Origin of the sequence: Amycolatopsis sp. NPDC101161 (assembly GCF_044768185.1) — a bacterium.
Lineage (GTDB): Bacteria > Actinomycetota > Actinomycetes > Mycobacteriales > Pseudonocardiaceae > Amycolatopsis.
This window is the reverse complement of record NZ_JBIWPI010000002.1, coordinates 1498115-1611264: the sequence shown is the minus strand read 5'-3', so window position 1 is coordinate 1611264 and position 113150 is coordinate 1498115. Positions and strand designations below refer to the sequence as shown.

The 113150-nt window shown below is 71.3% G+C and carries 110 protein-coding genes and 2 tRNA genes (2 of these 112 running past the window's edge); 74 read left to right on the top strand and 38 right to left on the bottom strand.

What is annotated here, in order from left to right; all coding sequences use genetic code 11:
• Window positions 1-105, top strand: the 3' portion of a protein-coding gene (locus ACIRSS_RS18940; RefSeq protein ID WP_400896424.1) for a class I SAM-dependent methyltransferase. The gene continues 660 nt to the left of window position 1, outside the view; 105 of the gene's 765 nt are visible here — the last part of the coding sequence; its start codon lies beyond the left edge, outside the window; the stop codon is at window positions 103-105.
• A 41-nt stretch (window positions 106-146) separates the two neighbouring features.
• On the opposite strand, the gene ACIRSS_RS18935 is transcribed toward ACIRSS_RS18940, so the two are convergent.
• Window positions 147-220 (bottom strand) — tRNA-Pro (locus ACIRSS_RS18935).
• Window positions 221-249: 29 nt separating this feature from the next.
• Window positions 250-1191 carry a metallophosphoesterase gene (locus ACIRSS_RS18930; protein ID WP_400897554.1) on the bottom strand — a complete coding sequence of 314 codons (942 nt, stop codon included), beginning with the start codon at window positions 1189-1191 and terminating at the stop codon, window positions 250-252.
• Between the two features lie 159 nt (window positions 1192-1350).
• Between ACIRSS_RS18930 and ACIRSS_RS18925 the strand changes: the two genes are divergently transcribed.
• Window positions 1351-3123 (top strand): serine/threonine-protein kinase, encoded by a 1773-nt coding sequence (locus tag ACIRSS_RS18925; RefSeq protein ID WP_400896423.1) that lies wholly within the window; start codon window positions 1351-1353, stop codon window positions 3121-3123.
• 38 nt (window positions 3124-3161) lie between these two features.
• Here the strand turns inward: ACIRSS_RS18925 and ACIRSS_RS18920 are convergent, their stop codons facing one another.
• The gene (locus tag ACIRSS_RS18920) at window positions 3162-5336 is read right to left on the bottom strand and encodes a transglycosylase domain-containing protein (protein WP_400896422.1); all 2175 of its coding nucleotides are present in this window, start codon (window positions 5334-5336) and stop codon (window positions 3162-3164) included.
• Between the two features lie 342 nt (window positions 5337-5678).
• On the opposite strand from ACIRSS_RS18920, the gene ACIRSS_RS18915 reads away from it, so the two are divergent.
• A complete protein-coding gene (locus ACIRSS_RS18915; RefSeq protein ID WP_329054225.1) occupies window positions 5679-5975 on the top strand; it encodes a WhiB family transcriptional regulator in 297 nt (98 codons plus the stop codon).
• A 47-nt stretch (window positions 5976-6022) separates the two neighbouring features.
• Here ACIRSS_RS18915 and ACIRSS_RS18910 read toward each other — a convergent pair whose 3' ends face one another.
• The 3 genes from ACIRSS_RS18910 to ACIRSS_RS18900 are packed head-to-tail and all read right to left on the bottom strand — an operon-like array spanning window position 6023 to window position 8418.
• Entirely contained in the window at window positions 6023-7144 is a 1122-nt protein-coding gene (locus ACIRSS_RS18910; RefSeq protein WP_400896421.1) for an ArsA family ATPase, read from the bottom strand.
• Window positions 7141-8148, bottom strand: coding sequence for an ArsA-related P-loop ATPase (locus ACIRSS_RS18905; protein WP_400896420.1), 1008 nt, complete (start codon window positions 8146-8148; stop codon window positions 7141-7143). Before ACIRSS_RS18905 ends, ACIRSS_RS18910 begins: the two co-directional genes overlap by 4 nt.
• A gap of 21 nt (window positions 8149-8169) precedes the next feature.
• On the bottom strand, window positions 8170-8418 hold the full coding sequence (locus ACIRSS_RS18900; RefSeq protein WP_400896418.1) for a hypothetical protein: 249 nt from the start codon (window positions 8416-8418) through the stop codon (window positions 8170-8172).
• Between the two features lie 105 nt (window positions 8419-8523).
• On the opposite strand from ACIRSS_RS18900, the gene ACIRSS_RS18895 reads away from it, so the two are divergent.
• From ACIRSS_RS18895 to ACIRSS_RS18865, 7 genes are all read left to right on the top strand, one after another.
• Window positions 8524-8685 carry a hypothetical protein gene (locus tag ACIRSS_RS18895; RefSeq protein WP_400896416.1) on the top strand — a complete coding sequence of 54 codons (162 nt, stop codon included), beginning with the start codon at window positions 8524-8526 and terminating at the stop codon, window positions 8683-8685.
• Window positions 8686-8690: 5 nt separating this feature from the next.
• On the top strand, window positions 8691-9146 hold the full coding sequence (locus ACIRSS_RS18890) for a RidA family protein (RefSeq protein WP_364465571.1): 456 nt from the start codon (window positions 8691-8693) through the stop codon (window positions 9144-9146).
• The gene (locus ACIRSS_RS18885) at window positions 9146-9772 is read left to right on the top strand and encodes a hypothetical protein (RefSeq protein ID WP_400896414.1); all 627 of its coding nucleotides are present in this window, start codon (window positions 9146-9148) and stop codon (window positions 9770-9772) included. Before ACIRSS_RS18890 ends, ACIRSS_RS18885 begins: the two co-directional genes overlap by 1 nt.
• Window positions 9773-9808: 36 nt before the next feature.
• Window positions 9809-10963: a hypothetical protein gene (locus ACIRSS_RS18880; RefSeq protein ID WP_400896412.1), complete on the top strand. Its 1155-nt coding sequence runs from the start codon at window positions 9809-9811 to the stop codon at window positions 10961-10963.
• Between the two features lie 109 nt (window positions 10964-11072).
• Window positions 11073-11891, top strand: a complete 819-nt coding sequence (locus ACIRSS_RS18875) for an NUDIX hydrolase (RefSeq protein WP_400896410.1) — start codon at window positions 11073-11075, stop codon at window positions 11889-11891.
• Window positions 11888-12658, top strand: coding sequence for an MBL fold metallo-hydrolase (locus ACIRSS_RS18870; RefSeq protein ID WP_400896408.1), 771 nt, complete (start codon window positions 11888-11890; stop codon window positions 12656-12658). Before ACIRSS_RS18875 ends, ACIRSS_RS18870 begins: the two co-directional genes overlap by 4 nt.
• Window positions 12655-12909 carry a glutaredoxin domain-containing protein gene (locus ACIRSS_RS18865; RefSeq protein ID WP_400896406.1) on the top strand — a complete coding sequence of 85 codons (255 nt, stop codon included), beginning with the start codon at window positions 12655-12657 and terminating at the stop codon, window positions 12907-12909. The genes ACIRSS_RS18870 and ACIRSS_RS18865 overlap by 4 nt, the downstream gene beginning before the upstream one ends.
• A gap of 25 nt (window positions 12910-12934) precedes the next feature.
• On the opposite strand, the gene ACIRSS_RS18860 is transcribed toward ACIRSS_RS18865, so the two are convergent.
• The 4 genes from ACIRSS_RS18860 to ACIRSS_RS18845 all read right to left on the bottom strand — a co-directional run bounded on the left by ACIRSS_RS18860 (window position 12935) and on the right by ACIRSS_RS18845 (window position 16772).
• Window positions 12935-13996: a DNA polymerase III subunit beta gene (locus ACIRSS_RS18860; protein WP_400896404.1), complete on the bottom strand. Its 1062-nt coding sequence runs from the start codon at window positions 13994-13996 to the stop codon at window positions 12935-12937.
• A gap of 64 nt (window positions 13997-14060) precedes the next feature.
• Complete coding sequence (locus tag ACIRSS_RS18855) at window positions 14061-15308, bottom strand: MFS transporter (RefSeq protein WP_400896402.1); 1248 nt, start codon at window positions 15306-15308, stop codon at window positions 14061-14063.
• Window positions 15309-15696: 388 nt separating this feature from the next.
• Window positions 15697-16371, bottom strand: a complete 675-nt coding sequence (locus tag ACIRSS_RS18850) for a Crp/Fnr family transcriptional regulator (RefSeq protein ID WP_003081747.1) — start codon at window positions 16369-16371, stop codon at window positions 15697-15699.
• 149 nt (window positions 16372-16520) lie between these two features.
• The gene (locus ACIRSS_RS18845) at window positions 16521-16772 is read right to left on the bottom strand and encodes a hypothetical protein (protein WP_013230551.1); all 252 of its coding nucleotides are present in this window, start codon (window positions 16770-16772) and stop codon (window positions 16521-16523) included.
• Between the two features lie 227 nt (window positions 16773-16999).
• Here ACIRSS_RS18845 and nth point away from each other — a divergent pair, with 227 nt between their 5' ends.
• Genes nth through ACIRSS_RS18825 form a run of 4 tightly spaced genes read left to right on the top strand, consistent with a single transcriptional unit; the run spans window position 17000 to window position 20160 of the window.
• Window positions 17000-17683 (top strand): endonuclease III, encoded by a 684-nt coding sequence (gene nth / locus ACIRSS_RS18840; RefSeq protein ID WP_400897552.1) that lies wholly within the window; start codon window positions 17000-17002, stop codon window positions 17681-17683.
• Window positions 17680-18279, top strand: coding sequence for a TlpA family protein disulfide reductase (locus ACIRSS_RS18835; RefSeq protein WP_400896400.1), 600 nt, complete (start codon window positions 17680-17682; stop codon window positions 18277-18279). The genes nth and ACIRSS_RS18835 overlap by 4 nt, the downstream gene beginning before the upstream one ends.
• Window positions 18276-18971, top strand: a complete 696-nt coding sequence (locus tag ACIRSS_RS18830) for an NUDIX hydrolase (RefSeq protein ID WP_400896398.1) — start codon at window positions 18276-18278, stop codon at window positions 18969-18971. Before ACIRSS_RS18835 ends, ACIRSS_RS18830 begins: the two co-directional genes overlap by 4 nt.
• Before the next feature lie 4 nt (window positions 18972-18975).
• Window positions 18976-20160, top strand: a complete 1185-nt coding sequence (locus tag ACIRSS_RS18825) for a MarP family serine protease (protein WP_400896396.1) — start codon at window positions 18976-18978, stop codon at window positions 20158-20160.
• Here the strand turns inward: ACIRSS_RS18825 and ACIRSS_RS18820 are convergent.
• From ACIRSS_RS18820 to nhaA, 4 genes are read right to left on the bottom strand one after another with little or no spacing between them, the layout of a single operon-like run.
• Window positions 20157-20282 carry a hypothetical protein gene (locus tag ACIRSS_RS18820; RefSeq protein ID WP_400896394.1) on the bottom strand — a complete coding sequence of 42 codons (126 nt, stop codon included), beginning with the start codon at window positions 20280-20282 and terminating at the stop codon, window positions 20157-20159. The two genes, ACIRSS_RS18825 and ACIRSS_RS18820, sit on opposite strands and share 4 nt — an antisense overlap.
• Before the next feature lies 1 nt (window position 20283).
• The gene (locus ACIRSS_RS18815; protein ID WP_400896392.1) at window positions 20284-21201 is read right to left on the bottom strand and encodes an alpha/beta fold hydrolase; all 918 of its coding nucleotides are present in this window, start codon (window positions 21199-21201) and stop codon (window positions 20284-20286) included.
• A 4-nt stretch (window positions 21202-21205) separates the two neighbouring features.
• A complete protein-coding gene (locus tag ACIRSS_RS18810) occupies window positions 21206-21706 on the bottom strand; it encodes a phage holin family protein (protein ID WP_400896390.1) in 501 nt (166 codons plus the stop codon).
• A 42-nt stretch (window positions 21707-21748) separates the two neighbouring features.
• Window positions 21749-22936, bottom strand: a complete 1188-nt coding sequence (gene nhaA / locus ACIRSS_RS18805) for a Na+/H+ antiporter NhaA (RefSeq protein WP_400896388.1) — start codon at window positions 22934-22936, stop codon at window positions 21749-21751.
• Between the two features lie 186 nt (window positions 22937-23122).
• Here nhaA and ACIRSS_RS18800 point away from each other — a divergent pair, with 186 nt between their 5' ends.
• Window positions 23123-24580 carry a peptide MFS transporter gene (locus ACIRSS_RS18800; protein WP_400896386.1) on the top strand — a complete coding sequence of 486 codons (1458 nt, stop codon included), beginning with the start codon at window positions 23123-23125 and terminating at the stop codon, window positions 24578-24580.
• Here the strand turns inward: ACIRSS_RS18800 and ACIRSS_RS18795 are convergent.
• Entirely contained in the window at window positions 24577-25305 is a 729-nt protein-coding gene (locus tag ACIRSS_RS18795) for a VIT family protein (protein WP_400896384.1), read from the bottom strand. The two genes, ACIRSS_RS18800 and ACIRSS_RS18795, sit on opposite strands and share 4 nt — an antisense overlap.
• A gap of 118 nt (window positions 25306-25423) precedes the next feature.
• Here ACIRSS_RS18795 and ACIRSS_RS18790 point away from each other — a divergent pair, with 118 nt between their 5' ends.
• Window positions 25424-25777: a cupin domain-containing protein gene (locus ACIRSS_RS18790; RefSeq protein WP_400897550.1), complete on the top strand. Its 354-nt coding sequence runs from the start codon at window positions 25424-25426 to the stop codon at window positions 25775-25777.
• A 57-nt stretch (window positions 25778-25834) separates the two neighbouring features.
• Here the strand turns inward: ACIRSS_RS18790 and ACIRSS_RS18785 are convergent, their stop codons facing one another.
• The 3 genes from ACIRSS_RS18785 to ACIRSS_RS18775 all read right to left on the bottom strand — a co-directional run bounded on the left by ACIRSS_RS18785 (window position 25835) and on the right by ACIRSS_RS18775 (window position 29143).
• Window positions 25835-26314, bottom strand: coding sequence for a DUF6319 family protein (locus ACIRSS_RS18785; RefSeq protein WP_400896382.1), 480 nt, complete (start codon window positions 26312-26314; stop codon window positions 25835-25837).
• A gap of 143 nt (window positions 26315-26457) precedes the next feature.
• On the bottom strand, window positions 26458-28440 hold the full coding sequence (gene acs / locus ACIRSS_RS18780; RefSeq protein ID WP_400896380.1) for an acetate--CoA ligase: 1983 nt from the start codon (window positions 28438-28440) through the stop codon (window positions 26458-26460).
• Between the two features lie 100 nt (window positions 28441-28540).
• A complete protein-coding gene (locus tag ACIRSS_RS18775; RefSeq protein WP_400896378.1) occupies window positions 28541-29143 on the bottom strand; it encodes a GNAT family N-acetyltransferase in 603 nt (200 codons plus the stop codon).
• Window positions 29144-29255: 112 nt separating this feature from the next.
• On the opposite strand from ACIRSS_RS18775, the gene ACIRSS_RS18770 reads away from it, so the two are divergent.
• Both ACIRSS_RS18770 and ACIRSS_RS18765 read left to right on the top strand, forming a co-directional pair.
• Complete coding sequence (locus ACIRSS_RS18770) at window positions 29256-29753, top strand: phosphoribosyltransferase (protein WP_400896376.1); 498 nt, start codon at window positions 29256-29258, stop codon at window positions 29751-29753.
• Window positions 29750-30472, top strand: coding sequence for an oxidoreductase (locus tag ACIRSS_RS18765; protein ID WP_400896374.1), 723 nt, complete (start codon window positions 29750-29752; stop codon window positions 30470-30472). The genes ACIRSS_RS18770 and ACIRSS_RS18765 overlap by 4 nt, the downstream gene beginning before the upstream one ends.
• On the opposite strand, the gene ACIRSS_RS18760 is transcribed toward ACIRSS_RS18765, so the two are convergent.
• The 7 genes from ACIRSS_RS18760 to ACIRSS_RS18730 form a co-directional block, all read right to left on the bottom strand.
• Window positions 30469-31566, bottom strand: a complete 1098-nt coding sequence (locus ACIRSS_RS18760) for a HoxN/HupN/NixA family nickel/cobalt transporter (protein ID WP_400896372.1) — start codon at window positions 31564-31566, stop codon at window positions 30469-30471. The two genes, ACIRSS_RS18765 and ACIRSS_RS18760, sit on opposite strands and share 4 nt — an antisense overlap.
• A gap of 62 nt (window positions 31567-31628) precedes the next feature.
• Entirely contained in the window at window positions 31629-32558 is a 930-nt protein-coding gene (locus tag ACIRSS_RS18755; RefSeq protein ID WP_400896370.1) for an N-acetylmuramic acid 6-phosphate etherase, read from the bottom strand.
• A 23-nt stretch (window positions 32559-32581) separates the two neighbouring features.
• Window positions 32582-33583, bottom strand: coding sequence for a MurR/RpiR family transcriptional regulator (locus ACIRSS_RS18750; protein WP_400896368.1), 1002 nt, complete (start codon window positions 33581-33583; stop codon window positions 32582-32584).
• 211 nt (window positions 33584-33794) lie between these two features.
• A complete protein-coding gene (locus tag ACIRSS_RS18745; RefSeq protein ID WP_400897548.1) occupies window positions 33795-35513 on the bottom strand; it encodes a serine hydrolase in 1719 nt (572 codons plus the stop codon).
• 46 nt (window positions 35514-35559) lie between these two features.
• Window positions 35560-36825 carry an exo-beta-N-acetylmuramidase NamZ domain-containing protein gene (locus ACIRSS_RS18740; protein WP_400896366.1) on the bottom strand — a complete coding sequence of 422 codons (1266 nt, stop codon included), beginning with the start codon at window positions 36823-36825 and terminating at the stop codon, window positions 35560-35562.
• The gene (locus ACIRSS_RS18735; RefSeq protein ID WP_400897546.1) at window positions 36822-38561 is read right to left on the bottom strand and encodes a glycoside hydrolase family 3 protein; all 1740 of its coding nucleotides are present in this window, start codon (window positions 38559-38561) and stop codon (window positions 36822-36824) included. The genes ACIRSS_RS18740 and ACIRSS_RS18735 overlap by 4 nt, the downstream gene beginning before the upstream one ends.
• Window positions 38562-39264: 703 nt before the next feature.
• The gene (locus tag ACIRSS_RS18730; RefSeq protein WP_400896364.1) at window positions 39265-40095 is read right to left on the bottom strand and encodes an HAD family hydrolase; all 831 of its coding nucleotides are present in this window, start codon (window positions 40093-40095) and stop codon (window positions 39265-39267) included.
• Between the two features lie 611 nt (window positions 40096-40706).
• Here ACIRSS_RS18730 and ssd point away from each other — a divergent pair.
• From ssd to ACIRSS_RS18690, 8 genes are all read left to right on the top strand, one after another.
• On the top strand, window positions 40707-41780 hold the full coding sequence (gene ssd / locus ACIRSS_RS18725; RefSeq protein WP_400896362.1) for a septum site-determining protein Ssd: 1074 nt from the start codon (window positions 40707-40709) through the stop codon (window positions 41778-41780).
• 172 nt (window positions 41781-41952) lie between these two features.
• Window positions 41953-43104 carry a TadA family conjugal transfer-associated ATPase gene (locus ACIRSS_RS18720; RefSeq protein ID WP_400896360.1) on the top strand — a complete coding sequence of 384 codons (1152 nt, stop codon included), beginning with the start codon at window positions 41953-41955 and terminating at the stop codon, window positions 43102-43104.
• A complete protein-coding gene (locus ACIRSS_RS18715; RefSeq protein WP_400896357.1) occupies window positions 43098-43868 on the top strand; it encodes a type II secretion system F family protein in 771 nt (256 codons plus the stop codon). Before ACIRSS_RS18720 ends, ACIRSS_RS18715 begins: the two co-directional genes overlap by 7 nt.
• Window positions 43869-44492: 624 nt before the next feature.
• The gene (locus ACIRSS_RS18710; protein ID WP_400896355.1) at window positions 44493-45200 is read left to right on the top strand and encodes a type II secretion system F family protein; all 708 of its coding nucleotides are present in this window, start codon (window positions 44493-44495) and stop codon (window positions 45198-45200) included.
• 39 nt (window positions 45201-45239) lie between these two features.
• The gene (locus tag ACIRSS_RS18705) at window positions 45240-45404 is read left to right on the top strand and encodes a DUF4244 domain-containing protein (protein WP_091389387.1); all 165 of its coding nucleotides are present in this window, start codon (window positions 45240-45242) and stop codon (window positions 45402-45404) included.
• A gap of 20 nt (window positions 45405-45424) precedes the next feature.
• The gene (locus ACIRSS_RS18700; protein ID WP_400897544.1) at window positions 45425-45760 is read left to right on the top strand and encodes a TadE family type IV pilus minor pilin; all 336 of its coding nucleotides are present in this window, start codon (window positions 45425-45427) and stop codon (window positions 45758-45760) included.
• Entirely contained in the window at window positions 45747-46112 is a 366-nt protein-coding gene (locus tag ACIRSS_RS18695) for an Rv3654c family TadE-like protein (protein WP_400896353.1), read from the top strand. Before ACIRSS_RS18700 ends, ACIRSS_RS18695 begins: the two co-directional genes overlap by 14 nt.
• A gap of 442 nt (window positions 46113-46554) precedes the next feature.
• Window positions 46555-47172, top strand: coding sequence for a bifunctional DNA primase/polymerase (locus ACIRSS_RS18690; protein ID WP_400896351.1), 618 nt, complete (start codon window positions 46555-46557; stop codon window positions 47170-47172).
• A gap of 85 nt (window positions 47173-47257) precedes the next feature.
• Here ACIRSS_RS18690 and ACIRSS_RS18685 read toward each other — a convergent pair whose 3' ends face one another.
• Window positions 47258-49723 (bottom strand): DEAD/DEAH box helicase, encoded by a 2466-nt coding sequence (locus ACIRSS_RS18685; protein ID WP_400897542.1) that lies wholly within the window; start codon window positions 49721-49723, stop codon window positions 47258-47260.
• Between the two features lie 349 nt (window positions 49724-50072).
• On the opposite strand from ACIRSS_RS18685, the gene ACIRSS_RS18680 reads away from it, so the two are divergent.
• From ACIRSS_RS18680 to ACIRSS_RS18670, 3 genes are all read left to right on the top strand, one after another.
• Window positions 50073-52367 carry a sodium-translocating pyrophosphatase gene (locus ACIRSS_RS18680; protein WP_400896349.1) on the top strand — a complete coding sequence of 765 codons (2295 nt, stop codon included), beginning with the start codon at window positions 50073-50075 and terminating at the stop codon, window positions 52365-52367.
• 149 nt (window positions 52368-52516) lie between these two features.
• On the top strand, window positions 52517-53107 hold the full coding sequence (locus ACIRSS_RS18675; RefSeq protein ID WP_400896347.1) for a hypothetical protein: 591 nt from the start codon (window positions 52517-52519) through the stop codon (window positions 53105-53107).
• A 51-nt stretch (window positions 53108-53158) separates the two neighbouring features.
• A complete protein-coding gene (locus ACIRSS_RS18670) occupies window positions 53159-53809 on the top strand; it encodes a hypothetical protein (RefSeq protein WP_400896345.1) in 651 nt (216 codons plus the stop codon).
• 18 nt (window positions 53810-53827) lie between these two features.
• On the opposite strand, the gene ACIRSS_RS18665 is transcribed toward ACIRSS_RS18670, so the two are convergent.
• A complete protein-coding gene (locus tag ACIRSS_RS18665; RefSeq protein ID WP_400896343.1) occupies window positions 53828-54634 on the bottom strand; it encodes a serine protease in 807 nt (268 codons plus the stop codon).
• Window positions 54635-54930: 296 nt separating this feature from the next.
• Between ACIRSS_RS18665 and topA the strand changes: the two genes are divergently transcribed.
• From topA to ACIRSS_RS18615, 10 genes are all read left to right on the top strand, one after another.
• A complete protein-coding gene (gene topA / locus ACIRSS_RS18660; RefSeq protein ID WP_400896341.1) occupies window positions 54931-57810 on the top strand; it encodes a type I DNA topoisomerase in 2880 nt (959 codons plus the stop codon).
• A 118-nt stretch (window positions 57811-57928) separates the two neighbouring features.
• Window positions 57929-58522: a hypothetical protein gene (locus ACIRSS_RS18655; RefSeq protein WP_400896339.1), complete on the top strand. Its 594-nt coding sequence runs from the start codon at window positions 57929-57931 to the stop codon at window positions 58520-58522.
• A gap of 86 nt (window positions 58523-58608) precedes the next feature.
• Window positions 58609-59400, top strand: coding sequence for an ESX secretion-associated protein EspG (locus ACIRSS_RS18650; protein ID WP_400896337.1), 792 nt, complete (start codon window positions 58609-58611; stop codon window positions 59398-59400).
• Window positions 59393-59587, top strand: coding sequence for a hypothetical protein (locus ACIRSS_RS18645; RefSeq protein WP_400896335.1), 195 nt, complete (start codon window positions 59393-59395; stop codon window positions 59585-59587). Before ACIRSS_RS18650 ends, ACIRSS_RS18645 begins: the two co-directional genes overlap by 8 nt.
• Window positions 59580-60371, top strand: a complete 792-nt coding sequence (locus ACIRSS_RS18640; RefSeq protein WP_400896334.1) for a hypothetical protein — start codon at window positions 59580-59582, stop codon at window positions 60369-60371. Before ACIRSS_RS18645 ends, ACIRSS_RS18640 begins: the two co-directional genes overlap by 8 nt.
• Window positions 60372-61174: 803 nt before the next feature.
• On the top strand, window positions 61175-61780 hold the full coding sequence (locus ACIRSS_RS18635; protein ID WP_400896332.1) for a hypothetical protein: 606 nt from the start codon (window positions 61175-61177) through the stop codon (window positions 61778-61780).
• Window positions 61781-61928: 148 nt separating this feature from the next.
• On the top strand, window positions 61929-64088 hold the full coding sequence (locus tag ACIRSS_RS18630) for a bifunctional MFS transporter/dTMP kinase (RefSeq protein ID WP_400896330.1): 2160 nt from the start codon (window positions 61929-61931) through the stop codon (window positions 64086-64088).
• Entirely contained in the window at window positions 64085-65290 is a 1206-nt protein-coding gene (locus ACIRSS_RS18625) for a DNA polymerase III subunit delta' (RefSeq protein ID WP_400896328.1), read from the top strand. Before ACIRSS_RS18630 ends, ACIRSS_RS18625 begins: the two co-directional genes overlap by 4 nt.
• A gap of 85 nt (window positions 65291-65375) precedes the next feature.
• Complete coding sequence (locus tag ACIRSS_RS18620; protein ID WP_400896326.1) at window positions 65376-65915, top strand: DUF6232 family protein; 540 nt, start codon at window positions 65376-65378, stop codon at window positions 65913-65915.
• Between the two features lie 17 nt (window positions 65916-65932).
• Window positions 65933-66268, top strand: a complete 336-nt coding sequence (locus ACIRSS_RS18615) for a hypothetical protein (protein WP_400896324.1) — start codon at window positions 65933-65935, stop codon at window positions 66266-66268.
• A gap of 52 nt (window positions 66269-66320) precedes the next feature.
• Here ACIRSS_RS18615 and ACIRSS_RS18610 read toward each other — a convergent pair whose 3' ends face one another.
• Window positions 66321-67985 (bottom strand): hypothetical protein, encoded by a 1665-nt coding sequence (locus tag ACIRSS_RS18610; RefSeq protein ID WP_400896322.1) that lies wholly within the window; start codon window positions 67983-67985, stop codon window positions 66321-66323.
• A gap of 133 nt (window positions 67986-68118) precedes the next feature.
• On the opposite strand from ACIRSS_RS18610, the gene ACIRSS_RS18605 reads away from it, so the two are divergent.
• Window positions 68119-68192: transfer RNA gene (locus ACIRSS_RS18605), tRNA-Thr, on the top strand.
• A gap of 229 nt (window positions 68193-68421) precedes the next feature.
• Here the strand turns inward: ACIRSS_RS18605 and ACIRSS_RS18600 are convergent.
• Window positions 68422-68877, bottom strand: coding sequence for a GreA/GreB family elongation factor (locus tag ACIRSS_RS18600; protein ID WP_400896318.1), 456 nt, complete (start codon window positions 68875-68877; stop codon window positions 68422-68424).
• Between the two features lie 123 nt (window positions 68878-69000).
• Between ACIRSS_RS18600 and ACIRSS_RS18595 the strand changes: the two genes are divergently transcribed.
• The 7 genes from ACIRSS_RS18595 (at window position 69001) to ACIRSS_RS18565 (ending at window position 75536) form a co-directional block, all read left to right on the top strand.
• Complete coding sequence (locus ACIRSS_RS18595) at window positions 69001-69588, top strand: TetR/AcrR family transcriptional regulator (protein WP_400896316.1); 588 nt, start codon at window positions 69001-69003, stop codon at window positions 69586-69588.
• 106 nt (window positions 69589-69694) lie between these two features.
• A complete protein-coding gene (locus ACIRSS_RS18590; protein ID WP_400897540.1) occupies window positions 69695-70900 on the top strand; it encodes a M14 family metallopeptidase in 1206 nt (401 codons plus the stop codon).
• A gap of 28 nt (window positions 70901-70928) precedes the next feature.
• Window positions 70929-71453: a gamma carbonic anhydrase family protein gene (locus tag ACIRSS_RS18585; RefSeq protein WP_400896314.1), complete on the top strand. Its 525-nt coding sequence runs from the start codon at window positions 70929-70931 to the stop codon at window positions 71451-71453.
• Between the two features lie 39 nt (window positions 71454-71492).
• Window positions 71493-71915, top strand: a complete 423-nt coding sequence (rplK, locus tag ACIRSS_RS18580; protein ID WP_400896312.1) for a 50S ribosomal protein L11 — start codon at window positions 71493-71495, stop codon at window positions 71913-71915.
• A 1-nt stretch (window position 71916) separates the two neighbouring features.
• Window positions 71917-72321 carry a hypothetical protein gene (locus tag ACIRSS_RS18575; protein WP_400896310.1) on the top strand — a complete coding sequence of 135 codons (405 nt, stop codon included), beginning with the start codon at window positions 71917-71919 and terminating at the stop codon, window positions 72319-72321.
• Between the two features lie 113 nt (window positions 72322-72434).
• Window positions 72435-73703 (top strand): serine hydroxymethyltransferase, encoded by a 1269-nt coding sequence (gene glyA / locus ACIRSS_RS18570; RefSeq protein ID WP_400896308.1) that lies wholly within the window; start codon window positions 72435-72437, stop codon window positions 73701-73703.
• A gap of 177 nt (window positions 73704-73880) precedes the next feature.
• A complete protein-coding gene (locus tag ACIRSS_RS18565; RefSeq protein ID WP_400896306.1) occupies window positions 73881-75536 on the top strand; it encodes an MDR family MFS transporter in 1656 nt (551 codons plus the stop codon).
• Window positions 75537-75587: 51 nt separating this feature from the next.
• Here ACIRSS_RS18565 and ACIRSS_RS18560 read toward each other — a convergent pair whose 3' ends face one another.
• Window positions 75588-76100, bottom strand: coding sequence for an inorganic diphosphatase (locus tag ACIRSS_RS18560; RefSeq protein ID WP_400897538.1), 513 nt, complete (start codon window positions 76098-76100; stop codon window positions 75588-75590).
• A gap of 176 nt (window positions 76101-76276) precedes the next feature.
• On the opposite strand from ACIRSS_RS18560, the gene dacB reads away from it, so the two are divergent.
• From dacB to folK, 13 genes are all read left to right on the top strand, one after another.
• Complete coding sequence (gene dacB / locus ACIRSS_RS18555; protein WP_400896304.1) at window positions 76277-78685, top strand: D-alanyl-D-alanine carboxypeptidase/D-alanyl-D-alanine-endopeptidase; 2409 nt, start codon at window positions 76277-76279, stop codon at window positions 78683-78685.
• Window positions 78686-79018: 333 nt separating this feature from the next.
• The gene (locus ACIRSS_RS18550; RefSeq protein WP_400897536.1) at window positions 79019-80029 is read left to right on the top strand and encodes a zinc-dependent metalloprotease; all 1011 of its coding nucleotides are present in this window, start codon (window positions 79019-79021) and stop codon (window positions 80027-80029) included.
• Entirely contained in the window at window positions 80026-80985 is a 960-nt protein-coding gene (tilS, locus tag ACIRSS_RS18545; protein ID WP_400896302.1) for a tRNA lysidine(34) synthetase TilS, read from the top strand. Before ACIRSS_RS18550 ends, tilS begins: the two co-directional genes overlap by 4 nt.
• Before the next feature lie 3 nt (window positions 80986-80988).
• Complete coding sequence (gene hpt / locus ACIRSS_RS18540; protein WP_400896300.1) at window positions 80989-81540, top strand: hypoxanthine phosphoribosyltransferase; 552 nt, start codon at window positions 80989-80991, stop codon at window positions 81538-81540.
• 157 nt (window positions 81541-81697) lie between these two features.
• A complete protein-coding gene (locus ACIRSS_RS18535; protein ID WP_086671412.1) occupies window positions 81698-82063 on the top strand; it encodes a hypothetical protein in 366 nt (121 codons plus the stop codon).
• Window positions 82064-82086: 23 nt separating this feature from the next.
• The gene (locus ACIRSS_RS18530) at window positions 82087-83490 is read left to right on the top strand and encodes a hypothetical protein (RefSeq protein WP_400896298.1); all 1404 of its coding nucleotides are present in this window, start codon (window positions 82087-82089) and stop codon (window positions 83488-83490) included.
• 60 nt (window positions 83491-83550) lie between these two features.
• Window positions 83551-84336: an ESX secretion-associated protein EspG gene (locus ACIRSS_RS18525; protein WP_400896296.1), complete on the top strand. Its 786-nt coding sequence runs from the start codon at window positions 83551-83553 to the stop codon at window positions 84334-84336.
• 120 nt (window positions 84337-84456) lie between these two features.
• Complete coding sequence (locus ACIRSS_RS18520) at window positions 84457-85272, top strand: ESX secretion-associated protein EspG (RefSeq protein WP_400896294.1); 816 nt, start codon at window positions 84457-84459, stop codon at window positions 85270-85272.
• Window positions 85273-85474: 202 nt separating this feature from the next.
• Window positions 85475-87877 (top strand): ATP-dependent zinc metalloprotease FtsH, encoded by a 2403-nt coding sequence (gene ftsH, locus ACIRSS_RS18515; protein ID WP_400896292.1) that lies wholly within the window; start codon window positions 85475-85477, stop codon window positions 87875-87877.
• Entirely contained in the window at window positions 87855-88460 is a 606-nt protein-coding gene (gene folE / locus ACIRSS_RS18510) for a GTP cyclohydrolase I FolE (RefSeq protein ID WP_400896290.1), read from the top strand. The genes ftsH and folE overlap by 23 nt, the downstream gene beginning before the upstream one ends.
• A 35-nt stretch (window positions 88461-88495) precedes the next feature.
• The gene (folP, locus tag ACIRSS_RS18505; protein ID WP_400897534.1) at window positions 88496-89302 is read left to right on the top strand and encodes a dihydropteroate synthase; all 807 of its coding nucleotides are present in this window, start codon (window positions 88496-88498) and stop codon (window positions 89300-89302) included.
• A complete protein-coding gene (gene folB, locus ACIRSS_RS18500) occupies window positions 89295-89654 on the top strand; it encodes a dihydroneopterin aldolase (RefSeq protein WP_086684890.1) in 360 nt (119 codons plus the stop codon). Before folP ends, folB begins: the two co-directional genes overlap by 8 nt.
• Window positions 89651-90142 (top strand): 2-amino-4-hydroxy-6-hydroxymethyldihydropteridine diphosphokinase, encoded by a 492-nt coding sequence (folK, locus tag ACIRSS_RS18495; protein ID WP_400896288.1) that lies wholly within the window; start codon window positions 89651-89653, stop codon window positions 90140-90142. The genes folB and folK overlap by 4 nt, the downstream gene beginning before the upstream one ends.
• A gap of 78 nt (window positions 90143-90220) precedes the next feature.
• On the opposite strand, the gene ACIRSS_RS18490 is transcribed toward folK, so the two are convergent.
• Window positions 90221-91156 (bottom strand): MerR family transcriptional regulator, encoded by a 936-nt coding sequence (locus tag ACIRSS_RS18490; protein WP_400896286.1) that lies wholly within the window; start codon window positions 91154-91156, stop codon window positions 90221-90223.
• 119 nt (window positions 91157-91275) lie between these two features.
• Here ACIRSS_RS18490 and ACIRSS_RS18485 point away from each other — a divergent pair, with 119 nt between their 5' ends.
• The 7 genes from ACIRSS_RS18485 to ACIRSS_RS18455 all read left to right on the top strand — a co-directional run bounded on the left by ACIRSS_RS18485 (window position 91276) and on the right by ACIRSS_RS18455 (window position 98605).
• Window positions 91276-91737, top strand: coding sequence for a DUF3180 domain-containing protein (locus ACIRSS_RS18485; protein WP_400896284.1), 462 nt, complete (start codon window positions 91276-91278; stop codon window positions 91735-91737).
• 69 nt (window positions 91738-91806) lie between these two features.
• Entirely contained in the window at window positions 91807-94029 is a 2223-nt protein-coding gene (locus ACIRSS_RS18480; RefSeq protein ID WP_400896282.1) for a DUF6779 domain-containing protein, read from the top strand.
• A 228-nt stretch (window positions 94030-94257) separates the two neighbouring features.
• On the top strand, window positions 94258-95361 hold the full coding sequence (locus ACIRSS_RS18475; protein ID WP_400897532.1) for a PrsW family intramembrane metalloprotease: 1104 nt from the start codon (window positions 94258-94260) through the stop codon (window positions 95359-95361).
• Between the two features lie 90 nt (window positions 95362-95451).
• Window positions 95452-96411, top strand: coding sequence for a Rossmann-like and DUF2520 domain-containing protein (locus ACIRSS_RS18470; RefSeq protein WP_400897530.1), 960 nt, complete (start codon window positions 95452-95454; stop codon window positions 96409-96411).
• Window positions 96408-97313 (top strand): pantoate--beta-alanine ligase, encoded by a 906-nt coding sequence (panC, locus tag ACIRSS_RS18465; protein WP_400896280.1) that lies wholly within the window; start codon window positions 96408-96410, stop codon window positions 97311-97313. Before ACIRSS_RS18470 ends, panC begins: the two co-directional genes overlap by 4 nt.
• A 9-nt stretch (window positions 97314-97322) precedes the next feature.
• Complete coding sequence (gene panD / locus ACIRSS_RS18460) at window positions 97323-97820, top strand: aspartate 1-decarboxylase (RefSeq protein WP_086674446.1); 498 nt, start codon at window positions 97323-97325, stop codon at window positions 97818-97820.
• A gap of 5 nt (window positions 97821-97825) precedes the next feature.
• Window positions 97826-98605, top strand: coding sequence for a type III pantothenate kinase (locus tag ACIRSS_RS18455; RefSeq protein WP_400896278.1), 780 nt, complete (start codon window positions 97826-97828; stop codon window positions 98603-98605).
• On the opposite strand, the gene ACIRSS_RS18450 is transcribed toward ACIRSS_RS18455, so the two are convergent.
• Window positions 98602-99168, bottom strand: coding sequence for a TetR/AcrR family transcriptional regulator (locus tag ACIRSS_RS18450; protein ID WP_400896276.1), 567 nt, complete (start codon window positions 99166-99168; stop codon window positions 98602-98604). The genes ACIRSS_RS18455 and ACIRSS_RS18450 overlap by 4 nt on opposite strands.
• Before the next feature lie 38 nt (window positions 99169-99206).
• Here ACIRSS_RS18450 and ACIRSS_RS18445 point away from each other — a divergent pair, with 38 nt between their 5' ends.
• Window positions 99207-100058: an SDR family NAD(P)-dependent oxidoreductase gene (locus ACIRSS_RS18445; protein WP_400896274.1), complete on the top strand. Its 852-nt coding sequence runs from the start codon at window positions 99207-99209 to the stop codon at window positions 100056-100058.
• On the opposite strand, the gene ACIRSS_RS18440 is transcribed toward ACIRSS_RS18445, so the two are convergent.
• Together ACIRSS_RS18440 and ACIRSS_RS18435 are read right to left on the bottom strand one after the other, a co-directional pair.
• Window positions 100021-100455: a DUF6640 family protein gene (locus ACIRSS_RS18440; protein WP_400896272.1), complete on the bottom strand. Its 435-nt coding sequence runs from the start codon at window positions 100453-100455 to the stop codon at window positions 100021-100023. The genes ACIRSS_RS18445 and ACIRSS_RS18440 overlap by 38 nt on opposite strands.
• Before the next feature lie 33 nt (window positions 100456-100488).
• Window positions 100489-101241, bottom strand: a complete 753-nt coding sequence (locus ACIRSS_RS18435; protein WP_400896270.1) for a methyltransferase domain-containing protein — start codon at window positions 101239-101241, stop codon at window positions 100489-100491.
• Window positions 101242-101317: 76 nt separating this feature from the next.
• Here ACIRSS_RS18435 and lysS point away from each other — a divergent pair, with 76 nt between their 5' ends.
• Together lysS and ACIRSS_RS18425 are read left to right on the top strand one after the other, a co-directional pair.
• Window positions 101318-102829, top strand: a complete 1512-nt coding sequence (gene lysS / locus ACIRSS_RS18430; protein ID WP_400896268.1) for a lysine--tRNA ligase — start codon at window positions 101318-101320, stop codon at window positions 102827-102829.
• Between the two features lie 134 nt (window positions 102830-102963).
• Complete coding sequence (locus ACIRSS_RS18425) at window positions 102964-103314, top strand: Lsr2 family protein (protein ID WP_086674451.1); 351 nt, start codon at window positions 102964-102966, stop codon at window positions 103312-103314.
• Between the two features lie 106 nt (window positions 103315-103420).
• Here the strand turns inward: ACIRSS_RS18425 and ACIRSS_RS18420 are convergent, their stop codons facing one another.
• Window positions 103421-104254, bottom strand: a complete 834-nt coding sequence (locus tag ACIRSS_RS18420) for a DUF6597 domain-containing transcriptional factor (RefSeq protein ID WP_400896266.1) — start codon at window positions 104252-104254, stop codon at window positions 103421-103423.
• Between the two features lie 63 nt (window positions 104255-104317).
• On the opposite strand from ACIRSS_RS18420, the gene ACIRSS_RS18415 reads away from it, so the two are divergent.
• Window positions 104318-104887, top strand: coding sequence for a TIGR03086 family metal-binding protein (locus ACIRSS_RS18415; protein WP_400896264.1), 570 nt, complete (start codon window positions 104318-104320; stop codon window positions 104885-104887).
• A 1-nt stretch (window position 104888) separates the two neighbouring features.
• Here the strand turns inward: ACIRSS_RS18415 and ACIRSS_RS18410 are convergent, their stop codons facing one another.
• Entirely contained in the window at window positions 104889-105713 is an 825-nt protein-coding gene (locus ACIRSS_RS18410; protein ID WP_400896262.1) for a (2Fe-2S)-binding protein, read from the bottom strand.
• A gap of 369 nt (window positions 105714-106082) precedes the next feature.
• On the opposite strand from ACIRSS_RS18410, the gene ACIRSS_RS18405 reads away from it, so the two are divergent.
• The gene (locus ACIRSS_RS18405; protein WP_400896260.1) at window positions 106083-108641 is read left to right on the top strand and encodes an ATP-dependent Clp protease ATP-binding subunit; all 2559 of its coding nucleotides are present in this window, start codon (window positions 106083-106085) and stop codon (window positions 108639-108641) included.
• A 111-nt stretch (window positions 108642-108752) separates the two neighbouring features.
• Entirely contained in the window at window positions 108753-110462 is a 1710-nt protein-coding gene (locus ACIRSS_RS18400; protein WP_400896258.1) for an Hsp70 family protein, read from the top strand.
• 6 nt (window positions 110463-110468) lie between these two features.
• Here ACIRSS_RS18400 and pcp read toward each other — a convergent pair whose 3' ends face one another.
• The gene (gene pcp, locus ACIRSS_RS18395; RefSeq protein ID WP_400896256.1) at window positions 110469-111107 is read right to left on the bottom strand and encodes a pyroglutamyl-peptidase I; all 639 of its coding nucleotides are present in this window, start codon (window positions 111105-111107) and stop codon (window positions 110469-110471) included.
• Between the two features lie 64 nt (window positions 111108-111171).
• A complete protein-coding gene (locus tag ACIRSS_RS18390) occupies window positions 111172-112605 on the bottom strand; it encodes a M1 family metallopeptidase (RefSeq protein WP_400896254.1) in 1434 nt (477 codons plus the stop codon).
• A 147-nt stretch (window positions 112606-112752) separates the two neighbouring features.
• On the opposite strand from ACIRSS_RS18390, the gene ACIRSS_RS18385 reads away from it, so the two are divergent.
• Window positions 112753-113150, top strand: the 5' end (the start) of a protein-coding gene (locus ACIRSS_RS18385; protein ID WP_400896252.1) for a BTAD domain-containing putative transcriptional regulator. The gene runs 2767 nt beyond the window's last position; only the first 398 of its 3165 coding nucleotides appear in the window; its start codon is at window positions 112753-112755; the stop codon falls past the right edge of the window.

Here is a 113150-nt window from a genome sequence, read left to right as displayed (position 1 = left end):
GACCGCGACCAGCTGGCGAGCGCGGCGCGGTCGGCCTGGGTGTGGACCCGCGGCGGCGACGGTGATTTCAGCCAGTGCTGGGTCGAGGTGACGGCGACCCGCTGAAACCAGAAGAGCCGGTGTCCGAAGACACCGGCTCTTACTCGTCGGGGTGGCGGGATTCGAACCCACGACCTCCTCGACCCGAACGAGGCACGCTACCAAGCTGCGCCACACCCCGAGGTACTGCTTAACGGGTCGTGGAGAAGTCTAGCGGACGGTGTCGCGGGCTTTTCGGGGGGCCGTCTTTCGCGACTTCGGCGACCCCGACCCGCGCGGGACCAGGGTCAACAAGCTGGCCTCGGGCGGGCACGCGAACCTGGCCGGCGCCCACGGCGACGTCCCCAAGCCGGCCGAAACGTGCAGCCACATGTGCGCTCCCCAGCGCGAGGCGCCGCGGGCCCGGGTGCGATCCAGCTCACAGTTCGTGACCAAAGCGCCGTAACCCGGGAGCCGGAGCTGGCCGCCGTGGGTGTGGCCCGCGAGGACCAGGTCGTAACCGTCCGTGGCGAACGTGTCGAGGACCCGCGGCTCCGGCGAGTGCGTCACGCCGATGCGGACCGCCGCGCCGCTGTCGGCCGGGCCCGCGATGTCGGTGTAGCGGTCGCGGCGCAGGTGGGGGTCGTCGACGCCGGCCGCGAACACCGCCTGGCCGCCGACGTCGATCGTGCGGCGGACGTGCGTCAGGTCCGTCCAGCCGTGCTCGACGAACGCCGCGCGCAGGTCGCGCCACGGCAGCTGGACGCCGTGGATGCGCTTCTTCTTGCCCTTCGGCATCAGGTACCGGGCCGGGTTCTTGGGCTTGGGCGCGTAGTAGTCGTTGCTGCCGAAGACGAACAGGCCGGGCCGGTCGAGCAGCGGGCCCAGCGCGCGCAGCACGGACGGGACCGCCGTCCGGTGCGAGAGGTTGTCGCCGGTGTTGACGACGAGGTCCGGGTTCAGCTCGTCCAGCGCGGCGACCCAGCGCTGCTTGCTGCGGTGGCCGGGCAGCATGTGCAGGTCGGAGACGTGCAGGATCGTGAAGGGCCGGGACCCGGGCGCCAGCACCGGCAGCTCGGCGGTGCGCAGGGTCCAGTGGCGCCGTTCGATGCCGACGGCGTAACCGAGGGTCGCGACGCCGAGCGCCACCGTCCCCGCGGCGAGGCGCTTCACGGTCGCCCCCGACGTGCTTGTGTTACTGAGCGTGCTCACGAAGTCCAGGATACGTGCTCAACAGTTGGATGACTTCGCCGCCGTTCCGGGGAACCTGACGCTTAGCATTTGCGTCGGCCCGAACAAGGGACGGAAGAGCCGGGGGGCTTGGGGAGAACGATGGAGCAGTTCGGGCCGTACCGGATCGAAGGCCTGCTCGGCCGCGGCGGCATGGGCGAGGTCCACCGCGCCTACGACACCGCGCACGACCGCGTCGTCGCTCTGAAGCTGCTGTCCGGGCCGAACGCGGACGACGAGGCCTTCCGCGCGCGGTTCCGCCGCGAGTCGCAGATCGTCGCGCGGCTGCGGGAACCGCACGTGATCCCGATCCACGCCTACGGCGAGATCGACGGCCGCCTGTACCTCGACATGCGGCTCGTCGAAGGCAAGGACCTGAAGGAACTGCTGGAAGACGGCCCGCTCGAGCCCGCGCGGGCCGCCGGGATCGTCGAGCAGGTCGCGGGCGCGCTCGACGCCGCCCACGAGGACGGGCTGGTGCACCGGGACGTCAAGCCGTCCAACGTGCTGGTGACGAGCGCGGACTTCGTGTACCTAGTGGACTTCGGCATCGCGCGGTCGATGACCGCCGAGGGGACGTCGATCACCGGCACCGGCAACGTGATCGGCACGCTCGACTACATGGCGCCCGAACGCTTCGGCGACGCGCCGATCACCGGGCTCGTCGACGTCTACGCGCTCGCGTGCGTGTTCTTCGAGTGCCTCACCGGGCGGCGCCCGTTCCCGGCGGAGGGCGCGGCCGCGCAGATGGGCGCGCACCTGAACGCGCCGCCGCCGGTGCTGTCGCAGGAGCGCCCCGGGCTGCCGCCGGCGCTGGACGCGGTGGTGGCGCGCGGGATGGCGAAGAACCCCGCCGACCGCTACCCGACGGCGCGGGCGTTCGCCGACGCCGCGCGCGCGGCGGTGACCGCGCCGGCCGCCCCGCTGCCGACGTGGCAGAAAACCTTGCCGGGCCCGGTGACCCCGCCGCCGACCCTGGCCGCGCCGCCGCCCACCTTCTCCGGGCCGATCCCGCAGCAGCACGCGGTGCCCGCCCCGATGACCCCGCCGCGCCCGATGCCGGCCACGCCCTACGCGGGCCCGCCGACCGGTTCGTACCCCGGTCCGCGGCCGTTCACCGGACCGTCGGGCAAGCTCGCGCCGGCCGCGGGCGGGCCGGCGAAGTCCCAGCGGAGCCGGTGGATCGCGTTGTGCGCCGCGCTGGCGGGCGTCGTCGTGGTCGCGCTGCTGATCACGTACCTGGTGACCAAGGACCAGACGACGCAGACGGGCGGCCCGCGGACGCCGGTGACGGTCGAACCCCCGACGTCGTCGACGCCGGCGCCCGAAAGCTCGACGGGGAAGTCGAGCCCGCCACCGTCCACTTCGGACTCGAAACCGGCACCCGACGGCAAGCTGTTCGACGCGCTTCCCGCGGTCTACAAGCAGTACACGTGCGTGCCGGCGGCGGCACCGCCCGGCGCGGCCGCGGCGGCCGAGTGCACGGACTCGAACGTGGGCGACGTCAAGATCGGCAACGTGGTCTTCCGGCAGCCGACCGGAGCGAGGTTCCTGCGCTTCGCGGACGCGGCGGCGATGGACGCGTTCTTCCAGGACATCGTGAAGACCCAGGGCTTGACCCGCAACGACGCCCAGGGCGCGTGCCGGCCGGACAAGTACCCGAAGATCTGGGGGACGTACTACCGCGCGGCGAACCCGATCCCGGGCGAGTACCTGACGTGCTTCCTCGGCGACCCGGCCCAGCTGGTGTGGACGGAGAAGAAGAACCTGGTGGCGGGGATCCTCCTGTCCACCAAGGTGACGGACAACGACCAGCTGGACCAGCTCTACCAGTGGTGGAACACCGAGATCCTGTCGGACATGCCGCAGAACTGAAGGAGGGCCCGCGGTTCCCCGCGGGCCCTCCGACCGAGCTACCGGGCGCCGCCGCCCATGTACCGCGGGTCAGGTTGTGGCAAGTCCACCACCGGCTGGCCCTCCATGATGTTCTTCATCGCGCCGAACCACGTGCGGGCCGGTGCCTTGCCGCCGAAGATGTTGCCCCCGCCGCCGCAGACGCGGACGTTGCCCGGGCCGGCGTCGCAGATACCGCCCTGGCCGCCGCCGAACTTGAACGTCATCGCCGCGCCCGCGAGCTGCGGCGTGCCGCCGACGAACGCCGCCGAGACGTTGCCCTGCGTCGTGCCCGTCTTGCCGATGGTCGGGCGGTTCCAGCCGACGTCCGCGGCGGCCTTGGCCGACGTGCCGCCCGGCTGGTCGTCCTTGCTCATGCCGACGGCGAGGGTGTTCGCCAAGCCCTCGGGCACGGCCTGCTCGCACGGCGCTTCCTTGATCGGCACCGGCTGGCCGTTGCGGTCGGTCACCCCGGCGATCGGGGTCGGCGGGCACCAGACCCCGCCGGACAGGAGCGTCGCGGCGACGTTGCCCATCTCCAGGCCGCTAACCGGGCTGAACCCGAGCGTGAACGCGCCGAGGCCCGGGCCGTTCGCGGTGGGGCCGTACGCCTCCGCCTGGCTCTGGTTCTTGCCCTTGACGTTCGGGTCGACGGGGCCACCGCCGGTGTTGCTCGCCATCGTCTCGCGCAGGCCGAGCCGCTTGGCCATGTCGATGGCCGGTCCGGTGCTGCCGAGCTTGTCCTCCAACGCCACGAACGTGGTGTTCGGGGACGTCGCCAACGCCGTCTGGAGCGTCGCGTTCGCGCCGACGCGGCTGTAGTCACCCGCGTTGCCGACGCAGTACCAGTACGTGGCGGGTTTCCCGGTCGGCGTGGTGCTGCACCCGCCCTTGCCGGTCGAGAAGATGTGCGACGTGTAGGAGTCCGGCATGTCGACGGGCGAGTAGATCCCCGCGATGCCCTTGTCGAGGACCGCGGCCGACGTGAAGATCTTGAACGTCGACCCCGCACCGCCGGTGTTGTAGACGCCCGCGGGTAGCGCGTACGTCGTCTGCCCGGCGTCCTGGTCCTGGCCGTAGTCCCGGTTCGCGGCCAGCGCGACCACCTCGTGCCGGTCCTTGCCCGGTCTGATCAAGGACAACGTGTTCGCCACGTACTTCTGGGTCTTGTCGACCTGCGCCTCCGCCGAGACCTTCGCCTCGTGGTTGGCCCGCTCGTCCAGCGTGCTCTTGATCGTGTAGCCGCCGGTGTAGAGCTGGTCCTTGGTCATCCCGCCGGCCTTGAGCAGGTAGTCCTCGACGTACTGGCAGAAGAACCCGGACTCCGGGCCCGCGCCGATGCAGTTGGCCGCCGGCTTCTTCGGGCTGTCCGGGACGACGCCGAGCGGCTCGCCCTTGAAGCGGTCGGCGTCGGCCTTGGCCAGCTTCTTGTTCTCCACCATCCGGTCGAGCACCAGGTTGCGGCGCGCGGTCGCCTTGTCCGGGTGCTTCCACGGGTCGTTGTTGATCGGGTTGTTCACCAGCCCGGCCAGCAACGCGGCCTGCGGCACGGTCAGCTTCTCCGGGGTGGTGTCGAAGTACGCGTGCGCGGCGGCGCCGATCCCGTAGATCTGGCGGGAGAACTCGACGATGTTCAGGTAGCCCGCGAGGATCTGCTGCTTCGTCAGCTTCGTCTCGAGCTGGATCGCGATCCGCGCTTCCTTGAGCTTGCGGGCGATCGACTGCTCCTGGGCCTTCTTCTGGCCGATCGGGTCGTTCCGGTAGACGACGTTGATCAGGTAGTTCTTGGTGTACTGCTGGGTCAGCGTCGACGCGCCCTGCGTGTCCGCGCCGGCGCTGTTGCTGACGGCCGCGCGCAGGGTGCCCTGCCAGTCGACGCCGTGGTGCTCGTAGAACCGCTTGTCCTCGACCGAGACCAGGGCCCACTTCATGGCCTCGTTGATCTGGTCCGGGGTGATCGGGAGCCGGTACTGGTCGTACAGGGTCGCGATCGGCTTGCCGGTGCTGTCGGTGACCGTCGTCACCAGCGGCGGCGGGATGTCGGCGAGGTCCGACGACGTCTTCTCGACCGTCTCGCTGGCCTGGTTGGACATGACACCGGCAGCCCCCACGACGGGGAAGAGCATGCCGGCGACGAGCACCCCCGCGAGCAGACAGAGGCCGATGAGCTTGAACAAACCATCCGCTTTTCGCACGAGGGCCAGGCTACCCGGAGCGGGTCAGGCGCCGGTGACGCCGTGTCTCCGAGGGTGTGAAATCAGTGACAAAACCGACCCCCTTCGGTGACATCTGGTAACGGAAGGCATTCTAGGTCTTGGCGGGGGGAACCGACGGCCCCTACAGTCCGTCAACGTCTCACGAAGAAAAGCCGTCGGATGGATCAACGCGGGTGGGAGCTCGCGTGGTCCGAACGGCGGCGCCGGCACCGGGGAGGTGCCCGGAACCGACGTGAGCAGAGGGAGACACGCTCGCGGGGGCAGGGAGCGCAGTGCCTTTCCCCGCTGGTGCGTCGATCACCAGGGTAGGGAGCTGGGGGTATGGAAACCAACCAGTCGAGCTGGCGAATCAACGCGTCCTGCCGGGACGCCGACCCGGACGGCCTGTTCGTCCGGGGCGCGGAGCAGAACCGGGCCAAGGCGGTCTGCATGGGCTGCCCGGTCCGGACGGAATGCCTCGCCGAAGCACTCGACGGCCGGATCAACTTCGGCGTGTGGGGAGGCATGACCGAGCGGGAGCGGCGGGCGTTGCTGCGCCGCCGCCCCGACGTGGTGAGCTGGGCTGACCTGCTCGAAGCGGCCAAGAGGGACGCGGAGGAGCGGGTCGAAGTCGGCTGAAGCCGGGGCGGGTGGGCGCGGCCCTGCCGCCGCGTCCCCCGCGCCGCTCAGCCGGCCAGCTTGACGCCGATGTCGCGCAGACCCTCGAGGTCGTGCACGTCACCGGCCAGCGCGGGCACCCGGGCCAGGGCCACCTCGGGGTGCGCCCGGGTGAACCGCGCGAGCAGCCGCTCTTCGCGAGCCGCGAGGTCGACGCGGTCCGCGTGCAGCCGCAGCACCGCCTCGGCCAGCGGCGCGTTCGTGTCGCCGTCCTGCAGGGACTCCGCCGCCGCGCGCGCCTCCGCGCCCGACAGCTTCGCGAGCACCGGGTGCGTCCGGTTCGCGATCAGCCCCGCCAGCGGCATCGACTCCGACGAGAGCCGCTCCACGAAGTAGGACGCCTCGCGCAGCGCGTCCGGCTCCGGCGCGGCCACCACCAGGAACGACGTCCCGGACGAGCGCAGCAGCTCCGCCGTCTTGCGGGCGCGCTCGCGGAAGCCGCCGAACATGCTGTCGAACGCCTGCATGAACGCGGACGCGTCGGTCAGCAGCTGGCCGCCGATGATCGTCGACACGGCCTTGGCGAACATCGAGAAGCCCGCGTTGACGACCTTGCGCAGGCCCCAGCCGCCGGCCTTCGCCGGGCCCGTCAGCAGGCGGATCATCCGGCCGTCCAACGCGGACGACAGCCGCGTCGGCGCGTCCAGGAAGTCCAAGGCGGACCGGCTCGGCGGCGTGTCGACGATGATCAGGTCCCAGTCGCCGGTGGCCGCGAGCTGGCCCAGCTTCTCCATCGCCATGTACTCCTGCGTGCCGGAGAACGACGTGGAAATGGTCTGGTAGAAGGGGTTCTTCAGCAGCTGTTCGGCGCGTTCCGGGCCGGCGTGCACGCGCACCATGTCGTCGAACGTGCGGCGCATGTCGAGCATCATCGCCCACAGCTCGCCCTTGGGCTCGAACCCTTCGACCTGCACCTGCTTCGGGTGGTTGCCGAGTTCGCGCAAGCCGAGCGCCTGGGCGAGCCGGCGCGCGGGGTCGATGGTCAGCACCACCGTCTGCCGGCCGCGCTCGGCCGCACGCAGCGCCAGCGCCGCCGCGGTGGTCGTCTTGCCGACGCCGCCGGAGCCGCAGCAGACGATCACGCGGCTCTCCGGGTCGTCGAGCAGCGCGTCGATGTCGATGGTGGTCACAACCGCACCCCCTGGTCGGTCAGGGCCTCGGCCAGGTCGTAGAGGGCGGCGACGTCGACGCCGTCGGTCAGGTCCGGCAGCTCCAGGGTCGGCAGGTCGGCCTCGGCGAGCTGCTCGCGCGCCCGCTGCTCGGCCGCGACGCGCACGGCGTGCTCGACGGTCTCGTCGACCAGCGCGTCCAGGGTCTCCTGCGGCAGCTTCAGCCCGGCCGACGCCAGCCCGGTCCGGACGCGGGAGGCGTCGACGCGCCCGTCCGCGGCGGCGGTCACCGAACGGGCGGGCAGCCGCGGCGGCCGGACCCGGTTGACCAGCACCGCGCCCGGGCGCAGGTCGGCGCCGTCCAGCTCGGCCACGGCCTCGACGGTCTCGCGGACCGGCATCTCCTCCAGCAGCGTGGCCAGGTGGATCACCGTCTCGCCGGAGTGCAGCAGCCGCACGACCCCCTCGGCCTGGCCGCGGATCGGGCCGGTCTTCGCGAGGTCGGTGAGGGCCTTGGTGACGTCGAGGAACTTGACGACCCGGCCGGTCGGCGGCGAGTCGACGACGACGGCGTCGTAGGTGTGCCGCCCGTCGGACTCGGTCCGGCCGACGCACTCCTTGATCTTTCCGGTGAGCAGGACGTCCCGCAGGCCCGGCGCGAGCGTGGTCGCGAACTCGATCGCGCCCATCCGCCGCAGCGTCCGGCCGGCGAAGCCCAGGTTGTAGAACATCTCGAAGTACTCGAGCAGCGCGGCTTCGACGTCGATGTGCAGCGCGCGCAGCTCGCCCCCGCCGGGGACGGCGGCGATGCGCTGCTCGGCGTAGGGCAGCGGCTCGGTGTCGAAGAGCTGGGCGATGCCCTGGCGGCCCTCGACCTCGATGAGCAGCACCCGGCGGCCTTCGCGGGCGAGCGCGAGGCCGAGCGCCGCGGCGAGCGTCGTCTTGCCGGTCCCGCCCTTGCCGGTGACGAAGTGCAGCCGGGCGCGGGCAAGCTCGTCGGTCCAGCCGGCATGGGGAGTGGTCACTTCTTCACCCTAAATCAGCTCTCAGCTGGCCAGCAGCATGACGCTGACCGCAGCGGCGACCGCCGCGACCAGCACCCAGGCCACGAGCCCGGGCAGCACCGTGAGGGTGAGCACGCCCACCACGACCAGCAGCGTGAAGGTGATCACGCCGCCGAGCGCGACCTGCCCGGAGCTTTGCGTCCGGTCGCGCACCTTCGCCATCACGACGAGCACCAGGGGCAGCCCGGCCGCCGCGAGCAGCGCCGTCGCGATCACGCGCCACGTTTCCACGAGCCCACGCTAGCGGCGTGAGATGGACCACACCCCGGCGCGTCGCGCGCGTTAACCCGGCGGTGGCCCCCGCCGGTCTTGCCCGCTTGGCTACGCTCCCGTTCCATGAGCGCCAGCAAGTGGGAGTACGCGACCGTCCCCCTCCTGATCCACGCGACGAAGCAGATCCTCGACCAGTGGGGCGAGGACGGCTGGGAACTGGTCACCGTGCTGCCGAACCCGACGGGCGAACAGCACGTCGCGTACCTCAAGCGTCCGAAGGGCTGATCCGCGTGAGCTGGAGCGAACGGCTGAAGGAGCTCGGCATCGAGCTGCCCGGCGTGGCGGCCCCGTTGGCCGCCTACGTGCCCGCCGTCCAGAGCGGCAACCACGTCTACACCTCCGGCCAGCTGCCCTTCGTCGACGGCGTGCTCGCCGCGACCGGCAAGGTCGGCGCGGAGATCAGCCCCGAAGAGGCGAAGGGCCACGCCCGCACGTCGGCGCTCAACGCGCTCGCGGCCGTGCACGCCTTGGTGGGCATTGACAACGTCACGCGGATCGTCAAGGTTGTCGGCTTCGTGGCTTCCGCGGAGGGCTTCACCGGCCAGCCGGCGGTCGTCAACGGCGCGTCCGAGCTGCTCGGCGAGGTCTTCGGCGACGCGGGCATCCACGCCCGCTCGGCCGTCGGCGTCGCGGAGCTGCCCATCGGGTCGCCGGTGGAGGTCGAACTGATCGTGGAGGTGCAGTGATGGACCCGGACATCGAGCAGTCCACCCACGAGCTGCTGCTCCGGCTGGCCGGGCGGCTGCCCGACCAGCTGCTGTGGCGGTTCCGCGACTGGCTCGGCGAGGGCGCCATGGGCACGCTCGCCCGGACCCTGCCGAGGTCTTTGCTTAAGCACAGGATTGACCTCGACCAGACGGAGTACCGCCTGCTCGTAGCCGGTCTCATCCCGCACGGCGCCGACTGGCACCAGGTCAGTTCGACGCTGGGGGTAGACGACGTTGCCGAGAACCGGTACACATTCACGGCGAGTGCGCCCGAATGGGTTAACTCGGTCGACTCCGTGTCCGTGTTGATCCACGCAACGTTGCGAGGGCGCCCGGACGTGGGGGAAGTGCGGCAGAGCTGGCGACACGTCGGTGTGGTCGGGCAGGGCACGGCCAAGCGCGTCCTGCTGATCACCGCGCTGAACGGTCTGCCGAGGTTGACCGGCGAGCTGCAGCGGGTGCTGCGCGTCTTGGGCGACGAAGAGCCCAGCGTCGAGGTCATCCCGTCGCGCTTCGACCTGCCGGAGTACCACCGGGCCGCGCTGGCCGATTCGGAACTGGTCTGCGTGGGCGCGGTGACGGGGAACCGGCTAGTAGCCGCATAACGCTCGCCCGCCAGCGAGCTGGGAGGGAGCAAGGCAATGGTGGAGGTCCACGACGGCCCGCCCATGGACGGGTTCTCGGTGCCCCTGCGCCTGCACAACCTGTTGCTGGCCCTGGCGGGCCGGATCGACGACAGCGCGCTCACCGAAGCGCGTGAGCTGATCGCCCGGGCCCACATCGACGAGGCGGTCGAGCTGACCACCGGCACGCTCATCGCGGGCCGGATCCCGGTCAGCTCCGCCGAGCAGCGCGAGCTCGCGCTCGTCCTCGAGATGAGCCGGTCGGACGCGACGCTGGCGAACGACCTGCTGGTCGACGAGGCCGAGCCGATCAACGCGCACCGGTTCACCGGCGAGAACTCCCCGGAGTTCGGCATCGCCGAGGCGCTCGACCGGACGCTGCAGGTGCTGCCGGACGTCCGGTCGGTGCACGCGGTGTGGCGCAACACGCCGGCCGGCAGCGTGCCGGGCGCGCTGCCGCAGCGCGTGGTGCTCGTGGAGCTGGGGCCGGAGGGCAACCCGCCGGCCGTCGCGTTCCGCGTCGACACGGCGCTGCGCCGGGCCGGGATCCACTCCGTCGTCGAGGTCAGCGGCCCCGGCGTCGCGCACTCGGAGTACCACCAGGCCGCCGCGGCGGCCGCGTCACCGGCGTGGGTGACCGGGAACACGACGTCGTCCGCCTCGGCGTACCGGCCGTCCGAGCCGGTCAAGCCGCCGGCCGTGGTGAAGGCCGAGCCGGTCGCGGAGTCGTCGGGCAGCCGGCACAGCATCCGGTCGAGCACCGCGACGACGACCCCGCCGGAGCCGGTGGCCCCGGTGGTGCCGATCGTGTCGCCGCCGCCCGCCCCGGAGCCGCCGCGCCAGTCGCGGGCGGACCGGTCGTCCGACCGGACGGAGACGCGGGCGGAGCGCACCGCCGACCTGACGCCGGCCGAGGTCGCGCAGCTGCGGCAGGCGCTGGCCGAGGACCCGGAGAAGGGCCGCGAGATCGCCGCGGGCAAGCCGTCGATGCACGAGGTCGTCGAGCTGCCCGCGCTGGACCTGGACGACCCGAGCCTGAGCGAGCGCGACCGGGCGTTGCTGCGCGAGCTGCACGCCGAGCTGGCCGAGCGCGAGCGGGCCGAGGCGGCGAAGATGCGGCTCAACGGCGCTTCCCGCTCCGGCGGCGACCAGCGCGGCTGGACCGCCCCCTAGGTCGATCTTCGGCGAAGGCGGAGCTTTCCCGTGAAGGCTCCGCCTTTGTCGTGTCCGGCGTGCCACAACTGCGCGACGGGGCGTCGGGGTCCGGAGGTATGTTTCCCGGGTGGAGCAGCCAACGGAGTTCGTCTTCGACATCCCGGTGGGAGCCGGCGTCGCCACGCGGGCCAACGCCGACGGCCCGCCGGCCACGCCGAAGGACGCGGCCACCGTGATCCTGGTCCGGGACGGCGCCGACGGCGTCGAGATCTTCCTGCAGCACCGGGTCAAGGGCATGCCGTTCGCGGGCGGGATGACCGTCTTCCCCGGCGGGGGGGTCGACAAGCGCGACGCCGACGCGTCGGTGGCGTGGGCCGGTCCGGAGCCGTCGTGGTGGGCCGCGCGGTTCAGCTGTGACGACGCGCTCGCGCGGGCGCTGACCTGCGCGGCGGTGCGCGAGACGTTCGAGGAGTCCGGCGTGCTGCTCGCGGGCAGCGCCGACGCCGTCCTCACCGACGTCACGCCGTACGCGGCCGCCCGCCAGGCCCTGGAGACGCGGGAGGTGTCGCTGGCGGCCTTCCTCGCCGACGCGGGCCTGACCCTGCGAGCCGACTTGCTGCGCCCGTGGGCGCACTGGATCACGCCCGAGCAGGAGCCGCGCCGGTACGACACCCGCTTCTACGTCGCGAAGCTGCCGGACGGGCAGCAGGCCGACGGCGCCACGTCGGAGGCGTCGAGCTCCGGCTGGCAGCGTCCCGAGGACGCGATCGCCGACGCGCGCGAAGGCCGCCGGATGCTGATGCCGCCGACCTGGCTGACGCTGAGCGAGCTGGCGAAGTTCGCGACCGCCGACGACATCCTGAACGAGCAGCGCGAGATCGTCCGCATCGCGCCGACGCTCATCCGGGAGAACGACCACGTCCGCGTCGTGCTGGAGAAGCGATGAGCGCCCCCGCGTACGGCGTGCTGCGCCAGGTGTCCGAGACGGCGTCGGTGCTGCTGGAGAACAACCCGTCGTCGATGACGCTCGAAGGCACCAACAGCTGGGTGCTGCGGGCGACGCCGTCGAGCCCGGCCGTGGTCGTCGACCCGGGCTACCGCGACCTCGAGCACCTCGAACTGCTCGCCGCGGTCGGGTCGGTGGAGCTCGTCCTGCTGACCCACTTCCACCCCGACCACGCCGAGGGCGCGCCGTGGTTCGCCGAGCGCGTCGGCGCGCCGGTGCGGGCGTTCGACCCGTCGCTGTGCCTCGGCGCTTCGTCCTTTGTGGACGGTGAGGTGATCTCGGCGGGCGGCCTCGCTCTCCGGGTCCTGCACACGCCGGGGCACACGGACGACTCGGTGTCGCTGGTGCTCGACGGCCAGGTGCTGACCGGCGACACGATCCTCGGCCGCGGCACGACCGTGCTGCACGACCTCGGCGACTACCTGCGCTCGCTGCGGAAGCTGATCGAGCTGCCGGCGGGCACGCTGGGGCTGCCCGGGCACGGTCCGGAGCTCCCCGATCTGGCCGCGACCGCCGGCGAATACCTCGCCCACCGGGAACAGCGGCTGGACCAGGTGCGTTCGGCATTGAAGACGCTGGGGGCGGACGCCACCCCGCGCCAGGTCGTCGAAGTCGTGTACGCCGACGTCGACCGGGTGCTGTGGGCGCCGGCCGAGCTGAGCGTGCAAGCGCAATTGGACTACTTGCGGTCGGAGGAGCAGGGATGAGCAACGTCGAGGTCGAGTTCTACTGGCGCCCGGGGTGCGGGTTCTGCGCGGCGCTGGACCGCCCGATGTCGCGCAGTGGCTTCAACATCCGCAAGATCAACATCTGGGAGGACCCGGCCGCCGCCGCGCGCGTGCGAGAGGTCGCGAACGGCAACGAGACCGTGCCGACCGTTATCGTCGGGTCGACCGCGATGGTCAACCCGTCCTTCGCCGAGGTCGAAGCCGCGGTCAAGGCAGCTTCGGCGAGCTGAGCGCACCGGGCAGCGAGCCGCCTCGCTACCGGGGCAGCATCGGCATGAGGTAGTACGTCAGCTCCACCTCCCCGGGCTCCGCCGACTTCAGGATGCATGCCCGCATCCCCGGCTGGATCGACAGCTCCACCCGCTCGCCCGCGAACGCCTGCAACGCGTCGAGCAGGTACCGAGCCTGGAACGACGGCGACGTCCGGCCGCCGCTGACGTCGGCCTTCAGCGTCTCCTCCGCCTCGCCCGCGTCCTGGCGGGCGCTCGCCAGGCGGACCTGCGTGTCGCCGACCTCCACCGTCAGCACTCGCCGGTCCTCCGCGTACACCCCGACCCTGCGGACCGCCGCCGCCAGGGCGTCCGCACTCAAAGACACCCTCGTGTCGACCGCGGAGGACGGGATCGAGTCCTCCGACAGGAAGCCCGCGTCGAGGACCGCCGTTCCCACCAGGCCGCCCGGCCAGCTCAGCCCGAACCGGCCCGGGCCCGCGTGCAGGCCGACCGTGCCCCTAGCCTGGCGTGCCGCCTCGGTCAGCAGCGTGGCCGGGACCAGGACGTCCAACGAGCCCGGGGAAAGCAGCGGCAGCCGGGCCACCGCCATCCGGTAGCGATCCGACGCCGTCAGCGTCAGCCGGTCGTCCGCCTGCAGCCGGACGCCGGTGAACAGCGGGAGTGGGTCGTCCTTCGACGCCGTTCCCGCGACGATCCGCAGGGCCGAGGCGAACGCCAAACCGTCCACTTCGGACACTGGGGACAGCTCGAGGACCGGCGGGCCGGCCTCGGTGGACAGCAGCGGCAATGCGAAGCGGGCGTTGTCGACCCGCAGGGCCAAGCGGCTGCCTTCGACGGCCAAGCGCACCAACTCGGAGTCGAGCATCTTCAACGTCTCGGCCAGCGGCGCCGCGGGCACGGCGACCGAACCGTGCGTGTGCGCGGTCGCCGGGCAGTCGAACCGGACGGCGAGGTCCGGGTCGTTGCCGGCGACCGTCAGCCCGGCCGCGTCCGCCCGCAGCCGCAGCCCGGCGCGGGCGGGCAGCAGCCGCGAAGCGGCGGAAACGGCCGCCGAGAGGCGGTGGGCAGGCGCGGTGACGTCCATTCCCGCAAGCTAGCGGCGACCACCGACAAAAACGCCGCGCACGGCCGTTGACCTGCGGAAATGCTTACCGGGCGCTGACCAGCTCCGGAGCCGCGGGGGCCGGCTGAGGTTCCCGGACCGTCCCCCGCAGCAGCCAAACGAGCAGAGCGAGCACCAGCCCGGCCACGCTCGCCGTCAAGAACGCCGCCGACGGTCCGGCGTGCTCGACGACGTACCCGCTGACCGACTGCCCGGCGGCCAGCCCCAGCGTCACCGCCGTCAGCACCCAGCCGAACGCCTCCGCCGCGGTTCCGGACGGCGCGACCAGCTCGATCGCCGACGAGTGCGCCGTCGACTGGGGCGTGATCAACGCGCCCGCCAGCAGCATCATCAGCGCCAGGCCCCACAGCGACGACGGCCACGCGAGCAACGCCACCAGTGCCCCGAAGCCGCCGAGCAACGCCGGCAGCCGCAGACCCATCCGGCGCGGCCACGGGCGCAGGCTGTACGCCACGCCGAACGCCACCGAGCTCAGCGACCACGCCGAGAGCAGCAACCCGCCGAACGAAGGCGCGCCGGCTTCGGTCGCCGACGCCGGGACCGCCACCTCGACGAACCCGATCACCACGCCGAACCCGAGCGCCGCCAGCGCCAGCGTCCGCATGCCCGGGCTGGCCAGCGCGCCCAGCATCGAGCCGGACGAAACCGAGGACGGACCCCACGCCCGCACCGCCGGGCTCAGCGCGAACAGCACCGCGCCGGTGAACTGCACCGCGACGCCCAGCACCAGGCCGGTGCCCGCCCACGGGGCCAGCACCAGCAGCCCGGCGACACCGGGACCGAGGATGAAGAAGACCTCCATGCTGATCGCCTCGTACGAGAACGCCGCGTTGCGCGCGCCGCCCGGGGGCAGCAGCCGCGTCCACAGGGCGCGCGACGCCGAGCCGACCATCGGCTCCGACAGCCCGGTCGCCGCGGCGAACGCCACCAGCACCGTCGTCGGGGCGTGCGACTCGATGGCCGTCACCAGGGCGGTCATGGACAGCGCGAGCAGGGCCGCGACGACGAGCAGCGGCCGCGTCGGGCCGAACCGGTCGATCAGCCTGCCCTGGATCACCGCGCCCACGGAGACGCCGACGAGCGAGCCGGCCGAGACCAGCCCGGCGGCGGCGAAGGACCCGGTCTCGCGCTGGACGTAGAGCAGGGCCGAGATGCCGATCATGGCGATCGGCAGGCGCGCGAGCACGGACGCGACGGCGGGCCACCGGGCGGCGCGGGTCGTCAGCGCGCCGCGGTAGTCGGCCAGAGACGTACGACCTTCGGAGTGGGACACGCGTACTAGTGTGCCGCAGAGTGGTACGCGAGTACCAGTTATTTTACGGTCAGCTGCGTCACCAGGTCTCGATCGGGTAACACTGACGATATTCTCCGTGAACTCGTGCAACGAAACGACCGGGACGGCGTCCTTGAGAGTGAATGGCCTTGAATTCGTGGGTATGGGCCGTGATGGTTGAACAACAGCACAGAACCCAGCTCCCTCCGGCACTTGGGTCGGGGCCTGATCCCGGAGGGCGGGGAGCGCGGATCGTCGGGGGATGGTCCGCGCGACAAACGAAGAGCCGGTGCGCCACGTCGGGGGTGGCGCCCGGCTCTTTGTTTTGGGTCACCAACGCAGAAGGCCCCCTCGCCCGGAAGGGTGAGGGGGCCTTCGACGTGAGAACTCAGCGAGCCCGGCGAGCCAAGCGCTCCGGGTCCAGGATGAGCACGCTCTTGCCTTCGAGCCGCAGCCAGCCGCGGTGCGCGAAGTCGGCGAGCGCCTTGTTGACGGTCTCGCGGGACGCGCCGACGTACTGGGCGATCTCTTCCTGCGTCAGGTCGTGCGTGACCCGCAGCAGGCCCGCCTCCTGGCTGCCGAACCGCTGCGCGAGCTGCAGCAGCGCCCGCGCCACGCGGCCCGGGACGTCGGTGAAGATCAGTTCCGCGACCATGTTGTTCGTCCGGCGCAGTCGGCGCGCGACCACGCGCAGCAGCTGCTCGGCGATCTCCGGCCGGGTCGAGATCCACTGGCGCAGGGCCGGGCGGTCCATGGTGACCGCGCGGACCTCGGTGACCGTGGTCGCGCTCGACGTCCGGGGGCCGGGGTCGAAGATGGACAGCTCGCCGAACATGTCGGACGGGCCGAAGATGCCCAGCAGGTTCTCGCGGCCGTCGGGCGACTTGCGGCCGATCTTCACCTTGCCGGACTGGATGATGTACAGCTTGTCGCCGGGCTCACCCTCGTTGAAGATGACATGGCCGCGGGGGAACTCCACGGATTCCAAGGTCTGGGCCAGCGCCTCCGCCGCTGCCGGCTCCACACCCTGGAAAATGCCCGCACGGGCCAGGGTTTCGTCCACCTCGGGTGCCTCCTCGTCGAGAAACGTTCACGCCCTCCCGTGTGTGGAAGAGCGTGACGCCGATCACTTGCGCGTCAGTCTAGGGCGTACTCACGAGATCGCCCGTCGGACGCGCGCGCCCGCCGGATGATCTCGTTCGAACGTGGAGCCTAACTCCGCACGCGACGCGCGCGTAGCCTGGCTGCCCGTCCGCCCAGCCTACGCAGCCGGAACAGCTCCAGCGCGCGGCCGATGCCGTGCCCGTAGAGCGCCCTGACCTCGTTGGGCTGCGCCTGCTCGAGGAACTCTTCGACCTCGTTCTCCTGCACCGCGACGTGCTTGAGCCGGCTCTCCACGCGCTCCATGAACAGCGCGAAGAACATGATCACCAGGGGGACCAGGATGACGAACCAGACGGTCATGACCGGACCCCGAAACACTCAGTGAAAAGCATCTACTCCAGATCCTCGCTCATGGCGGCCGGAAAACTGCGCCGAGGTGGTGCTCTGGCGTGTCGGTCGTCCACCGGTGCACTGACCGGCTCGTCCGACGGCGCCCGTAGGCTATCGGGGTGCCACCTGCCACCACGAACGCCCCCCGTGAGGGCGCTGGTGAAAGCCGGTTAGCTCTGGTGAGACGCGCCAGGCGGATGAAGCGTTGCCTCGACGACGTGTATCCCGACGCCCACTGCGAGCTCGACTTCACCACTCCACTGGAACTGCTGGTCGCGGTCGTGCTGTCCGCCCAGACCACCGACGTCCGGGTGAACCTCGTCACGCCCGCGCTGTTCAAGCGCTACCGGACCGCCGCCGACTACGCGGGCGCCGACCGCACCGAGCTGGAGGAGTACCTCCGCAGCACCGGCTTCTACCGGGCCAAGGCGAACTCCGTCATGGGCCTGGGCGCGGCGCTGGTCGAGCGCTTCGACGGCGAGGTGCCGGGCAAGCTCGAGGACCTCGTCACGCTGCCCGGCGTCGGCCGCAAGACGGCGAACGTCGTGCTCGGGAACGCCTTCGACGTCCCCGGCATCACCGTCGACACCCACTTCGGCCGGCTGGTCCGCCGCTGGGGCTGGACGGCCGAGGACGACCCGGTCAAGGTCGAGCACGCGGTCGGCGAGCTGATCCCCCGCAAGGAGTGGACCATGCTCTCGCACCGGGTGATCTTCCACGGCCGGCGCGTCTGCCACGCCAAGAAGCCCGCCTGCGGCGCCTGCCCGCTGGCCAGGGACTGCCCGTCCTACGGCACCGGCCCGACCGGGTTCGAGGAAGCCGCGAAGCTGGTCAAAGGCGTCGAAAAGGACCACATCCTGGCGCTGGCGGCGCCCCGGTGACGACCGTCACCAAATGGGCGCTGGCCGCCGCCGTGCTGGCGGTGGCGCTCATCGTCGCGCTGCTGCCCCGCGGCGGTGGCGACAGCGCCGCGAAGCCGTCCGAGGACTTGGCCCCGGCCCGGTCCGCGGCGGCGCTCCAAGCGTGTCCGGCGCCGAGTCCCGCGCAGCCCGTGAAGCAGCTCGAGGGCGTCACGGCGGACTGCCTCGGCGACGGCGCGAGCGTCGACGTCGGCAAGGCCCTCGCCGGGGCTCCGGTGCTGGTCAACGTGTGGGCGTCCTGGTGCGAGCCGTGCCGGACCGAGCTGCCCGTGCTCCAGGAGTACGCGAAGCAGCCGGGTGCCGTGCGCGTGCTCGGCGTCCAGGTGCAGAGCCCGGCGAAGGACGGCTTGAACCTGCTCGCCCAGCTGGGCGTGCACCTACCGTCGGTCTTCGACGGCGAAGGGCAGACCGGGCCGGTCCGCACGGCCCTGAAGGTGCCGTCGTCGCTGCCGGCGTCCTACCTGGTCACCGCCGCCGGTGAGGTGCGGTTCATCGCGAATCCCCGCACGTTCGGGAACACTGACCAGGTGCGTGCGGCAGTGGGAGGGACTTCATGATCGGACCGCTGGTCGAGCCGGAGTCCGTCCCCGAGTGGCTCCGGCCGCTGGTCAAGGTCAGCGGCGAGGTCGATTCGAAGACGTTCACCCGGTTCAGCCCGCCCGAGGACAGCTACACGCGCGCCGCCGCGGTGCTCATCCTCTTCGGCGAGCGCGAGGCCGACGGCGAGCCCGACGTCCTGTTGCAGCGCCGCGCCGACACCCTGGGCTCCCACGCGGGCCAGGTCGCCTTCCCCGGCGGCGGCGCCGAAGACGGCGACGGTGGCCCGATCGGCACCGCGCTGCGTGAGGCCGAGGAGGAGACCGGGGTCGTCCCGTCCGGCGTCCGGCCGGTCGCGGTGCTGCCGGAGCTGTTCGTCCCGGTCTCGAAGTTCGCCGTGACGCCGGTGCTGGCGCACTGGGACGTCCCGTCGCCGGTGCACGCCGTGGACCCCGGCGAGACGGCGTCCGTCGCCCGCGTCGCGCTCGCCGACCTGGCGGACCCGGCCAACCGGTTCATGGTCCAGAAGGCCGGCGCGCCGTGGAAGGGCCCGGCGTTCGAGGTGTCCGGCCTGTTCGTCTGGGGTTTCACCGCCGGGTTGTTGTCCGTCCTGCTCGGCCTGGGAGGCTGGGAGCGCGAATGGGACTCGGGCGACGTCCGGGACCTCGACGAAGCGCTCGCCGCGTACCAGGCGCGGTTGACGGAAGGGTGACGCGGTGAACTGGGTCGATGTGCTGGTCCTGCTGCTGGCCGTCTTGGCGGCGGTGTCCGGCGCATACCAGGGCGTGATCGTCGCGCTGCCGTCGCTCGTCGGCGTCGTGCTCGGCGCGCTCGTCGGCATCAAGCTCGCGCCGGTGGTCGTCGCGTTCTTCGACGACCCGGTCTGGAAGGTCGCCTTCGCGGTCGCGACGGTCGTCTTCCTGGTCGCTCTCGGCGAGGCGATCGGCGTCTACGCCGGCCGCCGGCTCCGCCAGAAGATCAACCCGGACAAGCTGTCCGGCATCGACAAGACGCTCGGCGCGGTCGTGCAGGCCCTCGTCGTCTTCGTGGTGGCGTGGCTGATCGCGACGCCGCTGACGACCGTGTCCGGCGTGCCGGGACTCGCCAAGGCGATCAACGGCTCGGTGGTGCTCGGCAAGGTCAACGACGCCATGCCGGAGGCCGCGCAGGGCTTCCCGAGCCAGCTGCGCAAGCTGCTCGACGCGTCCGGCTTCCCCTCCATCGTCGACCCGTTCCAGAAGGCCCCGACGGCCGACACCTCGCCCCCGGACCCGGCGCTGCAGAGCAGCGGGACCGTCCAGCAGCTGCACGGCAGCGTCGTCAAGATCCGCGGCAGCGCCAGCTCGTGCTCGCGGTCCCTGGAAGGCAGCGGGTTCGTGATCGCGCCGCAGCGGGTGATGACGAACGCGCACGTCGTGGCCGGCACCGACACCGTCGGCATCGAGACGACCCAGGGCGACTACGCGGCCAGCGTCGTCTACTTCGACCCGGAGGTCGACATCGCGGTGCTCGCCGTGCCGCGGCTGCGCGCCCCGGCCCTGCAGTTCGCGTCCGAGACGGCCGCGGCGGGCGACAGCGCGATCGTGCTCGGCTACCCGCTCGACGGCCCGTACCGCGCGACGCCGGCCCGCGTGCGCGGCCGGATCAACCTGCGCGGCCCGGACATCTACGACGCGAACACCGTGCAGCGGGACGTCTTCACGGTCCGCGCGGAGATCCGCAGCGGCAACTCGGGCGGCCCGATGGTGACACCGGACGGCCGGGTCATCGGCGTCGTGTTCGGCGCCGCGGTCGAGGACCCGGAAACCGGCTTCACGCTGACCGCCGAGCAGGTGCGGGCCGAAGTGGACGCGGCGCCCTCGCAGTCGGCGAGGGTGTCCACCGGTTCCTGTGCCGCCTAACGCCCGAACCGCAGCGGGAGGCCCTGGTCGTAGCCGGGCTCGGTCAGCCCGGACGACGCCAGCGCGCTCTGCTCGCGTTCCAGGTGGACCGCCATGCCCTGGGCGTGGCTGAAGAACGCCATCTCACTTGAGGAAGTCCACCAGCGCCGCCGATGTGCGGTCCGGCGCCTCGAGGTGGGGGAAGTGCCCGACGCCCGGCCAGAGCTCCGGCTCGGCGTGCGGGCCCGCCCAGCGCACCGACGCCGCCGCCGTCTCGGGGAGGATGCAGGTGTCTTCGGCGCCGTGCAGCTGCAGGGTCGGCGCCGCGATCCGCCCGCCCACGGCGTCGGTGAACCGGCGGCCCTCACCGCGGAACTGGGCCCGGAACGCCCACCGGTAGTACTCGAGCGCGCTGTGCGCGACGCCGGGCACGAGCATCGCCTGCCGGAAGGCCCCGACGCTGCGGTCGAAGTCCGAAGTGGACCGCCAGCCACTCCCGGCCCAGGCGCCGAACAGGTCCGCGACGGCTTGAGCGTCGTCCTTCACGAGCCACTTCTCCGGCGCCATCGGCACCTGGAAGCGGAAGAGGTGCCCGGCCGCGCGGCCCTGGCCGCGCCACGGGCGGACCGACGAGCGCAGCGCGAGGGGGTGGGCGGCGCCGATCGCCGTCACCGAAGCCACGAGCCGAGGGTGCAGCGCCGCGACCGTCCACGCGAGCAGGCCGCCCCACGCGTGCCCGACGAGGTGCGCGCGGCGCGCCCCGAGTGACTTGATCAGGCCGCCGACGTCACCGGCGAGCGTCCACGCGTCGTAGCCGCGGGGCGGCTTGTCCGAGTCGCCGTAGCCGCGCAGGTCGACGGCGACCGCGCGGAACCCGGCGTCGGCCAGCGCCCGCAGCTGGTGGTGCCAGGTCCACCAGAACTCCGCGAACCCGTGCAGCAGCACCACGACGGGCCCCTCGCCGAGCTCGGCGACGTGCAGCCGGATGCCGTTCGCGGACACGTCGCGGTGCGCCCACGGGCCGTCGAGCCGGACGCTCGACGGGTCGGGGGACGGGTGCAACGACTCAGTCGCGCGTGGTCGTCAGGTCGGCGTCGGGCGCCTTGTGCGGCTTGAGCGCGGCGGCCGTCTCCTTGACGCTGGCGATCGTCCGCTCGGGGGCCTTGAACTTCTTCACCTTGCGGTAGCCCAGGAACCCGGCCGCGGCCACGACCAGCAGCATCAGGACGAACACGATGCCGAACGCGCCCCAGCGGTGCAGCGGCCGGAACCAGTCCGCGAGGCCTTCGGACAGGAAGAAAAAGAAGAAGAACGAGCTGTACAGCAGGACCGTCAGCGCGATCAGGAAGTAGATGGCCCCCTTGAGGCCCTTCTTCACCTCGCCGACCAGCTCGGACTTCGCGAGCTCCATCTCGGCCCGGACCAGGGTCGAGATGTGCTGGGTCGCGTCGCCGACGAGCCTGCCGATCGACTGGTCGCCGGGGACGTCGGTGTCGGAGGACAGCGGGAGGTAAGGCACGGCCCCCACGCCGTCGGGGCCGGTGCGTTCGTGTTTGGGGCTGCTCACCGGGTCATCGTGCCATGTGTCCGGAATCAGGGCGCGGCGGCGTCACAGTGTGTCGGAGATTCGGGCGTGCACCTTGCTACGGCGCAGTAGCAGTGCCGCCGCCAGCAGGGACGCCGCCGCCGACGCGATCAACACCGCCGCCTTGGCCAGTTCGCTCGCGCCTTCCGGCAACGCCAGCTCCGCGATCAGCAGGCTGACCGTGAACCCGACCCCGCCGAGCACGGACAACGCGGCCATGTCGCGCCAGCCCATGCCACGCGGCTTTTCCGCAACGCGCAGCTTCACGGCGAGCGCGCCGGCCCCGAGGATCCCGACGACCTTGCCGCCGAGCAGCCCGGCGAGCACCGCGAGCGGCAGCGCCGTCGTGAACACCGCGCCGAGCGCGTCGCCGCTGACCGAGATCCCGGCCGCGAACAGCGCGAAGACCGGCACGGCGACGGCCGCCGACCAGGGCTGGAGCCGGTGCTCGAGCCGCACCGCGGGCGCCTCGGCCTCGCCTTCGTCGGCGCGGACGCGGGTGAGCAGGCCCAGCGCGACACCGGCGATCGTCGCGTGGATGCCCGCCGAGTGCACGGCGACCCAGACGACCAGCGCGAGCGGCACGTACAGCCACGGCGTCCGGATCCGGCGGTGCTGCAGGAAGGCGTACAGCGCGAGGCCGGCCACCGCCACGGCCGCCGCGACCAGGTCGAAGCCGGTCGTGAAGACGAGGGCGATGACGACGATCGCGCCGAGGTCGTCCACCACGGCCAGCGACAGCAGGAAGACCCGCGCGCTCGAGGGAAGGTTCGACGCGGTCAGCGCCAGCACGCCGAGCGCGAACGCGATGTCCGTGGCGACCGGGATCGCCCAGGCCCGCTCGATTCCGGGCGTCCCCCAGCCGACCGACAGCGCGACGAGCGCGGGCACGACCATGCCGCCGGCCGCGGCCACGACCGGGAGGATCGCCTGCTTGAACCGGGACAGCTCGCCGACGACGAGCTCGCGCTTGAGCTCGAGCCCGGCGACGAAGAAGAACAGCGCGAGGAGGCCGTCCTTCGCCCAGTCGCCGAGCGTCAGGTTCAGGTGCAGGAACTCCGGGCCGAGCCGGAAGTCGCGCAGCGCGTGGTAGCTGTCGCTCAGCGGCGAGTTGGCCCAGAGCAGGGCGACGGCGGTCGCGGCGAGCAGGATCAAGCCGCCGGTCGTCTCGGTGCGGAGGTAGCGGGCGAACTCGGTCAGCGGGCGGGACACGGGCGGCTCCAGGGGTCGTCGATCACCGTTGCCGACCAGACTTCCCGGCGCACCTTGACGTTATTTTAGTACTTTTTGTCACGGATCGTTATGGCCATCGCCACACGGGGTATCGGTGGTGAGTCACCAGGTGGGCTCATAGCATGCCAAGCGACAACGAAGTCCGAGACAAAGGAAGACAGAGTTGTGAGCACCTCCACCGAGGTCCAGCAGGACACGAGGTTCTTCGGGCACCCACGAGGGCTGGCGAACCTCTTCGGCGTCGAGATGTGGGAGCGCTTCTCCTACTACGGGATGCTCGGCATCCTGCCGATCTACCTCTACTACAAGGTCGAACAGGGCGGCCTGGGCCTGGCGCAGGAGTCGGCGCTCGGCATCGTCGGCGCGTACGGCGGTCTCGTCTACCTCTCCGCCGTCGTCGGGGCGTGGGTGGCCGACCGGCTGCTCGGCTCGGAACGGACGTTGTTCTACAGCGCCGTGCTGATCATGATCGGCCACATCAGCCTGGCGCTGCTGCCGGGCCTGGCCGGCATCGGCGTCGGCCTCGTGTGCGTCGCGGTCGGCAGCGGCGGGCTGAAGTCCAACGCGACGGCGATCGTCGGCACGCTCTACGCCGACGGCGACGAGCGGCGCGACGCGGGCTTCACGATCTTCTACATGGGCGTCAACCTCGGCGGGTTCGTCGGCCCGCTGCTGACCGGGCTGGCGCAGACCGAGGTCGGCTTCCACCTCGGGTTCGGCCTCGCGGCGATCGGCATGGCGCTCGGCCTGATCCAGTACACGCTGGGCCGCAAGAACCTCGGCGAGAAGGCCAAGGAGATCCCGAACCCGCTGCCGTCGTCGCGGCGCGCGCTCGCGGTCGGCGGTGCCCTCGTGCTGGTCGCCGCGATCGTCGTGCTGGTGGTCACCGGGGTCGTCAACCCGGGCAACCTCGCCGACGTCGTCGTGTGGGTGGTCGGCGTGATCTCGGTGGTCTACTTCCTCGTCATCCTGACCAGCAGCAAGATCACCGCCGTCGAGCGCAGCCGGGTGTTCTCGTTCATCCCGATGTTCATCGCCAGCGCGGTGTTCTTCTCGCTGTACCAGCAGCAGTTCACGGTCGTCGCGGCCTACACCGACCAGCGGCTGAACCGGAACCTGTTCGGCTGGGAGATGCCGGTGTCCTGGGTCAACTCGATCAACCCGGTGTTCATCATCGTCTTCGCCCCGATCCTGGCGGCGCTGTGGACGAAGCTCGGCGAGCGCCAGCCGTCGACGCCGATGAAGTTCGTCCTCGGCACCGTGCTGATGGGCGCGGCGTTCCTGCTGTTCCTGCCGATGGTGGGCAGCGGCAAGAACGCGAGCCCGATGCTCGCGATGGTCGGCATCCTGTTCGTCTTCACGATCGCCGAGCTGTGCCTCTCGCCGGTCGGGCTGTCGCTGTCGACGAAGCTCGCGCCGGAGGCGTTCCGGACGCAGATGGTGGCGCTGAACTTCCTGTCGATCTCGTTCGGCACCGCGATGTCCGGCAAGCTCGCCGAGTACTACTCGGTCGACGACGAAGCGCCGTACTTCAGCACCGTCGGCGGCGTTGCCATCGGGGTCGGCGTGCTGCTGTTCCTGGGCATCCCCTTCATCCGCAAGCTGATGAAGGGCGTCCACTAGCCGACGGTGACCCCGAAGATCACCCCGACGAAGTAGGTCACCACCATCGTGAGGGCGCCGACGCCGACGTTGCGGAGGATCGCGCGCCCCACGTTCGCGTCGCCGAGCCTCGCGCTGACCCACCCGGTCAGCGTGAGGCCGACGACGACCGCGGCCGCGCACGCCCACACCCGCAGGGAGACGCCGGCCCAGGCGATGGACAGGAGCGGCAGCAGCGCGCCGACCGAGAACGCGAGCAGCGACGCCCACGCGGCCTGCCACGGGCTGGTCAGGTTGCCCGGGTCGATGCCGAGCTCGGCCTCGGCGTGCGCCTGCAGGGCGTCCTTTTCGGTCAGTTCGCGCGCGACCCGGCTCGCGAGGTCCGGCGAGAGCCCCTTGCCCTCGTAGATTTCGGCGAGCTCGCGCTCCTCGGCCTCCGGCATCGTCTTGAGCTCGTGCTTTTCCAGCCGGATCAAGGCCTGTTCGGTGTCGCGCTGGGTGCTCACGGAGACGTATTCCCCACCGGCCATGGAAAAGGCGCCGGCGACGAGCCCGGCGATTCCGGCGGTGAGGATCGTGGTGCTTTCGGTGGTCGCGCCGGCGACCCCGACGACGATGCCGGCGACGGACACGATCCCGTCGTTGGCCCCGAGAACCCCGGCCCGCAGCCAGTTCAGCTTCCCGCCCACGTCCTGGTGCGGTTCGTGGGTGTGCTCCACGGCGTCACCGTCAATCGTTTCGGTCACCCGACAAGTGAAACACGAACGGGGAATCGTGGCGAGACTTGTTCTTTTTGTCAGGTACGCCTAATTAACGTCTGCCTTACCTAAGCCGTCCTGTGTGGACTCTCAGCCGGCATGGGCCATCATGGCGGGTATGGAGGATCAGGTGTGGCAGCCGCTGCGGACGGTGGAGGGCCTCCCGCTGAACGGCGGCGAGGGCCGCTTCCGGCTGCTGGAGACGGCGTCGAGCGGTCTGGCGTATTTGATCCACTACCCGGCGGGGGTGGCCTCGCCGCCGCACGCGCACGACCACGACTCGATCGTGTACGTCCTGTCGGGCCGCCTGCGGGGCGCGGTGGACGGGGTGGAGGCAGAGCTGGAGCCAGGGGATTCGGTGCTGCACCCGCGCGGGGTGGCCCACCACGTGGAGGCGCTGACGGACTCGATGTGGGTGGAGTTCAAGTCACCCCTGCCGGGTAACCCGCCGATCGCCTGAAAGCGGAAACGCCCGGCCCCGCTCGAGGCGGAACCGGGCGCTTCCTGGAGTGAAGCCTCAGGCGTCCAGCTCGGCGAGGGCCTGCTTGGCCTTCTCGAGCTCGGCCTCGAGCGCCGCGACCTTCGCCGCCTGCGCCTCGCGGGCCTGGTTGATCACCTCGTCGATCGGGCCGGACAGGTCCGCGTGCAGCTCCTTGGCCGCGCGCGACACCGCCGCCGCGGGGATCTCCAGGCCCTTCGCGACCCACTTCGAGCCGTTCTTCAGCTCGGCCTGCCACTCGCCGTCGGCGGTGCCGGTGACCGTGAGGATCAGCTCGACCGTGCGGGTCTTCTTCGCCGTCGACGCCGTCGCACCCTTCGGGCGGCCGCGCTTGGGCTTGGGGGCCTCCTCGGCGGCGGGCTCGGCCGAGCCTTCCGAAGAGGGGGACGCGGACTCGGTGACGGTCGCCTCGTCGGCGGAAACCTCCGGAGTCGAAGCCGGAGCCTCGGCCGGAGCCGAAGCCGTTTCCTCGTCGTGCGTCAGGACATCCACGGTCATCGTCGTGTCGTCTCCTTGCCCGGGGAAGGGGGTGTGGTTCGCGGCACAGCGTAGAACATGCGTTCGAGCCGTGCCACTCGGGGGTCATGACAGAGCCCTCCCGGCGCGAAGCCGGAAGGGCTCTGACGGAGCGTAACGCTAGCTCACTCCTCCGACTTGCCCGACTTCAGGCCCGACGAGATCAGGTCCATCACCGACGAGTCGGCCAGCGTGGTGACGTCGCCGACCTGGCGGTTCTCCGCCACATCGCGCAGCAGGCGGCGCATGATCTTGCCCGAACGCGTCTTCGGCAGCTCCGGCACGACCATGATCTGCCGCGGCTTCGCGATCGGCCCGATCTCCTTGGCGACGTGGTTGCGCAGCGCCTGGATGGCCTCCTCACCGCCGTCGACGGCGTTGCCGCGCAGGATGACGAACGCGACGATGCCCTGGCCGGTCGTCGGGTCGGTCGCGCCGACGACCGCGGCCTCGGCCACCGTCGGGTGCGAAACCAGCGCCGACTCGACCTCGGTCGTCGAGATGCGGTGGCCGGACACGTTCATCACGTCGTCGACGCGGCCCAGGAGCCAGACGTCACCGTCGTTGTCGTACTTCGCGCCGTCGCCGGCGAAGTAGAAGCCCTGGTCCTTGAAGCGCGACCAGTACGTCTCCTTGAAGCGCTCCTCGTCGCCCCAGACGCCCCGCAGCATCGACGGCCACGGCTTGTCGAGCACCAGGTACCCGCCACCGCCGGGCCCGACCTCCGTGCCCGTGTCGTCGACGACCTTCGCGGAGATGCCCGGCAGCGCCTTCTGCGCCGAACCCGGCTTGGTCGAGGTGACGCCCGGCAGCGGCGAGATCATGATCGCGCCGGTCTCGGTCTGCCACCACGTGTCGACGATCGGCGTCTTGCCCGCGCCGATGTTCTCGCGGTACCAGATCCACGCCTCGGGGTTGATCGGCTCGCCGACCGAGCCCAGCACCCGCAGCGACGACAGGTCGTACTTCTCCGGGATTTCCGCGCCCCACTTCATGAACGTGCGGATCAGCGTCGGAGCCGTGTAGTAGAGGGAGACCTTGTACTTCTGGACGATCTCCCAGTGCCGCCCCTCGTGCGGGGTGTTCGGCGTGCCTTCGTAGACGACCTGCGTGACGCGGTTGGCGAGCGGGCCGTAGACGATGTAGCTGTGGCCGGTGATCCAGCCGATGTCCGCGGTGCACCAGTAGACGTCTTCGCCGGCCTTGTGGTCGAAGACGTTGTGGTGCGTGTACGCCGTCTGCGTCAGGTAGCCGCCGGAGGTGTGCAGGATGCCCTTCGGCTTCCCGGTCGTCCCGGACGTGTAGAGGATGAACAGCGGGTGCTCGCTGTCGAACGCCTCGGGAGTGTGCTCTTCGGACTGTCCGTCGACGAGCTCGTGCCACCACAGGTCGCGGCCGTCGGTCCACGGGACGTCGCCCTCGAGCTTGTCGCCGGTGCGCTTCACGACGATGACCTTCTCGACGGTTTCGGCGCCTTCGAGCGCTTCGTCGACATTGGCCTTCATCGGCGCGGCCTTGCCGCGGCGGAACTGGCCGTCGGAGGTGATCACGACCTTCGCGGCGGCGTCGTCGACGCGGGCCCGCAGCGCCGTCGGCGAGAAGCCGCCGAAGACGACGTTGTGCAGCGCGCCGATCCGCGCGCACGCGAGCATCGCGAAGATGGCCTCGGGGACCATCTGCAGCTGGATCGCCACGACGTCGCCGGCGGTGACGCCGAGGGACGCGAGTGCGTTGGCGGCCTTGGAAACCTCGGTCTTCAGCTCGGCGTAGGTGATGTCCCGCGTGTCACCCGGCTCGCCGACCCAGTGGATCGCGACCTGGTCGCCGTGCCCGGACTCGACGTGCCGGTCGACGCAGTTGTACGCGACGTTCAGCTTGCCGCCGACGAACCACTTCGCGAACGGCGCATTGGTCCAGTCCAGTACCGTGGTCCACTTCGTGTCCCACGTCAGCCGCTCCGCCTGCTTGGCCCAGAACGCTTCGCGATCGGCGTCCGCCTCGGCGTAGAGATCGGCCTTCGCATTGGCCTGGCCAGCGAATTCGTCACTGGGCGGGAACGTGCGGCTCTCGGTGAGCAGGTTGTCCAGGGCTGGGGACTGCTCGGTCATGGTTGCAAGGCCTCCTGTAGTGCGCCGACATGACGGCTAGCGGCACGCTAGCGACGTTAGTCCGCCTTGTAAAAGGTTGCACCCACGTTGCCCTGTCGTTTCACCGAGGCAGGCGAGCGCCGGTGACTAAGCGTTCGTTCAGCCGGGCCTTGGCGGCGGGCCATTCCGGCGCCACCATCGAATAGGTGACGGTGTCGCGCGACGAGCCGTCCGGCCGGATCCGGTGCGCCCGCAGGATGCCTTCGCGAAGCGCGCCAAGGCGTTCGATGGCGCGTTGCGAGCGGAGGTTGCGGATGTCGGTCTCCCACGCGACCCGTTGCGCGCCAAGGGTTTCGAACGCGTGCGTGAGCAGTAGCAGCTTCGACTCGGTGTTCAGCCCGGTGCGCTGCCAGGCCGCGCCGATCCACGTGTGCCCGATCGAGAGGATCCGGTGCGCCTCGACGACCTGGTAGTACGACGTCGTCCCGGCGACGCGGCCGGAGGCGACGTCGATCTGCGCGAAGGGCTGCCGCGCGGGCTCGGCGAGCGCCTGCTCGACCATCCGCTCCGCCGCGGCGAGATCCCCCGGCTGACGGATGCTCAGCCACGCCCAGATGCCCGGGTCGGCGCCCGCCTCGAACAGGCCTTTGGCGTGCTCGGGCGTCAGCGGCTCCAGGCGGACGTGCTCGCCGGACAGGGTCGGTCGGGTGCTCCAGTCGCTCACGTGATCAGCGTAAGGACGGCTTTGGCTGTCTCTGATAGCCAATTTCGGAGCGTTTCCACAGTCCACTTCGACGTTGCCTATGCTCGGTTGACGACGACGAAGGGCGAGATCGATGGCCGAAGAGCGCGAAGAGCTGAGCTGGGAGTTGTTCGGCACGGCGAGCCGTGAACTGGCTCACACCATCGCCGACGACGGCTTCGCGCCGGACCTCATCCTGTCCATCGCCCGCGGCGGCCTGTTCGTGGCCGGCGCGCTCGGCTACGCGCTCGACGTGAAGAACCTGCACGTGATGAACGTCGAGTTCTACACCGGCGTCGACCAGCGCCTCGACCTGCCGGTGATGCTGCCGCCCGTGCCGAACCTCGTCGACCTGACGAGCAAGAAGGTGCTGATCGCCGACGACGTCGCCGACACCGGCGCCACGCTCAAGCTGGTCCGCGACTTCTGCCTCGACCACGTCGCCGAGGTGCGCTCGGCCGTCGTCTACGAAAAGCCGCACTCGACGGTCAAGTGCGAATACGTCTGGCGCCACACCGAAAAGTGGATCAACTTCCCGTGGTCGGTGCTGCCGCCCGTGGTCGCCCGCGAAGGACAGGTGCTCGACGCGTGAGCGACCCGCTGAAGCCCCTCCTCGACCTCGAAGGCGTCGCCGCGGCCGCGAAGTCCGCGCAGGACGCCGTGTTCGCGGTCCACCGCCTCCCGGCCAACCTTCGCGGGGGCGCGGCGACCGCGGCCGAAGCGTCGGTCCGCGCGGCCCGCGCGTCCGCTGGAATCGAGGGCGCGAACCCCGAGCTGCCCGCCGACGGCGCGGTCGCCGACCCGGTCCTGGCCGGCGCATTGCGCGTAGCGGAGACGCTCGAAACGCTGCTCCCGACGTGGCGCCGAGCGCCTCTGCAAGCCCTGGCGCGCTTGCACGTTCTCGCCGCGGCCGACCTCGTCGACGACCTGGATGCGTTGGGGCGCCCGCATTCCGGCGGTGGTCGCCTGGAACTGCTCGCCCAGCTCGTCACGGGCGCGACGTCGGTACCAGGGCCCGTCTTGACGGCGGTCGTGCACGGGGAACTGCTGGCGCTCAAGCCGTTCGGCAGCGCGGACGGCGTCGTCGCCCGCGCGGGCGCCCGGCTGACGATGGTCGCGACCGGCTTGGACCCGAAGGCGTTGAGCGTCCCCGAAGTGGCGTTCTTCCGCCGCGTCCCGAAGTACCTCGAGGCCGCGGAAGGCTTCGCGAGCGGGAAACCCGAAGGCGTGCGCGAGTGGCTGCTCTTCTGCTGCGAAGCGTTCGAAGCGGGTGCGCGCGAAGCGAAGTCCATTTCGGACGCCGCGTCCTAATTGGACAGTTTCGCCGACCACTTCTCTTCGATCCGCCCGAACCGCCACACGGCCAGCGCGACGACCCAGGTGAGCACGAACAGCCCGACGATCCCGAACCCGACGTAGTCCAGGTTCACCGACGCGATCGCGGCCAGCGGTCCCGAGGTGATGGCCAGCTTGTCGGCGAGGATCGACACCAGCTCGATGGTCCCGATGACGAACGCGACGGCGACCGACAGCGTCGTCACCGTGATGTTGTAGAAGATCTTGCGCACCGGCTTCGCGAACGCCCAGCCGTAGGCGAAGTTCATGAAGCAGCCGTCCACGGTGTCGAACAGGCTCATCCCGGCGGCGAACAGGATCGGCAGCACGAGGATCGCGTACCAGGGCAGCGCGAACGTCGCCGCGCCCGCGGCCAGCACCAGCAGCCCGATTTCCGTCGCGGTGTCGAAACCCAGCCCGAACAGCACGCCGACGGGGTAGATGTGCCACGGCTTGCGCACGGCCTTCGTCGCGCCGCGCAGCAGCCGGTTCATGACGCCGCGGTTGTCCAGCTGGTGCTCCAGCGCGGCTTCGTCGAATTCGCCGTGGCGCATCTTCTTGAACACCCGCAGGATGCCTACCAGCACGACGAGGTTGAGGATCGCGATCACGTACAGGAACACGCCGGACACCGAAGTGCCGATGAGGCCGGTGACGTTGTGCAACGCCGAGGAGTCGTCCTCGACCTGGCCGGCCAGCGCGCGGACGCCGAGCGAGAGCAGCAGGCACAGCGCGAACACGATCGTCGAGTGCCCGAGCGAGAACCAGAACCCGACCGAGAGCGGGCGCTGCCCGTCGGCCATCAGCTTGCGGGTGGTGTTGTCGATCGCCGCGATGTGGTCGGCGTCGAACGCGTGCCGCATGCCGAGCGTGAACGCCGTTACGCCCAGCCCGATCCCGAACACGCCCGTCGTGCCCAGCGCGTAGTGGTGCGGTGCGACGAAGGCCGCCAGCACCACCCAGCCCACGACGTTGAGGAGCAGGACGAACCCCGCCATGCCGCCGATCGACACCCACTCGCGACGCGAAAGCCCGCGCCGCGAGTCGTCTTCCGTACCCGTGCCCGCCATCGCCGCCCGCCCTTCCTCATCTGAGAGGTTAGACAGGTGAACAGATGACAGGCAATGAAGTTCTAGCTGGCGCGCACCCGCACCAGGTCCAGCGCCTTGCGCACGTGCCCACCGGACGCGTGCAGTGCCTTCGCGGCGCTCTTGACGTCCTCCCCGGACAGCAAGTGCACCAGCGCCACCTTGAGGTCGCCCCCGGCCTCGGTGAGCGCGTCCGAGCAGTCCGCCATCGTCATGCCGGTGGCTTCCTGCAGGATCCGGATGGTCCGGCCGCGCAGCTTCGCGTTCGTCGCCCGCATGCTGACCATCAGGTTGGAGTAGGTCCGGCCCAGCTTGATCATCGTCGCCGTCGAGAACGACGTGAGGATCATCTTCTGCGCCGTGCCCGCCTTCATCCGGGTCGAGCCGGCGATCGCCTCCGGACCGGTGTCGACGGCGATGAGCACGTCGACGCCGGCGGGCTTGGCGGCCTTCGGGTTGCCCGAAACGAGCCCGGTGTGGGCACCCTGGCGCGACGCCGCGGCCAGCGCACCCAGCACGTACGGCGTCCTGCCCGACGCCGTCAGCCCCAGCACGAAGTCGCCCGGCTGGACCATGGCGGCCATCTCGGCCGCGCCGGCCCCGTCGTCGTCCTCCGCGTTTTCGACGGCGCTGCGCAGGGCCTTCTCGCCGCCGGCGTGGTGCGCGATGAACCAGTCCGCCGGCACGTTGAACGTCGGCACCAGCTCGGCCGCGTCCAGCGTGGCCAGGCGCCCCGACGTGCCCGCGCCGACGTAGTGCACGCGCCCGCCCGCCCGCAGGGCCTCGACCGCGTAGTCGACCGCGCGCGCCACCTGGGGCAGCACCGCGGCGACGGCGCCGGCGACCGTGCGGTCCTCGGCGTTGATCGCGCCCAGGATCCCCGCGGTGGACATCAGGTCGATGTCCGTGGTGCGGGGGTTGCGGGTTTCGGTCGGCGAATCGACGTGCACCGCCTGCGTGGGGACGGTCATCATGCGCCTCACATTTTCTCCGGGCATTACTTGCCGGTTTCCCGCGGACGGCGACGACCGTCCGGCCTGACCCCCAAGCGGTGCGAGCCGACGGCGTCCCTGGTCGCGTCCAGGGCGTTGACGGACGCGTCCATGTGCCGCTGCGCGACGCCGATGAACAGGCAGTCGATGACGGTGAGCTGGGCGATGCGGCTGGCCGTCGCTCCCGAACGGAACGTGGTTTCCCGCGCTGCCGTCGTCAAAACGTAGTCGGCGACCTCGGTGATCGGGGACCGCGGGAAGTTCGTCACGGCGATGGTGATCGCGCCGTGCTCGCGGGCAACCCGCAGCGCCTCGACGGTGTCGGTGGTCGCGCCGGTGTGCGAGACGCCGATCGCGACGTCACCGGGGCTCAGCACCGCGGCCGAGGTGAGCATGATGTGCGTGTCCGACCACGAGAAGCACACGCGGCCGATGCGGTGCAGCTTCTGCTGCAGGTCCGCGGCGACGAACGCGCTGGCGCCCACGCCGTAGACGTCCACGCGGCCGGCGTTCGCGACGACCTCGATCACGCGCTCGAGCGTGGCGACGTCGAGCTGGTCGGCCGTCTCTTCGACGGCACGCGCGTCGGCGAAGCTGACCTTGCCGATGACGGCCGCGAGGTCGTCCTCCGGCCCGATCTCGCCGCCGAGGTTGCGCGTGGTGCGCGCCTCGGTGCGCGCGGTGTCCGCGGCCAGCGCGATGCGCAGCTGCGGGTACCCGCCGACGCCGACCGCCTTGCAGAAGCGCGTCACCGTCGTCTCGCTCGTGTTGGCCGCCAAGGCCACTTCGGTGATGCTGCGTCTCGCGACCTGCGCGGGATCCTCCAGCACCACCTTCGCCACGCGCTGCTCGGCGCGGGCCAGGCCGGGGAGCAGGGACCGGATCCGGACCAGCGGGCTCGCGTCCGCGTCCCGCACGGTCGGCTGGACCGATACGGGCTCGGACGGTGCCGTGCCGACTACGGATTCGCTATCACTCACCGTCGGAAAGTTACTAACCGTTGGCATCTGCGACAAGGCTACCCACACCCTTCGGTCGGATCGCAACCCGTCCGTGTCTGCGGATCTGGATTTGCGATTAATCACTGACCAGAAAGTCGCCAACCAGGTCGGTCTTGTTAACGAGGTCAAGCTAACGACTTGGCAACTTAGTGTCGCGGTGCAAACGGCAAGCAGACGGTAAATTCGGCCCGAAGTTCGACGGTCGGCGACAGCGCGGTCACCTTGAGCTCAACTGCCAACCCTCCGCGACGAACGCGGCGGGGTTTCGTTCACCGTCGAGGAGTGATCGGCCGCTCTCGGTGACTTTCACACCGTCGACCGAAACACCGCGACCCGTGTAACTCGGGTCGGTGCTGTAACGCCAGCGCAGGCTCACCGACGCGCCGCGCGGCAGCGTGCCCGCCGCCCGCCACCAGGCACGGTGCCCGTGTCCGGAGAGCGACGTCACATCTCCGGAGGGTGCGCCCGGCCCGGAAACCGATAGGGCGATCGGTTGCCAGTTCACCCCGTCGGTGGTCGCCTGCAGCTGAAGTGGATCAGTGCTTCCTTCGGTGTCCACGAAGGCGTAAAAAGACACGCGCGCTTGATCACTTTGCGTAGTAAACGGGCCGGTACTCAGCGTGGCGACGCTCGCGTTACCCAGCGTGCTCGTCCAGGCGTCCTTTCCCACCTTGGGTTCGACGGCCATCGCCCTGGCCAGGGACGTCGCCCACACCTGGCGCGCGGTGTTGATCGAGCCCCAGTTCCGGGTCGGGTGCACGCGGTTGGTCAGCAGGATCGCGAAGGAGCGCGACTCCGGGTCGATGACCAGCGTCGTTCCGGTGAAGCCGGTGTGCCCGGCGGTCACCGGGGACGCCAGCGCGCCCATGTACCAGGGCTGGTCGAGCTCGAAGCCGAGGCCGTGGGCGTCGTCCGGGAACTGCTGGTTGTAGTTCGTCAGCATCTGCCGGACGGTCTCGCCGTTCAGGACCCGGTGACCGCGGTAGCTGCCGCCGTTGAGGATCGTCTGCGCGAGGATGGCCATGTCGTTCGCGGTGCTGAACACGCCCGCGTGCCCGGCGACGCCGCCGAGCGACCACGCGTTCTCGTCGTGCACGCTGCCGCGGACCATCCCGCGGGGCGGGTTGGCCTCGTACTCCGTCGCGGCGATCCGGTTCAGCTTCGACGCGGGCGGGTTGTAGCCCGTGTCGACCATGCCGAGCGGCGCGGTGATCCGGTCGTGGACGACCCTGTCGAGGCTCTGCCCGGTCAGCTTCTCGACGATGAAGCCGAGGGTGAGCAGGTTGATGTCGGAGTAGAGGTAGGTCGTGCCCGGCTTGTTCTTCAGCGGGCTGTCGAGCACCGCCTGCCGGCGCGACGGGATGTCCGGGTAGCCGGCCCACAGCGACGGGATCGGGTCGGCGTCGAAGCCCGAGACGTGCGTGAGCAGCATCTTGACCGTGATGGCGGCCTTGTCGCCGGTGGCGAACTCCGGGAAGAAGCGGCTGACCTGGGTGTCGATGGTGAGCTGCCCGCGTTCGACCAGCTGCAGCACGGCGATCGAGGTGAACAGCTTCGAGATCGACGCCATGTCGAAGATGGTGTCGTTGCGCATCGGAACCTGCTGGTCGGCGGGCAGTTCGGTGCCCGTCGCGTCGGCGTACCGCAGCGCGCCGCCGACGGCGTGGCGGTCGACGACCACGCCGTCGTGGGCCAGCAGGCCGACCGCGCCGGAGAAGTGCGGGTGCCCGGTGGTGTCCGGTTTCGTCCAGCTCGCCAGGAAGTCTTCGGCGGCCTTGAGCGGCGCCGGGTCGAGGTTGACCTCCTGCGGCCGTCCGTCGCGCAGGGTCGTCCACGGCGCGGCGAAGCCCTGCTGCGGCCGGTCGAAGCGGCCCGCGTCGTCGTGGCGTCCGATGGCGCTGGCTCCCGAGGTCAACGTGGTCAGCGCGACCAGCACTCCGGCGGCCGCGGCGATGACCTTCCTAGCACGCACGAGTTCCCCCTCAGCGGTAGAGCAGGTGGCGACGACGTTTCCGGTCGAACTCGGCGAGCTCGGCGCGCCAGGCCCCGGTGACCTCGTCGACGCCCGCGCCGGCGTCGACCATGGTCCGCAGCCGGTCGGACCCGGAGAGCTTGTCGATGTAGTTGTCCGGTCGCCAGGCGAAGACGTCCGGGTGCAGCGCCTTCGCCGTCACGAGCATGGCGACCGCGGTGCGGACGGCGTCGAAGACGCGCGGGTCGTCGACGCTCACCTGCACGCCCCCGCAGGTCTGGTTGACGAACTTGCTGAACGTCGGCACGAAGTAGATCTCGCGGAACTTCGCTCCGGGCAGCCGCAGGTCTTCGAGCTTCTCGCGCCAGCGCCAGTCGAGCCCGGGCGCGCCGATGATCTCGAACGGTCTGGTCGTGCCGCGGCCTTCGGAGAACACCGTGCCTTCGAACATGCCGGTGCCGGGGTAGACGAGTGCGGTGTCCGGCGTCGGCATGTTCGGGCTCGGCAGCACCCAGTTCAGGCCGGTCTGCGCGAAGAGCGTGTCGCGCTGCCAGCCGCGGACTTGGACGACCTCGAGGTGCTGGAGCTGCACGCCTTCGCCGGGCAGGAACTCCTCGGCGAAGAAGCGGGCCAGCTCGCCGACGGTCATGCCGTGCTGCTGGACGATCGGTTTCTTGCCGATGCCCGAGGCGAACTTCGGGTCGAGCAAGGGGCCGGCCGCCCGGCCGCCGATCGGGTTCGGCCGGTCGAGTACAACGAAAGCGGCGTTCGTCTTCGCGGCGGCCACCATGGCGGTGTAGAGCGACCAGATGTAGGTGTAGAAGCGCGCGCCGACGTCGGCGATGTCGAAGACGACCGTGTCGACGCCCGCTTTGGTGAAGAGCGTCGCGAGCTTCGTCGCGTCGGCGCCGTACGCGTCGTACACGGGGACGCTGGTGCGCGGGTCCGTGTAGTCGCCTTCGGAGCCGCCGGCCTGCGCGCTGCCGCGGAAGCCGTGTTCGGGCCCGAAGGCCGCGACCGGCTTGACGCCGGCCGCGACCATCGAGTCGACGATGTGGTCGCCGTTCAGCAGGACGCCGGTCGGGTTCGACAGGACGCCGAGCTTGCGGCCCTTGAAGGACCGCCAGCCCTGGGCGGCCAGCTGTTCCGCGCCGGTGAGCACCCTGGTCGGACGGCCTTGGGGCTCGGGCTGGGCGCCGGCGACGGCCGAGCCGCCCGCGAGGACCGGGACCGCGAGCGCGCCCGCGCCGAGGAAGTGGCGCCGGTTCAGGGTCACCAGGTCAGCCCGTGGCCGAAGGGGTACTTGACGGTGTGCACGTCGGCGCCCGCCGGGATGTCGACCGGCAGCTTCCCGACCGGCTTCGTCTCGCCGAGGATGACCTTCGTCAGCGCTTCGAGCGTCGGGCCGATGTAGCCGTAGGTCGCCAGCCAGGTTTGCGCGGCGCTCGGGTAACCCGCGTCGTACGGGATCTGCGCGGCGACCGCGACGACCGGCTTGCCGGTGGCCTGCAAGGCGTTCAACAGCTTGGTCTGCAGGGGGAAGCCGCCGATGTTGTTGGTCAGCACGACGACCAGGTCGACGTTCTTCGCGTTGGCCACCGACTGCGCGATCTGGGCGTCCGTCGGAGCCTGACCGGTCGGGTACGCCGTCGCGGCCGTGCCGTGGGCGGTCAGCTTCTGCGCGAGCGTCGCCGTCGTGGAGACGCCCCAGCCGGTGACGAGCGCCGTGGCGGGCTTCTGCTTCAGCGGCAGCAGGCCGGCGTCGTTCGCGACGGCCGTGATGCCGCGGTCGGCGATGTCCTGCGCGGTGGCGAGGTTCGCCGGCGTGCCGACGGTCTTCATCACGCGGTTCGGGTCGACGAACGGCGCGAAGAGGATGCCGCTCTTGAACTTCAGCTTCAGCACGCGCAGCACGCTCTGGTCGATCCGCTGCATCGGGATCTCACCGGACTTGACGGCGGCGAGCACCGAGTTGATGGCGACGTCGAGGTGCACCGGCATGAGCAGCTGGTCGACGCCGGCCTTGAGCGCGAGGACGGGGATCTCGGCGTCGCTGTGCATCTCGCGCACGCCCTGCATCTCGAGGGAGTCGGTGATGACGACGCCGTTGTAGCCGAGCTCGCCCCGCAGCTTCCCGGTGACGATCGGCTTCGACAGCGTCGCGGGCTCGAGCGACGGGTCGAGGCTGGGGAACTGGATGTGCGCGGTCATGATCGAGTCGATGCCGGCTTTGATGGCGGCCTTGAACGGCGGCACGTCGGTGGCGCGCCACTGGTCTTCGGTGCTGTCGATCCGCGGCAGCCCGGTGTGGCTGTCGGTCGGCGCGGCGCCGTGGCCGGGGAAGTGCTTCGAGGTCGCGGCCACGGACTTCTGGAAGCCGCCGACCTCGGCGGTGACGAAGTCGCTGGCCAGGCCCGGCTGCCCGGCGAAGGACCGGACGCCGATGACGGGGTTCACGGGGTTGGAGTTGACGTCGGAGTCGGGCGCGAAGTCCTGGTTGATGCCGACGGCCCGCAGCTCCTGGCCGAGGATGGTCGCGGCCTTGGTGGCGCGGCTCGTGTCCCGCCCGGCGGAGATGGCCATGGCGTTCGGGAACTCGGTCGCCGGCGCGCCCATCCGGGTCACGGTGCCACCCTCCTGGTCGGCGGCGACCTGCAGCGGGATGTGCGCCCCGCTGGTGACGGCGGCCATCTGGAGGCCGTTCGACAGCTTCGAGACCTGCACGGGGTCGTCGAAGTTGTCGCGGGTGTCGTTGTTGAAGTAGATGACGCCGCCGAGGTGGTACTTCCGGACGACCTGAGCCGGGGTGTCGACCCCGAAGTCGGTCTGGTTCTTCGGGTTCACCTCGTCGGCGGACTTGCCGTTCACCCAGGTGACGAACAGCTGCCCGACCTTCTGTTCGAGCGTCAGCCCCCGCAGCGCCTGCGTCGCCGCGGCTTCCGCCTGCGCGTCGGCGCTCACCCGCGGTGCGCTCGCCGCGGTCGCGACACCCACACCGGTGAGGGCGAGCACCCCCGCGACGGGCAGGGCGAGCGCATGGAACCTCCGATTTCGGGTCGTCACGACCAGCCTCCCAGAAAGTTGCGGGCGCCCGGCGGACGTGAGAAGTCCACTCGGAGGCGCCAGTATCGGGAAGCTACTCACCGAATCCGTCGATGTCCATCGACCGACCGCACGAACGGTCCAGTCGTACCCGGATCGGTAGGAAAGTCGCCGTTCGCAACATGTGCGGCGGCCGAATGGGTGGCGGACCACCTCGGCTAGTGGGCTGTACCGCCTTGCCTCGCTGCCGGACTTTCCGCATAGACGAGGCGGCGCCCGTGACCCCGGAGGGTCGACGGGCGCCGCCTGCAAGCGCGAACTTCTCGGGCGACCAAGCGTGCAACTCTGGTCGTACCTACATGGACTCGGCGTGTGGCGTCCCACTACGCAGTCCCTAGACGACGAGCCTCCCGCGGCGCGCTGCGCGTGGGTACCCGGAGTCCGCGCACGGAGGTTTGCCGGGGTGGAACAGGCTTCTCTTCTACCTGTTCCCTGGCCGACCGAACGTCCGCACCTACTTTCTACGCCGTGAGCCCGGTCACTTCAAGTGCGCGGATGGGTGCACCGGTACAGAGGCTGGATCGGGTGACACCGGCACCCTGCGCGACGGACAATTCGGGGCTGGGCCAAGCAAAGCCGGGGCCCTGCGGCCGTGTGGGTGGCGACCGTGCGGCTATCGGGACCGACGGCGACGATTGAGGCCGTACCAAGTCGCCCCGGCCGCCACCGCGCCGACGCCGAGCGCGACCATTCCCGCCGATCGGACCGGGAGCCGGCTGCGCAGCGACATCGGCCGCTCGAACGCCAGGATCGGCCACCCGCGCTCGAGGGCCGCGCGCCGCAGCAGCTTGTCCGGGTTGACCGCGTGCGGGTGCCCGACGACCTCGAGCAGCGGGATGTCCGTGCTCGAATCGGTGTAGGCGAAGCACTCGGCGAGGTCGTAGCCGTGGGTCGCGGCGAGCTGCTTCGCGGCAACGGCCTTGTTGGCGCCGTAACAGTAAAAGTCGACTTCGCCGGAGTAGCGGCCGTCGACGATCTGCATCCGCGTGGCGACGCTGCGGGTCGCGCCGAGCATTTCCGCCACCGGCGCGACGACCTCCTCGCCGGTCGCCGACAGCACGATGACGTCGTGCCCGTCCTCGCGGTGGCGCGCGATCAGCTCCGCCGCCTCCGCGTACACGAGCGGGTCGACGACGTCGTGCAGGGTTTCGCGGACGATCGCCGAAACCTGGGCGACGTCCCAGCCGGCGCACAGCGCGGAAACTTCGGCCCGCAGCCGCTCGGTCTTGTTTTCGTCGGCACCGGCGAGGGAAAACACCAGCTGCGCGTAGGCGCTCCGCAACGCGGCGCGACGGTTGATCAATCCTTGTTTCAACAAGGGCTTGCTGAACGCCAGCGCGCTCGACGAGGCGATGATCGTCTTGTCCAGGTCGAAGAACGCGGCCACCGCGTGCTCCGGGCCCGGCTTCCGGATGCGCGACGGGGCGCTGCTCGGTTCGGCCACGTGCCCAGGATAGGAGCTTGATCGCGGCGCGTCCCGTTGATCCACCACCCGCGCGGCGCGGCGGGCGGAAAATCCATGACAGCAAGGCACTTCCGGCGCGCTGTGCCGTTATCGAACTGTATGCCTCGCCCGGCGCGCGAAGCGGCCATGGGCGGAGTTACAGTGAGGGAGCCCGGTGTCCAACCGGGCCGGTTCAGTCCGACCCCCCGGGGCTGAACCCACGGCGGCCCCCGTCCCTCCCCCCTGGCGGGGGCCGCCCTCTTAACTTTCCTCTTACCTTTGGCCGCGCTTTCCGCGCAGGCCGTTTTGCCTTCGGCTAACCTTTCTCGATTCCGTTTTCCCCAGGCCGGGTCGCGCATTCTTGGATTCGGTCGAAACCATCGAATGCGGATATCCGTCGCGCTTTCCGCCGCACGTGCGTCGCGGGCGGGCGCGATCCTGTCACAGCCCACCGACAGAACCTGCTCGCGAGCCGCGTGCCGGACGCCGGTTGTCCACAACACCCCGGTTGTCCACAGCCGCCCATCCGCCCCGTTGCGCCCCCGAGCCGCCGCCCGCGACGGTGGAACCCGGGCCACCCACGGCCCCCACCGACAACGGGGGAGGAACGCATGACGGGGGAACGACCGCTCGTGGTCGCCGCGGACGAAACCGTGCTCGACGAGATCCTGCGCGTGGCCGCGGTAGCGGGCTGCGAGCTCGACCGGGCACCGGACCTGACGGCCGCCCGCGGCCACTGGGCCCGAGCGCCGCTGGTGGTCCTCGACGAAGAAGCCGCCCGGCTGCCACCCGTGCTGCCCCGAAGGAGCGGGATCCTCCTGGTCTGCAAGGGCAACCCGGGGCCGCGGACGTGGGAGAGCGCGTTCCGCGCCGGCGTCGAACGCGTGATCTCGTTGCCGGACGAGGAGACCGAGCTCGCGGGCGCCTTCGCCGACGTCGTCGAGACCCCGGCGGAAGAGGCCGGCCTCGTGCTCGGCGTGGTCGGCGGCCGGGGCGGCGCGGGCGCGTCCGTCTTCGCCGCGACGCTGGCCCTGGCGGCCGACCGGGACCCGGGCGGCGCCCTGCTGGTCGACTGCGACCCTCTCGGCGGCGGCCTGGACCTGTTGCTGGGACTGGAAAAGACACCGGGACCGCGCTGGTCGGAGGTCCGGCTGAGCGGCCGCGTCTCGGTACCGGCGCTGGCGGCGGCGCTCCCGCAGCGAAGACATCGCGGCGGCAGCCTGCCGGTGCTGGCGTGTGGCCGGGAGGGCGAAGGCCCGGCGGTCGAATCGCTGTCGGCGGTCCTCGCGGCCGGCCGCCGGTCGGGCCGCACGGTCGTCTGCGACCTCCCGCGCACGCTGGGCGACGCGGCGGCGGAAGCGGTCGCCGTGGCCGACCTCGTCGTGCTGGTGGCGCCGGTGGAGTTCCGCGCCTGCATGGCGGCGAAACAGGTGCTGCGGTCCCTGTCGGCGCTGACGGCCCGCCTCGGAGTGGTCGCGTGTGGACGGTCCCGGGCCGGCGTCACGCCGGTCCAGACGGCCGGCCTCCTCGGCCCGCCGCTGCTGGCGTCGATGGCGCCGGAGCGAGGCCTGGCGGCGGCGATCGAGCGTGGCGAGTTCCCGGCCAAACCGGCGGGCCCGCTGGCGTCCGCGGCCGCGGACGTCCTGGCGGTAGCGCGCCGCGAAGCCCGGGCGGCGGCCCGATGAGCGCTGGCCTCCGCCCACCGGCACCGCCGGTCAGGGTGGCCGAGCTGCTGCTGCCGACGGTCCTGGCCCTCGCCGGGCGCGGCCCAGTGAGCGCGGAGAACTTTCTGACGGTGCTGGCGGGCACCCGCGTGACCGCTTGCTCCGGCGACACCAGGCCCAGGGCGGTGCGACCGTGACCACCGACTTCGTCGACCGCGTCCGCAACCGCCTCGCCGGCGACCGCCGCCAGGCCGATCCGGTCGCGGTCGCGACGGCCGTCCGAGCCGAAGCGGGCGGCGCCCTCGGCCACGACGCGGTGCTCGACGCGGCCCGCCGGGCCCGGGACGAGTTCGTCGGCGCCGGCCCGCTGGCCCCGCTCCTGGAGGATCCGGCGACGACCGACGTGCTCGTCACCGGCCCGGCCGAGGTCTGGACGGACGGCCCGGAAGGCCTGACCCGCACCGGGATCCGGTTCCAGGACGAAGAAGCCGTCCGCCGGCTGGCGCAGCGCCTCGCGCTCGCGGCGGGGCGCCGGCTCGACGACGCACAGCCCTATGTGGACGGCTGGCTCCCGGGGGCCGGTCCCCACGGCCGCATCCGCGTGCACGCCGTCCTGCCGCCGGTCGCGGCGAGCGGCACGTGCCTGTCGCTGCGCGTGCTGCGCCCGGCGACGCACGACCTCGCGAAGCTGCAGGAACTCGGCGCGTTCGACGAGAACGGCGCGAAGGTGCTGCGGGCGGTCGTCTCGCGGCGGATGGCGTTCCTCGTCACCGGCGGCACGGGCGCGGGCAAGACGACGCTCCTGGCCGCGCTGCTCGGCGCGGTCGACCCGGCCGAGCGGATCGTGTGCGTCGAGGACGCCGGCGAGCTGCAGCCGGCGCACCCGCAGTTCGTCAGCCTCGTCGCCCGGCCGGCCAATGTGGAGGGTGCGGGCGCAGTGGGCCTGCCCGAGCTCGTCCGCCAGGCGCTGCGCATGCGGCCCGACCGCTTGGTGGTCGGCGAGGTCCGCGGCGCCGAGGTGGGCGCGTTGCTGGCGGCGATGAACACGGGCCACGACGGCGGCGCGTGCACGGTCCACGCGAACTCCCCGGCCGAAGTACCGGCCCGCATGGAGGCGCTGGCCGCACTCGGCGGCTTGGGCCGCGACGCGGTCCACAGCCAGCTCGTCGCGGCGATCCGCGTGGTCCTCCACATGCGCCGCGACCCGGGCGGCCGCCGCCGTCTCGCGGAGGTGGGCGTCCTCCGAGCGGAACACGGCCGCGCGCGAGTGGTGCCGGTGTGGCGAGCGGGCCGCTGGACGGTCGACCGCCACCTGTTCGCACCGACGGGAGCAATCGCATGCTGAGCCTGCTCCTCGCGCCATGGTTCCCGCTGTGCCTGGGAGCGGCCCTGGCGTGCTGGCCCGCCGCGCCGACCCGGCTCCAGGCCGCGCTCGAGTCCCCGACAACGTTCCGCCTCCCCGACGTGTGGGCAGCGCTCCGATGGCTGCTCCCGGCCGCCGCGGCGGCCCTGCTGGCGGGCGCGGGAGGCGCGATAGCCGCGGGCGTACTGACGCTGGCCTGGCACCAGGAGCGAAAAGCCCACCACCGCACGACGGCGGACATCGAGCTGGCAACCCACACGGCAACGGCACTGCGCACGATGGTCTCCGAGCTGCGTTCCGGCGCCCACCCGGTAACGGCAGCGGAGGCAGCGGCCGAGGTGGTACCAGCGGTAGCGGGCGACTTGCGGGCATTGGCCACATCAGCCCGCCTCGACGGCGAGCTGAAGGCCCCAGTCCTCCCGCAATTGGCGACGGCGTGGACATTGGCCAAGCGCCACGGCCTCCCCCTGGCCGAGGTACTGCAGTCAACTCGCCGCGACGCGGAAGCAACGTTGACGTTCGCCCGCAGAACCCGGGCAAAGCTGGCAGGCCCCCGAGCAAGCGCGGCGGTCCTGACCGGCCTCCCAGCCCTGTGCGTACTACTCGGCGAGGTGATGGGGGCATCCCCGTTGAAGGTCCTGACGGCGAGCGCGCCCGGCCAGTTGCTGCTGGTGGCGGGCAGCATCCTGCTCTGGGCAGGAACAGCCTGGTGCCGAGCATTGACGGGCCAGGTGCACCTCAAATGACCGCGACCGCCACGTCACGCGCCATCCGCACCCACCTCAAGCGCCGGCAAACGTCACTCGCTACGCAACATCCCCTGAGCGGGCCGACGACCGCGACCGCCCTTCGCGCAGCGCGCGCCTACCTCGGGCGCCAGCGAGCGTCATCCCTGATCGGCCGGGCCGCCTCGCGCGCTGCTGGCGCTCTCCTCGATCGGCCGCGCGCCCACCAGCCGGCAGCGGCCGGCCTCTGTTCCCTCGCGCAATGTCCCCTGAGCGGCCGGAGGTGCAGCCGGTGACCGCGACCGCCCTTCGCGCAGCTCGCGCCCACCTCGGGTGCCGACGAGCGTCACCCCTGGTCGGACGGGCCTTTTCGCACGGTGCCGGCGCTCTACTCGAGCGGCCGCGCGCCTACCAGCCGAGAGCGACCGCGCTCCGGCTGGTCACGCAATGTGCCCTGAGGCCGGAGGCGCAGCCGATGACCGCGACCACCCTTCGCGCAGCCCGCGGCCACCTCGAGCGCCGGCGAGTGTCATCCCTGGTTGGGCGGCCCTTCCCGCGCCCTGCCAGCCCTCTCCTCGATCGGCCGGGAGCGGCCGCACTCCTTTCCGCCGCGCAAGGTCCCCTGAGCGGCCGGAGGCGCAGCCGATGACCGCGACCGCCCTCCTTCTCTGTGCCGCGGCTCTCCTCATCTGGCCGAACGAAGCCGCGGCGAGGCGCTTCACCTGGCTGTCCGGCGCCCCGACCCCCGCACCCCGCCGATGGCCCCGAGCGATCCCCCACCTCGCGACCACCCTCGGCGGCATCTCGACCGCGGTCCTGATCGGCGGACTCCCCGGAGTGGTCGTCGGGACACTGGTGACCGCCGCCGGGTGGTGGGCCATCCGCCGGACCCGGCAGCCGCGGGCACCCGCCCTGGACCTGGCCGCCAAGCTCCGGCTGGCCCGGACGCTCGATCTCCTCGCGGCCTGCCTCCGCGCCGGCCTGCCCGTCCCCTCGGCCCTCGACGCGGTCGCCGATACCGCGCCGGCCGAGGCGGGCGCGGCCCTCCGCTCGACCGCCGGCCTACTCGCCCTCGGTTCCTCCGCGGAGGAGGCCTGGGCGCGAACCGGCCTCGGCGAACTGGCGGCCGCGGCGATCCGGACGTCCCGGTCCGGCGCCGCCTTCGCCACGGCGGCCGCGGACCTCGCCGGACGGTTCCGCGAGGAACTTGCCACCGAAGCGGAGGAACGCGCGGAACGAGCCGGGGTGGCGCTGGCCCTGCCCGTCGGCCTGTGTTTCCTGCCCGCCTTCTTCTGCCTGGGCGTGCTGCCCGTCGTCCTCGGCCTGGCCGGACGTCTCGGCCCGCTCTTCTGACCCACCGATGACCCACCGACAAGCACTGAAGGGAAACCCATGCGCGCGCCCCGCTCGGACGACGGTTCCACCACGGTCGAGTACGCGATCGTCACGGTCGCCGTCGCGGCTTTCGCGGCCGTCCTCTACACCCTCCTCACCGGCGACTCGGTCGTCTCGTGGCTGACGAACCTGGTCATGAAGGCCCTGACGGTGCCGTCGTGAGCCGAAGAGACGAAGGCGCGGTGACGGTCGAAGCCGCGCTCGGCCTCGCCGGCCTGACCGTCGTGACGGTCCTGCTCGTCGCGGGCCTCACGGTCCTGACGAGCCAGCTCCGCTGCACGGACGCCGCCCGCGAGGCCGCGCGGCTCCTGGCCAGGGGCCAGCCCCACGAGGCCGCGTCGGCGGTCCACCAAATCGCCCCACCCGGGGCGAACCTCGCCATCCGCCAGGACGGCGACGCGATAACCGTCGAGGTGAGCGCCCACCCGGCAGGCGGCCTGCTGCCGAACCTCGACCTGAACGCCACGGCGTACGCGGTGGCCGAACCAGGAACGGAGGCCGCCGATGCGCCGCGGTGAACCCCGCTCGGACAGCGGCGTGGCCACCATCTGGACAGCGCTGGCCGTGGCCGCGCTGACGGGGGTCGCGGTCCTCGGCTGCTGGCTCGCCACCGCGGTCCTCGCCCGTCACCGGGCAGAGACCGCCGCCGACCTGGGCGCGCTCGCGGCCGCGTCGCACGCCGTCGAGGGCCCGGTCCGGGCTTGCGAGCGCGCCAAGTGGGTCGCGGACCGGATGGCGGTCACCCTCGTGGCCTGCAGGTGGCAACGGCTGGATGCCTTCGTCGAGGTTCAGGCGCCGGGCCTGGCGCTCGGCGGACTGCCCGGCCCGTCCGCCCGGGCTCGCGCCGGACCCACCGGGCGGCCACCGTGACCGGTCAGCGGGACACCCGGGCGCCGGCCGCTCGCCGGACGCCGACCGGTCGGTATGCCACGGTGACCGGCTGATCCGCGGGGCGGACGATAAGTGGCGAATTGTCACGGGCAGCGGTCGGTAGTGCACGGTGAGCGGTCGAAGAAGCTGCTCACCTGGGCCGATACCCCCCGGCTCGGCTGCCGTTCGCCCGGCTCGCGGGCTCCCGATCCTGGGGATCCAGCGGTGAACGGTCCGTGGGCGGCTGCCGCTCACCGTCGATCCGCTGCCGCCGGGTTCGGTCGGGCGGTAGGGACTACCGGGCGTTCATCGCCGCGTAACCACCGGTTGTCGCGTGGGGGTTCCGGGCAATGTGCAACTTGCCGTTAAGTGAGATGTGCGACACCACGGCAGGGTTTAGCGGGTAGGTCGCGGAGAACCGGAACCTAAGGCAGGAAAGACAATGTTGGACGCGAATTGGCCGGACAGCTGGCGCGGCGCCTTCCGCATCGAACTGCGGGCGGAGGCGATCGGTCTCGCCTGGCGTGGCTGGCCGGTGCTCCCGGGCGTCAACCCCGCTCCGCTCACCGAAGGCGACGACCTCACCTGGCGCCGTCCGGTCCCGGCCAGTGACGCCTGGCGCGACCAGATCGGCACCCACGCCCACGAGGTCGCCACCTGGTTCTCCGACCGGACCCACAGCCTCCTCGTCGCCACCGGCACCGTGCTCGACGCCATCGAGGTCGACGACGAGCTCGGCAAGCGCGCTTGCCGCCTGCTGCGCGCCCTCGGGCACCCCGCGCCCATCATCGCGCTGCCGAACGGCCGGTGGCTGTTCCTGACCACCGTCGCCGACCGCATCCCGGCCGAGCTGGCCACGCGCTCCTCGATCCAGTGGCACGGCAAGGACAGCTGGATCCCGCTGCCGCCGTCGCCGTTCCAGCACGGTGTCGTGCACTGGCGCGTCAAGCCCGAGGTCTGCGGCTGGCAGCTGCCGGACGCCGCCGAGGTGCACGACGTGCTCGTCCGCGCGCTGGCCGGTGCCGAAGCCCCGCAGCTGGTCCAGTCCACCGCGGCCTGAGCCACCCGGAACCACCGCCGCCGGCCGGTCCCAGCCCGGCCGAGGCGGAGTACGACACAACTCCATGAACCACCAAAGTGGCCGTCTAGGCACCGTGTTGACGCAACGCCCCGAGCACGGTTCCCAAGACAGCCACTGCCCCCGCCTTGTCCAGCGGATCGTTGCCGTTCCCGCACTTCGGCGACTGGACGCAGGACGGGCATCCCGTCGGGCACTCGCAGGAGACGATCGCCTCCCGCGTTGCGGCCAGCCACGGGACAATCGCGGCATAACCGCGTTCGGCAAATCCCGCACCCCCGGGATGGCCGTCATGCACGAACACCGTCGCCTCCCCGGTGTCTTCGTGCCACGCGGTACTCACCCCGCCGATGTCCCATCGGTCGCACGTAGCGAACAGCGGTAGCAGGCCGATCGCCGCGTGCTCGGCGGCATGCAGGGCACCGGGGACTCGTGCCGGAACCAATCCGGCACTCCCCGGTGCCCTGCCACCCTCGTGAACGGGCCCCCGACCGTTCGCCAGGGGTTCCTCCCCGGTCCCCACCGGCCCCGCAGATTCGGTCCCCACCCGATGGCCCCCGGTCCCCGCCTCGCCATCGGCTTCCGATCCGTGGGAAACCCCGGCCGAAGCCCGCGGACGTCCGCCGGCGGCGACGGCCGGCCCCAGCAGCGCAGACGAGATCGTGTACCAGACCGCCCGCGTGTGCAGGCTCTGTTCCGGCAGGTCCAGCGGCGTGTGGTCCAGCACCTCACCCGACGGACGTCGTCGCAGGTAGCCGACCACCTGCGACGTCACCGCCACCTCGCCGAGGCACACGCTCACCCCGCCGAACTGCTGCTTCTCCTGCGTGCTCAGCACCGCGATGTCCACGATCTCGCGCGGCGTCGTCGTCCAGTCCGGGTTCTCCGCGTGGACCATCGCCAGGCCCTGGTCCAGGTCCAGCTCGTCGACGACGTACGACGACCCCTGGTGCAGGTAGACCGCGCCGGGATGGACGGCGAAGCACGCCGACCCCGGGTCGACCGTGCCCAGCATCCGCCCGGAGTCCGACTCGACCACCGCGATCTGCTCGCCGCCCGTCCCGCGGATCCCGACCTCGGCGTGCGGGCGGTCTCGCGACGTCCAGTACCAGCCGCTCGACCGGCGGCGCAGCAGCTTCTGCTCCGCCAGCTCGGCCAGCACCTCCTGGGCCGCCGCGCCGCCGAACATCTCCAGCTCGGGGACGGTCAGCGGCAGCTCCGCCACCGCGCACGCCAGCTGCGGTGCCAGCACGTACGGGTTCGCGGGGTCGAGCACCGCCGTCTCCACCGGTCGCGAAAGCAGCGCCGCCGGGTGGTGCACGAGGTACGTGTCGAGCGGGTCGTCGCGCGCGACGAACACCACCAGCGCCGAGTCGCCGGAACGACCCGCCCGGCCGGCCTGCTGCCAGAACGACGCGAGCGTGCCCGGGTAGCCGGCCAGCACCACCGCGTCCAGCCCCGCGATGTCGACTCCGAGCTCCAAGGCATTGGTCGTCGCGACGCCCAGCAGACGGCCCGACAACAACGCCGCTTCCAACGCGCGACGCTCCTCCGGAAGGTAGCCGGACCTATACGCCGCAACGGTGTCCGTCAACGCTGGGTCCACTTCGGACAGAATGCGACGCGCGCCCAGCGCGGCCAGCTCCGCGCCCCGCCGGGACCGGATGAACGCCAGCGACCGCGCGCCTTCGACGACCAGGTCGGCCAGGATCCGCGACGTCTCCGCGCCCGCCGAACGCCGGACCGGCGCGCCGTTCTCCCCGGTCAGTTCCTCCAGCAGCGGCGGCTCCCAAAGCGCCACCGTCCGGGCGCCGCGCGGCGACGCGTCCTCCGTCACGGCCTCACAAGGAACACCGGTGAGCCGCGAAGCGAACGAAGCAGGCGAAGCCGTCGTCGCCGAGGCGAGCACGAACACCGGCGAAGCGCCGTAGTGCTCGGCTACGCGCCGAAGCCGGCGAAGCAGCAAGGCGACGTGCGAGCCGAAGACGCCGCGGTAGCTGTGGCACTCGTCGACGACCACGCAGCCGAGCCGCCGGAAGAACGCCGCCCACCGCCCGTGCTGCGAAAGAATCCCGCGGTGCAGCATGTCCGGGTTGGTGAACACCCAGTTGGCGTGCGCGCGCACCCAGTCACGCTCGACCATCGGCGTGTCCCCGTCGAACGACGCCGCCCGGACCCCCGGAACGTCCAAAGAGGACACCGACCGCAGCTGGTCCGCCCCCAGCGCCTTCGTCGGCGAGAGGTACAGCGCGGTCACCTTCTCGCCCGCGGCCAGCCGGGACAGCACCGGCAGCTGGTAGGCGAGCGACTTGCCCGACGCCGTGCCGGTCGAAACCACGACGTGCCGGCCCTCGTACGCGTGCGCCGCCGCCTCCGCCTGGTGCGCCCACGGCAGCGAGACCCCGCAGTCACCGAACGCGTTCACCACGGCCGGATCGGCCCACGACGGCCACGGCACGCACGTCGCCGAGCGTCCCGGCAGGTCCGCGACGTGCGTGACCGGGTCCTCGCGCGCGGGGATGCCGGCGGTCACCCGCCCCAGCAGCCGCCGCCCCCGTGATTCGTCCACCCGCCGAGCTTGGCACAGGGGTACGACAGTTCCGGAGATCGCCGGAACCCCAACGGAATCCGGCCAGAGGGATCGATCAAGTGAGGAGGCTCACAAGGTAACGGAATGTGCTGTCCCGGGGACGCCTTAAAGGCGCTGGTTGCGATACCAATACACTCCCGCAATCCACACCCTCTGTGGTGAGCGTCATGCGAGACGTGCATCGCCGCACGGCTAGCGTGTCGCTCGGTACAGGGTCCATGCCAGCGTCGGCAGTGTCGAACCCTCGGCTCGCCGTCGACGCTGGCGATCGGCGACGTCTCCTGGAGGACGAATGTCACGGCAGTTCCTCGCGGAGGGCGGGTCCATCACGCTCTCCGGAGGTGGCTACACGATTGTCGGTGTAGTCGCCGTGGTCGCGCTTGCCGCACTCGTCATCGGCTACGTCCTGCTCAAGGAGGTGCTGGCCGCAGGCCAGGGCACCGCCAAGATGCAGGACATCGCCAAGGCGGTGCAGGAAGGCGCGGCCGCTTACCTCAAGCGGCAGCGGAACACTCTCGCGATCTTCGGCGTGATCGTGTTCCTCCTGCTCTTCGCACTTCCCGCCGACGACTGGAACGAGAAGATCGGCCGTTCGATCTTCTTCCTGGTCGGTGCGGCGTTCTCGTTCGCGATCGGCTACCTCGGCATGTGGCTGGCGACGCAGGCGAACCTGCGCGTGGCCGCCGCGTCGCGCGAGGAAGGCGGCCGCGAGGTCGCCATGCGCGTGGCGTTCCGCACCGGCGGTGTCGTCGGCATGATCACCGTCGGCCTCGGCCTGTTCGGTGCCGCGGTCGTCGTGCTGGTGTACACCGGCCAGGCGCCCAAGGTGCTCGAGGGCTTCGGCTTCGGCGCCGCCCTGATCGCGATGTTCATGCGTGTCGGCGGCGGTATCTTCACCAAGGCCGCCGACGTCGGCGCGGACCTGGTCGGCAAGGTCGAGCAGGGCATCCCGGAGGACGACCCCCGCAACGCGGCCACCATCGCGGACAACGTGGGCGACAACGTCGGCGACTGTGCAGGCATGGCCGCGGACCTGTTCGAGTCCTACGCCGTCATGCTGGTCGCCGCGCTGATCCTGGGCAGCACCGCCTTCGGCGTGCACGGCCTGATCTTCCCGCTCATCGTGCCGGCCATCGGTGTCATCACCGCGGTCATCGGCGTCTACATCACCAAGGCGCGCGCGGGTGAGGGCGGTCTGGTCACGATCAACCGCTCGTTCTACATCTCCGCGGTCATCTCCGCCGTCCTGTCGGCGATCGCGTCGTTCGTGTACCTGCCGAGCAGCTTCTCCGACTTCGGCGCGGGCTACGAAAACTCCGGCAACCCGGCGGTCATCGCGACCATCGCGGTGATCATCGGCATCGTGCTCGCCGCGGTCATCCTGAAGCTGACCGGTTACTACACCGGCACCGAGTACAAGCCGGTCAAGGACGTCGCGCAGACGTCGGAGACCGGAGGCGCGACCGTCATCCTGTCCGGCATCTCGGTCGGGTTCGAGTCCGCTGTGTACACCGCGCTGGTCATCGGCGCGGCCGTGTTCGGCGCGTACCTGCTGGGCGGCGGCGTCGCGCTGTTCGCCGTGGCGCTGGCCGGCACCGGCCTGCTGACCACCGTCGGCGTCATCGTCGCGATGGACACCTTCGGCCCGGTTTCGGACAACGCGCAGGGCATCGCCGAGATGTCGGGCGACGTCGACGAGAAGGCCGCGCAGATCCTCACGGAGCTGGACGCGGTGGGCAACACCACCAAGGCCATCACCAAGGGCATCGCGATCGCGACGGCCGTCCTCGCGGCGACCGCGCTCTTCGGCTCCTACTCGGACGCGATCACGAAGACGCTGGCGGGTATGGGCAACGGCGTCGTCACCGGCATGGACGCGGCCAAGTCGTTCGTCAACGCGATCGTCAGCCCGAACACGCTGGTCGGCGTCATCATCGGTGCGGCCGTGGTGTTCATGTTCTCGGGTCTCGCCGTCAACGCGGTTTCCCGCGCGGCCGGCGCGGTGGTCTACGAAGTCCGCCGCCAGTTCCGCGACATCCCGGGCATCATGGAGGGCACCACCCGCCCCGAGTACGGCAAGGTCGTCGACATCGTCACGCGCGACTCGCTGCGTGAGCTGACGACGCCGGGTCTGCTGGCGGTCTTCGCCCCGATCGCGGTGGGCTTCGGCCTGGGCACCGGCGCGCTCGCCGGCTACCTGGCCGGCGCGATCGCCTGCGGCACCCTGATGGCGATCTTCCTCGCCAACTCCGGTGGCGCGTGGGACAACGCGAAGAAGCTGGTCGAGGACGGCAACCACGGTGGCAAGGGCTCGTCCGCGCACGAGGCCACCATCATCGGTGACACCGTGGGTGACCCGTTCAAGGACACCGCCGGCCCGGCGATCAACCCGCTGATCAAGGTCATGAACCTGGTCTCGGTCCTGATCGCGCCCGCCGTCGTCCAGTTCTCGATCGGTCCCGACGAGAACGCCGCTGTGCGCATCATCATTTCGCTGGTCGCGGTCGCCATCATCGTGGCGGCGATCGTGGTCTCGAAGCGCCGGGGAACGGTCCTTTCCGACACCCCGACGGAGATCAAGGCCTGACGCACCACCGTTCCCGGGCCCGGCACGCAGCGTCGCGTGCCGGGCCCGGGACGTGTCAGGCCATCCCACACTGGCTCGGCGACTTGCGAAGCAGCACCGAATCGGTACCGTCGGCCCTTCCGGGACGTCGTCGAGCAGGAGGTGCACAGGTGCGGCCGCGGTCAACCGTTTTCGCCGCCCTAACCACGACGATCACGATCGGCCTCGCCGGCTGCGGGCAGCAAGCCCCCGCGCAGTCACCGGCGCGGGACCAGGGTCTGTCGGTGACGACCGTGGTGCCGCAGGCCGATCCCGCGGCGAGATGGGCGGACGCCTACTGCGGCGCGGTGACGCACCTCGTCCGCACCCTGGCGGAACTCCCCACCGTCGACCCCAGCACGCCGCAGCAGGCGTCTCGGACGTCCAGCGACCTGCTTTCCTCGGTGGTCGGCGGACTCGACCGGAGCCTGGCCGGGCTGACCGCGCTCGGCGCGCCCCCGGTGCCGTCCGCGGACGGCGGCCGCGAGAACGTCATCGGCCAGTTCTCCGAGATCCGCACGCAGGCCGAGCAGGCCCGCCAGCGCATCGACGCGGTCCGCGGCGACGCGGAGGCGACCAAGGCAGCGCTCGGCGAGGCCAAGGCCACGCTCGACCGCATCGACGCCCTCGACTACCTCAAGGGTCTCAAGGGCGTCCCCGCGCTGGCCGCGGCCGAGCAGCGCGCTCCGGCGTGCCGTCAGCTCGATCAACCGCCTCGGTGAAGATCGGCGTGACTATCGCCACGAATCGAACTTGTGTTCTAGTATGGCGCGGTGGATCGGACGATCTCCCTCTTCTCCGCCGAGGCCAGCGGGCCGGGTCTGGGCGACCTGGCCGGCCTGTTGTGCTGCCACGGCCAGATCACCGGCTTCGGGCGCACGGCCGCCCGCCTGTCGGTGGTCGTCGAGGAGCCGTGGCGGGCGCACGTCCTGGCGCGTGAGTTCCGCTGCCGCGGTGCCGACGCCCAGGTCTCGAAGGCCGACTGCGGCAACCCGCAGGTGCGCACCTCCTTCCGCGTCGACCTGCTCCCGCTGGCGCTGAGATGGCTGCGGGAGGGCTGCGCGGGCCCCGCGGAGGACGACTCGGGCAAAGCGGTGCCCGACGGCTTCCGGCTCAGCGGGGCGATGCTGCGGATGTGGGTGCTGGCCGGCGGCCGCCCCGGCACGCAGGGCTACCTGCTGGGCGTCGACCCGCTGGCGCCGGGAATGCACGAGCGGCTGGTCGAGGCGCTGACGCCGCTGGGCGTCGCGGCGAAGCTGACCGGCCCGAAGGCCGAGGTCCCGGCCGTCAAGGTCACCGGGAAACGCCGCTTGGAGGCGCTGCTGGAACTGATCGGGGAACCACCACCGGGCGCCGAAGCGGCGTGGCCCGGCGCGGCACCGCGGCCGGTCCCGCACCCGGAGGCCGTGACGAGCACGGCCTGACCGGGCGCGGGCGGCGCGTCACGGCCGCGGCAGGGTGCAACCGGCCTGCGTGAGGGCGATTTCGTTGGCCGCGGTGAGGCACGCGGGAATGCCGTACGTCTCCTGGCCGTAGTTCGTCTTGTAGTGCACGGTGACGTTGCCGGCCTGGTCGACCTCGCACGGGTTGTTCTCCGTGCAGCGCGCGCCGTCCTCGTTGCCGGTGTTGTTCACGCCGACGACCTTGCCGCCGGACACGATCGGCGACCCCGACGTGCCGCCGATGGTCTGGCAGGCGGACGTGTAGCGGATCGAGTCCTTCCAGGTCCAGCTGCCCTCCTTCAACCGGTACACGAAACCGTCGATGTTGCAGGAGTAGATCCGCTTCCAGTAGCCGGAGACGACGTCGATCGCGGAGCCGGCCGTCGGGTGCGCGTTGGACAGCTCCAGCGGCGAAATCCCGTAGCTCGACTTGATCTGCGCGTAGGTGGTGGTGAGCTGGTAGAGCGACACGTCGGTGTCGGTCATCGTCCCGTAGACGATCTTCTTCGCGCGCAGCGTGCCGGCGTTGCCGCCGCTGGCGTTGAGCAGGGTGAACGTCCGGCTGGATGACCGGTTGGTGATGACCTGCCCGGGGCCGGGGAAGCCGGTCTCGAGGCAGTGCCCGTTGGACATGACGAGCGCGGGGGCGGTGTCGGGTGTCGCGGCCGGTTTGACCACCGAGCCCGAGCAGTTGGAGAGGGCTACCGTGCCGGCGAAGTTCGCCGCGGCCGCGCTCGCCGGAGTGGTCCCCAGTAATACTGTGGCGGTCGCGGCGGTGAGCAGGGCGCCGAGGAGGCGTCGGGTCATGGCGGATCCTTTCGGCTGGACGGGGAAACCAGTGAAGCGGTGACGTCCCCGCGCCCACCACCGTCGAACGGAGGGTATCCGGACGGTCACGCGCTAGGCTGCGCGGGACGTGGCCGAAATCACGTGGCGGGTACGTTGGGGAAACATCGTCGAGGTCAGCGGCGATGCGCTGGGCACAGGACCGGCGGCGTGTTGGGCCACCTCCACGCCGTCCGGGCCGGAACAGCGTGCACACTGGCAGGTCGAGACGCGGGCCCTGGGCAGGGACGTGGTGCAGTTCCGCCTGGCGGGACGAGATGAGCGGAGAGCAGGACAGCGTGGCAGGAGCACGGACCAAGAAGAACGGAGCCTCGGCGGACAACGGCGCCGGGCACCGGCGGCTGGTGATCGTCGAGTCCCCGACGAAGGCCCGCAAGATCGCCCCCTACCTGGGCGGCGGGTACGTCGTCGAGTCCTCCGTCGGGCACATCCGCGACCTGCCGCGTGGCGCTGCCGACGTGCCCGCCCAGTACAAGGGCGAGTCCTGGGCGCGCCTCGGCGTCGACGTCGACAACGGCTTCAAGGCCCTCTACGTGGTCACCCCGGACAAGAAGTCCAAGGTCACCGAGCTCAAGGGCCTGCTCAAGGACGTCGACGAGCTCTACCTCGCCACGGACCCCGACCGCGAGGGCGAAGCCATCGCGTGGCACCTGCTCGAGACGCTGAAGCCGAAGGTCCCGGTCCGCCGGATGGTCTTCCACGAGGTCACCGAGCAGGCCATCCGCGCGGCCGCCGACTCGACCCGTGAGCTGGACGCCGATCTCGTCGACGCCCAGGAGACCCGCCGCATCCTCGACCGCCTCTACGGCTACGAGGTCTCGCCGGTGCTGTGGAAGAAGGTCATGCCGAAGCTCTCGGCGGGCCGCGTGCAGTCGGTGGCGACCCGGATCGTGGTCGAGCGCGAGCGCGAGCGCATGCGCTTCACCTCGGCGTCGTACTGGGACGTCTCCGCCACGATGGACGCCGGCGAGGAGGCTTCGCCGCGGAACTTCTCGGCCCGCATGGTCGCCGTGGACGGCGCGCGCCTGGCCACCGGCCGCGACTTCGGCTCGGACGGGCAGCTCAAGGCCTCGAACAACGAGGTCCGCGTGCTCGCGGAGGCCGACGCGCGGCGCCTGGCCGACGCGCTGAAGCAGCGTGACTTCAAGGTCTCGAGCGTCGAAGAGAAGCCGTACACGCGGAAGCCGTACGCGCCCTTCATGACCTCGACGCTGCAGCAGGAGGCCGGCCGCAAGATGCGGTTCACCTCCGAGCGCACGATGCGGATCGCGCAGAAGCTGTACGAGAACGGCTACATCACCTATATGCGTACCGACTCCACGACGCTGTCGGAGTCGGCGATCTCGGCGGCGCGCAGCCAGGCCACGCAGCTGTACGGCAAGGAGTACGTCTCGCCGTCGCCGCGCCAGTACACGCGCAAGGTCAAGAACGCGCAGGAGGCCCACGAGGCGATCCGGCCGTCGGGCGAGGTCTTCCGCACGCCGGGCCAGGTCGCGGGCGAGCTGGACACCGACGAGTTCCGGCTCTACGAGATGATCTGGCAGCGCACGATCGCGTCGCAGATGGCGGACGCCAAGGGCACCACGATGTCCGTGCGGATCGTCGGCAACGCGACTTCGGGCGAGGAGTGCACCTTCGCCGCTTCGGGCCGCACGATCACCTTCGCGGGCTTCCTCAAGGCGTACGTCGAGGCGGTCGACACCGAGACCGGTGGCGAGGCCGACGACAAGCAAAGCCGCCTGCCGGTGCTGGAGAAGGACCAGGCGCTCACCGCGTCGGACCTGACCCCGGACGGCCACACGACCTCGCCGCCCGCGCGGTACTCGGAGCCGAGCCTGGTCAGCAAGCTGGAAGAGCTGGGCATCGGCCGCCCGTCGACGTACGCGTCGATCATCAAGACCATCCAGGACCGCGGGTACGTCTGGAAGAAGGGCTCCGCGCTCGTTCCGTCGTGGGTCGCGTTCGCCGTGATCGGCCTGATGGAACGGCACTTCGAGCGGCTCGTCGACTACGACTTCACCGCCGGCATGGAGGACGAGCTCGACCGCATCGCGGCCGGTGACGAGCAGCGCGCGCAGTGGCTGTCGAAGTTCTACTTCGGCGGCGACATGGGCGTCGACGGCTCGATCGGCCGCCTGGGCGGGCTGAAGAAGCTGGTCGAGGGCAGTGTCGAGGACATCGACGCGCGCGAGATCAACTCGATCCCGCTGTTCAGTGACGCCGACGGGCACACGGTCGTCGTCCGCGTCGGGCGCTACGGGCCGTACCTCGAGCGCGAGGTCAACGGCGAGTCGCAGCGCGCGAACCTGCCCGAGGACCTGCCGCCGGACGAGCTGTCGCAGGAGATCGCGGAGAAGCTGTTCGCGACCCCGCAGGAGGGCCGCACGCTGGGCACCGACCCGGTGAGCGGGCACGACATCGTCGCGAAGGAAGGCCGCTTCGGGCCGTACGTGACCGAGGTGCTGCCGGAGATCGAGATCCCCGAAGACGCCACGGCCGCGCAGAAGAAGGCGGCCAAGGCGAAGGCGCCGAAGCCGCGTACGGGCTCGCTGTTCAAGTCGATGGACATCGAGACCATCACGCTGGACGACGCGCTGAAGCTGCTTTCGCTGCCGCGCGTAGTCGGCAAGGACCCGGAGTCCGGTGACGAGATCACCGCGCAGAACGGGCGCTACGGGCCGTACCTGAAGAAGGGCACGGACTCGCGCTCGCTCTCGACCGAGGACCAGCTCTTCTCGATCACGCTCGAAGAGGCGCTGAAGATCTACTCGGAGCCGAAGCAGCGTGGGCGCTCCGCGACGGCGAAGCCGCCGCTCAAGGAGCTCGGCGAGGACCCGGTCTCGAAGAAGCCGATGGTCGTCAAGGACGGCCGCTTCGGCCCGTACGTGACCGACGGCGAGTACAACGCCACGCTGCGGAAGGGCGACGAGATCGAGTCGCTGACCGCGGAACGGGCATCCGAGCTGCTGGCCGAGAAGCGGGCCAAGGGTCCGGCGCCGAAGCGGAAGGCGCCGGCGCGCAAGCCGGCTTCGACGACGGCGAAGACGGTCAAGGCGGGCACGAGCAAGACCGCCAAGACCGCGGCCGCCAAGTCCACGACGACGAAGCGCAGCTCGACCGCAACGAAGGCCAAGTAAGACCGCTCGTGAAGGCCCCTGGTACGCCGGGGGCCTTCATGGCGTCCGGCCACACTTTCGAGTGACGTCTCGAACGGATGTTCGGGAAATTGTCGGTGGTCCCGGGTTTCATGGACGCGTGACCAAGACACCACGCACCGTGCGCACGGTGACCACCAAGATCCTCAAGCCGGTCCGGGCGGCGGCCGCCGGCAGTGCCACTGCCATGACCGTGATGGAGTCGCTGACCGGCTTCATCGGCACCGGCGGCGTCTGCGGCGTCGCCGTCGCGATGTCCGGCGAGCCGTGGACTTCGGCTTTCTTCGACGACCGAGAGAGCTTCGCCGTCGCCGGAGACGGCCTGGAGCTTTGCGGGCCATCTCCGGGTTCGACGGCGGAGCTGCTCCGGCTGGCGTTCACGCGGCTGCCGCCACGCCCGCCGGCGCCGGGTGCCGGCCTGTGGCTCGACGTGGACGAGCGCGGGGTGTTCGAGCCCGAGCAGGAGTGCCTGCTCTTCGATCTGGCGGAGGACTTGAGCCGGCCGCGGCTCGGCACCGTGCAGCTCGACGTCGTTCGCGACGGCTCGAGGCGGCCGTGGGAGATGCTCGCGCTGGTCGACGACGACCGTGGCCGGCACCTCGCGGCGCTGGGCCGGCGCCGGTTCTGGTGGGTGCCCGGGAGTGTCGGCCGGCTCGCGGAGTTCGTCGAAGGGCGGGTGTCGGAGCATGTGTGAGCCGCTCGCCGACCGTTCACCGATGGGGATCACCATCTCGAACATATGTGCGAGAAATTGTCGGTGCCAGGGTGTTCAATCTAGGGGTGAACACTTCAGTCGCCGTCTTCGACGTCATCGACGAGGTCATCGCCCCGCTGTCGGCCGAGGTGCCGGAGCGGCCCTCGGTGATGGAGTTCTACGACCCCGAGTTCGAGATCCCGCCGGTGCTGGCGGACACCGAACCGCTGCCGGGGCGGCGCTCCGCGCCGGCGTCGAGCCTTGCCGACGAGGTCGAGCAGTACACCCGGTTCGTCGCCGGGATGGCCGCGATCGGCCTCGCCCCGGGTGGCGAGGTCACGGCGGAAGCGGTCGGGCTGTACCGGGCGCTGCGCGGCGGGTTCATCCGCGGCGTGGTCACCGGCGTCTTCCCGGCCCGGCAGGAGCCGTGGGAGGTGCGGTTCTTCGGCGACGAGGACTACACCACGGTGCTGCACAAGCTGGGCAACCGGGCGCGGCTGCGGTCCGGCTTCCTGAGCGAGCTGCCGGGCTGGGTGTTCGACGGCCTGCCCGACCGGCCGCCGGGGCCCGGGCCGCACCTGCGCATCGAGACCGACGAGGGCGGCCTGATCCCGCGCCGGTGCGAGCGGGCGGTGGAGCAGATCCGGGAGTGCGCGGCCCGGCCGCGGCTTGGCACGGTGCTGGTCGACCTCGCGGTGCGCGAGGCGATCCTGGCCGAGTACCCGCACGGCGCGTTCGGGCTGGTGGACAACGACCTGGGCCGGTACCAGTTCAGCGCGGCGGTCGGCCGGACCGGGCGCTGGACGGTGACGTGGGGTCCGGCCTCGCGGAGCACGGCCGAGCAGTGGATCGTCGAGGCGGTGCAGAGCCATGCCTGAGCACGCGGCGGTGCGGACGACGGCCGGGGAAGGAGTGGACAGGGTGGTCGCGGCGGCCCCTCGGGACCTGACGGTGCGCGACGCGATCCTCGAGGCGGCCGAGCTGAACAGCGGCGTCCCGGAGCCGCGGCAGGCGGCCGGGCCGGGGGAGGAGCCCGATGAGAGTGAGAGGCGGCGGCATGGCTGAACGCACGGCGGCGCGCGAGCTGCTCGAGCTGGCCGCCGGCCCGGTGCTGGCGGCGATGCCGGACCGGGAGCCGGTCGACCGGCTCTACAACCCGGACGTCAGCGACCACGACATCCTGGTCCACGGCCCGGTGTCGGACGACCCGGCGGACCTGGTCGCCGAGGTCGAGCGGCACACGGCGTGGGCGGCCTGGATCGACGGCACCCCGTTCGGCGAGGACGGCGAGCTCAACGAGCTCGGCTTCGAGGTGGTGTCGCTGATGCTGCGCGGCTCGGTGCGGGCGGCGCTGTGCGGCGTGTTCGACGGCGAGCCGGAGACGGCGGACATCCGCTGCTACGCGGACGGCGAGCGGGCGTTCATGATGGGCTCGCTCCCCGGCCGCACGGCGATCCACCTGGCCGACTTCGAGGAGCTGCCGGAGATGCTGGTGGCGGAGCTGCCGGAGGTCCCGTTCGGAGCATCCCCGCGCGCGATCTGGGTATCGGTGGACAACGACGGCCTGGTCCACGACGGTCAAGACGACGACGTCTGGGCGATGCGCGAGCTCCTGGCCCGGCCCCGCTCGGGAACGGCGGTCCTGGACATGCTGGCGTTCGGAGGACTGTGCGCGGAGTTCCCCGACCACGGGTTCGTGTTGGTGGACACGGACCTGGGCAGGTTCGCCCTGGCGGCCTTGGACCGCGGCGACGGCCTCCGCCAGCTGGTCCTGAGCCCCTTCAGCCGCGGCATGCTCCGCGACTGGTGCCGGAAGATGATCGATTTGGGCCAAGAGGAGGTGCCCTAAGCGCAGCGGACGCGCGGTCGGAAGGTGCGGCGGCATGGGCTGGGGTGCGGTCGGTGGGCTGAGCGCGGTGCCGCGGGCCGGCCCGCGGCCCTGCCCGCCCCCGCTCCGGCCCTGACTTGCCCCGGCCCGACCCTGCGGACTGGGCCGCGGCTGGTCGGCTGAGTGCGGGCTGACCTGGTGCAGGCGGGGTGCGGCGGCCGGCCCAAGCGCGGGCCGGGCCGCGTCCCGCCGGAGTTCGCCGCCTCGGCCGAGCGTGGCCGGTCCGTCGGCGGTGAGCCTGGCTGGCGAGTCCGCACTGCCTGCTGAGCGCGGGCCGGCTTGCTGCGAGTCGACTTGGTGCGTTGCCAGCCGCCAGCGACTTCAGCGCGGCCCTGGACCGCCGCCGGCGGCCCCACCGCCGGCGCGATGCCGCGAGCCTCAGGCAAGCTCGCTGGCAGCCGCCGTTCGTCCCAACCCCGGCCGCTGCTCCAACCGGCCCGCCCACACCCCCAACCGGACCCCTCAACCTGCCTCCACCGAGCCGCGAACCCATGTCCAACTCGACCCGAAACCGGCAAACTGGTCACCACAGTCCACTGCCTGGCCACCCTCCCGCCGACGGCCGCTGTGATCGGACTCACTACGATCCGTCACCATTGGCGGTCGACCGGACCTCCGGCGGACTGGACACTGCAGGGGGTTCGGGCACGGGCTTGCGCTGCGTGACCGTCCCTCCAATTCAGACAGAGCCATTGGGCGGATGCGTTATCCGCCATCGTCGCTACCCTGGAAAGGCGAGGACATTCAGTAGTGAGGTGGTCACCATGAGCGCGAACGGTGAGGCTCCCTTCTTCAATGCCCCCGAGCTCACTCAGCGCGACGGCACTCTGTCCGCAGTACCCGGCGAAATGTTCGCCGACCCCGTCTCGGGACTGGTCACGGCCGACCCCGAGCCACGCACCGCGGTCGCGAATGGCCACGAGCCCGCCGCCATCCCGGTGGCCGGGCCGGTGCCGCACGACGAAGAGGCCGTGCGCCGGATGGTCGAGGAAACCCTCCGGGAGGAGGAGGCCAAGACCCCGGACGCCATCCCGCCCGCGGGCACCACGAGCACCGCCGGTGAACAAGCCGCGCCGCCGATGGGGTTGCTCCCGCGGCAGCGGAACCGGCGGCGCACCTGGCCGAACCGGCCGCCGCTGCAGCGGCCCGTGCGGCAGAGGCCGCCGGTGGACGACGACTTCGACGAAGACCTCGAGGTCGTGCCCGTCAAGCGGCGGCGGCTGCCGTCGATGGCGATGCCGGCGTTCAACCGGCCGTCGTCGAGTGCGGCCGGGGTCATGCTCGCCGTGGCGTTGCTGATCGTGTTCGGTTTCGTCGCCATCGAGATGGTGTCGAGCCTGGTCAGCAGCGTGTCCGCACTGTTCGACTAGCGTTCGCTCGCTGGTCCCCGTCCCGCCGGGACCTCGGGGCCGTCCGCGCGGCAAGGGCCGATCGGGCTACCCTGACTTCACGGTCGGGCGACCTCACCACGGCGCCCGGCATCGCGGTGACTAGTGGGGTGGGCGTATCAGCGAGGGCGTGCGATCGGTACCCGGGGCCGGCCCGGGTGGGTCGTCGGGCGCCGAGGCGTCCACGATCAACCGGGTCCGGCGGGTACTGGCGATCAAACCGTTCCGGCGCCTCTGGGGCGTCACGTACCTGTGCAGCGTGGCCGACTGGCTGAACATCCTCGCCCTGACCGGCCTGGCCACGAAGCTGACGAACAACTACTTCGCGCAGAACTTCGCCTTCGTCGGCGTCGTCCTGACGGGCCTGGCGCCGGGGCTGCTGTTCGCCCCGGTCGGCGGCTTGCTCGCGGACCGGTTCGACCGCCGCAAGGTCATGGTGGTCGCGGACCTGCTGCGCTGCGGCTTCCTATTGTCGATCGCCTTCGTCAGCGCGCCGTGGTGGCTGCTCGTCGGCAACTTCCTCGTCGGCAGCGCGGCGAGCATGTGGATCCCCTCGAAAGAGGCCGCGGTCCCGAACCTGCTCCGCCGCCCCGACCAGGTTGAGACGGCCAACCAGCTCGGCATGGTGATGACCTACGGCCTCGCCGTCATCACCGCGGCCGGCGCGAACGCGATCATCACCGGCGTCAACACGACCTTCCACCTCTTCCCCGGGGAGAGCGCGAGCCTCAGCATCGCGAAGCTGGTCGTCATCATCACCGGCCTGCTCTACCTGGCCAGCGCGATCCTCATCGCCACCCGCATCCCCGAACTTTCCCTGCGCAACGTCCACGCGCTGCCGGAGCAGAAGGTCAAGCCGGCCGACGAGGAGAAGCTCGGCGTCGGCACGATGATCGCCGACGGCTTCCGGTTCATCCGCAGCACGCCGCTCGTGCGCGGCCTGCTGGTCGGCGCGTTCGGCGCGTTCGCCGCGGGCGGCGCGGTGATCGGCTCCGCCAAGCCGTACTCCTCGAGCCTGCTGGCCGGTGACTCGGCGTTCAGCCTCCTGGTGCTGGCGGTCTTCCTCGGCCTGGCCTCCGGGATGGCGCTCGCGCCCAAGCTCTCCCGACGGCTCCCGCACGACCGGTTGTTCGGCGTCTCCATCATCGCGGCCGGGCTCTCGCTCGCGCTGGTGGCGTTGTCGCCGCACCTGTCGATCTCGCTCATCACCGTGGTGCTGGTCGGCTTCTGGGCCGGGACGGCCTTCCTCACCGGTGTCACGATCATCGGCTCCCGCGTCGAGGACGCCATCCGCGGCCGGATCAACGCGATCTACCAGCTGATGATGAAGCTGGTCCTGTTCGGCACGACGGTCACGGTCCCGGTCCTGGTCGGCGTGGTCGCGCCGCACACCATCAACGTCTGGGGCAGCCCGGTCACGATCGACGGCACCCGGCCGATCATGCTCGCCGGCGCCGCGATCGCGCTGGTCGCGGGCCTCTTCGCCTACCGGCAGATGGACGACAAGCGCACCGAGCCGATCCTCTCCGACCTGCGCAACGCGCTGCGCCGCACGCCGCGGCGCGTCAACGGCTTCCTCATCGCCGTCGAGGGCACCACCGCGATCAACACGGCGATCCAGGCCGTCAACCTCGCCGACTGGATGCGCGGCGGCACCCGGCCCGTGGTGGTCGCCGCCGACCCCGCACTCGACGACCAGCGGCTCACCGCCCTCGTCTCCGGCGCTTCGCTGACCGGGGCGCGGGCCCAGGCGCTGGCCGCCGCCGCGGTGCGGGCCGACATCGTCGAACGGCACGTCCAGCCGGCGCTCGACGCCGGTTCGGTCGTCGTGATGGAGCGGTTCGTCGACTCGCCGCTGGCGCACCTGTCGGCCGTCGCCGGGCTCGACAGCGACGAGCTCGAAGGCCTCGCCGACTGGGCGACCGGGCGGCTGCGCCCGGACCTGACCGTCCTGCTCGACTCCGCCCCGCACGGCGCGCCGCGCGACCGGTCCACCACGATGAACGACCAATGGCGCGTCCAGCACCTGCTCACCGAGATGGCCGCGGCCGATCCCGACCGGTACGTCGTGATCGACGCTGACGGCACCGACGCGGAGGTCGCCGCGCGCATCCGCACCGCGCTGCGCGCCGTGTTCGTCGGCCGCCTGTCCGCCCTCGCGCCGGCGACGGACGGGCCGGCCATCGCGGTCCCGGCGACCACCGGCGCGCCGGCGACGGACCAGCCGTCGACCCTGCCGCTGGACCTCGGCGACCCCGTCCCGGAAGAGCCTCGCGTGGAGGCGAAGTGACGACGATCGAGCGCATCGGCGTCTGGAACCAGCTGGTCGGCCAGGAGCCCGCGGTCGAGACGCTGGCCTCGGCCGCGTCGGCCGCGGCCAAGATCGTCGCCGGCGAGCCCGCCCCGCCCGGCGCGATGACGCACGCCTGGCTGCTGACCGGCCCGCCCGGGTCCGGCCGCTCGGTGGCGGCGCGGACGTTCGCCGCGGCCCTGCAGTGCAGCACCGGCACCGGCTGCGACGCCTGTCCCGGCTGCCACACGGTGATGGCGGGCACCCACGCCGACGTCCGGCTCGTGGTGCCGGAAGGCCTGTCCATCTCGGTCGCCGAGATGCGCGCGCTGGTGCAAGCGGCCGCGCGCCGCCCGACCACCGGCCACTGGCAGGTCGTGATCATCGAGGACGCCGACCGGCTCACCGAAGGCGCGTCGAACGCGCTGCTGAAGGCCGTCGAGGAACCACCCGACCGCACGGTCTTCCTGCTCTGCGCGCCGTCGGACCACCCCGACGACGTCTCGGTGACGATCCGTTCGCGCTGCCGCCTGGTGACGCTGCGGACGCCGCCGCCGGAGGCGATCGCGGACGTCCTGATGCGCCGCGACCACGTCGACCCCGAGCGCGCGCAGTGGGCGGCTTCGGTGTGCGGCGGCCACGTCGGCCGCGCGCGCCGGCTCGCGACGGACGAGGCCGCGCGGCAGCGGCGAGCCACCGTTTTGCGGATCCCGCTGGGCCTCAGGCGCCCGAGCGACGTCTTCACGTGCGCCGACCAGCTGATCAGCGCGGCCGAGGCCGACGCGGGTGAGGCGAGCAAGGGCCGCGACGAGGACGAGCGCAACGAGCTGCGGACGGCGATGGGCGGCGACGGCGTCGGCAAGGGCGTCGCCGGCGCCAAGCGAGCCGCCGAAGCGGCAGTCAAGCAGCTGGAGAAGAAGCAGAAGTCCCGCGCGACCCGCACCCAGCGCGACACGCTCGACCTCGCCCTGATCGACCTGGCCGCCTTCTACCGCGACGTCCTGGTGACGGCGACCCGCTCCGGCGCGACGCTCAACCACCCCGACCACGCCGACCAGATCCGCGAGGCGGCGCAGGCGTGGACGCCGGAGTCGACGCTGCGCCGGCTCGAAGCGGTGCTGGAATGCCGTGAGGCGATCGACTTGAACGTCAAGCCGCGCATCGCCGTCGAAGCGATGGTCACGACTCTTCGCCAAGGCTGAGGTCCGCCCGAAAGGACATTGTCGCGGGCCTGCCCCCGGGTGACGCTGGTTGCCGTCACGTCGGCCGCACGGGGAGGACCGGAGCATGTCCGAGCGCAGCGGTGTCATCGGCGTCAAGGTCGAGAACCAGGTCCTCTGGGTCGGTCGCGAGGCCTACCCGGTCCGCAACATCGCGCGAGCGCGGGTCGTACGGCTGACGATCCGGCGGGCGGCCGCGTTCGGCCGGTTCCTCGGCTTCGCGCTGCTGTGGCTGGTGCTCGGCATGGGCGCGACCCTGGGTTTGCGCGCCGCGCGGAGCCAAGGCGCGCACGTGGACAAGAGCCTCGGCCAGGTCGTGGTGATCGCGACGGCGGTGCTGATCGGGATCAGCGCGGTCCGGCTGGTCTACCTGCTGCTGCGCCCGGCGCTGTTCGCGCTGGTCATCGAAACGGCCGGAAATCCGTACACCGCGCTGGCGACCACCGAACGACACATCCTCGACGAGATCGTGCACGCGATCATGGCGGCTGTCGACGATCCGCGGGTGGTCTTCCACAAGACCGTGAACTACACCCGCTACGGCGACAACATCGGCGGGGACAAGTTCGAAGTCGGTGGACACGGCATCGGCAAGATCGTGCACTGAGCGGGAAGGACCGGCTGATGAGTGGTACCCACTACTACGGCGACCAGGTTGGCGGCGACAAGTTCGAAGTGCACGACCAGGGCATCGGCAAGATCGTCCACCAGGGCCCCGTCGACCAGCAGGCGGCGTTCAGGGAGCTGCTCGCCGCCGTTCAGGTGTTGCGGCCCCAGGTGGCTGGTACCGACCGCCAGGTCATCGACGAGTCGCTGGCCACCCTCCAGGCGCCGCGGCCGGAACCGGCCCGGCTGCGGCGCGCGCTCGGCGCCGTCTCCGGTGTCGCGATGATGGTCGGCCAGGTCGGCGCCCCGGTCGTCGAAGCCGTGCGCAAGGTCATGGCCGCCCTCGGCAGCTGAAGACGAAGAAGCCCGCCAGGCGCGCCTGGCGGGCTCCTTCACACCCCTCGGGTCACTCGCGCGGACGCGGTGACGGCTTGAACGGCTTCTCCTCGACCGCGACCGCCAGCGGACGCCGGCGCGTGCCCGGCATCGCGGCCACCATCACCACGCCGAGCAGCAGCATCGCCGTGCCCGACCAGAACAGCGGCACGGTGTCGTACGCGCCGCCGGTGTAGGCGAGGTTCTTTACCGGCCCCTTCGGTGCCTGACCGCCCGCGGGCGGCGTCGACGTCGACCCGCAGACCACGCCGCCGGTCGGCGCGTAGGCCCGCGCGACCTGCTCACCCAGCGACAGCTGGGCCAGCGACGACGGCAGGTTCTTCGCCTGGTCGGCCGGCAGCAGGTTCTTCAGGTTGACCGTCGGCAGCAGCTGCAGGTCGAACAACCGCGCCGACGCGCCCAGCTGGAAGCCCTTGAACGGCGTCGTCATGTTCGCCGACTTCTGGTCCAGCCCCGCGATGCTCAGCCGCAGGACGCCCAGGTCCAGCACCGTGCCCGCGGTGTTGCCGACCTGCTGGATGCCGTTGGTCAGCGTCGAGACGAGCCCACCGACCACCGGGATGTCGTTCAGCTGCCCGAACTGGTCGCTCAGGCCCTTCAGCGGCAGCCCGATCGGGATGTCCTTCGTCGGGTGCGCCGCGTCCAGCGTGTACAGCGTCTTGCCGCCGGCCTCGATGGTCAGCACCGGCGCGGTGTAGTCCACTTTGGACGTCTTCGCGTCGCCGGTGGAGGTCACCTTCAGCGTCGGCTGGCTGGCCACCTTGAGGCTCAGCGCCAGCGGCGTCCCCTTGAGGATCTCGATGTCCGCGGCCTGCAGCGTCGACGTCGACTGCACGGCCTTGTTCTTCGAGCCCGGTATGTCGACCAGCTTCACCTGCGACCGCGACGACAGCGTGTTCGGCAGGCTCAGCAGCGAGCCGGTGCCGTTCGCGGGCGTCTGCCCGCCACCCTGCAGCAGGCCACCGAGGCTCTGCAGGCCCTTCGTCAGGTCGAACCCGCTCGCCAGCGAGTTCGGGTCGAGCTTCGGCTTCAGCGCGTCCAGACCGAGGTTCGGCATCGACGGGACGACGTTCAGCAGCGACAGGCTCGCCACCGACGTGCTCGCGTCCGCGATGGTGTCGACGCACGGCCCGAGCGTCGGGCTCCACCGCGCGTGCGCGCTCCCGTTCAGCAGCCCGACGTTCAGCAGCGGGTTCGACGGCGCGTTGAGCCCCCCGCTGATCGGCTGCGGGTTGTCCGGCAACGCGGTCTGCACGACGCTGCCCGGCGTCTGCGGCGCGTTCCCGCCCACCGACAGCCCGAACGGCGACGCCTGCGCGATCGCCTTCTCGTAGCTCAGGTAGGCGTCGGAGTTCGCCGACGCGCTCGAGAGGCCCATCCCGGCCTCGAGCGCCGACTGCTTCGGCAGCGTCTCCCCGAACCCGGGCAGGATCGTGCTCGTCGGCACGGCGTTGGGCAGCAGCCGGATGATCCCGAGCGCGGTCCCGGCGTCCCCGACGGCCTGCCCCAGCGGCTGCGGCCCGATCGGCGCCGAGATCGGCGCCTGCCCCGGGTTCGCCGGCTGCGGGATCGGCGTCGTCGGATAGGTCGGATCGGCGTTCGCCGGCGCCGCGCTGAACAGGAGCAACGCCGCAGCCGCCGGCAGGGCCACCGAACGGGGCAGTCTTCGCCGCATGTGCCAGAGCCTCCAGATAGGTCGACCGGGGAGTGAGACCGACGTCATAGGGCCCTAACGACGGTCCCCCCGGAAAGTGACGCGCACAGCCTCCGCTACACTTGCCATCGTCGCCAGCGCGAGCCGGAGACATGCCGCCTTAGCTCAGTCGGCCAGAGCGATTCACTCGTAATGAATAGGTCGGGGGTTCGATTCCCCCAGGCGGCTCAGCCAATGCTCGGCCCCTGCCCCTTGAGGGCAGGGGCCGTTTTTTGGCTTCGCGTATCTTGCGGGGCTCCGCCCCGCGCCCCGCCCGGCGGGCTCCGCCCCCGGCCCCCCGCGTGGCCGGGTTGGCAGGTTCTTGGCCGTTTTTCTTTTCCAGAACCACCCTTACGGGTCAAAGTTGGGATGGCGAAGGCCCCCAGCTTGTGGCTGGGGGCCTTCGGGATGACAGGGGTTACTTCGGGGGCGTCACCTTCACCACGGTGGCCTTCGCGTCGCCTCGGGGGGTTCGGTAGGTGATCTCGTCGCCCGCCTTGCGGCCTACCAGGGCCAGGCCCAGGGGGCTGTCCGAGGTGATCGCGTCCGCGTCTTCGCCCGGGACCGTCACCACCTGGAACGTCTCTTCGTCGCCGTCCGAGAAGCGGAGGGTCACCACCGTGCCGTCGGGGAGCTGGGAGTTGCCGTAGCCGCCGTGCTCCATCTTCGCGGCCAGGTCCGCGATCTGGCGGTCGAGCCGGGCCGCCGCTTCCGCGCGGTCGATCACGTCCGCCTGGTCCGCCGCGTCACCGGTGCGCTCCTGCTCGCCGGGTTGCGGCGCGAGGGCTTCCCGCTGCGCGCGCAGGTTCGCGATTTCCTTCTCCAGCTGGCTGCGCGCTGCCGAGCTGAGCCCCTTGTCCCCTGAGATCACCATGCCGGGCATTGTCCGCTGCGCAGACCGGGGTGGCCAATCCGGTTTTTCACCCGAAGGTCATCCGCGGGACGTCTGCCCTAGGATTCGGGGCTGCCGTCCAGTCCGAAGGTAACGAGAATCACCGTGAGCGCAGTCCCCGGTCGCAGCGACCGGCTCTCCCCGAACCAGCTGGCCAAGCAGGAGCAGATCGTCGAGGCCGCGCGGATCGTCCTCGCCCGCGACGGGCTCGCCGGGTGCACCGTGCGGGCCATCGCCGACGCCGGCCCGCTCACCAAGAGCGCGATCCACTACTACTTCGCCGACATCGACGTCCTCATCGACCGCGCCATGGCCGCGCACATCACCGCCTTCGCCGCGGGACTGCGCGAGGTCGCCGCGAAGCACAGCGACCCGCGTAAGCGCCTCTTCGCCGTCCTCGAGGAGTACCTGAGCGTGTTCGCCGCCAACCCCAACGCGGCGTTCCTCTGGTTCGAGTACTGGATCGCCGCCGGCCGCGCGCAGCACCCGCAGGCCATCGACGCCATGCTCACGTCGCTCACCGAGCTCATGGCCGAGCTGCTCGCCCCGCTGGACGTCGACGACCCGCGGGCGCGGGCCCGCGCGCTCCTGTCGTACCTGCTCGGCACGGTCGTCCAGCAGCGGGTGCGCCCGCGGCCGTTCGCCGCGCTGCGCGGCGACATCGAGGCGCTCTGCTTCGCCAACTACGGCTAGCAACGCCCTTTAGATCCGTAGACGTACGGATTGCGCACTACGTCCGGCTCCGGCCACGCTCGGGAAACCCCCGAGAGCAGGAGACGCTATGCGCCCACGAACGTGCCTGGCGGCGGCCGCGGCCGCCCTCTTGATGCTCACCACCGGCGGTCAGGCCGGTGCCGCCCAGCCCACCGGACCCCAGGTCTACGAGGTGACCGGCACCGGCACGGCCCAGCAGCGCACCGAGGTCGCGAGGACCGGCGCCGACATCCTCGACGTCGAAGGCGCGACGACGACCGTCATCGCCAACCCGGGCGAAGCCGCCCAGCTGCGCGCGCTCGGCTTCGGCGTCAAGGCGCTCGGCGCGGTCAACCGGCCGCAGAGCTCGGCGACCGTCGAGGACTTCCCGGCCGGCTACACCGGCTACCACACCTACGCCGAAACCCAGACCGAGCTGCAGAAAGCCGTCGCGAACTACCCGTCGCTGACGAAGCTGGGCAGCGCCGGGACTTCGTACGAAGGCCGCGCGCTGTCGCTGATCAAGATCTCCGACAACGCCGCGACGGACGAGAACGAGCCCGAGGTGCTCTTCACCTGCAACCAGCACGCGCGCGAGCACCTCACCACCGAGATGTGCCTGCACATCGTCCAGCGGCTGACCAGCGGGTACGCGACGGATCCGGCGATCAAGCGACTCGTCGACAGCACGGAGATCTGGGTCATCCCGAGCGTCAACCCGGACGGCTCCGAGTACGACATCTCCGGCGGCACGTTCCACAGCTGGCGCAAGAACCGCCAGGGCCCCGGCACCGACACCAACCGCAACTGGGGCTACAAGTGGGGCTGCTGCGGCGGTTCCTCGGGCTCGACGTCCAGCGAGACCTACCGCGGCACGGCGGCGTTCTCCGCGCCCGAGACCCGGGCCGTCTCGAACTGGGTGAACTCGCGGGTCGTCGGCGGCGTCCAGCAGATCAAGACGCACATCGACTTCCACACCTACTCCGAGCTGGTGCTCTGGCCATTCGGCTACACCTACGCCGACACCGCGCCGGGCCTGACCGCGGCCGAGGCGCAGAAGTTCCAGACGCTCGGCAAGCAGATGGCGGCGACCAACGGCTACACGCCGGAGCAGTCCAGCGACCTCTACATCACCGACGGCAGCGTCAACGACTGGATGTGGGCGACGCACAAGATCTGGAGCTTCACCTTCGAGATGTACCCGAAGGGCAGCAGCCCCGGCTTCTACCCGCGGGACACCCAGATCGTGCCGCAGACCACCCGCAACGACCAGGCCGTCGACATCCTGATCAACGCGGCGATCACGGGCTGAGGCGGGTGGGGCGGTTTAGGGTCTGGGCATGCCTCAGTTCTCGTTCGAAGGGCGCAGCCCGCAGGTCCACCCGGACGCCTTCATCGCCCCCACCGCCACCCTCATCGGCGACGTCGTCGTCGAGAAGGACGCCTCGGTCTGGTACGGCGCCGTGCTGCGCGCCGACTTCGGCAAGATCATCGTCCGCGAGGGCGCCAACATCCAGGACAACTCGGTCGTGCACGTCAACATCGGCAAGGTGTGCGAGATCGGCAAGAACGCCACCGTCGGCCACCAGTGCCTGGTGCACGACTGCACCGTCGGCGAGCAGGCCCTGATCGGCAACGGCTCGACCGTCCTGGACGACGCCAAGATCGGCGCGCGGACCCTGGTCGCGGCCGGCGCCACGGTGACGCCGGGTACCGAGGTGCCGTCCGAGGTCGTCGCGATGGGCAGCCCGGCGAAGAAGTTCGTCCCGCTGACCGACTCCGCGCGGCTGTGGGTCGAGCACAACGCGCCCGTCTACCAGGACTTGGCGAAGCGTCACAAGGCCGGCATCGAGCCCCTGGATTGAAGTTGACCCTCCAGTAACTGGAGACTCTAGCTTCGGGGCATGGCTCCGAAGAAACTCACCCACCAGGTCACCCTCGAACTCAGCGCGGGCAACGCCCCGGTCGTCGACCTCGGCAAGATGCTGGGGCAGACCGGGGTCAACCTCGTCGAGATCAAGAAGGCCTACGACGCGGCGACGGCGGCCCAGCGCGGCGACATCGTGCCGGTGGTCGTCTCGGTGTTCGAGGACCGCTCGTTCGCGCTGCGGCTCAAGACGCCCCCGACGTCGTTCCTAATCAAGAAAGCGCTGGGGGACAAGGGTTCTTCGCGGCCCGGGCACGAGGTCGCGGGGAAGATCACCACGGACCAGCTGCGTGAGATCGCCGAGCGCAAGCTGCCGGACCTCAACACCTCGGACGTCGAGATGGCGATGCGCACGATCGCGGGCACGGCCCGGTCCATGGGCGTCGTGGTCGTCGACTGAGGTGCGCAAGCACGCGGTCGTGCCGCCGTTCCGCGCGCTGGACCCCGAGCTCGGGGTGGCGGAACGGTTGCTGCGCAAGGGAAACCCGCAGCTGTGCGGGATCGTCGCACAGCTGCCTGACGAACCCGCGGCCGCGCGCCGCCTCAACGCCGTGCTGGCGGAGGCCGGGGCGCGGCCGCGGCTCGTCGACACGGGCGCGGCCTGGCGGATCGTCTACGTGACGCCGCGAGCCGGCGAAAGCGAGCTGGCGGCCGGTGCCGCGGGGCTTGCCGAACTCGTCACGGTCGGCGGCTGGCGGCGGGTCAAGCGGTGCGCGACCTGCGGCCGGCCGTTCTGCGACCGCACTTCGGGGTGCACCCGCAAGTGGTGCGCCGAACACCGCCGAGGCTCGAGCGCGGTGGACTAGGCTCTTACGCGCAGCAGCGACTGGCGCCATCGAGGTGGAGCACCACCGGGAAGCGAACCACGAGGCCGGCACCGCGCGCCTGGGTGAAGGCCACTCCAGAGCCGGAGTACGCCATGACACACCAGCCGAAACTGAACGCACTCGCCGCCGCCGACCCCGCCATCGCCGGGCTCGTCGAGGACGAAGCGAAGCGCCAGCACGACAAGATCCGCCTGATCGCGTCGGAGAACTACGTCTCGCAGGCCGTGCTCGAGGCGACCGGCACCGTGCTCACCAACAAGTACTCCGAGGGGTACGCGGGCAAGCGCTACTACGAGGGCCAGCAGTTCATCGACCAGATCGAGCAGCTGGCCATCGAGCGCGCGAAGGCCGTGTTCGGCGCCGACCACGCGAACGTCCAGCCGTACTCCGGGTCTCCGGCGAACCTGGCCGTCTACCTGGCCTTCGCGCAGCCGGGCGACACCGTGCTCGGGATGGCGCTGCCGGACGGCGGCCACCTCACGCACGGCTGGAGCGTCTCCGCGACGGGCAAGTGGTTCAACCCCGTGCGCTACGGCGTCGCGAAGGAGACCGGCCGCGTCGACCTCGACCAGGTACGCGACCTCGCGCGCCAGCACCGGCCGAAGCTGATCTTCGCCGGCGGCACGGCGATCCCGCGCACGATCGACTTCCCGGCGTTCGCGGAGATCGCGCGCGAGGTCGACGCGGTGCTCGTCGCCGACATCGCGCACATCGCCGGGCTGATCGCGGGCGGCGCGCACCCGTCGCCGGTCGGGCACGCGCAGGTCATCACGACGACGACGCACAAGACGCTGCGCGGCCCGCGCGGCGCGATGATCCTGTCCGACGCCGACCACGCGAAGGCCGTCGACAAGGCGGTGTTCCCGGGCCTGCAGGGCGGCCCGCACAACCACACGACCGCGGCGATCGCGGTCGCGCTCGGGGAGGCGCAGCAGCCGTCGTTCAGCGACTACGCGCACACGGTCGTCGCGAACGCCCGCTCGCTGGCCGACGCGTTGCTCGCCTGCGGTTACGACCTCGTGTCCGGCGGCACCGACAACCACCTGCTGCTCATCGACCTGACGAACAAGGGCGTGGCGGGCAAGCCGGCCGCGCAGGCCTTGGACCGCGCGGGCATCGAGCTGAACTACAACACCGTGCCGTTCGACCCGCGCAAGCCGTTCGACCCGTCCGGCATCCGCCTCGGCACGTCCGCGATCACGACCCGCGGGCTGCGGCCGGAGCACCAGGTCGAGGTGGCGGCGTGGATCGACCGCACGATCACCGCGGCGGCCGCGTCCGACGAGGCCGCGCTGGACACCATCGCCGCGGAGATCCGCGAGTTCCTGGCGCCGTTCCCGATCCCGGGCTACTCGGCCTGATCTTCGTTCGCTGAAGGCCATCTCCGCAGGTCGGAGGTGGCCTTCCGCGCGTCCGGGGCCTGGAGACGCGGCTCACAGAAAATTTGATTGCACGATGCAAGCTCTCTGGGAATACTTGGCTGAGACAAGTAGTTGACGGGTACAAGCAACTACCACGAAGGCTGAGGGAGACCCACCATGAGCGACACCACCACGGCGGAAGGAGCAGCCGCTACGAACGGCAAACTGTCCCACCGCCAGATCCTGACCGTCCTGTCCGGGCTGATGCTCGGCATGTTCCTCGCCGCGCTCGACCAGACCATCGTGTCCAGCTCGATGCGCACCATCGCCGACGAGCTCCACGGCCTGTCCCTGCAGGCCTGGGCCACCACCGCGTACCTCATCACCGCGACGCTCTCGACGCCGCTCTACGGCAAGCTGTCCGACCTCTACGGCCGCAAGCCCATGTACCTGACGGCGATTTCGCTGTTCCTGGTCGGTTCGCTGGCCAGTGGCATGGCGACGTCGATGTACGAGCTCGCCGCGTTCCGCGCCTTCCAGGGCCTCGGCGCCGGTGGCCTGATGTCCCTGGCGCTGGCGATCATCACCGACATCACCGCGCCGCGTGAGCGCAGCAAGTACCAGGGTTACTTCATGGCGGTGTTCGGCATCTCGAGCGTCGCCGGGCCGGTCGTCGGCGGGTTCTTCGCCGGCATCGACACCTTCGCCGGCATCACCGGCTGGCGCTGGGTCTTCCTGGTCAACGTCCCGATCGCGCTCGCCGCGCTGGTCGTCGTCACCAAGGTGCTGAACCTCCCGCACACCCGCGTGGACCAGAAGGTCGACTACTGGGGTGCCGTCGCGCTGGCCACCGGCCTGGTGCCGCTGCTGATCGTCGCCGAGCAGGGCCGCGAGTGGGGCTGGGGCTCCGCCGCTTCGATCGCCATGTACGTCGTCGGCGGGCTGGGCGTGGCCGCGTTCGTCTGGATCGAACGCCGGATGGGCGACGCCGCCCTGCTGCCGCTGCGCCTGTTCAAGCGGCCCGTGTTCCGGATGTCGACGCTCGTCACCGTCGTGCAGGGCGCCGGGATGTTCGGCGCGATGATGTCGCTGCCGCTCTACCTGCAGATCGTCAAGGGCGCGACGCCGACCCAGGCCGGCCTGCAGATGCTGCCGCTGACGCTGGGCATCATGTCCGCGAGCCTGACCAGCGGCCGGCTCATCTCGAAGACCGGGCGCTACAAGATGTTCGCGGTGGCCGGGATCGGCCTGATGGCGGCGGCGCTGTTCGCGCTGTCCACGATCACCGTCGACACTTCGCTGGCGCTGGTCATGGTCATCGCCTTCGTGATCGGCCTCGGCCTCGGCGCCTCGATGCAGACGCTGGTGCTGGCCGCGACCAACGACGTCCGCCCGCAGGACATCGGTGTCGCCACCTCGGCGGCGACGTTCTTCCGGCAGATCGGCGGCACGGCGGGCACCGCGGTGTTCCTGTCGATCCTGTTCGGCACGGTCGGCGACCGGATCGCGAACGCCATCCGCTCGGCGATGACCACGCCGGCCTACGTGACGGCGCTGGCGCAGCACCCGGAGTTCGCGCAGCAGATGAAGGGCGGGCTGGACGTCAACGACACGTCGTTCCTGTCCACGCTCGACCCGACGCTGGCCCGGCCGATCCTGCAGGGCTTCGCCGAGTCGATGAGCACGGTGTTCCTGGTCGGCGGGATCGTGCTGACCGTCGGGTTCGTCCTGGTGTGGTTCCTCAAGGAGAAGCCGCTCTCGGACAAGTCGGCGATGGAGCAGCGCGCGGAGGCCGAGTCGGACGCCGCTCCGGCCCTCGCCTTGGCGCACTGACGGCGTGAAAAAGGCCCCCTCGGGAATCCCGAGGGGGCCTTTTTCACGCCGTCAGTGGCCGCCGTCGGCTTTTTCCTTCGCCAGGCGGTCGGTCTCGCGCTCGTACGAGCGGGCGATCTCGTTCTCGGCCTCGGTGCGGCCGACCCAGGACGAGCCTTCGACGCTCTTGCCGGGCTCGAGGTCCTTGTAGACCTCGAAGAAGTGCTGGATCTCCAGCCGGTGGAACTCGTTCATGTGGTGGATGTCGCGCAGGTGCTCGAGGCGCGGGTCGTTCGACGGGACCGCGATGACCTTGTCGTCCGGGCCCTTCTCGTCGGTCATCCGGAACATGCCGATCGCGCGGCAGCGGATCAGGCAGCCCGGGAAGGTGGGCTCCTGGACGAGCACCATCACGTCCAGCGGGTCGCCGTCCTGGCCGAGGGTGTCGTCGATGAAGCCGTAGTCGGCCGGGTACTGCGTGGCCGTGAACAGGGTCCGGTCCAGCTTGATGCGGCCGGTCTTGTGGTCGACCTCGTACTTGTTGCGCTCCCCTTTGGGGATTTCGATCGTGACGTCGAACTCCACGCCTGTCCTCACTGCTTCTTCATAGGTCTCGGCATGCCACGCGTCGCGGGCGGCAACCTTCATGACTGTCTTGACGTCTCCTAGTGTGGACTACGCCCTGCGTCGGGGTCGCATCGATGTCGGCCCCGGGGCATGTGAGCTTGGCCCCTTCCGGGGCAGGTGAGAAGGAGTGGTGGGTGCCGGAAAACGACCAGCCGATGTGGCCGTCGTCGGACGAAGACGGCTCGTCGTCCGGTGCGCGGGAGACCACGCCGATGGCGCTGCCCGACCCGCCGGCGAGCGCTCCGGACGGGCCCGGCGTGCCGAAGGTCACAGGCAGTGAGCCGCCGAAGGGATCGTGGTTCGCGCCGAACGTCGCGCCTGAACCGGTCCCGGGCCTGAACGCGCCCGCGGAGGAGCCGCCGCCCTCGCCGCCCGCCGCGAAGCAGGACCTCGCCGACCGGCTCGGGTCCCGCGAACCGAAGCCGAAGCCGGAGTCCGACCCGAAGCCGGAGTCCGACCCGAAGCCGGAGTCCGACCCGAAGCCGGAGTCCAAGCCGGAGCCCGAGCCGGCGCCGGTCGCGGAGAGCACCCAGTTCATCGAGGTCAAGAAGGCCGAGAGCACCCAGTACATCGAGGCCGAGCCGAAGCCCGCGGACACCCAGAGCACCCAGCAGATGGCGCCGCAGAAGACGCCGGTGGTGCCGGTGGAGCGCAACGTCTGGCCCGCCGAGCAGCGGGACCGGCACGACGAGCCGCGGTCCGAGAAGGCCGAAGCGCAGCCGTGGCGCGAGGAGCTCCAGCTCTGGCGCGAGGAGCAGCAGCGCCGCGAAGAGCAGCTGAAACGCGGGGAGGCCCAGCGTCGCCAGGAGCCCCCGCAGCAGCGGTCCGACGCGCCCTGGGCGCAGCGCCTCGACGAGCCGGAGAACCGCACCGCCGAGGCGCCGGAGCGCACCGCCGAGCCGGCCGAACGGCGGGCCGGGCTGCCGCCGGAGCCGCCGCGCGGGGTCGTCCCGTCGGCGTCCGCCGGGTCGCTGGCCCGGCCGATGCGGATCGAGCCGGACGGGCAGCGGTTCGACGCCGAGGCGACCGTCGGGATCGAGCGGCCCACCCAGTTCCCCGGGGCCTTCCAGCAGCAGCCCCAGCCCCGCACCGAGCCGCCCGCGGAGCCACCGCCCCCAGCCGAGCCCGCGGCCGCGCAGGAGCCGCCGAAGAAGCGCCGCAAGGGCAAGATCATCGCCATCGTCGCGGTCGTCGTGCTGCTGCTGGCCGGCGGCGGGGTCGCCGCCGCGATGCCGAAGGTGTCGAACCGGCTCGGCCTGCCGTGGGCGCCGAACGCGCCGAAGGGCGACAGCCCGGACCCGGCCGCCGCGACGCGGCAGTTGCGGGGACCGGACACGGCCGGGCAGGCGCCGAGCGCGAACGGCGTCAAGTCCGCGCTGGCCGGCCCGGCGGGGAACAGCGCGCTCGGCCAGCTCAACGGCAGCGTCGTCGACCCGGTGACCGGCACGACGCTGTGGGACCACAGCGCGTCGACTGCGGTGACCCCCGCGTCGACGACGAAGGTGCTCACGACGGCGGCCGCGCTGCTGGCGCTGGACCCGAACACGCGGCTGTCGACGAAGATCGTCCAGGGCGCCGACCCGGGCACGGTGATCCTGGTCGGCGGCGGCGACGTCACCCTGACCTCGCTGCCGCTGGGCACCGAGTCGCCGCTGTACCCGGGCGCCGCGCACGTCGACGACCTCGTCGCGCAGGTGAAGAAGGCCAACCCGAGCGTCAAGAAGGTGCAGGTCGACCTGAGCCTGTTCAAGGGCGCGACGACCGCGCCCGGCTGGGCCGCGGGCGACGCGCCGTCGACGTTCGCCACCCAGATCGGCTCGGTGATGGCCGACGCCGGGCGCCTGGACCCGAAGAACAACACCTCGCAGCGCGTGCCCAACGCGGGCAGCGCGCTGGCGTCGACGATCGCGTCGAAGCTCAGCGCGTCGCCGGGCGGCCAGGCGACCGCGCCGAAGGACGCGAAGGTCCTCGCCGAGGTCAAGTCGGCGCCGCTGACCGAGCTGGTCTCGGACACGATGGAGCTGTCCGACGACGTCCTCGCCGAGGCGCTCGCCCGGCAGGTCGCGCTGGCGACGGGCCAGGAGGCGACATTCGCCGGCGGTGCGGCGGCGACCATCAAGGTGCTCAAGGACCACGGCTTCGACACCACCGGCGTCAAGCTGTCCGACGGCAGCGGCATCTCGACGGAGAACAAGATCCCGGCGAAGCTGCTGACCCAGCTGATGGCGGCCGCGGCGGCACCGGAGGGCAAGAACCCGAACACCGGCAAGCTGCGCGCGATGCTGGCCGGCCTCCCGGTGGCGGGCGGTTCCGGCACGCTCGCGGACAAGCGGTTCGAGACACCGGCGTCGCAGGCCGGCCGCGGCTGGGTGCGGGCCAAGACGGGCACGCTGACCGGCGTCAACGCGCTCGCCGGGCTGGTCCTGGACCAGGACGGGCGGGTCCTGGTGTTCGCGTTCATGTCGAACGGCTCGGACCAGCAACCGGGCCGGGACGCGATCGACGCCCTCGCGACGAGCCTGCGCAAGTGCGGGTGCTCGTAGCCGCGGACGCGGTGGTCGCGGTGCGGCTGCGGCCTGCCGTTCCGGCGCCATAAGGCTGCGCGGGGCGCCGGATGCTGAGCCGTGTGACGCGCGGCCGGTCACCGTGCGCTCGTTGAGCTTCTACGAGTGTGGGTGCTCGTAGCGGGCGCGCTCGGTCCCGCTGGCCCGCGCGGTGCGGCTGCAGCGCACCGTGCCCTCGCGACGAGCCTGCGCAAGTGCGGGTGCTCGTAGCCGTGCCCCCCTCGGACGCCGAACCGTACGAAGATCGTGGCCGGAAACCCACACCGGGCAGGTAGCGTCGGAAGGGTGAGTCAGGAAACCGACACCCGGTCCATGGTCGACTGGGCGCTCGCCGCGCAGACGGGCGCCCTGCTCGTGCGCGGCGGCCCGCAGGTTCCGCGCGAAGAGGCCGAAGCGGCCGTCACCGATCTGCGTGAGCTGACCATCGAAGCCGAAGGGCACGTCCGGGAGCTGACGAACCTGGGCCTCGACCTGCCGCTGCTGCCCGGCGAGGTCGTCGACCGGCCCGGCTGGGTGCGCTCGGCGGCCGGCGGGCTCGACGCGCTCACCGGGCGCGCGCTGCCGCGGCAAGGCGGTCCGTTCGGGCCGATCCTCGCCGGCGGCGCCGGCGTGCAGACCGGGCTGGTGCTCGCCTTCCTGGCCAGCCGCGTGCTCGGCCAGTACGACCCGTTCGGCGGCCCGGACAAGGAAGGGCAGCTGCTGCTCGTCGCGCCGAACGTCGTCGCCGCCGAGCGCGCGATGGACGTCCCCGGCCGCGACTTCCGGCTCTGGGTCTGCCTGCACGAATGCACCCACCGCCTCCAGTTCACCGCGGTCCGCTGGCTGCGCGACTACTTCGCCGACGAGGTCGAACGGCTCGTCGCCGGGCTCGCGGGCGGCGGCTCCGACAGCCTCGCCGACCTCGTCGGACGGCTGCCCGAGGCGATCAAGCAGGGGCCGAAGCTGAACCTCGCCGAGCTGCTCCAAGGGCCGAAGGAACGCGCGGTCTTCGACCGGCTGCTGGCGCTCTCGACGCTGCTGGAAGGCCACGCCGACTTCGTGATGGACGCCGTCGGCCCGCAGGTCGTCCCGAGCGTCGACACGATCCGCGCGCGGTTCACCGCCCGGCGCAAGGGCGGCGGTGTCTTCGACCGGCTGCTGCGCGCGCTGCTCGGCGTCGACGCGAAGATCCGTCAGTACGAAGAAGGCGCGAAGTTCACGAAGCACGTCGTGGACGCCGTCGGCATGGAAGGCTTCAACGCCGTCTGGCGCTCGCCGAACACCCTGCCCTCGCGCGCCGAGATCGCCGACCCGGCCGCGTGGGTCCGGCGCCTGCACGGATGACCGGGCCGGCGGTCGCGGCCGTCCGCCGGGCCGTCCGCGCCTTCCTGGACGCGGCCGACGCGCCCGCCGAACTCTGCGTCGCGGTCTCCGGCGGCGCCGACTCCCTCGCGCTGTGCGAGGCCACGGCGTACGTCGGGCACCACCGCGGCCACCGCGTCCGCGCGCTGGTCGTCGACCACGGCCTGCAGGAGGGCTCGGCGAAGATCGCGCTCGACGCGGCCGCGGCGGCGAAGTCGCTGGGCGCCGACGAAGCCGAGGTGCGCCGGGCCGACGTCACCGGCCCCGGCGGTCCGGAAGCCGCCGCGCGCAAGGCCCGCTACCGCGCGCTGGCCGGCCACGACCTCGTCCTGCTCGGCCACACCCTCGACGACCAGGCCGAAACCGTCCTGCTCGGGCTCGGCCGCGGCTCCGGCCCGCGCAGCCTGGCCGGGATGCGCCCGCACGACCCGCCGTGGGGCCGCCCGCTGCTCGCCGTCCCGCGGGCCACCACCCGGGCCGCCTGCGCCGAGCTCGGCGTCGAGCCCTGGGAGGACCCGCACAACGCCGAACCGCGCTTCACCCGCGTCCGGTTGCGCGCCGAAGTCCTGCCGTTGCTGGAAGACGTCCTCAACGGCGGGGTCGCCGGCGCACTCGCCCGCACGGCCGCGCAGCTGCGTGAGGACAGTGAGGCGCTGGACACAGTGGCGGACATGATCTTCACCCGCGCGGGCGGAGCCGAAGGGCTGGACGCAGGCGTCCTCGGGGCCGAGCCCGCGGCGTTGCGGCGGCGGGTTATCCGCAGGTGGTTGCTGCAATCGGGTGTGCGCGAGCTCACCGACGCGCACCTGCGGGCGGTCGACGACCTGGTCGCCCGGTGGCGTGGTCAGGGCGGTGTCTGGTTGCCCGGCAACTTGGAGGCTCGGCGGGCGCGTGGCAGGCTCAGCGTCGTCTCCCAACCCACCACCCGAGGGGAATGACCCGTGTACGAGGGCGAAATCGCCTCCGTGCTCGTCACCGAGCAGCAGATCCAGGACAAGATCGCGGAGCTGTCGGCGCAGATCGCCGCCGACTACCCGCCCAACGGGCAGGGCGAACTCCTGCTGGTGGGCGTCCTGAAGGGCGCGGTCATGTTCATGACCGACTTCGCCCGCGCGCTGCCGCTGCCGACGCAGCTGGAATTCATGGCCGTCTCCTCGTACGGCTCGGCGACGTCGTCGTCCGGCGTCGTGCGGATCCTCAAGGACCTCGACCGCGACATCGCGGGCCGGGACGTGCTGATCGTCGAGGACATCGTCGACTCCGGCCTGACGCTGTCGTGGCTGCTGAAGAACCTCGCGAGCCGCAACCCCGCGTCGCTCGAGGTCGTTTCGCTGCTGCGCAAGCCGGAAGCGGTCAAGGTGGACGTCCCGGTGAAGTACATCGGCTTCGACATCCCGAACGAGTTCGTCGTCGGCTACGGCCTCGACTACGCCGAGCGCTACCGGGACCTGCCGTACATCGGGACGCTGGACCCGAAGGTCTACACGTCGTAGTCCACCGGCGGAGTTCACCGACCGTTCACCGCAACTACCGAATTTGCGGAACCCCACGGCCCGAGATCGCGTCATACGCTCTGATCACGTGCGTTAACCTATGCGAAGACCATTCGTGCCCGCGGTGACCGGGTCGGGGGAACGGGAGAGAGCTCAGATGGGGAACAGCAGCGCTGCCGACGCGAACGCCTTCAAGGCCGCGGCCGCGGCGGGTCAGGTCGGGATCGACCCCGACGCCGCGCAGACCGTGCTGAACAAGATCCGCACCGGCAAGGACGCGGTCGAGGCCCTGCTCAGCGGCGCGGGCACGCTCGCGCAGCCGCCGAAGCTCGGGGACAACCCGGTCGGCAACGCGATGGCGGCCAAGTTCGTCCAGCGCGCGGACGGGGGGAACGACTCCTACGCCGCCGCGCTGCAGAACCTGCTCGACCAGTACACCGCCGCCGAGGAGGGCATCGTCACGGCGATGTCCCGGTACCACGAGATCGACCAGGCCGCGGCCGACCCGTTCCGCAACGCCTGAGCCCAGAGGGGGATTTCGAAATCATGGCTCCGAACCACAGCAACCAGCCTGCGGCGGCGACGACGACCGACCCGGGCTCGCTCGTCCCGCTCGGCGACAACGGGGCGGCGCAGAACATCGTCGACAACGCCCGCGGCAGCGCCGGCGGCTTCGACATGGGCAGCGACCGCGCGATCGCCAACCCGCCGAACTGGAACGCGCAGGCCAGCCAGCAGCTCTACAACGGCGCGGTCAACAACAACGACCCCGGCACGGCCGAGGCGACCGGGCACGCCTGGGCGCACCACGGTTCCGAGCTGAAGCAGGCGTCGGACCACCTGTACAACGCGATCTCCGAGCTGGGCAACGCCTGGGTCGGCCGCGGTGCCGCGGGTGCGCAGGGCGCGCTGGTGGCCATCGCCAACTCGGGCTCGCAGGCCTCCGACGCCGCGCACACGATGTCCGACCGGCTCGCCCGGCAGGCCGCGGCGGCCGCCGAGGTCAAGAAGATGCCGGCCCCCAAGGACTACGACCCGAAGCAGGCCATGGCGGCCGCGCTGGCGGGCGGCCCGGCGGCGCTGATCGCCGACCAGAAGGCGCAGGCCGACGCGGCCAACGACGTCAAGGCGCAGCAGGTCGCGTTCTTCAACGCCTACACCAAGTCGATGAGCGAGGTCGACAGCTCGACCCCGAGCTTCGGCCCGGAGTCGCTCGGCATGAAGCCGACCGGTTCGCACAACTCGGTGTCGTTCGGCGGGATCAGCACCGTCGGCAGCACCGGCCCGGTCCAGGGCCTGTCCGGCGCGGGCGGCGCGGTGTTCGCCTCGAGCGGCGCGGGCTTCGGCGGCCACGGCGGCGCGTTCGACGCGCAGCACGCAGCGGTCGGCCCGAACGGCGTCCACGGCGCCGGTGCCGGCGGCTTCGGCCACGACGCGGCGGCGCTCGGCGGCGACGGCACGACCGGCCCGGGTGGCACGGCCACCGGGACCGGCACGGGCACGACCACCGGCGCGGGCCACGTCACCACGGGTGCCGGCCACCAGGGCAGCGGCAACCCGCTGAGCAAGATCGGCATGGGCCTCGGCATCGGCGGGGCCGCGGGCGGCCTCGGCGCGCTCGCTTCGCGCGCGCTGGGCAAGGGCGGCAAGTCGGGCGCGAAGGCGAACGACACGTCGCTGGCGTCGGCCGAGGGCCAGAGCGCCGCGTCGGCCCAGGCGCCCCAGCAGGGTCTCGTCTCGTCCGCGGGCACGATCGGCGGGCAGACCCCGCCGCCGATGAGCCCGGGCATGGGCGGCATGGCCCCGCACGGCGCCCAGGGCGAGCAGGACGAGGAGCACACGCACGCGTCCTTCCTCATCGAGGCGGACCCGGACGAGGCCTTCGGCGCCAACCAGGCGACCCCGCCGCCGGTGATCGGCGCGTGGTCCGAGGACGACGAAGACCGCTGATCCTTTCCGGGCCGGGCACGCCGACCGCGCGCCCGGCCCGTTTCTCCTGGGGGTGGCTCGATGCCGAACGCTGAGCTGCTCACCCCGGTCGAGGTGGACTTCCTGTGGGAGTCCGCCGGGCTGGGCGAGCTGCCGTACCCGCTGCGCGTCCGCTCGCACGGCGAGACCGTCGACGAGCGGTCACTGCTGCGTCAGCGCACGTTGGAAGGCCTGGCCGCACGTGGGCTGGCCGACGGCCGCGGCCGACCGGAACCGCACGTCGAGGACTACTTCGGCGTGCTCGCGCAGGCCGAGCTGAGCCTGGACGCGGTCCAGCTGATCGCCCCGGACGCCGAGCCGCTGCTGGCGATCGCCGGCGTGCTGGGCGGCCAGGGGCTGCTGGCGGTCCAGGACACGCGGGGCCTGCACCTGCAGCCGTGCCCGGTGGACGGCCTGGCGAGCGCGATCGTCTCCCTGCTCCCGGGCGCCCCGCGCGGCACGGAGAAGTCCGTGACGGTCCCGCTGGAGCAGCTGGTCGGCGCCCACGGCGTCGACTTCCTGTCCCGCCGCGGCAACGGCGACGAGCGCGCGTCGGCCGACGAAGACCGCAAGGCGCTGGCGAAGCTGCACGCCCAGCCGCGGCTGCGCGGCGGCCAGATCGCGGCCAACGCGCGCTCGCGCGTGGGCGGCCGCACCCGGACCCCGGTGCTGAGCTGGTTCGACACGGAGACGGGCCGCTACTTCACCCAGGCGACCCGCGGCCGCGACGGCCGCGACTGGATCACGATCGCTCCCGCCGACGCGGCGACCCTGCGGCACCGGCTGGGCGAGATGCTCGCGGGAGCCGCGCAGACCAGCACGGTCTGACGGCCGCTCCGTCGTCTCTGCCAAGATCGGGCTCCGGCTTTCTCCGAGCGTGCTCGTCCGGCGATGATTTTTTGTCGGTGGTGCGGGCTACGCTGAGCAAGAGTCCGATCCGGGAGAGTAGTGATGCAAGAGTTCTTCTCGCCGCTCGCGTTCGACTTCCTCTGGGAGTCGGCGCAGGTCGGAGAGCTGCCGTACCCGCTGCTGGTCCAGTCGCACGGCGCGACCGAAGACGAGCGCGTCTCGCTGCGCCACCGCGTCGACGCCGAGCTGAAGGCCCGCGGCATCCGCGACCCGCGCGGCCGGCTCGCGCCGCCGATCGAGGACGCCCTGCACCTGCTGGCCTTCGCCCCGCTGACCATCGACGCCCTGCACATCCCGCAGTTCGAGGCGCCCACCATCGGCGTGCTCGCGGCGGCCGACGACACGCTCGGCGTGCTCGCGGTGCAGGACGCCGACGGCATCTGGCTGCGGGACGTCCCGAAGGACGGGCTGGTCTCCGCCGTCGTCGGGGTGCTCCCGCCGGGGCCGCGCGGGAGCGAGGCGTCGGTCACACTTCCGCTGGACGAAGCCCTGCGCACCGCGCCGATCCGGGTGCCCGTGTCCCTCCCCTCGAACCCGGGTGAGGAGCGCGGGCGGGCGCGGCGGACACCGCTGAGCGAACGCGTGACAGCGGATCCGAAGGAGGCCTACGGGCGCATCTCCGGGCAGCCGCGGCAACGCGGCGGTCAGCTGGCAGCGAACAGCCGTTCGCAGGTCGGGGCCAAGCAACGGTCCCGGGTGCTGGCCTGGTTCGACACCGCGACCGGGCGCTACCTCAGCCTCTCCCGCGCAGGTACGGACGGCCGCGAGTGGGTCACGGTCGCCCCCGCCGACCCGGCGACGCTGCGGACCCGGCTGGGCGAGATGGTGAGCAGTGTGTCCGACGGCACGCGCTAGCGTGACCACGGCGGACGCCGGCCGGGAACCCGGGCGCGGTATCGCCCGTTGACCTGCGAGAGGCTCACAGGGGATGAACGCGGCAGCGGACGGTACCCTGATGGGACGGCAGCCCGGGCACCACGGGTTGTCAAGATCGTGATGGCGGGTATCACAGGAGCCGCCCAACCAGGGAGGGTCGAGGCCACCAGGGCCGAGTCGTATGAACCGGAAGAGCGTGCTCAGGAACCCACTGCTGTGGATCGTCGCGGGGTTGCTGGCGTTGTTCGCGTACAACACGATCTTCGACAGTGATCGTGGGTACACCCAGGCACCCATCTCGGTGGCGAACTCCCAGATCTCCTCGAACAACGTCAAGGAAGCCAGCCTCGAGGACAAGGAACAGCAGCTCAAACTGCTGCTGAACAAGCCTGTCGACGTGGACGGCCAGCAGGTCACCCAGATCATTTCGCAGTACCCCTCGGACGCCACCCGCCCGATCTACGACTCGTTGATCGCGGCGAAGAACGGCGGCCAGCCGATCAAGTTCACCACCAAGGTGACGCAGCAGGGCGTACTGACGCAGATCCTCATCTTCGCCATCCCGCTGGCCCTCGTCCTGGGCCTGCTGATGTGGATGATGAACAACGCCCAGGGTGGCGGCAACCGCGTCCTCAACTTCGGCAAGTCCAAGGCCAAGCAGCTGAACAAGGACATGCCCAAGACGACCTTCGGGGACGTCGCGGGTGCCGACGAGGCCGTCGAAGAGCTGTACGAGATCAAGGACTTCCTGCAGAACCCGGCGCGATATCAAGCGCTCGGCGCGAAGATCCCGAAGGGCGTGCTGCTCTACGGGCCGCCCGGTACCGGCAAGACGCTGCTCGCGCGAGCCGTCGCCGGCGAGGCAGGCGTGCCGTTCTACACGATCTCCGGCTCGGACTTCGTCGAGATGTTCGTCGGTGTCGGTGCTTCGCGAGTGCGTGACCTGTTCGAGCAGGCCAAGCAGAACGCGCCGTGCATCATCTTCGTCGACGAGATCGACGCGGTCGGCCGCCAGCGCGGCGCCGGCCTCGGCGGCGGGCACGACGAGCGCGAGCAGACGCTGAACCAGCTGCTCGTCGAGATGGACGGCTTCGACGCCCGCGGCGGGATCATCCTGATCGCGGCGACGAACCGGCCCGACATCCTCGACCCGGCGCTGCTGCGCCCCGGCCGGTTCGACCGGCAGATCCCGGTGTCCGCGCCCGACCTGCGCGGCCGCAAGGCGATCCTCGAGGTGCACGCCAAGGGCAAGCCGATCGCCCAGGGCACCGACCTGACCAGCCTGGCCAAGCGGACCGTCGGCATGTCCGGCGCCGACCTGGCGAACGTGCTGAACGAGGCCGCGCTGCTCACCGCCCGCCAGAACGGGCACGTGATCACCGACGTCGCGCTGGAGGAGTCGGTCGACCGCGTCGTCGGCGGCCCGGCGCGCAAGAGCCGGATCATCTCCGAGAAGGAGAAGAAGATCACGGCCTACCACGAGGGCGGGCACGCGCTCGCCGCGTGGGCGATGCCGGACATCGAACCGGTGTACAAGCTGACGATCCTGCCGCGCGGCCGGACGGGCGGGCACGCGCTGCTCGTCCCGGAGGACGACAAGGACCTGATGACCCGCTCCGAGATGATCGGGCGGCTGGTCTTCGCGATGGGTGGCCGCACGGCCGAGGAGCTCGTCTTCCACGAGCCCACCACCGGTGCGTCCTCGGACATCGAGCAGGCGACGAAGATCGCTCGCGCGATGGTCACCGAGTACGGCATGAGCGCCCGGCTCGGCGCGGTCAAGTACGGCCAGGAGCAGGGCGACCCGTTCCTGGGCCGCTCGGCCGGCCGTCAGGCGGACTACTCGCTCGAGGTGGCGCACGAGATCGACGAGGAGGTGCGCAAGCTCATCGAGACGGCGCACACCGAGGCGTGGCACGTGCTCAACACCTACCGCGACGTGCTCGACGAGCTGGTCATCGAGCTCCTGGAGAAGGAGACGCTGACCCGCAAGGACCTGGAGCGGATCTTCGCGACGGTCGAGAAGCGCCCGCACATCACCGTGTTCAACGAGTTCGGTGAGCGGACGCCGTCGGACAAGCCGCCGATCAAGACCCCGGGCGAGCTGGCGATGGAGCGCGGCGAGCCGTGGCCCCCGCCGGAGAAGGAGAAGCCGGTCCTGAAGCCGGAGCCGACCCCGGTCGGCACCGCCCAGGGCGCGGGCGACCTCCCGGGCGGCCCGCCGTACCCGGCGCCGGCCGACCCGAACGCCAACCCGTACGCCCCGCCGCAGCCGGGCGCCTACCCGAACGGCGGCCGTCCGTACGGCGGCTCGAACGGTGGCCCCAACGGGACGGCGCACTGGCCGCAGAACTACGGCGGCCAGCAGCCGGGCAGCTACCCGCCCGGCCAGAGCGGCCCCCCGAACTACGGTGCCCCTCCGGGCTGGACGCCCGCGACCTCGCCGGGCGGTCAGCCGGGCCAGTCGTGGCGGCCCGGTGGTGAAGAACGCCCTCGTGAGCACGGCTGGTTCGCCGACCAAGCCGGCAACCAGCAGAGCGAGGGGGAGCGTCGTGACGTGGATGGACAAGACAAGCCCCAGTGACGCCGACCGCCCGGTCTTCGACCAGGACCGGGCGGAGAAGGCGATCCGCGAGCTCCTCTTGGCATGCGGCGAAGACCCGGAGCGGGACGGTCTCAAGGAGACCCCCGCCCGGGTGGCCCGCGCCTACCACGAAATGTTCGCCGGGCTGTACACCGAGCCGGACTCGGTCCTGGACCGGACATTCGACGAGTCCCACGAGGAACTCGTGCTGGTCACGGACATCCCGATGTTCAGCCAGTGTGAACACCACCTCGTGCCCTTCCACGGGGTCGCGCACGTCGGGTACATCCCGAACGCCGCCGGGAAGGTCACCGGGCTGTCCAAGCTGGCCCGGCTCGTCGACCTCTACGCCAAGCGCCCGCAGGTCCAGGAACGGCTGACCTCGCAGGTCGCCGACGCGATCGTGCGGAAGCTCGAACCGCGCGGCGTCATCGTCGTGATCGAAGCCGAGCACCTCTGCATGGCCATGCGCGGCATCCGGAAGCCCGGTGCCCGCACGACCACCTCCGCCGTGCGCGGGCAGCTGAAGGACTCGCCGTCTTCGCGGGCGGAGGCGCTCGACCTGATCAAGGCGCGCCGGTGAGCGTGGGGCTTCCCGCTCCCGGCCGGTGCGTCGTGATGGGCGTGCTGAACGTGACGCCCGATTCCTTTTCGGACGGTGGCCGCTACCTCGGGCTCGATCAAGCCCTGGAGCACGCGCGCGAGATGTGGGCGCGCGGGGCCGACCTGATCGACGTCGGTGGCGAGTCGACGCGGCCCGGGGCCGCCCGGGTAGACGCCGACACCGAGATGCAGCGCATCCTGCCGGTCATCCGCACCCTCGCCGGCGAAGGGATCGCGCTGTCGGTCGACACCACCCGCGCGACCGTCGCCGCCGCGGCGCTCGAAGCCGGGGCGCACATCGTCAACGACGTCTCGGGTGGGCTGGCCGATCCGGACATGGCGCGCGTCGCCGCGGACAGCGGGGTGCCGTGGGTGCTGATGCACTGGCGCGGGCACAGCAAGGACATGCAGGCGCTGGCGTCCTACCAGGACGTCGTCGCCGACGTGCGGGCCGAGCTGCTGTCCCGAGTGGACGAAGCGCTCGCCGCCGGGGTCGCCGAGAGTGCGATCGTGCTGGACCCGGGCCTGGGTTTCGCGAAGAACGCCGAGCACGACTGGGCGTTGCTGCGCGGGCTGGACTCGTTGCTGTCGCTGGGGTTCCCGGTGCTCGTCGGGGCTTCGCGCAAGCGGTTCCTCGGCCGGCTGCTGTCCGAAAAGGACGGCACACCGCGGCCACCGGACGGTCGTGAGGACGCCACCGCCGCCATCTCCGCCCTCGCCGCGGCCGCGGGTGCGTGGGGCGTGCGGGTGCACGAGGTCGGGGCGTCGCTGGACGCGGTCGCCGTGGCCGCTGCTTGGTGGAAGGGTTCGCCGGATGTCTGACCGGATCACGCTGACCGGCTTGCGCGTGTTCGGCCGCCACGGCGTGTTCGAGCACGAGAAGCGGGACGGGCAGGAGTTCGTCGTCGACGTCACGGTGTGGCTGGACCTCGGGCCGGCCGCCGCGTCGGACGACCTGACGAAGACGCTGCACTACGGCGAGCTGGCCGAGCTGGCGGCGGGGATCGTCGCGGGCGAGCCGTACGACCTGATCGAGAGCGTCGCGGGCAAGATCGCCGACGAGGTCATGCGCGACGAGCGGCTCGGCGCGGTCGAGGTGACGGTCCACAAGCCGTCGGCGCCGATCCCGCTGACGTTCGACGACGTCGCGGTGACGGTCCGGCGCGACCGGTGAGCCGCGCGGTGCTGTCGCTGGGCTCGAACCTCGGCGACCGGCTCGGGTTCCTGAAGCTGGCGCTGGACGCGGTGCGGCCGGCGCTGGTCGCGGTGTCGAGCGTGTACGAGACGAAGGCGTGGGGCGTCGAGGACCAGCCGGACTTCCTGAACGCGGTGTGCGTCGTCGACGACCCGGCGCGCGACCACTGGGCGTGGCTGCGCACGGGCCAGGCGGCGGAGCAGGCGGCGGGCCGGGTCCGCGAGCTGCGCTGGGGGCCGCGAACGCTGGACGTCGACGTGGTCACGGTGGACGGAGTCGAGTCGGCCGACCCGGAGCTGCTGCTGCCGCACCCGGGGACGCCGGACCGCGCGAGCGTGCTGGTGCCGTGGGTGGAGATCGAGCCGGCGGCGGTGCTGCCGGGCCACGGCCCGATCGCGGAGCTGCTGAAGTCCCGCCCGGCCGACGAGGTGGCGACGGTCCGCCGGACGGACTTCGAGCTCCGCTGAAACATGGCTCATCGGTGAACCGGGGGTGTCCGTTACCCGTCACCCCCGGCCCGTCGCCGAGTTGTCGTTCCGGTGCGGTCAGCCGCGCAGGGCTTCGATCATGAAGCCGACGGCCGGCCGGGTCGTCGGGAACGGGGGCCAGCCGTTGATGATCCCCAGCAGCTTCCAGTAGTGCTCGGCTCGCGCGTCGCCGCTCGTGGCGAAGCGGTCGGCCAGCTCGCGGCGGAACTCGGGTGACGCCGGGTCCTGGTCCGGCCGGGCCGAGGTCGCCGCGATGTCCGCCGCAAGCGTTTGCCCCACCTCTGACGTGGGGGCTTCACCCGCGGCCAGCGCCTCGGTCGCCCGCGCGACCCACGCGTCCCAGTTCTCGCGCCACGCCTCCGCGGGCTGCTGGAACTCGCCCGACTTGATCTGCGCCGCCTGGGTTTCGCTCATGCCGCGGATCAGCGCCCGGAACTCCGGGTCCTGCACCAGCTCGGCGAACTCGATCCAGGCCTCCAGCTGCTCCGGCGAAGGGTCGTCCGGCAGCTCCGGCTTGCCCGCGCGCATGCGCTGGTAGAACTCCTGGTCGATCTCGAGCCCGGACACCATTTCGTCCCAGAACTCGTCGACCAGCCGCTTGCGCTCTTCGTCGGACATCGACGCGAGACGGTTCATCAGTTTCACTTCCTCCAGCTCGGAATCACGCTTGGCCACCGCGCGCAGCACCGCCCGGCGCAGCCGCAGGCGCCGGATCTGCTCGTCCAGCGCCTCGACGTGCCGGGTCGCCAGCTCGCCGACCGTCGCCGACTGCGTCAGCGCCGCGGACACGTCGGCGAGGCCCAGCCCCAGCTCGCGCAGGGTGCGGACCAGCTCGAGCCGGGCCATGGCCGCGGCGTCGTAGAGGCGGTAGCCGGCGTCGGTCCGCTCGGTCGGGGGCAGCAGGCCCTCGTCCGAGTAGAAGCGGATCGTCTTGACCGGCAGGCCGGTCCGCCGGGCCAGCTCGCCGATGGTGAAGGTCGCGGTGGTGCCCACAAGACGCATCGTGAACTCTCCAGTTGGGGGAGAGTCAAATCTAATCTTCAGGGGGTCCGGGTGGCGAAGCCCCGGCCCGGGGCGAAGCCCCGAACGACACAGCTCGGTACGGTTGTCCTATGCACTTCACCCGGCCACGCGACCTGGTGGTGGCCGGGCTGCTCGGCCTGGTCCTCGGCTACCTCCTCTTCGTCGTCGCTTACGGCTCGCTGCCGCAGCTGCCGACGTTCGCCGGCGTCACCTTCGCCGTGCTGGCCCTGGTCGAGGCCGGGCTCGCGCTCTCCATCCGCTCCCGGATCAAGAACGGCCGGGTCGTCGCCGCGATCGGGATCGCCCGGTCGGTGGCGCTGGCGAAGGCTTCGTCACTCGCCGGAGCGTTCATGGGCGGCGCCTGGCTGGCCGCGCTCGCCTACGTTTTCCCGCGACGTGACGAACTCGTCGCCGCGGTTCTCGACACCCGCGCCGGCGTGGTCGGCGTCGTGTCCTCCGTAGCCCTGGTAGCAGCGGGTTTGTGGCTCGAACACTGCTGCCGGACCCCGCGCGACCAAGATCGGGAGCACACCCGCGGGACGACCGGTTAGCGCTGGAATCCCACCGCTCGCGGGACCGAGTAGGTCTCGTTCGGATTACGAGCAGGTACGGTGTCAGGCATGACCGGCGTGGGTGACGACTCGCGCGGCCGCCTACTGGGCAGGCCGTGGCTCGTCGTCGGCTTTGTCCTCGCCATCGGAGCCACCCTCGCACTGGTGCTCAGCGACGATCTCCGCTACCTCAGGCTCGGGATCGTCGCCGCCCTCTGGGCCGCCCTGATCGGCGCTTTTCTCGCCGTGAAGTACCGCAAGCACGCGGCACAGAGCGAGGACGCGGTCGCCGAGGCGCAGGCTGTGTACGAACTGGAGCTGGAACGCGAGATCGCGGCCCGGCGTGAATTCGAGCTGGAGGTGGAGGCCGAGAACCGCAGCACGGCCGACTCCAAGGGCCGCGAGGAGCTGGAGGCGCTGCGCGCCGAAGTCTCCGCGCTGCGCGACAGCCTCCAGTCGCTGTTCGGCGGCGAGGTGCTGCTCGAGCGCGTCGCGCTGACCGCGCAGGCGACCCGGATGCGCAAGGTCTCCGACGAGAACCGGATGATCCCCGACGCCGCGCCGAAGAAGAAGCCGGCGCAGCTGATGGCCGGGAAGAAGCCGGCCGAGCCGGGCGAGCGGCCGACCGAGCTGATCGACCGCGTGCTCGACGAGCGCCGCCGCAAGGCCTCGGGCGGGAAGCCCGGCAACGGCAAGGGCCTCGGCAAGGGCAAGGGCTTCGGCGGCAAGCCGGTCCCGAAGGCACCGGCGAACGTCTCCGTGCAGAGCACCCAGCAGATTTCGCGGCCGACGCCGCTGAGCGACCGCCGCCCGCCGGTGCCGGCGGTGGACCCGGCGCTGAACGCCGCGCAGCGCGAGCTGAAGGCCGCCGAGCTGCGCGCCGAGGCGGCCCGCCGCCAGGCCGAGTCGCAGCCGATGCGGCTGCCGAAGCCCGAAGAGGTCGGGAAGCCCGAACGCCGTCCCGAGGCCGCCGTCGAGCCGACGCGCCAGGTGCCGCGGCCCGAGCCCAAGACCGAGATCCGCCGTCCCGAGCCGAAGACGGAGATCCGCCGTCCCGAGCCGCCGCCCGCGCGCCGCGCGGAGCTGTCGCGGCCGGCCATGCGGCCCGCCGAGGTTTCGCGGTCCGACTTGCCGCGCGTCGAGGCGCCGCGGCCGGGCGAGGTCTCGCGGTCGGACATCCCGCGCGTCGAGCGGTCGATGCCCGACATCCCGCGGGTCGAACGCTCGATGCCGGCCATTCCGCGGGTGGAAATGTCGCGTCCGGACATCCCGCGCGTGGAACGTTCGATGCCCGCGATTCCGCGGGTGGAGATGTCGCGTCCCGACATCCCGCGGGTCGAGATGTCGCGCCCGGACATCCCGCGCGTGGAGATGTCGCGGCCGGACCTGCCGCGCGTCGGCAACAACGGGCCGCGCAAGCCGCCCGAGCCGCCGCGCCCGGCGCCCGCCCGGCCCGCCCCGCCGGTGAAGCCGTCGGAGATGTCGCGGTCGGACATCCGGCCGGTGACCGACCTGAGCGCCGCCTTCCAGAACCGGGACGACTTCGCCGAGCGCCAGCGGCCGAACCGGCCGAAGCCGCCGGAGCCGAAGACCCCGCCGATGCCACGGGACGCCTCGGCGTCGCGTCGCGACCTGCCGCCGGTCGTCCCGCCGACGACACCCGTGCCGAACAACCCGCCGGCCTCGCGGCAGCCGTCGCGCACGAACCTGCCGCCGGTGGTGCCGCCGACCACGCCGGTCCCGGCCGCCGACGGCCGCCGTCCGTCGCGGCTGGAGCAGTTCTCGCGGGCGGACATGTCGCCGATCCTCGACGAGCCGGCGTCGCGGCACGGGGGTTCGCACCGCGCGCCCTCCGAGGCCGCGCAGGCCGACGCGCCGCTGGTGAACCCGACGCTGCCGGAGTCGGTCCGCAACTACCAGGGCCGCTCGGGTGGCCGTCGCCGCAAGCCGGACGAGTCGCAGCAGATGCCGGCCGTGCCCGCCGCGCCGGAGCCGACGGGCGGTGGCCGCCGCCGTCGCCCGGACGGCGAGCCGCCGGCGTGGGAGGGCATGGTCGCCGAGCGGGCGTCGATGTCGCGCCGCAACATGGCCCCGGTCGACCCGGCGGACGTGGAGCAGAACGGCAACGGCCACAACGGCGCGAGCAACGGCCACGCCCGCAACGGCCACCGGTCGGCCGAGGCGCCCCCCGGCAGCGGTTCGCACACGGCGGGCCGGTCGGTGAGCGAGCTGCTGGCCGCGAACGGCGGAACGGGCTCGACGCCCCGCCGCCGTCGCCGCGCGGAGGACTGAGGCCCGGCGCAAGTCAGGGTCCAAGCGCCCCAAGGTGGCCTTCGGAGCACGAGACGCGCCGAAGGCCACCTTGAGGCGCTTCCGGGCGCCCGGCAGGCTGAAACCGGCGCCGTGTGTGCCAGGTGGCGTTCACGTTCCTGTCCGGTCTGCGTAGGGTGACCGGCTGTGAGCGGAACCCTCTCGCCCGCGACGGGACTCGACCGGGGACGGCGGCCTCGCCGGATCACCGTGCTGCTGCCGGTGCTCGGCCTGATCGTGGTCGCCCTCTGCGGCCTGTTCCTCTTCGGCCTCGCCACCGCGCGGGTCGGCCCGCTCGCCGTCACCATCGGCGTCCTGGCCGCGCTCGTGCCGGTCGCCGGGGTCGTCGCCGGGTTGCTCTGGGTCGACCGCTGGGAGCCCGAACCGGCGAAGTTCCTCCTCTTGGCCTTCGCCTGGGGCGCCTGCATCGCGACCATCACCGCGCTGCTCATCAACACCACCGCCGAGGCCGTCGGGGACGAGCTGCTCGGCAAGGGCAGCGGCAACACCATCGCCGCGCTCATCTCCGCGCCGGTCGTCGAGGAGGCCGCGAAGGCCCTCTTCGTCGTGCTGATGCTCTGGCGCCGCTCGGAAGAGTTCGACGGCGTCGTGGACGGCGTCGTCTACGCCGGGTTCAGCGCCGCCGGGTTCGCGTTCACCGAGAACATCTACTACTTCGGCCGCGCGTTCGCCGACTACGGCTTCGGTGACGGGCACAGCCAGGGCGTCATCACGGCCTTCTTCCTCCGCGGCGTCCTCGCGCCCTTCACGCACCCGCTGTTCGCCGTGCTCACCGGCATCGGGATCGGCATCGCCGCGCGGACGTCGACGAAGGGGCTGAAGGTCCTCGCCCCGATCGCCGGCTACCTGGCCGCCGTCTGCCTGCACGCGCTGTGGAACAGCGCCGCACTGCTCGGCGGGTCGAAGTTCCTCACCGTCTACTTCCTGATCATGCTGCCGCTGTTCCTCGGCGTGCTCTACCTGGTCGTCCTGCAACGACGGCGGGAGCAGCGCATCATCGCCACCGCGCTGCCGCACATGGCCGCCGCGCGCTGGATCGCGCCGTCGGAGGTCGACCTGCTGGCCAGCCTGCCCGGGCGGCGGGCCTGGCGGCGGCAGGCGAAACGCCAGTCCGGCAAGCGCGCCGCGAAGGCCGTCGCCGTCTACCAGGCCAGCGTGACCGAGCTCGCGTTCCTGGACCGGCGGGAGCTCACGACCGACGACGACCGGCAGCGCCAGCAGGAGCTGCTGCGCACGTTGAAGGCCGCTCGCGCGGAGGCGACGCGCCTGGCCGACGAGGCCGCCCGAGGGTGACCCAGTCCGGGTGAAGCTGGTCACCCGGGCTCAACGCTTCGCGCTCAATCGAGTTAGTCTCGCGCCGTTCGTCCGGTACCCGCAAAGGGACTGGAACGAGAGCAGAGGGAGTCTGCCAACCATGAGCGTCCACAGGCGCACGCCATGATGAGGCCCGCTCGCCTGGCGGTCGGCGTCGTGTCCGCCGGCCGGGTGGGCAGTGTGCTCGGTGCCGCGCTGGCCCGGGCGGGGCACACCGTCGTCGCCGCCTCGGGGCTGTCCGCCGCGTCGCTGGGCCGTGCCGAACGCCTCCTCCCCGACGTCCCCCTGCTGCCGCCCGACGAAACCGTCCGCCGGGCGGACCTGGTGCTGCTCGCCCTCCCCGACGACGCGCTGGCCGGCATGGTCCGCGGGCTCGTCGCCACCGAGTCGCTGCGGCCCGGCCAGATCGTCGTGCACACCTCCGGCGCGCAGGGCATCGACGTGCTCGCCCCCGCCGCCGAAGCCGGGGCGCTGGCGCTCGCGCTGCACCCGGTGATGACGTTCACGGGCCGCGAAGAAGACCTCGAACGGCTGGCGGCGTGCAGCATCGGCGTCACGGCCGCGGCGGACGACGAAGCGGCCTGGAACGTCGGCGAGGCCCTCGCGGTCGAGATGGGTGCCGAGCCGGTGCGCATCCCCGACTCCGCGCGAGCGCTCTACCACGCTGCGTTGACCCACGGCGCGAACCACCTGATGACGCTGGTCGCCGACTGCGCGGAAGTCTTGCGGGAGGCGGGAATCGGGCATTCCGAACGCCTGGTCGCACCACTGCTCTCGGCGGCGTTGGATAATGTGCTGCGACACGGCGACCGCGCCCTCACCGGGCCGGTCGCGCGTGGCGATCTCGGCACCGTCCGCAAGCACCTCGCGGTGCTGGCGGACCGGGCGCCGGAGGTGGAGCCGGCCTATCGCGCGCTGGCCAGGCGCACGGTGGCGCGTTCGTCGGCTGCCGGGCTGCTGGACACCGCGGCCGCCAAAGACCTCACCGAACTCCTCGACGATCCCGCCGAAGGGCACCAAGACCAGTGACCACACCGAAATTCAGCCGCGGCACGTTGAACACGTTCGCGTCGCCGGAGCAGATGAGCCAGGTCAGCCGGGCCCTGCACGGCGTCGGCCGCAAGCTGGCGCTCGTGCCCACCATGGGCGCGCTGCACGCCGGGCACCGTGAGCTGATCCGCCGCGCGAAGCGGCTGCCGAACAACGTCGTGGCCACCTCGATCTTCGTCAACCCGCTGCAGTTCGGGGCGGGCGAAGACTTCGAGGCCTACCCGCGTCCGCTTGAGGCCGACTTGGCCGTGCTGGGCGAGGACGGCGTCGAAATCGCGTTCACGCCCAGCGCCGACGCCCTCTACGGCGAGGGCGCGGTCGTGACCGTGCACCCGGGCCCGCTCGGCGACGAGCTGGAGGGCGCGGTCCGGCCCGGCCACTTCGCCGGCGTGCTGACGGTCGTCGCGAAGCTGTTCAACCTGCTTCGCCCCGACTACGCCCTCTTCGGCGAGAAGGACTACCAGCAGCTGGTCCTGATCAAGCGGATGGTGCGCGACCTGAACATCGACACGCACGTCATCGGCGTGCCGACCGTGCGGGAGCGCGACGGGCTGGCGCTGTCGTCGCGCAACGTCTACCTGACGCCCGAACAGCGTGAAGACGCCGTGGTCCTGTCGGCCGCCCTCACCGCGGGCGCGTTCGTCGGGCGCGACGGTGCCGAGGCGGTCCTCGAGGCCGCGTGGAAGACCCTCGCCGCGCGGCCCGCGGTCGAGGTGGATTACCTGGAGTTGAGGGGAACCGACCTCGGGCCCGCGCCCGTCGACGGTGAGGCACGACTGTTGATCGCGGCCCGGGTGGGGAGTACCCGGCTGATCGACAACGTTCCGGTGTTGCTCGGCTCCGCCGTCGAGCACCCGGAGCGGCTGGACGCAGGGGAATAGGAGTCCACTATGTACCGCACCATGCTCAAGTCGAAGATCCACCGCGTCACCGTGACCCAGGCCGACCTGCACTACGTCGGCTCGGTGACGGTCGACGAGGACCTGATGGAGGCCGCGGACCTGCTGCCGGGCGAACAGGTGTCCATTGTGGACGTCACCAACGGCGCGCGGCTGGAGACCTACGTCATCAAGGGCGAGCGCGGCAGCGGCGTGCTCGGCATCAACGGCGCCGCGGCGCACCTGGTGCACCCGGGCGACCTGGTCATCCTCATTTCCTACGGGCAGATGGACGACGCCGAAGCCGCGACGTACGAACCGCGCGTGGTGTTCGTCGACGCCGACAACCGGATCGTCCACCGGCACGCCGATCCCGGCTACGCGCCGGAGGGGTCCGGGCTGCTGTCCGGCACGGTGACGCTGCCGCCGGAGGAGGAGACGGCGGTGTTCCCGGTCGCGGAGACGGCCGACGCCCGCCGCCTCGACGCGCTGCTGCACGCGGAAAGCTGACCCGCTTGCTGCTCACCGTCGACGTCGGCAACACGAACATCGTCCTGGGGCTCTGGTCCGGCCACGATCTGGTGGGCGACTGGCGCATGCGGACGGACGCGCGCATCACGGCCGACGAGCTGGCGTTGACGGTGCGCGGCCTGCTGGGCCCGCACGCGGATTCCGTGACGGGCATCAGCGCGCTGTCGACGGTGCCGGCGGTGCTGCGCGAACTGCGCGTGATGCTTTCGCGGTACTACGCGGCCATTCCGAAGATCGTGGTGGAGCCGGGCGTCCGCACGGGCGTGGCGCTGCTGGTGGACAACCCGAAGGAGGTGGGCGCGGACCGGCTCGCGAACACGCTGGCCGCGCACCACCTCCACAGCGGCACGGCGTGCGTGGTGGTCGACTTCGGCACGTCGACCAACGTGGACGCGATCTCGGCGCGCGGCGAGTTCCTCGGCGGCGCGTTCGCCCCGGGGATCGAGATTTCGGTGGACGCGCTGGCGTTGCGCGCGGCGGCGTTGCGGAAGGTCGAGCTGGTCCCACCGCGGTCGGTGATCGGGAAGAACACCGTGGAGTGCCTGCAGTCGGGGATCCTCTACGGGTTCGCCGGGCAGGTGGACGGGCTGGTCAAGCGGATCGTGCGCGAGCTGTCGCCGGGCGGGACGGAACCGGTGGCGGTGCTCGCGACCGGCGGCCTGGCGCCCTTGGTGATCAGCGAGTCGGAGACGATCACCGACCACGTCCCGGACCTGACGCTGCTGGGGCTGCGGCTGGTCTACGAGCGGAACATCCGGCCTTAGCGCTTGATCGCGTCGACGAGCGTGCGCACGAGTTCTTCGCCGTCGACGCCCCACTTCTCCGCGGCCAGGTGGCCGCTCAGTTCGAGCCCGGCGATGCCGTGCGCGCTCGACATGAGCAGGGCGCCGTAGCGGCGGGCATCGGCCTCCCCGACGAGGTCGGCGACGGCGTCGAGGTACTGGTGCTCGACGCGGCTCGCGGCCTTGGCGGCGTCCGGAGCGTCGGCCGGGGTGCTGAACATGAGCGCGTAGAGGTGCGGTTGCCGCCGCCCGAGCCCGATGAGCGCCAGGAGCGCTCGTTCGAGCGTCTCGGCCGGAGTCGCGTCCGCGGCGGCGCGCAGGTGTTCGACCTCGTCGGCCAGGAAGTCCCAGGCGTTGACGGCGAGCTGGGTCAGCAGGTGCGCCTTGTCTTCGAAGTGCCCGTACGGCGCGCCGCGCGAGACGCCGGCGCGGGCGCCCACCGCGCGCAGCGTCACGGCGTCGGGTCCGCCTTCGTCGAGTAGCTCGGAGGCGGCGCGCACGAGGGCGTCTCGGGTCGCGGCCGCGCTTTCCGCTCGGGTCACCATGGTTGACATTGTCACATGAGTTCTGGACAGTGGTTCGTATGACAACGTCACATGAACTCATGGTCGTCACCGGGGCTTCGACGGGGTTGGGTCTGGCGACCGCCCGTTCGCTCTCCGCTCGGGGCTACCACGTCTTGGCGGGCGTCCGTCGTGAAGCCGACGCGTCCGCTATCCGGGCCGAGGGCATCTCGCCGGTGATCCTGGACATCACGCGGCCTTCCGACGTCGCTTCCCTCGCTGCGCGGGTGTCCGATGCGGGACTGCCGCTGCGCGCCCTGATCAACAACGCGGGCATTTCGGTGAACGCGCCGGTCGAAGCCCTGCCGCTCGACGAATGGCGGCGGCTGTTCGACGTGAACTTGTTCGGGCACGTCGCCGTGACGCAGGCGCTGCTGCCGTTCCTGCACTCCAGCGGCGGGCGGATCGTGAACATCAGCTCGGTGGGCGGGAAGGTCGCGATGGCGACCTACGGGCCGTACGCGGGAACGAAGTTCGCGCTCGAGGCGGTCAGTGACGCGCTGCGCCGCGAGCTGGCGCCGCACGGGGTGGAAGTCGTCGTGGTCGAGCCGGGCGCGGTGCGGACCGAGATGGGCGCGCGGGGTGCGGCCACCGCGACCGGTCTCGCTTCGGAGATGAGCGCGGAGCATCAACGCAGGTACGGCGGGCTGGTCGAGGCCGTGGTCGCTCATTCGTTGCGGTTCACCCGCGCGGGCATGCCGGCGGAGAAGGCCGGGCGCATCGTGGCCGACGCGGCTACGGCGCGCCGGTCACGAACGCGCTACGCGATCGGGCGGGACGCGGGGGTGTTGACGCGGTTGGTGCGCGTCCTGCCGGATCGGGTGCTCGATCGGATCACCGCGGCGACGCTGCGGCCGTACTTCCCGCGGTGAGTTTGGTCAGCCGCCGCCGTTCGAGGGCGTACCCGAGCGCCGTCACCGCCAACGCCGGGAAGGCCACCTTGGCCTGCGGGAACCGTCCTTCGCCCGGCGGGTCCACGGCCTTCGAGCCCGGGTAGGCGAGGGCGGAGATCTGCGTCAGCCAGTACAGCGACGCCAGCGCGGCCCCCGCGTCGAGCCCGGCGCGGGCCGGCGCTCGCCACAGCTGCCACAGGCTGGTGACACCCAGCGCGAGCCCGAGGCTCATGGTCTGCCCGTTGTGGAACTTCGCGTGCGGTGGCCACGCGGGGTTGTGCACGTGGGTTTCGTTCCAGTCGGCGCGGTACGGGCCGACGGCGGTCACGAGTGAGGTCAGCGAGATCAGGGCTCGCCCCAACGATTTCCTGCTCATCCCCGCAGTATCGAACCTCCAGTTCGATCGAGGTCAATGCCGCCGGGCGCGCAGTGCCCACGTGACCAACGGCAGGTCGAACTCGCCGCTCGCCGTCGCCGGATTCGCCGCCAGGAACGCGCTCAGCCTCGTCAACAGCGCCGATGACTCTTCCGGTGCCGACACGATCACCATCGAATACGTCGCGATCGTTTCCAGGAGGCTCTCCGCCGTGCGCCGTTGCACATGGTGAAACGAGTCGCTTTCGAACGGTTCGAACTCCGGGTGTTCGACCTGCCGCAAATCTTCCGTGGACGCCGGCCTGCGGGCGCCTTCGCGGCCGAGTTCGGTGAACTTCGCCACCCACGGCACCGATTCGTCTTCGTAGTTCCACATCGGCACCAGCACGCCGCCCGGGCGCAGCACGCGCGCGATCTCCGTCACCGCCGCCGGCACGTCGAACCAATGGAACGCCTGGCCGACGAAAACCGCGTCGACGTCCGCGTCGGGCAACGGGATCCGTTCCGCGCGACCGGCCAGCGACGTCGCCGACGGCACCACCCGGCCCAGTTCGGCGCGCATTTCCGGGTCGGGTTCGACCGCGGTCACGGCGAGTCCGAGCTCGGCGAGCCCGAGGGTGAGCTTGCCCGTTCCGGCGCCGAGGTCGAGCACCCGGCGCGGTGTTCCGGTCGCGCCCGAAAGACCCCATTCGATCGCTTCCCGCGGGTAGCCGGGCCGGTGCTCGGCGTACGCGGCGGCGCGGCTGCCGAAGGAGGAAGCGCGCTCGGCGCGGGAGGGATCACTCACGGGGCCAGGTTAATGGAGGGAAAGGAAAGGTAATCCGGTTGGCGTAGCGCTCAGCCGGGTTCGTACGCTATGGGCCATGACCGAAAAGCCTCCTCCCACCAGCGAGCCCGCCGAAGACGAACTGCCCGAGCAGATGCGGGTGCGCCGGGAGAAGCGCGACCGGATCCTCGCGGAGGGTACCGATCCGTACCCGGTCGAGGTCCCCCGGACGCACTCGCTCGCCGAGGTGCGGGCGGCGCACGACGGACTGCCCGTCGACACCGCCACCGGCGAGACCGTCGGCGTCACCGGCCGGGTGATGTTCCTGCGCAACACGGGCAAGCTGTGCTTCGCGAGCCTGCGCGAGGGCGACGGCACCGAGCTGCAGGCCATGATCAGCCTGGCGAAGGTCGGCGAGGACGCGCTGGCGGCGTGGAAGTCCGACGTCGACCTCGGCGACCACGTCTTCGTGCAGGGTGAGGTCATCACCTCCAAGCGCGGCGAGCTGTCCGTGATGGCCGATTCCTGGCGCATCACGTCGAAGGCGCTGCGCCCGCTGCCCAACGCCTTCAAGGACCTGGCCGAGGAGACGCGGATCCGCCAGCGCTACGTCGACCTCATCATGCGCCCGCGCGCGCGGGACGTCGTGCGCACGCGCGCCGGCGTGGTCCGGTCGCTGCGGGAGTCGTTCCACCGCCGCGGGTTCACCGAGGTCGAGACGCCGATGCTGCAGACGCTGCACGGCGGCGCCGCGGCCCGCCCGTTCGTCACGCACTCGAACGCGTTCGACATGGAGCTGTTCCTGCGGATCGCGCCGGAGCTCTACCTCAAGCGCTGCGTCGTCGGCGGCATCGAAAAGGTCTTCGAGATCAACCGCAACTTCCGGAACGAGGGCAGCGACTCTTCGCACTCGCCGGAGTTCGCGATGCTCGAGTACTACGAGGCGTACGCCACGTACGACACCAATGCGGTGATGACGCGGGAGCTGATCCAGGAGGCCGCGCAGGCGGTGCTGGACACCCAGGTCGTCACCCTGCCCGACGGTTCGGAGTACGACCTCTCCGGCGAATGGACCACACTCGGAATGTACGAGTCGTTGTCCGATTCCCTCGGCGAAGAGGTGACGCCGGAGACGCCCGCCGCCAAACTGCACGGATTCGCGCAGGCCAGGGGCCTGGAAGTGGATCCGAAGCTCGGGCACGGGAAGCTCGTCGAGGAACTGTGGGAACACCTCGTCGGAGATCACCTGCACGCACCGACGTTTGTCCGTGATTTTCCGCTGGAGACGTCGCCATTGACGAGGCAGCACCGCTCGCGGCCCGGCGTCGCCGAGAAGTGGGACCTCTACGTGCGCGGATTCGAACTCGCCACCGGATACTCCGAGCTCGTCGATCCGGTCGTCGAACGGGAACGGCTCACCGAACAGTCCCGGCTGGCCGCGCAGGGCGATAGCGAAGCCATGCGGCTCGACGAGGATTTCCTCCGCGCCCTGGAGTACGGAATGCCGCCCAGCGGCGGTGTCGGAATGGGGATCGACCGGCTCCTGATGGCGCTGACCGGTCTCGGTATCCGGGAGACGATCCTCTTCCCGCTCGTGCGGCCCGAATAACCCGGCAGTGTCGTTTACCGCAATGAGATTTGCGCTGTCCTCCAGAAGCGGGTACTAATGTTCTAGACAAAGTCTTCTGTCCGGGGCCCGCCCCGTAACCAGATCATTGCGCAAGTCCCCGCAGGAGGAATCGGATGGCACAGAAGGTGCTCGTCTCGCTGGTCGACGACCTGGACGGCAGCGAGGCGGAAGAGACCGTCGAGTTCGGTTTGGACGGCGTGAGCTACCAGATCGACCTCTCTTCGGAAAACGCCGAAGAGCTGCGGGACGCGCTCGCCCAGTACGTCGAGCACGCCCGTCGCGCGGGTGGCCGCAAGCGCGCTTCGGTGCGTCCGGTCGCGGGCAAGGGCCCGTCCCGTCCGGCCGCCGTGGACCGTGAGCAGAACCAGGCCATTCGGGCGTGGGCGCGCAAGAACGGTTACGCGGTTTCGGACCGGGGGCGGATCCCGTCCGAGGTCGTCGACGCCTACCACAAGAAGAACTGAGGACCCTTCCGCCGGACCGGGTGAGCGCAGGTCACCGGGCCGGCCGGAAACTCCTCGAAGCGGGGTTCAGCCGAAGCCGCCGGGCGAATTCGCCCGGCGGCTTTCTTCATGTCCGGTCGCTGTCCGGTGTCCGTTCGCTGTCCGCCCGCGCCGTGCGGGCGTACTCCGCGGGCGGCTGGCCCGTCACCGCCCGGAAATCGCGGATGAAGTGCGACTGGTCGCTATAGCCCAGCCGAACCGCCAGTCCGGCGTAATCGGGCTCACCTTCTGTGGTGATCCGTTGCGCGGCGTCGTTGAGGCGGTATATCCGGATCGCCCACTTGGGCGTGCAGCCGACGTGTTCGGCGAACAACCGCTGGACGGACCGGGTGGTTAGTCCAGTATCCGCGCACAGTTGCGCCACCCGGGTAATTCCGGGATCCCGTGCGATTGATTCCACGGCCTCGGCGGCCCGTCGCGCGGCCGGCGAGAGCTCGACGGGATTTGCGATCAGCAAGTTGTCGACCGCGTGGACCATTTGCGTGTCGTCGGCCGCGTTCTGCACCGATTCCGCGGCTTCGATCGCCTTCCGTCCGAAAACGTCCGCGAGCGGGACAGCGCGGTCGGTGATGTCACTCACCGGGCGGCCGAGGAACGCGCGGAAGCACCCGGGCCGGAAACGCACACCCAAGCCCTGGACGCGGCCTTCGAGGCGGTGGGAAAAGACGTCGTGCGCCGGGCCGTGGACGCCGGACGCGCCGGGGAAGAACGTGACGTGCACCGCGAGGTTCGGCAGGACGCGCTGGTCGTAGGCCGGTTTGCCGCGCAGGTCCCAGTGCAGCACCCAGTGGTAGTCGACGAATTCCGCCAGCTCGGGCGCGGGTGCGTACCGGGTCAGCGTGAACATCGTGCGCGCGGTGGCTTCGGCCACGATGCCGCGCGGGATCCGGTGCTCGCCCACGGGCCAACGGTAGCTGTCGCGTTCCTTCAAGACGGCCCCGCGGCGCCCCGATTGGATCGGGTCATGAACGCCTCGCTCGTCCGGCCCGCCGCGGCCGGGTTCCTCCGGGTCGCCCACGCGGTGACCGACCTGTCCGCCCCGACGCCGTGCGCGGGCTACGACGTCCGCGGGCTGCTCAACCACCTCTTGTACTGGGGGCCGTGGCTCCTCGCCGCGGGCCGCCGCGAGGAGCCGCCGGTGCCGGCCGCTGCCGAGGCATCGGCGGGCCTGGTGACGGCGGACTGGCGGGCGGCGCTGGAGAAGCAGACGGAGACGCTGGTGGACGTGTTCGGAGCGCCGGCGGCCTGGGAGGGCATGACGGCGCTGGGAACGGCCGAGCTGCCGGCGGCGGTGGTCGGCGACATGGTGCTGGGCGAGTTCGTCCTGCACGGCTGGGACTTGGCCCGCGCGAGCGGCCAGGAGCCGCAGTGGGCGCCCGAAGCGGCGACGGCGGTGTACGAGTCCGCGGTGGCCATGGGCGACCAGGCGCGGGCGATGGGGGTGTACGGGGAGGCTGTGGCGGTGCCGGAGGGGGCTTCACCGCTGGAGCGGGCCCTGGGCGCCTCGGGACGCGATCCGGCCTGGACGCCCTGACTCAGCGGGCGCAGGTGCGCGGGCAGCCGTCGCACTCGGACTCGGCCGGGAGCAAGTACGAAAAGCAGCAGCTCTCGCGGCGCCGGGTCCACTCGCGGTGGCCGTCCGGGCCCTCCGTCATGCGCAACGTCGAGGCCGAGGTCAACGGCGGGTACCGCGCGTCCAGGACCAGCGCCGCGTCGGCGACGCCCGCGCCCTCCGCCTCCGGGGTTCCGCCCTGGCGGCCCGCCCACCACAGCGAGTTCTCCAGCGCGTCCGTCGCCGCCGCCCAGAGCGTGCGGCGGCCCAGCTCGCTCACCGGGGCGTACGCCCGGACGAACGATGCCGCGTGGGCCAGGTAGCGGGCGCGCAGGACCGCCGCCAGCGCGCGCTCGTCGCGGACCACCGTCGCCTCCGGGCGGGCCGAGCCCGGGTCCGTCGGGAGGCAGTGGAACGCGTCACCCAGCACCGCCATGCCGTCCGGGTGGGGGCGGTCGTCCGCCAGTCGGAACGCCAGCTCCGCCGGCTTCAGCGACGGCACCCGCCGCTCGTGGTGCAGCAGCAGCGCGCCGACGTACGCCGGGACGTGCAGGTACCAGGTCATCACCCAGCTCGCCGTCGTGCGGGCCGGGGTCGCGTCGTGCTCGCGCAGCAGCCAGTCGCCGAGGAGCGCGCGCCACTCGCCGAAGTACGCCGGCGTCTCCAGCAGCTCCGAACAGCGGATCCAGCCGGCCGGGACGTCGCGGCGCAGCTCGGTGCGTTCCTGCAGGCCGGAGACCCGCAGGAGCGACGACGCGAGGCCGTCGCCGACCTCGCGCGCGTCACGGAAGGACCGCTGCTGGCTCAATCGCGGCCCCCTCGGCAGCCGGAACGGATTAGGCGTGCCTAACCTTACAGGCTCGCCGGTGCTGCGCCAATCGGGTGGCGATCGAAACCGGTACTCCCAGCTTGCGGACTGTTCGCGGTGAGCGGACACCGCGCGAACGGCGGAATCCGGGTGGGGACTCGCACGTTGGGGTTGACGTAAAGGTGCAGGGCAACCTGAAGATGGAAGCATCCGGAAGACCCCACGTCCGGGTGCGGAAAAGGCCACGAAGAGCCCCAGTGGTACGCCAGCGCGACGAGTTGGCTACTAGAGTGGTCTCACGGTGCTGAATCCATCGCGGTGAAAGCACGATGGAAACGGGCCGCCGGCGCAGCAGTCGAGGGAGTGCACATGTTTGAGAGGTTCACCGACCGCGCGAGGCGGGTGGTCGTCCTGGCTCAAGAAGAGGCCAGGATGCTCAACCACAACTACATCGGCACCGAGCACATCCTCCTGGGTCTGATCCACGAGGGTGAGGGTGTCGCCGCCAAGGCGCTGGAGTCGCTGGGCATCGCCCTGGAGGGCGTGCGCCAGCAGGTCGAAGAGATCATCGGCCAGGGCCAGCAGGCGCCGAGCGGGCACATCCCGTTCACGCCGCGGGCGAAGAAGGTGCTGGAGCTGTCGCTGCGCGAAGCGCTGCAGCTCGGCCACAACTACATCGGCACCGAGCACATCCTGCTGGGCCTGATCCGCGAGGGCGAAGGCGTCGCCGCGCAGGTCCTGGTCAAGCTCGGTGCGGACCTGAACCGCGTCCGCCAGCAGGTGCTCCAGCTGCTGTCCGGTTACCAGGGCAAGGAGTCCACCGAGACCGGTTCCGGCGGCCGCGGTGAAGGCACCCCGTCGTCGTCGCTGGTCCTGGACCAGTTCGGCCGCAACATGACCGTGCTGGCCCGCGAGGGCAAGCTCGACCCGGTCATCGGGCGCGGCAAGGAGATCGAGCGGGTCATGCAGGTGCTGTCCCGCCGGACCAAGAACAACCCGGTGCTCATCGGCGAGCCCGGCGTCGGCAAGACCGCCGTCGTCGAGGGCCTCGCGCAGAGCATCGTCAAGGGCGAGGTGCCCGAGACGCTCAAGGACAAGCAGCTCTACACGCTGGACCTGGGCTCCCTGGTCGCCGGCTCCCGCTACCGCGGTGACTTCGAAGAGCGCCTGAAGAAGGTGCTCAAGGAGATCAAGACCCGCGGCGACATCATCCTGTTCATCGACGAGCTGCACACGCTGGTCGGGGCGGGTGCCGCCGAGGGCGCGATCGACGCGGCTTCGATCCTGAAGCCGATGCTCGCCCGCGGTGAGCTGCAGACGATCGGCGCGACCACGCTCGAGGAGTACCGCAAGTACATCGAGAAGGACGCGGCCCTCGAGCGCCGGTTCCAGCCGATCCAGGTCGGCGAGCCGTCGCTGGAGCACACGATCGAGATCCTCAAGGGCCTGCGCGACCGGTACGAGGCGCACCACCGCGTCTCGATCACCGACTCGGCGCTGGTCGCCGCCGCGACCCTGGCGGACCGGTACATCAACGACCGGTTCCTCCCGGACAAGGCGATCGACCTGATCGACGAGGCCGGCGCCCGGATGCGCATCCGCCGGATGACCGCGCCGCCGGACCTGCGCGAGTTCGACGAGAAGATCGCGAACGTCCGCCGCGACAAGGAGTCCGCGATCGACGCGCAGGACTTCGAGCGGGCCGCCCGCCTGCGTGACGAGGAGAAGACCCTCCTCGGCCAGAAGGGCGAGCGGGAGAAGCAGTGGAAGGACGGCGACCTCGACGTCGTCGCCGAGGTCGACGACGAGCAGATCGCGGAGGTGCTGGCCAACTGGACCGGCATCCCGGTGTTCAAGCTGACCGAGGAGGAGACCACCCGGCTGCTGCGCATGGAGGACGAGCTCCACAAGCGCATCATCGGCCAGGAGGACGCGGTCAAGGCCGTCTCGCAGGCGATCCGCCGTACGCGTGCCGGTCTTAAGGACCCGAAGCGCCCGTCGGGCTCGTTCATCTTCGCCGGCCCGTCCGGTGTCGGTAAGACCGAGCTGTCGAAGGCGCTGGCCTCGTTCCTGTTCGGCGAGGACGACGCGCTCATCCAGATCGACATGGGCGAGTTCCACGACCGCTACACCGCTTCGCGGCTCTTCGGTGCCCCTCCGGGCTACGTCGGCTACGAAGAGGGCGGCCAGCTGACCGAGAAGGTGCGGCGCAAGCCGTTCTCGGTGGTGCTGTTCGACGAGATCGAGAAGGCGCACCAGGAGATCTACAACACGCTCCTGCAGGTGCTGGAGGACGGCCGCCTGACCGACGGTCAGGGTCGCACGGTCGACTTCAAGAACACGGTCCTCATCTTCACGTCCAACCTGGGCACGTCGGACATCTCGAAGTCCGTCTCGCTCGGGTTCGCCGGGTCCAACGACACCGGCACCCGGTACGAGAAGATGAAGCAGAAGGTCAACGAGGAAATGAAGAAGCATTTCCGCCCGGAGTTCCTGAACCGGATCGATGACATCATCGTGTTCCACCAGCTGACGCAGGAACAGATCATCATGATGGTCGACCTGATGATCGGCCGCGTCGAGACGCAGCTGCGCGCGAAGGACATGGAGCTGGAGCTGACGGCCAAGGCGAAGGCGCTGCTGGCCAAGCGCGGCTTCGACCCGGTGCTGGGTGCGCGGCCGCTGCGCCGCACGATCCAGCGCGAGATCGAGGACCAGCTGTCGGAGAAGATCCTCTTCGGCGAGGTCGAGCCCGGCCAGATCATCCTGGTCGACGTCGAGGGCTGGAGCGGCAACCCCGAGGACAAGGACGACCAGGCCCGGTTCACCTTCCGCGGTGAGCGCAAGCCGTCGTCGGTCCCGGACGCCCCGCCGGTCAGCATCGGCGCGGGCCACGAAGAGCAGGGCGGCGAAGCCGAGAGCGAGTGATCGGCTGAGCGGTACGTCAGGAGGGCGGTTCCCCGGAAGGGGAGCCGCCCTTCGGCTTTCCCGCTCCGGGCGCATGAGACGATGCCCGCGGGGCTTGGGAGGGGAACCGCTGTGGACGTGCTGTCGATCGACTTCGGGACTTCCAGCACCGTCGGGGTCCTCTCCGCCTTCGGGCGCGGGCCGCGGGCCATCGAAGTCGACGGGTCCGTCACGATGTCCTCCGCCGTCTTCGTCAACGATGACGGCCTCCTGGTCGTCGGGCAGGATGCCGAACGGCGGGCGCGGCTCGATCCCAGCCGCTTCGAGCCCAACCCCAAGCGCCGCATCGATGAAGGCACCCTGGACCTCGGCGGCACCACCGTCGAAATCACCGATGCCTTCGCCGCCGTCCTGCGGCGGATGGGCGAGGAAGCCGTGCGGCAGCTCGGCCACCCGCCGGCCGAGACGCGGATCTCGCACCCCGCCGGCTGGGGTGCCACCCGGCAGGACGTCGTCCGGACCGCCGCCGCCAAGGCCGGGCTCGGCGATGTGCGGCTGATCCCCGAACCCGTGGCCGCCGCCGCGCACTACGCCAGCATCGGTCACCGGTACTCCGGGCCCATCGGCGTCTACGACCTCGGTGCCGGCACCTTCGACTGCGCCGTCGTCGGGGCGACGCAGCAGGGCTTCGCCGTGCTCGCCGAGGACGGCCTGCCCGATCTCGGCAGCCTCGACATCGACCAGGCGCTGCTCGTCCACATCGGACGGTCGGTCTCGCACGCCGATCCCGCGCAGTGGCAACGGCTTCTGCGCCCGCAGTCCACCGCCGACCGCCGCACCCGGCGCGCGCTGCTGCAGGACGTCCGGGACGCCAAGGAAAGCCTTTCGCGCCACACCCAGACCCATGTGCCGATGCCCGAGCCGTTCGGGGACGTCCTGGTCAGCCGGGACGAGCTCGAAGCGCTCGTGCGGCCCAGCCTGCTCCGCAGCGCCGAACTGCTCGGCGCGACGATCCGCCGGGCCGGGCTGAGCCCCGCGCAGCTCGCCGGCGTCTACCTCGTCGGCGGCCCGAGCCGGATGCCGCTGCTGGCCACGCTGCTCGCGCGCCAGCTCGGTGTCACGCCGACCACGCAGGACCAGCCCGAGACGGCCGTCGCGTTCGGGCTGCACCACGTGCCGCTGGGCAACTCCGACCTCACCGTGCCCGCGTTCGCGCCGGTCCGCCCGCCCGTGGCGCCGCCGCGGCCCCAGCCGTGGCAGCAGCAACCCGCCCGGCCCGCGCCACCGCCGTCGGACCCGGCACCGCCGCCTCGCCGGCGGCGCAAACCGTGGTTCCTCGCGCTCGTCGTGCTGGTGGTCGCGGCGGTCGTCGCCACCGTCGTCGTGTTCGTCATCCGCGCCGGATCCGCGCAGGCCGCGCCGGACTGCACGTCGACGGCGCACCGCGACCGGACCGGGTTCACCCCGTGCCTGCGCTCACTGGCCGGCTCGGTCCCGGAGCGGGGCACCTGCCGGGAAAACGACCACATGGCCCAGCTGCTGCGTCTCCAGGCCACGGTCATGTGCGAGTTCGCGGGCGGCATCGTCGGCTACTACCAGGGCGTGACCCTCGAAGAGTTCGCGGTGAACGTGAACCTGCCGTCTCCCGACAGCGCCGTCGGCCGCGGCGCCTGGGACGGCGGCGGGCTGCACGGCCAGTACATCGCCAGTGCCGGCAAGAAATTGTCGATGTTGGCCTTCGGCGTGGACGGACAGCGGGCGGTCGCGTCCTACGTGCCGGACCACCCCAGCCACCTCGACGAGCTGATCGCCGGCTTCACCCGTGAGGTCAAGCCGGCCTGACGGTCGTCAGTGTTCCGCGCCCGCGCTGACCGCGATGTCCTCGACCGTGGCCGATGCCGTGTCCGCCAACGCTTCCAGCGCGTCCGCGATCCGGTCGACGCCCAGCGAAGGCGCGGCCTTCCCCGACGCCGCGACCTGTTCCGGGCTGAACGGGACGTGCACGAACCCGCCGCGCACCCCCGGGAACTCCGCCAGCAGGTGCATCAGCCCGTAGAAAACCTGGTTGCACACGTAAGTCCCGGCCGTGTGGGACACCGACGCCGGCACGCCCGCTGCGCGGATCGCCGCCACGCACGCCTTCACCGGCAGCGTCGTGAAGTACGCCGCCGGGCCGTCCGGGACCACCGGGACGTCCACCGGCTGCTCACCCGCGTTGTCCGGGATGCGGGCGTCGACCAGGTTGATCGCGACGCGCTCCGGGGTCACCTCGAGGCGGCCGCCCGCCTGCCCGACGCACACCACCAGCGACGGCCGGTGCTCGAGGAAAGCCGCGCGCAACGCGGGCAGCGACGCGGCGAACTCGCACGGCAGCTCCACCGCCGCGATGTCGTCCCGGCGCGCGCCGAGCAGCGAAACCGCCTGCCAGGACGGGTTCACCGGCTCGCCGCCGAACGGCGCGAACCCCGTCATCAGCACCCTGGCCATGCCCACCTCCGAAACGCCGTGAAGGCCACCCTACGACCGCGGGGTGGCCTTCACGGACATCGGATCAAGCGGCGGGCTTCAGCCCACCGGGAAAGAGGTACTGGTCGGCCGGCTTGCCGGTGCCGTACACCCACGCGTCGAAGAACCCCTGCAGGTTCTTGTGCGCGACGAGCTCGGTGTACCGCTGGAACTCCTGCATGCTCGCGTTCCCGTCGCGGTGCAGCGACGGCCAGGTCTTCAGGACCCGGGAGAACGCCTGCTCACCGACGTAGTTGCGCAGCGCGTGCAGCATCATCGGGCCCTTGGAGTACACGTACGTGAACTCCTTGCCGGCGCCCATGTCGTACAGCTTGCCGTTCCAGAACGTCGTCGACGCCTTCTTGACGTCGTCCGCGTACTGCTTGTTCAGGTCGACGCCTTCCTTGCCCTCGTCCCAGAGCCACGTGGCGTAGGACGCGAAGCACTCGTTCAGGCAGACGTCTCGCCAGTGCGCCACGGCCACCGAGTCGCCGTACCACTGGTGGGCGTTCTCGTGGACGATCGTCGGGACCGTGCCGGCCCAGCCCGCGGAGTAGATCGGCCGGCTCATCGTCTCCAGCGAGAAACCGATCTGCTCGTTGAGGAAGATGCCGCCCGCCGCGTCGATCGGGTACTTGCCGAACTTCGACTCGAGGAAGTCGAGGATCTCCGGCAGCCGCGCTTCGGCCTGCTTCGTCGAGTCGGGGACGCCGGGGGCGAACGCGCTGACGACCGGCGTCCCGTCCTTGCGCTTCTGCCGGTCGAAGGTCCACTTGTCGATCGCGACCGTCGTCATGTACGGCACGATCGGCGTTTCCTCGGCCCAGACGTGCGTGGTGCCGCCCGGCGCCTTGACCGACGGCTTCTCGCGGCCGTTGGCGATCACGCCCCACTCGTCGGGCACCGTGATCGCGAGGTGGAACGTGGCCTTGTCGAGCGGGGTGTCGTTGACCGGGTACCAGGTCGTCGCCGACTTCGGCTCGCCGGCGACGAACGCGCCGCCCGCCTGGGCGTACTGCCAGCCGTTGTTGCCGAGCGCCGGGTCGCTGATCGGCGCCGGCACGCCGTGGTAGCCGATCTTGACCCGGAAGTCCTGGCCCCGCCGCAGGCTGCGCGCCGGCGTGATGACGAGCTCGTGGTCGCCGGTCCGCGTGAACCGCGCGGTCCGGCCGTCGACCTTCACCGAGTCGACGGTCAGGCCGCGCAGGTCCAGGTTGAACGAGCTGAGCGACTGGGTCGCGCGCGCGGTGATGTCCTGGTCGCCGGTGAGCTGGTGCGACGCGGGGTCGTAGCCGACCTTGAGGTTGTAGTCGGCGACGTCGTAGCCGCCGTTGCCGTCCTGCGGGTAGTAGCTGTCCCCGGCGCCGTCGCTGCCGGGCTGCGCCGGACCCCAGCCGTCGCCCGCCGCGGCGACACCGGTGCCCAGGCACAGGCTGGCGACCACGGCGGCCGCGACCACGGCCGGTTTCTTTCCCCTCATGAACGCTCCTGTCCCTATCGGATGGACCTCGCCCGCAACGTATCGCCACGATTGCATGGTTCGAAGGGGTAAGTCGCTTTTGTCCGGATAATCAGCACTTCCGTCGGCCCGCCCCGCTGCCCGGCCTTCGTCTGGAAAGCTGGACGCATGCGCGTTGCGCTGCTGGGGCCGCTGAGAGCGGTGAACGACGACGGCACGCCGATCGACATCGGCGGCGCCCGCCTCCGCATGCTCCTGGCCCGGCTCGCGCTGGACGCCGGGCGCGCCGTCCCGGCCGACGCGCTCGTCGATGGCCTCTGGGGTGGCGAACCGCCCGCCGACGCCGCCAACGCCCTGCAGTCGCTGGTCTCGCGGCTGCGCAAAGCCTTGCCGGTGGCGGTCGAGTCCGGCCCGGGCGGCTACCGGCTCGCCGTGGCCCGCGAAGACGTCGACGCCGAGCGCTTCGAACGGCTCGCCGCCGACGGCCGCCGCGAGCTGGCCGCGGGCCGGAACGCCCACGCGGCCGAGCTGCTCGCCGAGGCCCTCGCGCTGTGGCAGGGCGGCGC

What these genes read in the sequence shown, in the direction of transcription:
- ACIRSS_RS18925 (WP_400896423.1), top strand. Translation starts at nt 1,351, where the DNA reads ATGGAGCAGTTCGGGCCGTACCGGATCGAAGGCCTGCTCGGCCGCGGC.
- ACIRSS_RS18915 (WP_329054225.1), top strand. Translation starts at nt 5,679, where the DNA reads ATGGAAACCAACCAGTCGAGCTGGCGAATCAACGCGTCCTGCCGGGAC.
- ACIRSS_RS18895 (WP_400896416.1), top strand. Translation starts at nt 8,524, where the DNA reads ATGAGCGCCAGCAAGTGGGAGTACGCGACCGTCCCCCTCCTGATCCAC.
- ACIRSS_RS18885 (WP_400896414.1), top strand. Translation starts at nt 9,146, where the DNA reads ATGGACCCGGACATCGAGCAGTCCACCCACGAGCTGCTGCTCCGGCTG.
- ACIRSS_RS18880 (WP_400896412.1), top strand. Translation starts at nt 9,809, where the DNA reads ATGGTGGAGGTCCACGACGGCCCGCCCATGGACGGGTTCTCGGTGCCC.
- ACIRSS_RS18870 (WP_400896408.1), top strand. Translation starts at nt 11,888, where the DNA reads ATGAGCGCCCCCGCGTACGGCGTGCTGCGCCAGGTGTCCGAGACGGCG.
- ACIRSS_RS18865 (WP_400896406.1), top strand. Translation starts at nt 12,655, where the DNA reads ATGAGCAACGTCGAGGTCGAGTTCTACTGGCGCCCGGGGTGCGGGTTC.
- ACIRSS_RS18860 (WP_400896404.1), bottom strand. Translation starts at nt 13,996, where the DNA reads ATGGACGTCACCGCGCCTGCCCACCGCCTCTCGGCGGCCGTTTCCGCC.
- ACIRSS_RS18845 (WP_013230551.1), bottom strand. Translation starts at nt 16,772, where the DNA reads ATGACCGTCTGGTTCGTCATCCTGGTCCCCCTGGTGATCATGTTCTTC.
- nth (WP_400897552.1), top strand. Translation starts at nt 17,000, where the DNA reads ATGAAGCGTTGCCTCGACGACGTGTATCCCGACGCCCACTGCGAGCTC.
- ACIRSS_RS18830 (WP_400896398.1), top strand. Translation starts at nt 18,276, where the DNA reads ATGATCGGACCGCTGGTCGAGCCGGAGTCCGTCCCCGAGTGGCTCCGG.
- ACIRSS_RS18820 (WP_400896394.1), bottom strand. Translation starts at nt 20,282, where the DNA reads ATGGCGTTCTTCAGCCACGCCCAGGGCATGGCGGTCCACCTGGAACGC.
- ACIRSS_RS18785 (WP_400896382.1), bottom strand. Translation starts at nt 26,314, where the DNA reads ATGACCGTGGATGTCCTGACGCACGACGAGGAAACGGCTTCGGCTCCG.
- acs (WP_400896380.1), bottom strand. Translation starts at nt 28,440, where the DNA reads ATGACCGAGCAGTCCCCAGCCCTGGACAACCTGCTCACCGAGAGCCGC.
- ACIRSS_RS18770 (WP_400896376.1), top strand. Translation starts at nt 29,256, where the DNA reads ATGGCCGAAGAGCGCGAAGAGCTGAGCTGGGAGTTGTTCGGCACGGCG.
- ACIRSS_RS18760 (WP_400896372.1), bottom strand. Translation starts at nt 31,566, where the DNA reads ATGGCGGGCACGGGTACGGAAGACGACTCGCGGCGCGGGCTTTCGCGT.
- ACIRSS_RS18755 (WP_400896370.1), bottom strand. Translation starts at nt 32,558, where the DNA reads ATGATGACCGTCCCCACGCAGGCGGTGCACGTCGATTCGCCGACCGAA.
- ACIRSS_RS18750 (WP_400896368.1), bottom strand. Translation starts at nt 33,583, where the DNA reads ATGCCAACGGTTAGTAACTTTCCGACGGTGAGTGATAGCGAATCCGTA.
- ssd (WP_400896362.1), top strand. Translation starts at nt 40,707, where the DNA reads ATGACGGGGGAACGACCGCTCGTGGTCGCCGCGGACGAAACCGTGCTC.
- ACIRSS_RS18715 (WP_400896357.1), top strand. Translation starts at nt 43,098, where the DNA reads ATGCTGAGCCTGCTCCTCGCGCCATGGTTCCCGCTGTGCCTGGGAGCG.
- ACIRSS_RS18710 (WP_400896355.1), top strand. Translation starts at nt 44,493, where the DNA reads ATGACCGCGACCGCCCTCCTTCTCTGTGCCGCGGCTCTCCTCATCTGG.
- ACIRSS_RS18705 (WP_091389387.1), top strand. Translation starts at nt 45,240, where the DNA reads ATGCGCGCGCCCCGCTCGGACGACGGTTCCACCACGGTCGAGTACGCG.
- ACIRSS_RS18695 (WP_400896353.1), top strand. Translation starts at nt 45,747, where the DNA reads ATGCGCCGCGGTGAACCCCGCTCGGACAGCGGCGTGGCCACCATCTGG.
- ACIRSS_RS18690 (WP_400896351.1), top strand. Translation starts at nt 46,555, where the DNA reads ATGTTGGACGCGAATTGGCCGGACAGCTGGCGCGGCGCCTTCCGCATC.
- ACIRSS_RS18680 (WP_400896349.1), top strand. Translation starts at nt 50,073, where the DNA reads ATGTCACGGCAGTTCCTCGCGGAGGGCGGGTCCATCACGCTCTCCGGA.
- ACIRSS_RS18665 (WP_400896343.1), bottom strand. Translation starts at nt 54,634, where the DNA reads ATGACCCGACGCCTCCTCGGCGCCCTGCTCACCGCCGCGACCGCCACA.
- topA (WP_400896341.1), top strand. Translation starts at nt 54,931, where the DNA reads ATGAGCGGAGAGCAGGACAGCGTGGCAGGAGCACGGACCAAGAAGAAC.
- ACIRSS_RS18645 (WP_400896335.1), top strand. Translation starts at nt 59,393, where the DNA reads ATGCCTGAGCACGCGGCGGTGCGGACGACGGCCGGGGAAGGAGTGGAC.
- ACIRSS_RS18640 (WP_400896334.1), top strand. Translation starts at nt 59,580, where the DNA reads ATGGCTGAACGCACGGCGGCGCGCGAGCTGCTCGAGCTGGCCGCCGGC.
- ACIRSS_RS18635 (WP_400896332.1), top strand. Translation starts at nt 61,175, where the DNA reads ATGAGCGCGAACGGTGAGGCTCCCTTCTTCAATGCCCCCGAGCTCACT.
- ACIRSS_RS18620 (WP_400896326.1), top strand. Translation starts at nt 65,376, where the DNA reads ATGTCCGAGCGCAGCGGTGTCATCGGCGTCAAGGTCGAGAACCAGGTC.
- ACIRSS_RS18615 (WP_400896324.1), top strand. Translation starts at nt 65,933, where the DNA reads ATGAGTGGTACCCACTACTACGGCGACCAGGTTGGCGGCGACAAGTTC.
- ACIRSS_RS18610 (WP_400896322.1), bottom strand. Translation starts at nt 67,985, where the DNA reads ATGCGGCGAAGACTGCCCCGTTCGGTGGCCCTGCCGGCGGCTGCGGCG.
- ACIRSS_RS18600 (WP_400896318.1), bottom strand. Translation starts at nt 68,877, where the DNA reads ATGGTGATCTCAGGGGACAAGGGGCTCAGCTCGGCAGCGCGCAGCCAG.
- ACIRSS_RS18585 (WP_400896314.1), top strand. Translation starts at nt 70,929, where the DNA reads ATGCCTCAGTTCTCGTTCGAAGGGCGCAGCCCGCAGGTCCACCCGGAC.
- rplK (WP_400896312.1), top strand. Translation starts at nt 71,493, where the DNA reads ATGGCTCCGAAGAAACTCACCCACCAGGTCACCCTCGAACTCAGCGCG.
- glyA (WP_400896308.1), top strand. Translation starts at nt 72,435, where the DNA reads ATGACACACCAGCCGAAACTGAACGCACTCGCCGCCGCCGACCCCGCC.
- ACIRSS_RS18565 (WP_400896306.1), top strand. Translation starts at nt 73,881, where the DNA reads ATGAGCGACACCACCACGGCGGAAGGAGCAGCCGCTACGAACGGCAAA.
- ACIRSS_RS18550 (WP_400897536.1), top strand. Translation starts at nt 79,019, where the DNA reads ATGGTCGACTGGGCGCTCGCCGCGCAGACGGGCGCCCTGCTCGTGCGC.
- tilS (WP_400896302.1), top strand. Translation starts at nt 80,026, where the DNA reads ATGACCGGGCCGGCGGTCGCGGCCGTCCGCCGGGCCGTCCGCGCCTTC.
- ACIRSS_RS18535 (WP_086671412.1), top strand. Translation starts at nt 81,698, where the DNA reads ATGGGGAACAGCAGCGCTGCCGACGCGAACGCCTTCAAGGCCGCGGCC.
- ACIRSS_RS18530 (WP_400896298.1), top strand. Translation starts at nt 82,087, where the DNA reads ATGGCTCCGAACCACAGCAACCAGCCTGCGGCGGCGACGACGACCGAC.
- ACIRSS_RS18525 (WP_400896296.1), top strand. Translation starts at nt 83,551, where the DNA reads ATGCCGAACGCTGAGCTGCTCACCCCGGTCGAGGTGGACTTCCTGTGG.
- ftsH (WP_400896292.1), top strand. Translation starts at nt 85,475, where the DNA reads ATGAACCGGAAGAGCGTGCTCAGGAACCCACTGCTGTGGATCGTCGCG.
- folE (WP_400896290.1), top strand. Translation starts at nt 87,855, where the DNA reads ATGGACAAGACAAGCCCCAGTGACGCCGACCGCCCGGTCTTCGACCAG.
- folP (WP_400897534.1), top strand. Translation starts at nt 88,496, where the DNA reads ATGGGCGTGCTGAACGTGACGCCCGATTCCTTTTCGGACGGTGGCCGC.
- folB (WP_086684890.1), top strand. Translation starts at nt 89,295, where the DNA reads ATGTCTGACCGGATCACGCTGACCGGCTTGCGCGTGTTCGGCCGCCAC.
- ACIRSS_RS18485 (WP_400896284.1), top strand. Translation starts at nt 91,276, where the DNA reads ATGCACTTCACCCGGCCACGCGACCTGGTGGTGGCCGGGCTGCTCGGC.
- ACIRSS_RS18480 (WP_400896282.1), top strand. Translation starts at nt 91,807, where the DNA reads ATGACCGGCGTGGGTGACGACTCGCGCGGCCGCCTACTGGGCAGGCCG.
- panD (WP_086674446.1), top strand. Translation starts at nt 97,323, where the DNA reads ATGTACCGCACCATGCTCAAGTCGAAGATCCACCGCGTCACCGTGACC.
- ACIRSS_RS18450 (WP_400896276.1), bottom strand. Translation starts at nt 99,168, where the DNA reads ATGGTGACCCGAGCGGAAAGCGCGGCCGCGACCCGAGACGCCCTCGTG.
- ACIRSS_RS18445 (WP_400896274.1), top strand. Translation starts at nt 99,207, where the DNA reads ATGACAACGTCACATGAACTCATGGTCGTCACCGGGGCTTCGACGGGG.
- ACIRSS_RS18440 (WP_400896272.1), bottom strand. Translation starts at nt 100,455, where the DNA reads ATGAGCAGGAAATCGTTGGGGCGAGCCCTGATCTCGCTGACCTCACTC.
- lysS (WP_400896268.1), top strand. Translation starts at nt 101,318, where the DNA reads ATGACCGAAAAGCCTCCTCCCACCAGCGAGCCCGCCGAAGACGAACTG.
- ACIRSS_RS18425 (WP_086674451.1), top strand. Translation starts at nt 102,964, where the DNA reads ATGGCACAGAAGGTGCTCGTCTCGCTGGTCGACGACCTGGACGGCAGC.
- ACIRSS_RS18415 (WP_400896264.1), top strand. Translation starts at nt 104,318, where the DNA reads ATGAACGCCTCGCTCGTCCGGCCCGCCGCGGCCGGGTTCCTCCGGGTC.
- ACIRSS_RS18405 (WP_400896260.1), top strand. Translation starts at nt 106,083, where the DNA reads ATGTTTGAGAGGTTCACCGACCGCGCGAGGCGGGTGGTCGTCCTGGCT.
- pcp (WP_400896256.1), bottom strand. Translation starts at nt 111,107, where the DNA reads ATGGCCAGGGTGCTGATGACGGGGTTCGCGCCGTTCGGCGGCGAGCCG.
- ACIRSS_RS18390 (WP_400896254.1), bottom strand. Translation starts at nt 112,605, where the DNA reads ATGAGGGGAAAGAAACCGGCCGTGGTCGCGGCCGCCGTGGTCGCCAGC.